The 114,670-nt window shown below is 64.9% G+C and carries 99 protein-coding genes and 5 pseudogenes (2 of these 104 cut by a window edge); 61 read left to right on the top strand and 43 right to left on the bottom strand.

What is annotated here, in order from left to right; translation table 11 throughout:
- The 5 genes from rpoZ to L0C21_RS09715 all read right to left on the bottom strand — a co-directional run.
- Positions 1-127, bottom strand: partial view of a DNA-directed RNA polymerase subunit omega gene (gene rpoZ / locus L0C21_RS09735; RefSeq protein WP_259278168.1) — the 5' portion only. 221 nt of this gene lie to the left of the window's left edge; only the first 127 of its 348 coding nucleotides appear in the window; it begins with the start codon at positions 125-127; its stop codon lies off the left edge, out of view.
- 156 nt (positions 128-283) lie between these two features.
- Complete coding sequence (locus tag L0C21_RS09730; RefSeq protein ID WP_259278167.1) at positions 284-1,390, bottom strand: peptidoglycan DD-metalloendopeptidase family protein; 1,107 nt, start codon at positions 1,388-1,390, stop codon at positions 284-286.
- Positions 1,391-1,429: 39 nt separating this feature from the next.
- A complete protein-coding gene (gene surE / locus L0C21_RS09725) occupies positions 1,430-2,203 on the bottom strand; it encodes a 5'/3'-nucleotidase SurE (protein WP_259278166.1) in 774 nt (257 codons plus the stop codon).
- Positions 2,204-2,294: 91 nt separating this feature from the next.
- Entirely contained in the window at positions 2,295-3,581 is a 1,287-nt protein-coding gene (gene serS, locus L0C21_RS09720) for a serine--tRNA ligase (RefSeq protein ID WP_259278165.1), read from the bottom strand.
- Positions 3,582-3,826: 245 nt separating this feature from the next.
- Entirely contained in the window at positions 3,827-4,465 is a 639-nt protein-coding gene (locus L0C21_RS09715; protein ID WP_259278164.1) for a glutathione S-transferase family protein, read from the bottom strand.
- Between the two features lie 498 nt (positions 4,466-4,963).
- On the opposite strand from L0C21_RS09715, the gene L0C21_RS09710 reads away from it, so the two are divergent.
- Genes L0C21_RS09710 through L0C21_RS09700 form a run of 3 tightly spaced genes read left to right on the top strand, consistent with a single transcriptional unit; the run spans position 4,964 to position 7,812 of the window.
- Positions 4,964-5,203 (top strand): hypothetical protein, encoded by a 240-nt coding sequence (locus tag L0C21_RS09710; RefSeq protein ID WP_259278163.1) that lies wholly within the window; start codon positions 4,964-4,966, stop codon positions 5,201-5,203.
- A 23-nt stretch (positions 5,204-5,226) separates the two neighbouring features.
- A complete protein-coding gene (locus L0C21_RS09705; protein ID WP_259278162.1) occupies positions 5,227-6,522 on the top strand; it encodes an MBOAT family O-acyltransferase in 1,296 nt (431 codons plus the stop codon).
- A gap of 57 nt (positions 6,523-6,579) precedes the next feature.
- Complete coding sequence (locus L0C21_RS09700; RefSeq protein ID WP_259278161.1) at positions 6,580-7,812, top strand: hypothetical protein; 1,233 nt, start codon at positions 6,580-6,582, stop codon at positions 7,810-7,812.
- Positions 7,813-7,840: 28 nt separating this feature from the next.
- On the opposite strand, the gene L0C21_RS09695 is transcribed toward L0C21_RS09700, so the two are convergent.
- On the bottom strand, positions 7,841-8,494 hold the full coding sequence (locus L0C21_RS09695; RefSeq protein ID WP_259278160.1) for a TetR/AcrR family transcriptional regulator: 654 nt from the start codon (positions 8,492-8,494) through the stop codon (positions 7,841-7,843).
- A gap of 78 nt (positions 8,495-8,572) precedes the next feature.
- On the opposite strand from L0C21_RS09695, the gene L0C21_RS09690 reads away from it, so the two are divergent.
- The gene (locus L0C21_RS09690; RefSeq protein WP_259278159.1) at positions 8,573-8,977 is read left to right on the top strand and encodes a cupin domain-containing protein; all 405 of its coding nucleotides are present in this window, start codon (positions 8,573-8,575) and stop codon (positions 8,975-8,977) included.
- Positions 8,978-9,065: 88 nt separating this feature from the next.
- On the opposite strand, the gene L0C21_RS09685 is transcribed toward L0C21_RS09690, so the two are convergent.
- On the bottom strand, positions 9,066-10,517 hold the full coding sequence (locus L0C21_RS09685) for a M20/M25/M40 family metallo-hydrolase (RefSeq protein WP_259278158.1): 1,452 nt from the start codon (positions 10,515-10,517) through the stop codon (positions 9,066-9,068).
- 44 nt (positions 10,518-10,561) lie between these two features.
- Positions 10,562-10,894, bottom strand: coding sequence for a hypothetical protein (locus L0C21_RS09680; RefSeq protein ID WP_259278157.1), 333 nt, complete (start codon positions 10,892-10,894; stop codon positions 10,562-10,564).
- A gap of 119 nt (positions 10,895-11,013) precedes the next feature.
- Here L0C21_RS09680 and ettA point away from each other — a divergent pair, with 119 nt between their 5' ends.
- Positions 11,014-12,690 carry an energy-dependent translational throttle protein EttA gene (gene ettA, locus L0C21_RS09675; RefSeq protein ID WP_259278156.1) on the top strand — a complete coding sequence of 559 codons (1,677 nt, stop codon included), beginning with the start codon at positions 11,014-11,016 and terminating at the stop codon, positions 12,688-12,690.
- A 217-nt stretch (positions 12,691-12,907) separates the two neighbouring features.
- A pseudogene (cml, locus tag L0C21_RS09670) lies at positions 12,908-14,083 on the top strand (CmlA/FloR family chloramphenicol efflux MFS transporter); the annotation flags it as partial.
- Positions 14,084-14,194: 111 nt separating this feature from the next.
- On the opposite strand, the gene L0C21_RS09665 reads toward cml, so the two are convergent.
- The 5 genes from L0C21_RS09665 to L0C21_RS09645 form a co-directional block, all read right to left on the bottom strand.
- Positions 14,195-14,842: a TadE family protein gene (locus L0C21_RS09665; protein ID WP_259278155.1), complete on the bottom strand. Its 648-nt coding sequence runs from the start codon at positions 14,840-14,842 to the stop codon at positions 14,195-14,197.
- A gap of 20 nt (positions 14,843-14,862) precedes the next feature.
- A complete protein-coding gene (locus L0C21_RS09660) occupies positions 14,863-15,450 on the bottom strand; it encodes a TadE/TadG family type IV pilus assembly protein (protein WP_259278154.1) in 588 nt (195 codons plus the stop codon).
- Between the two features lie 12 nt (positions 15,451-15,462).
- On the bottom strand, positions 15,463-17,295 hold the full coding sequence (locus L0C21_RS09655) for a pilus assembly protein (protein ID WP_259278153.1): 1,833 nt from the start codon (positions 17,293-17,295) through the stop codon (positions 15,463-15,465).
- A gap of 248 nt (positions 17,296-17,543) precedes the next feature.
- Positions 17,544-18,488: an MlaA family lipoprotein gene (locus tag L0C21_RS09650; protein ID WP_259278152.1), complete on the bottom strand. Its 945-nt coding sequence runs from the start codon at positions 18,486-18,488 to the stop codon at positions 17,544-17,546.
- 124 nt (positions 18,489-18,612) lie between these two features.
- Complete coding sequence (locus tag L0C21_RS09645) at positions 18,613-18,909, bottom strand: chorismate mutase (protein WP_259278151.1); 297 nt, start codon at positions 18,907-18,909, stop codon at positions 18,613-18,615.
- 399 nt (positions 18,910-19,308) lie between these two features.
- On the opposite strand from L0C21_RS09645, the gene L0C21_RS09640 reads away from it, so the two are divergent.
- The 5 genes from L0C21_RS09640 (at position 19,309) to L0C21_RS09620 (ending at position 26,986) form a co-directional block, all read left to right on the top strand.
- Positions 19,309-20,328, top strand: coding sequence for a polyprenyl synthetase family protein (locus L0C21_RS09640; protein WP_259278150.1), 1,020 nt, complete (start codon positions 19,309-19,311; stop codon positions 20,326-20,328).
- Between the two features lie 218 nt (positions 20,329-20,546).
- Positions 20,547-23,018, top strand: a complete 2,472-nt coding sequence (gene hrpB / locus L0C21_RS09635) for an ATP-dependent helicase HrpB (protein ID WP_259278857.1) — start codon at positions 20,547-20,549, stop codon at positions 23,016-23,018.
- Positions 23,019-23,194: 176 nt separating this feature from the next.
- On the top strand, positions 23,195-23,596 hold the full coding sequence (locus tag L0C21_RS09630; protein ID WP_259278149.1) for a MaoC family dehydratase: 402 nt from the start codon (positions 23,195-23,197) through the stop codon (positions 23,594-23,596).
- A gap of 38 nt (positions 23,597-23,634) precedes the next feature.
- Positions 23,635-25,725, top strand: a complete 2,091-nt coding sequence (locus tag L0C21_RS09625) for a 3-hydroxyacyl-CoA dehydrogenase NAD-binding domain-containing protein (RefSeq protein WP_259278148.1) — start codon at positions 23,635-23,637, stop codon at positions 25,723-25,725.
- A gap of 82 nt (positions 25,726-25,807) precedes the next feature.
- Positions 25,808-26,986 (top strand): acetyl-CoA C-acyltransferase, encoded by a 1,179-nt coding sequence (locus L0C21_RS09620; protein ID WP_259278147.1) that lies wholly within the window; start codon positions 25,808-25,810, stop codon positions 26,984-26,986.
- Between the two features lie 77 nt (positions 26,987-27,063).
- Here the strand turns inward: L0C21_RS09620 and L0C21_RS09615 are convergent, their stop codons facing one another.
- Positions 27,064-27,489, bottom strand: coding sequence for a DUF2628 domain-containing protein (locus L0C21_RS09615; protein ID WP_259278146.1), 426 nt, complete (start codon positions 27,487-27,489; stop codon positions 27,064-27,066).
- 380 nt (positions 27,490-27,869) lie between these two features.
- Between L0C21_RS09615 and L0C21_RS09610 the strand changes: the two genes are divergently transcribed.
- Together L0C21_RS09610 and L0C21_RS09605 are read left to right on the top strand one after the other, a co-directional pair.
- The gene (locus L0C21_RS09610; protein ID WP_259278145.1) at positions 27,870-29,246 is read left to right on the top strand and encodes an L-serine ammonia-lyase; all 1,377 of its coding nucleotides are present in this window, start codon (positions 27,870-27,872) and stop codon (positions 29,244-29,246) included.
- A 170-nt stretch (positions 29,247-29,416) separates the two neighbouring features.
- Positions 29,417-29,761 carry a hypothetical protein gene (locus L0C21_RS09605; protein WP_259278144.1) on the top strand — a complete coding sequence of 115 codons (345 nt, stop codon included), beginning with the start codon at positions 29,417-29,419 and terminating at the stop codon, positions 29,759-29,761.
- A gap of 191 nt (positions 29,762-29,952) precedes the next feature.
- On the opposite strand, the gene L0C21_RS09600 is transcribed toward L0C21_RS09605, so the two are convergent.
- Positions 29,953-30,381 (bottom strand): Lrp/AsnC family transcriptional regulator, encoded by a 429-nt coding sequence (locus L0C21_RS09600; protein WP_259278143.1) that lies wholly within the window; start codon positions 30,379-30,381, stop codon positions 29,953-29,955.
- A gap of 122 nt (positions 30,382-30,503) precedes the next feature.
- On the opposite strand from L0C21_RS09600, the gene L0C21_RS09595 reads away from it, so the two are divergent.
- Positions 30,504-31,592: a saccharopine dehydrogenase family protein gene (locus L0C21_RS09595; protein WP_259278142.1), complete on the top strand. Its 1,089-nt coding sequence runs from the start codon at positions 30,504-30,506 to the stop codon at positions 31,590-31,592.
- Between the two features lie 243 nt (positions 31,593-31,835).
- On the top strand, positions 31,836-32,711 hold the full coding sequence (locus L0C21_RS09590) for an OmpA family protein (protein WP_259278141.1): 876 nt from the start codon (positions 31,836-31,838) through the stop codon (positions 32,709-32,711).
- A gap of 72 nt (positions 32,712-32,783) precedes the next feature.
- Here L0C21_RS09590 and L0C21_RS09585 read toward each other — a convergent pair whose 3' ends face one another.
- Positions 32,784-33,098: a TFIIB-type zinc ribbon-containing protein gene (locus L0C21_RS09585; RefSeq protein ID WP_259278140.1), complete on the bottom strand. Its 315-nt coding sequence runs from the start codon at positions 33,096-33,098 to the stop codon at positions 32,784-32,786.
- A gap of 398 nt (positions 33,099-33,496) precedes the next feature.
- Here L0C21_RS09585 and L0C21_RS09580 point away from each other — a divergent pair, with 398 nt between their 5' ends.
- Positions 33,497-33,916, top strand: a complete 420-nt coding sequence (locus L0C21_RS09580) for a VOC family protein (RefSeq protein WP_259278139.1) — start codon at positions 33,497-33,499, stop codon at positions 33,914-33,916.
- Positions 33,917-34,037: 121 nt separating this feature from the next.
- Here L0C21_RS09580 and L0C21_RS09575 read toward each other — a convergent pair whose 3' ends face one another.
- The 9 genes from L0C21_RS09575 to L0C21_RS09535 form a co-directional block, all read right to left on the bottom strand.
- Positions 34,038-35,213, bottom strand: a complete 1,176-nt coding sequence (locus L0C21_RS09575; protein ID WP_259278138.1) for a vWA domain-containing protein — start codon at positions 35,211-35,213, stop codon at positions 34,038-34,040.
- 111 nt (positions 35,214-35,324) lie between these two features.
- The gene (locus L0C21_RS09570) at positions 35,325-35,744 is read right to left on the bottom strand and encodes an ester cyclase (protein WP_259278137.1); all 420 of its coding nucleotides are present in this window, start codon (positions 35,742-35,744) and stop codon (positions 35,325-35,327) included.
- Positions 35,745-35,838: 94 nt separating this feature from the next.
- A complete protein-coding gene (locus tag L0C21_RS09565) occupies positions 35,839-36,678 on the bottom strand; it encodes a P-loop nucleotide/nucleoside kinase family protein (RefSeq protein ID WP_259278136.1) in 840 nt (279 codons plus the stop codon).
- A 73-nt stretch (positions 36,679-36,751) separates the two neighbouring features.
- A complete protein-coding gene (locus tag L0C21_RS09560) occupies positions 36,752-37,594 on the bottom strand; it encodes an AAA family ATPase (protein WP_259278135.1) in 843 nt (280 codons plus the stop codon).
- A 106-nt stretch (positions 37,595-37,700) separates the two neighbouring features.
- Entirely contained in the window at positions 37,701-38,477 is a 777-nt protein-coding gene (locus L0C21_RS09555; protein WP_259278134.1) for a DUF6975 family protein, read from the bottom strand.
- A gap of 192 nt (positions 38,478-38,669) precedes the next feature.
- Positions 38,670-40,691 (bottom strand): RNA polymerase sigma factor RpoD, encoded by a 2,022-nt coding sequence (gene rpoD / locus L0C21_RS09550; RefSeq protein WP_259278133.1) that lies wholly within the window; start codon positions 40,689-40,691, stop codon positions 38,670-38,672.
- Between the two features lie 5 nt (positions 40,692-40,696).
- The gene (locus tag L0C21_RS09545) at positions 40,697-41,152 is read right to left on the bottom strand and encodes a hypothetical protein (RefSeq protein ID WP_259278132.1); all 456 of its coding nucleotides are present in this window, start codon (positions 41,150-41,152) and stop codon (positions 40,697-40,699) included.
- Positions 41,106-42,572 (bottom strand): DNA primase, encoded by a 1,467-nt coding sequence (dnaG, locus tag L0C21_RS09540; RefSeq protein WP_259278131.1) that lies wholly within the window; start codon positions 42,570-42,572, stop codon positions 41,106-41,108. The genes L0C21_RS09545 and dnaG overlap by 47 nt, the downstream gene beginning before the upstream one ends.
- A gap of 199 nt (positions 42,573-42,771) precedes the next feature.
- On the bottom strand, positions 42,772-43,227 hold the full coding sequence (locus L0C21_RS09535; RefSeq protein ID WP_259278130.1) for a GatB/YqeY domain-containing protein: 456 nt from the start codon (positions 43,225-43,227) through the stop codon (positions 42,772-42,774).
- A gap of 218 nt (positions 43,228-43,445) precedes the next feature.
- Between L0C21_RS09535 and carA the strand changes: the two genes are divergently transcribed.
- From carA to L0C21_RS09500, 7 genes and pseudogenes are all read left to right on the top strand, one after another.
- Positions 43,446-44,615, top strand: coding sequence for a glutamine-hydrolyzing carbamoyl-phosphate synthase small subunit (carA, locus tag L0C21_RS09530; protein WP_259278129.1), 1,170 nt, complete (start codon positions 43,446-43,448; stop codon positions 44,613-44,615).
- Complete coding sequence (locus L0C21_RS09525) at positions 44,615-44,890, top strand: hypothetical protein (RefSeq protein ID WP_259278128.1); 276 nt, start codon at positions 44,615-44,617, stop codon at positions 44,888-44,890. Before carA ends, L0C21_RS09525 begins: the two co-directional genes overlap by 1 nt.
- 6 nt (positions 44,891-44,896) lie before the next feature.
- A pseudogene (gene carB, locus L0C21_RS09520) lies at positions 44,897-48,126 on the top strand (carbamoyl-phosphate synthase large subunit).
- 120 nt (positions 48,127-48,246) lie between these two features.
- Complete coding sequence (greA, locus tag L0C21_RS09515) at positions 48,247-48,726, top strand: transcription elongation factor GreA (protein ID WP_259278127.1); 480 nt, start codon at positions 48,247-48,249, stop codon at positions 48,724-48,726.
- Between the two features lie 181 nt (positions 48,727-48,907).
- On the top strand, positions 48,908-51,052 hold the full coding sequence (locus tag L0C21_RS09510; protein ID WP_259278126.1) for a methyl-accepting chemotaxis protein: 2,145 nt from the start codon (positions 48,908-48,910) through the stop codon (positions 51,050-51,052).
- A 327-nt stretch (positions 51,053-51,379) separates the two neighbouring features.
- Positions 51,380-52,009, top strand: coding sequence for a rhomboid family intramembrane serine protease (locus L0C21_RS09505; RefSeq protein WP_259278125.1), 630 nt, complete (start codon positions 51,380-51,382; stop codon positions 52,007-52,009).
- A 67-nt stretch (positions 52,010-52,076) separates the two neighbouring features.
- Positions 52,077-52,256 carry a hypothetical protein gene (locus L0C21_RS09500; RefSeq protein WP_259278124.1) on the top strand — a complete coding sequence of 60 codons (180 nt, stop codon included), beginning with the start codon at positions 52,077-52,079 and terminating at the stop codon, positions 52,254-52,256.
- Positions 52,257-52,391: 135 nt separating this feature from the next.
- Here the strand turns inward: L0C21_RS09500 and L0C21_RS09495 are convergent, their stop codons facing one another.
- The 4 genes from L0C21_RS09495 to L0C21_RS09480 all read right to left on the bottom strand — a co-directional run bounded on the left by L0C21_RS09495 (position 52,392) and on the right by L0C21_RS09480 (position 54,966).
- Positions 52,392-52,619, bottom strand: a complete 228-nt coding sequence (locus L0C21_RS09495) for a DUF4170 domain-containing protein (RefSeq protein ID WP_259278123.1) — start codon at positions 52,617-52,619, stop codon at positions 52,392-52,394.
- A gap of 121 nt (positions 52,620-52,740) precedes the next feature.
- Entirely contained in the window at positions 52,741-53,721 is a 981-nt protein-coding gene (gene dgcA / locus L0C21_RS09490; RefSeq protein WP_259278122.1) for an N-acetyl-D-Glu racemase DgcA, read from the bottom strand.
- Positions 53,708-54,301, bottom strand: coding sequence for a gamma carbonic anhydrase family protein (locus L0C21_RS09485; protein WP_259278121.1), 594 nt, complete (start codon positions 54,299-54,301; stop codon positions 53,708-53,710). Before L0C21_RS09485 ends, dgcA begins: the two co-directional genes overlap by 14 nt.
- Positions 54,298-54,966 carry an MlaC/ttg2D family ABC transporter substrate-binding protein gene (locus L0C21_RS09480; RefSeq protein ID WP_259278120.1) on the bottom strand — a complete coding sequence of 223 codons (669 nt, stop codon included), beginning with the start codon at positions 54,964-54,966 and terminating at the stop codon, positions 54,298-54,300. Before L0C21_RS09480 ends, L0C21_RS09485 begins: the two co-directional genes overlap by 4 nt.
- A 461-nt stretch (positions 54,967-55,427) precedes the next feature.
- On the opposite strand from L0C21_RS09480, the gene aqpZ reads away from it, so the two are divergent.
- Positions 55,428-56,135, top strand: a complete 708-nt coding sequence (gene aqpZ, locus L0C21_RS09475) for an aquaporin Z (RefSeq protein WP_259278119.1) — start codon at positions 55,428-55,430, stop codon at positions 56,133-56,135.
- Positions 56,136-56,384: 249 nt separating this feature from the next.
- On the top strand, positions 56,385-57,515 hold the full coding sequence (gene spbR / locus L0C21_RS09470; protein WP_259278118.1) for a SpbR family protein: 1,131 nt from the start codon (positions 56,385-56,387) through the stop codon (positions 57,513-57,515).
- Here spbR and L0C21_RS09465 read toward each other — a convergent pair.
- Entirely contained in the window at positions 57,463-60,003 is a 2,541-nt protein-coding gene (locus tag L0C21_RS09465; protein ID WP_259278117.1) for a coiled-coil domain-containing protein, read from the bottom strand. The two genes, spbR and L0C21_RS09465, sit on opposite strands and share 53 nt — an antisense overlap.
- Positions 60,004-60,466: 463 nt before the next feature.
- On the opposite strand from L0C21_RS09465, the gene L0C21_RS09460 reads away from it, so the two are divergent.
- The 15 genes from L0C21_RS09460 (at position 60,467) to L0C21_RS09390 (ending at position 79,448) form a co-directional block, all read left to right on the top strand.
- A complete protein-coding gene (locus L0C21_RS09460) occupies positions 60,467-61,015 on the top strand; it encodes a response regulator (protein ID WP_259278116.1) in 549 nt (182 codons plus the stop codon).
- Positions 61,008-61,529, top strand: coding sequence for an Hpt domain-containing protein (locus tag L0C21_RS09455; RefSeq protein WP_259278115.1), 522 nt, complete (start codon positions 61,008-61,010; stop codon positions 61,527-61,529). The genes L0C21_RS09460 and L0C21_RS09455 overlap by 8 nt, the downstream gene beginning before the upstream one ends.
- A 115-nt stretch (positions 61,530-61,644) precedes the next feature.
- Positions 61,645-62,994: a hypothetical protein gene (locus L0C21_RS09450; RefSeq protein WP_259278114.1), complete on the top strand. Its 1,350-nt coding sequence runs from the start codon at positions 61,645-61,647 to the stop codon at positions 62,992-62,994.
- 87 nt (positions 62,995-63,081) lie between these two features.
- On the top strand, positions 63,082-64,557 hold the full coding sequence (locus tag L0C21_RS09445) for a capsule assembly Wzi family protein (RefSeq protein ID WP_259278113.1): 1,476 nt from the start codon (positions 63,082-63,084) through the stop codon (positions 64,555-64,557).
- A gap of 427 nt (positions 64,558-64,984) precedes the next feature.
- Complete coding sequence (gene flgK, locus L0C21_RS09440; protein ID WP_259278112.1) at positions 64,985-66,799, top strand: flagellar hook-associated protein FlgK; 1,815 nt, start codon at positions 64,985-64,987, stop codon at positions 66,797-66,799.
- 100 nt (positions 66,800-66,899) lie between these two features.
- Positions 66,900-67,106 carry a flagellar basal body rod C-terminal domain-containing protein gene (locus L0C21_RS09435; protein WP_259278111.1) on the top strand — a complete coding sequence of 69 codons (207 nt, stop codon included), beginning with the start codon at positions 66,900-66,902 and terminating at the stop codon, positions 67,104-67,106.
- Between the two features lie 16 nt (positions 67,107-67,122).
- On the top strand, positions 67,123-68,046 hold the full coding sequence (locus tag L0C21_RS09430) for a flagellin (RefSeq protein ID WP_259278110.1): 924 nt from the start codon (positions 67,123-67,125) through the stop codon (positions 68,044-68,046).
- Positions 68,047-68,177: 131 nt separating this feature from the next.
- Positions 68,178-69,110 carry a homoserine O-succinyltransferase gene (locus L0C21_RS09425; protein WP_259278109.1) on the top strand — a complete coding sequence of 311 codons (933 nt, stop codon included), beginning with the start codon at positions 68,178-68,180 and terminating at the stop codon, positions 69,108-69,110.
- A 177-nt stretch (positions 69,111-69,287) separates the two neighbouring features.
- Positions 69,288-70,409 carry a DUF2336 domain-containing protein gene (locus L0C21_RS09420; protein ID WP_259278108.1) on the top strand — a complete coding sequence of 374 codons (1,122 nt, stop codon included), beginning with the start codon at positions 69,288-69,290 and terminating at the stop codon, positions 70,407-70,409.
- On the top strand, positions 70,396-72,021 hold the full coding sequence (locus L0C21_RS09415; RefSeq protein WP_259278107.1) for a sensor histidine kinase: 1,626 nt from the start codon (positions 70,396-70,398) through the stop codon (positions 72,019-72,021). The genes L0C21_RS09420 and L0C21_RS09415 overlap by 14 nt, the downstream gene beginning before the upstream one ends.
- Positions 72,022-72,165: 144 nt before the next feature.
- Entirely contained in the window at positions 72,166-73,101 is a 936-nt protein-coding gene (locus L0C21_RS09410) for an ArsR/SmtB family transcription factor (RefSeq protein WP_259278106.1), read from the top strand.
- 15 nt (positions 73,102-73,116) lie between these two features.
- Positions 73,117-74,040 (top strand): methylenetetrahydrofolate reductase, encoded by a 924-nt coding sequence (gene metF, locus L0C21_RS09405; RefSeq protein ID WP_259278105.1) that lies wholly within the window; start codon positions 73,117-73,119, stop codon positions 74,038-74,040.
- The gene (locus tag L0C21_RS09400) at positions 74,037-75,083 is read left to right on the top strand and encodes a homocysteine S-methyltransferase family protein (protein WP_259278104.1); all 1,047 of its coding nucleotides are present in this window, start codon (positions 74,037-74,039) and stop codon (positions 75,081-75,083) included. Before metF ends, L0C21_RS09400 begins: the two co-directional genes overlap by 4 nt.
- 61 nt (positions 75,084-75,144) lie before the next feature.
- Positions 75,145-77,766: a methionine synthase gene (gene metH / locus L0C21_RS09395; protein WP_259278103.1), complete on the top strand. Its 2,622-nt coding sequence runs from the start codon at positions 75,145-75,147 to the stop codon at positions 77,764-77,766.
- A gap of 74 nt (positions 77,767-77,840) precedes the next feature.
- On the top strand, positions 77,841-79,448 hold the full coding sequence (locus L0C21_RS09390; protein ID WP_259278102.1) for a chondroitinase-B domain-containing protein: 1,608 nt from the start codon (positions 77,841-77,843) through the stop codon (positions 79,446-79,448).
- Between the two features lie 94 nt (positions 79,449-79,542).
- On the opposite strand, the gene L0C21_RS09385 is transcribed toward L0C21_RS09390, so the two are convergent.
- From L0C21_RS09385 to L0C21_RS09375, 3 genes are all read right to left on the bottom strand, one after another.
- Positions 79,543-80,367 (bottom strand): arginyltransferase, encoded by an 825-nt coding sequence (locus L0C21_RS09385; protein WP_259278101.1) that lies wholly within the window; start codon positions 80,365-80,367, stop codon positions 79,543-79,545.
- 157 nt (positions 80,368-80,524) lie between these two features.
- Positions 80,525-81,445 carry a flagellar motor protein MotB gene (locus L0C21_RS09380; protein ID WP_259278100.1) on the bottom strand — a complete coding sequence of 307 codons (921 nt, stop codon included), beginning with the start codon at positions 81,443-81,445 and terminating at the stop codon, positions 80,525-80,527.
- 81 nt (positions 81,446-81,526) lie between these two features.
- A complete protein-coding gene (locus L0C21_RS09375; RefSeq protein ID WP_259278099.1) occupies positions 81,527-82,786 on the bottom strand; it encodes a threonine ammonia-lyase in 1,260 nt (419 codons plus the stop codon).
- A 225-nt stretch (positions 82,787-83,011) separates the two neighbouring features.
- Between L0C21_RS09375 and L0C21_RS09370 the strand changes: the two genes are divergently transcribed.
- Positions 83,012-83,878, top strand: coding sequence for an NAD(P)-dependent oxidoreductase (locus L0C21_RS09370; protein ID WP_259278098.1), 867 nt, complete (start codon positions 83,012-83,014; stop codon positions 83,876-83,878).
- A gap of 73 nt (positions 83,879-83,951) precedes the next feature.
- Here the strand turns inward: L0C21_RS09370 and L0C21_RS16725 are convergent, their stop codons facing one another.
- Positions 83,952-84,233 carry a hypothetical protein gene (locus L0C21_RS16725; RefSeq protein ID WP_310593390.1) on the bottom strand — a complete coding sequence of 94 codons (282 nt, stop codon included), beginning with the start codon at positions 84,231-84,233 and terminating at the stop codon, positions 83,952-83,954.
- Here L0C21_RS16725 and L0C21_RS16720 point away from each other — a divergent pair.
- Together L0C21_RS16720 and L0C21_RS09365 are read left to right on the top strand one after the other, a co-directional pair.
- Positions 84,201-84,326 (top strand): annotated as a pseudogene (locus L0C21_RS16720) (hypothetical protein); the annotation flags it as partial. The gene L0C21_RS16725 and the pseudogene L0C21_RS16720 overlap by 33 nt on opposite strands.
- Complete coding sequence (locus tag L0C21_RS09365) at positions 84,319-85,668, top strand: amidohydrolase (protein WP_310593364.1); 1,350 nt, start codon at positions 84,319-84,321, stop codon at positions 85,666-85,668. The pseudogene L0C21_RS16720 and the gene L0C21_RS09365, both read left to right, overlap by 8 nt.
- Before the next feature lie 188 nt (positions 85,669-85,856).
- On the opposite strand, the pseudogene hemB reads toward L0C21_RS09365, so the two are convergent.
- Positions 85,857-86,811, bottom strand: a pseudogene (gene hemB / locus L0C21_RS09360) (porphobilinogen synthase).
- Between the two features lie 263 nt (positions 86,812-87,074).
- Here hemB and murI point away from each other — a divergent pair.
- The 15 genes and pseudogenes from murI to L0C21_RS09285 all read left to right on the top strand — a co-directional run bounded on the left by murI (position 87,075) and on the right by L0C21_RS09285 (position 101,056).
- Positions 87,075-87,851, top strand: coding sequence for a glutamate racemase (murI, locus tag L0C21_RS09355; protein WP_374940231.1), 777 nt, complete (start codon positions 87,075-87,077; stop codon positions 87,849-87,851).
- 50 nt (positions 87,852-87,901) lie between these two features.
- Positions 87,902-88,954, top strand: coding sequence for an enoyl-CoA hydratase/isomerase family protein (locus tag L0C21_RS09350; protein WP_259278096.1), 1,053 nt, complete (start codon positions 87,902-87,904; stop codon positions 88,952-88,954).
- 125 nt (positions 88,955-89,079) lie between these two features.
- Positions 89,080-90,294, top strand: coding sequence for a 5-aminolevulinate synthase (hemA, locus tag L0C21_RS09345; RefSeq protein ID WP_259278095.1), 1,215 nt, complete (start codon positions 89,080-89,082; stop codon positions 90,292-90,294).
- Between the two features lie 43 nt (positions 90,295-90,337).
- Positions 90,338-90,589: a DUF6898 family protein gene (locus L0C21_RS09340; RefSeq protein ID WP_259278094.1), complete on the top strand. Its 252-nt coding sequence runs from the start codon at positions 90,338-90,340 to the stop codon at positions 90,587-90,589.
- 154 nt (positions 90,590-90,743) lie between these two features.
- Positions 90,744-91,203: pseudogene (rpiB, locus tag L0C21_RS09335) on the top strand (ribose 5-phosphate isomerase B).
- Positions 91,204-91,206: 3 nt separating this feature from the next.
- Complete coding sequence (gene glyA, locus L0C21_RS09330) at positions 91,207-92,520, top strand: serine hydroxymethyltransferase (protein ID WP_259278093.1); 1,314 nt, start codon at positions 91,207-91,209, stop codon at positions 92,518-92,520.
- Positions 92,521-92,826: 306 nt separating this feature from the next.
- Positions 92,827-93,318: a transcriptional regulator NrdR gene (nrdR, locus tag L0C21_RS09325; RefSeq protein WP_259278092.1), complete on the top strand. Its 492-nt coding sequence runs from the start codon at positions 92,827-92,829 to the stop codon at positions 93,316-93,318.
- Positions 93,319-93,339: 21 nt separating this feature from the next.
- A complete protein-coding gene (ribD, locus tag L0C21_RS09320) occupies positions 93,340-94,347 on the top strand; it encodes a bifunctional diaminohydroxyphosphoribosylaminopyrimidine deaminase/5-amino-6-(5-phosphoribosylamino)uracil reductase RibD (RefSeq protein ID WP_259278091.1) in 1,008 nt (335 codons plus the stop codon).
- 12 nt (positions 94,348-94,359) lie between these two features.
- On the top strand, positions 94,360-94,965 hold the full coding sequence (locus L0C21_RS09315; RefSeq protein WP_259278090.1) for a riboflavin synthase: 606 nt from the start codon (positions 94,360-94,362) through the stop codon (positions 94,963-94,965).
- Positions 94,959-96,086: a 3,4-dihydroxy-2-butanone-4-phosphate synthase gene (gene ribB / locus L0C21_RS09310; RefSeq protein ID WP_259278089.1), complete on the top strand. Its 1,128-nt coding sequence runs from the start codon at positions 94,959-94,961 to the stop codon at positions 96,084-96,086. The genes L0C21_RS09315 and ribB overlap by 7 nt, the downstream gene beginning before the upstream one ends.
- 58 nt (positions 96,087-96,144) lie before the next feature.
- Complete coding sequence (ribH, locus tag L0C21_RS09305) at positions 96,145-96,582, top strand: 6,7-dimethyl-8-ribityllumazine synthase (RefSeq protein ID WP_259278088.1); 438 nt, start codon at positions 96,145-96,147, stop codon at positions 96,580-96,582.
- Between the two features lie 6 nt (positions 96,583-96,588).
- A complete protein-coding gene (nusB, locus tag L0C21_RS09300; RefSeq protein ID WP_259278087.1) occupies positions 96,589-97,077 on the top strand; it encodes a transcription antitermination factor NusB in 489 nt (162 codons plus the stop codon).
- Positions 97,074-98,048, top strand: coding sequence for a thiamine-phosphate kinase (gene thiL / locus L0C21_RS09295; RefSeq protein WP_259278086.1), 975 nt, complete (start codon positions 97,074-97,076; stop codon positions 98,046-98,048). Before nusB ends, thiL begins: the two co-directional genes overlap by 4 nt.
- The gene (locus L0C21_RS09290) at positions 98,032-98,553 is read left to right on the top strand and encodes a flagellar basal body-associated FliL family protein (RefSeq protein ID WP_259278085.1); all 522 of its coding nucleotides are present in this window, start codon (positions 98,032-98,034) and stop codon (positions 98,551-98,553) included. The genes thiL and L0C21_RS09290 overlap by 17 nt, the downstream gene beginning before the upstream one ends.
- A 406-nt stretch (positions 98,554-98,959) precedes the next feature.
- Positions 98,960-101,056, top strand: coding sequence for a sodium-translocating pyrophosphatase (locus L0C21_RS09285; RefSeq protein WP_374940256.1), 2,097 nt, complete (start codon positions 98,960-98,962; stop codon positions 101,054-101,056).
- 344 nt (positions 101,057-101,400) lie between these two features.
- Here L0C21_RS09285 and L0C21_RS09280 read toward each other — a convergent pair whose 3' ends face one another.
- Both L0C21_RS09280 and L0C21_RS09275 read right to left on the bottom strand, forming a co-directional pair.
- Complete coding sequence (locus L0C21_RS09280; RefSeq protein WP_259278083.1) at positions 101,401-101,892, bottom strand: GNAT family N-acetyltransferase; 492 nt, start codon at positions 101,890-101,892, stop codon at positions 101,401-101,403.
- Positions 101,893-102,090: 198 nt separating this feature from the next.
- Entirely contained in the window at positions 102,091-102,981 is an 891-nt protein-coding gene (locus tag L0C21_RS09275; RefSeq protein ID WP_259278082.1) for a branched-chain amino acid aminotransferase, read from the bottom strand.
- Positions 102,982-103,066: 85 nt separating this feature from the next.
- Between L0C21_RS09275 and L0C21_RS09270 the strand changes: the two genes are divergently transcribed.
- Positions 103,067-103,555, top strand: a complete 489-nt coding sequence (locus L0C21_RS09270) for a MarR family winged helix-turn-helix transcriptional regulator (protein ID WP_259278081.1) — start codon at positions 103,067-103,069, stop codon at positions 103,553-103,555.
- 200 nt (positions 103,556-103,755) lie between these two features.
- Here the strand turns inward: L0C21_RS09270 and L0C21_RS09265 are convergent, their stop codons facing one another.
- The 6 genes from L0C21_RS09265 to L0C21_RS09240 all read right to left on the bottom strand — a co-directional run bounded on the left by L0C21_RS09265 (position 103,756) and on the right by L0C21_RS09240 (position 110,484).
- Positions 103,756-104,379 carry a hypothetical protein gene (locus L0C21_RS09265; protein ID WP_259278080.1) on the bottom strand — a complete coding sequence of 208 codons (624 nt, stop codon included), beginning with the start codon at positions 104,377-104,379 and terminating at the stop codon, positions 103,756-103,758.
- Complete coding sequence (gene proC / locus L0C21_RS09260; protein ID WP_259278079.1) at positions 104,376-105,209, bottom strand: pyrroline-5-carboxylate reductase; 834 nt, start codon at positions 105,207-105,209, stop codon at positions 104,376-104,378. The genes L0C21_RS09265 and proC overlap by 4 nt, the downstream gene beginning before the upstream one ends.
- Before the next feature lie 13 nt (positions 105,210-105,222).
- Positions 105,223-105,732: a type III secretion system chaperone family protein gene (locus L0C21_RS09255; protein ID WP_259278078.1), complete on the bottom strand. Its 510-nt coding sequence runs from the start codon at positions 105,730-105,732 to the stop codon at positions 105,223-105,225.
- Positions 105,733-105,858: 126 nt separating this feature from the next.
- The gene (locus L0C21_RS09250; RefSeq protein ID WP_259278077.1) at positions 105,859-106,167 is read right to left on the bottom strand and encodes an accessory factor UbiK family protein; all 309 of its coding nucleotides are present in this window, start codon (positions 106,165-106,167) and stop codon (positions 105,859-105,861) included.
- A 213-nt stretch (positions 106,168-106,380) separates the two neighbouring features.
- Positions 106,381-109,503, bottom strand: coding sequence for an efflux RND transporter permease subunit (locus tag L0C21_RS09245; protein WP_259278076.1), 3,123 nt, complete (start codon positions 109,501-109,503; stop codon positions 106,381-106,383).
- A gap of 3 nt (positions 109,504-109,506) precedes the next feature.
- Positions 109,507-110,484 (bottom strand): efflux RND transporter periplasmic adaptor subunit, encoded by a 978-nt coding sequence (locus L0C21_RS09240; RefSeq protein ID WP_259278075.1) that lies wholly within the window; start codon positions 110,482-110,484, stop codon positions 109,507-109,509.
- 328 nt (positions 110,485-110,812) lie between these two features.
- Here L0C21_RS09240 and L0C21_RS09235 point away from each other — a divergent pair, with 328 nt between their 5' ends.
- Both L0C21_RS09235 and L0C21_RS09230 read left to right on the top strand, forming a co-directional pair.
- Positions 110,813-114,277: an indolepyruvate ferredoxin oxidoreductase family protein gene (locus L0C21_RS09235; protein ID WP_259278074.1), complete on the top strand. Its 3,465-nt coding sequence runs from the start codon at positions 110,813-110,815 to the stop codon at positions 114,275-114,277.
- A 240-nt stretch (positions 114,278-114,517) separates the two neighbouring features.
- Positions 114,518-114,670: the beginning of an enoyl-CoA hydratase/isomerase family protein gene (locus L0C21_RS09230; protein WP_374940230.1), read on the top strand. It continues 627 nt past the right edge of the window; the window shows 153 of its 780 coding nt (coding positions 1-153); it begins with the start codon at positions 114,518-114,520; its stop codon lies off the right edge, out of view.

Below are 114,670 nucleotides of genomic sequence, written 5' to 3'. Positions count from 1 at the left end.
CGCGGTCGCGATCAACGGTCAGCTCGGCGCCGCTGGAAATCTGGCGGGCGCGCTGCCCCGCATAGAGCACCAGGTCGAAGCGGTTGGGGACCTTTTCGACGCAATCCTCGACGGTGACGCGTGCCATGATAGAGCCTCATTCGAAAACTTAAGGAGAACGCCGGGCGCTAACAGCTTGCAGAGCCAGTGTCAAGCCGCACGGCCTTGCGCGCCAGCGCCCGTCTTGCCTCAATTTAAGGCGGAAACACGTCCGCGCAAGGGGGTTGGGCCCGCTGCGCGCCTGCTAGCTCACCGGGCTTTTCGGCAGGTGCTGCAACGGGTTGACCGCCCGGCGGCCACGGCGGATCTCGAAATGCAGCTGCGGCCGGTCGACCGAACCGGTGCTGCCCGCCCGCGCGATGGGCTCGCCCGCCCGCACCGTGTCGCCGCGCTTCACCAGCACCGCCTCGTTATGGCCGTAGGCGGTCACCCAGCCGTCGCCATGCTTGATGAGGATGAGCCAGCCGAAGCCCTTGAGGCCATCGCCCGCATAGGCGACGACGCCGCTTGCTGCGGCGCGCACGGTCGCGCCTTTCGTTGCCGCGATGTTGATGCCGTCGTTGTGCAGGCCGCCCTGCTTGGGACCGAAGCTGGAGAGGATGCGGCCGGTCAGCGGCCAGGAGAAGGAGCCCGCGAAGGCGCCAGGCTCGGGCAGGGGCCTGCTGGGCTGGGATTGGGCTGGCGCGGCGCGGGCCGCCGTCTGGCTGGAGGCCGTTGCCTGCGTCGCCGGCGCGCGGGCAATCGCCGTGGCGGGCCTCTGCCCGCCGTCGGTCTGATCCGGCACGGACGGCAGCCGCAGCCGCTGGCCCACCTGCACCGCATAGGGCTTGGTGAGGTTGTTGAGCCGGGCGAGCGTCGTCAGGTCCGTGCCGTAGGCGCGGGAGATGCTGTATCCGGTCTCGCCCTTCTGGACCACGTGATAGCGGGCGGCGGGAATGGTGAGCCGCTGCCCCGCGCGCAGGGCATAGGGCGGCTCCAGGTTGTTGGCGACGACCAGATCGCGCAGCTCGACGCCGGTGCGGCGGGAAATGGCGAACAGGGTCTCGCCGGGCCCGACCGTCACGCTGCCGCCGCGAACGCTGAGCACATGCCGCTCGGCCACCGGCGGCGCGGCGGGCCTGGAGGCGGTTTTTTGGGCGGGCGTTCGGTGCGCGGTCTGGGCGGCTTTTTTGCTTTTGCCTGAGGCCCTGGTTCGGTTCTCCGCCGGGCGGGCCGGGGGCTGGGCCTTGCGAGCCTGCTGGGCGGCCGTGCGCTGACGGATCTCATCATAGCCCGAAACATAGTCGGACGCGCAGGCGGACAGGGAGACAAGCACGGTCGCCGCGAGAATATGTTGGATACCTTTCCTCACCGCGCGCAGTCTAGGTGCATTACGCTTTCAGAAAAAGTCTTAACCGCCTCGCTTGGCGAAAGCGTCCGCCAAAGCCGCCATGGAACCGCGGTGGGTGAGGTCCAGATGCAAGGGAGTGACGGAGACGAAGCGCTCCCGCATGGCCTTGAGGTCGGTCTCGTGGCCGGGCTCTGCAACCTCGCGGCCAAGGCCGAACCAGTAGTAGGTGAAGCCGCGCACATCGACCCGTTCCTCGATGACCGGCTTGCCGTAGTCGCGCAGGCCCTGCTCGGTGACGCGCACGCCGCGCACCTCTTCCGGCGCAACCGGCGGGAAGTTGACGTTGATGAGCACGTTGGGCGGCCAGCCCGTCGCCAGCAGCGTCTTCAGCACTGGCACGGCGTGGGCCTTGGCCGCAGCGAAAGCTTCCGTGCCCACCGGCCGCTCGATGGTCGCCTGCGACAGGGCGATGGAGGGAACGCCCGCCAGCGTGCCTTCCATGGCCGCCGAGACGGTGCCGGAATAGGTGACATCCTCCGCCAGATTGGCGCCCCGGTTGACGCCGGAGAGCACTAGATCGGGCTTCGCCCCTTCGATGAGGCGGCCCATGGCCATCATCACGCAATCGGTGGGCGTGCCGCGCACGCCGAAGCGCCGCTCTCCGAACCGCTGCACCCGCACCGGATGGGAGAGAGACAGCGAGTGGCCCGTGCCCGACTGCTCCTCCAGCGGCGCGACGACCCAGATATCGTCGCTGAGCTGGCGGGCGATCTCCTCCAACACCTGAAAGCCAGGGGCGTGAATGCCGTCGTCGTTGGTGAGGAGAATACGCATGGGGACTCGACCTTAAGTGGGCAGGCTCATGTGGACAGGCGCACGGGCGGCCGGAGGAGGCTGCCCGCACGGGGGACGGACGGACAGATCGTCAGGCAGTCGGCTCCAGTCGCTCGGCGCCACCGATATAGGGGCGCAAGGCGGCAGGAATATGGACGCTGCCATCCGCCTGCTGGTGATTTTCAAGGAGCGCCACCAGCGTGCGCCCAACGGCAAGGCCGGAACCATTCAGCGTATGCACGAAGCGAGTGGCCTTCTCCGTCTTGGAACGGGTGCGGGCGTTCATGCGCCGGGCCTGGAAGTCCCCACAGTTGGAGCAGGAGGAGATCTCCCGGTAGGTATCCTGCGCGGGCAGCCACACTTCGATGTCGTAGGTCTTGCGGGCGGAGAAGCCCATGTCCCCCGTGCACAGCAGCACGGTGCGGTAGGGCAGCTCCAGCTTCTGCAGGATTGCCTCGGCGCACCGGGTCATGCGCTCGTGCTCGGCCTCCGACTCCTCCGGCGTGGTGATGGAGACCAGCTCCACCTTGGTAAACTGGTGCTGGCGGATCATGCCGCGGGTGTCGCGCCCGGCCGCGCCCGCCTCGGCGCGGAAGCAGGGGGTGGCGGCGGTCAGCCGCAGCGGCAGGTTCTCGGTGGGGACGATCTCTTCCCGCACCAGGTTGGTCAGCGACACCTCGGCGGTCGGGATAAGGTAATAGGGCGTCTCGCCCGTCGTCTTGAACAGGTCTTCCTCGAACTTGGGCAGCTGGCCCGTGCCCATCATGGTCTCGGCGCGCACGAGGTAGGGAACGTTGGTTTCCGCGTAGCCGTGCTCGCTCGTCTGCACATCCAGCATGAACTGGGTGAGCGCCCGCTCCAGCCGCGCGATCGGCCCGCGCAGCACTACGAAGCGCGCGCCGGAAAGCTTGGCTCCGGCCTCGAAATCGAGCCCCAGCCGCGCACCCACGTCCACATGGTCTTGCGGGGTGAAGTCGAACGCGCGCGGCGTGCCCCAGCGGCGCACCTCCACGTTGGCGGTCTCATCCGGCCCTTCCGGCACGTCTTCGGCGGGCAGGTTGGGGATCTCGGCGAGGCGGGCATTGAGTTTGGCCTGCACCTGCCGCTCGGCCTCCTCCAGCGCAGGCAGCTTCTCCTTGAGCGCCGCCACTTCCGCCATCAGGCTCTGGGCCAGGTCCTCGTTCTTCTGCGCCTTGGCCTGGCCGATGAGCTTGGACGCCTCGTTGCGGCGGGCCTGCGCCTGCTGCATCTCGGTCAACACGGCGCGCAGCTCCTGGTCGAGCGCCAGAATCTCGCCGCTCAACGGCGCAAGGCCCCGGCGGGCAAGCCCTGCGTCAAAGCCTTCCGGGTTTTCACGAATGAAGCGAATGTCGTGCATGGCGCGCCCTACGAAATGCTGGTGTTCAACCGGGGGTATCGTGTGGCCTCAAGTGCAATTAATTGCAATAGGAAGGTCACAAGGGGGACTTGTCCCCCTTGACCCCCATTTGTTTTGTCGGGACGCGCTCGATATCAACGTCGAGGAAGCCGGAGTAAGGCGCACGCGATGCTTACGGCGCGTCCCGAAAAACGACAGGGGGTTCCAAGGGGGTCTGAGGCCCCCTTGGGGAAAATCTCTGAGATTTACGACGGGCGATCTTCCAGCGTGATGCCTTCGGTGGCGAGCGCCCGCTGCACGGCGGGGCGGGCGGCGAGGCGTTTGGCGTGGGCCCCGAGCCGGGGGAAGTCCTGCTTCATGGCGTAGCCTGCGCGGTTGCCCCAGCGGTACATGGCGCCGAGGTAGGGGTCGGCGACGGAGTAGGTGCCGACCAGCCAGCCATCCTCCGGCATCCGCTCCTCGATGAGGCGGAAGCAATCGTAAAAGACCGTGCGGCCCTTCTCGATAATGCCTGGGTAGGCGGTGGTGTCGTCCGTATAGCGGTGGGGCCGCATGATGTAGGAAAAGGCGATGTGCACGCCGGAGGACAGGTAGTTCAGCCATTCCAGCATGCGGGCGCGTTCCCGCGTGCCCAGCGCCGGGGTGAGATCGGCCTCGGGGAAACGTTCGGCGATATATTGCAGGATGGCCGGCGCTTCGGTGAGGGTGAAGTCGCCATCCACCAGCAGCGGCACGCGGCCCTTGGGGTTGAGCCGAAGGTATTCGGGCGAGCTCTGCTGCTTGGCTGCGAAGTCCACCTTTTCCAGCGTGAACGCGGCGCCAACTTCCTCAAGCACGATATGCGGGGCGAGCGCGCAGGTGCCGGGGGCATAAAACAGTTTCACGAACAGTCTCCATAGCTCGGGGTCGGTATGGGGCGGGGCAATTACGCCGCTAGAGGGCGCACCATGGCAGAAAGCGGGTAGCTGAAAAAGACGGATTTACAACGACTTAATTCGCGTCGATTAGATTATTTTCATGGATATGCGGCGCTGCTTCGATTAGAAGAATAAACGGAGTCGTGCTTTTGGCTTGAAGCGTCTGTGCGGCTTCCGCCATGGGAAGCGCACTGCTCTTTGGCGCATCTTTTTATCGTCTTTCTTCTCGTCATTTTTCCTCGTCTCCCGTTTCGTTCACGTCCCCTGTTTCAAAGTTTATCGATTTTGCCTCACCCGCCGCCCGAACAAAGGGGCGTTGGGTGCACCGTTCCCCAGCGTGCTTGTTTTCTTGGTCCTGTTTCCTTGCTCACGGCGGCTGCACGGCGGGGCGAACCCCTTTGCCATGCGATCCGGCCTGATGGGGCGCGGCTGACCATGTACAGGATAAGCCATTGAGGGTCATCCATGCTGTTCAACAGCTACGCGTTCATTCTGGTGTTCCTGCCGGTTACGCTGGGCGTGTTCGTCTGGCTGAAGCGGCGGGGCGCGGCTGCCCTGGTGGTGCCGTGGCTGGTGGCGACGTCGCTGTTCTTCTACGGCTGGTGGAACCCAGCCTACCTGCTGTTGCTGGTCGCCTCGATCATGGTCAACTACGCCGCCGGTCTGGCGCTGGGCGGTCACCTGTCCCTGGGGGAGAGGGCCTGAACCAGCGGACGCGGCGCTGGCTGGTGGTCGCAACCATCGTCTTCAATCTTGGGCTCATCGGCTATTACAAGTACGCCGGGTTTCTGGTCGACAGCATCAATGCGGCAACGGGTACGGGCTTCTCGCTGGGGCCGGTGGTGCTGCCGCTGGCCATCTCCTTCTTCACCTTCCAGCAGATCGCCTATGTGGTGGATGTCTATAAGGGCGTTCCCTGTGAGCGGAGCCTGTGGCGCTACACCCTGTTCGTCACCTTCTTCCCGCAGCTGATCGCCGGGCCGGTGGTGCAGGCGAAGATGGTGCTGCCGCAATTCTATCGTATTGCCTCCCGCACCTACGAAGACCGCAATTTGGCCGTCGGAATGGCGATGTTCGCCATCGGTCTTATCAAAAAGGCGGTGATCGCCGACAGCGTGGCGGTCTATGCGAATCCGGTGTTTCTGGCGGCGGACGGCGGCGCGGCGCCTGATTTCTTCACGGCCTGGAGCGGGGCGCTGGCCTATACCTTCCAGCTCTACTTCGATTTCTCCGGCTATTCGGACATGGCGGTGGGCGCGGCGCTGATGTTCGGCGTGCGGCTGCCGCTCAACTTCAACTCGCCCTACAAGGCGCTCAGCATCACCGAATTCTGGCGGCGCTGGCACATGACGCTTTCCGCCTTCCTGCGCGACTACCTCTACATCGCGCTCGGCGGCAACCGGCGCGGGCGCGTGCGCCGCTACGCCAACCTGATGACGACCATGGCGCTGGGCGGCCTATGGCACGGCGCGGGCTGGACGTTCGTCATCTGGGGCGTGCTCCATGGGCTCTACCTGTGCATCAACCATGGCTGGAGCGCCGTCATGCCGCGCGGTCTGGCGCGGGTGCCCGCCTACCGGGCGGCATGCTGGCTGATGACCTTCGTTGCTGTGGTGGCGGGCTGGGTGTTCTTCCGCGCCGGCAGTTTCGAGGGGGCGTGGCGTATCCTCGAGGGCATGGCCGGGCTCAACGGCGTCGCCTTGCCCGCAGGGCTGACGGCCCAGTTGGGGCCGCTCGGCGCGTGGCTGTCAGCGCATGGGTATGCGGACGTCGGGCTCAGTGGCCAGCAGTTCGTGCTCTCGTGGGCATGGATCATCGTGTTGCTGGGCGTGGCGCTGACCGCCCCCAACAGCCAGGAAATCCTGTCGCGCTACCGGCCGGCGCTGGAGACCGGGCATCTGCCCATTCGCCGCCGGTTCGCCTGGCGGCTCAACACCGGCTGGGCGGTGGTCTCGGGTATCGCCTTTGCGATTGGCCTGTTCGCGTTGCCACGCGTGTCCGAATTTCTCTACTTCCAGTTCTAACCGGGCAGAGACGCACCATGACGGCAAGACGCTTTTTTACGCACCGCGCTGCTCACCATGGCCCTGATGATTATTGGCTTCGTGGTCGAGACCATGATCGTCGACCCATATGATTACTGGGGCCTGCCGCGCATCGAAGGCGTCAACATCTATAAGCCGAAGGTGCACACCCAGCTGAAAATCGCCAAGACCGGCCAATATCTGCGCGAGAAGCCCCGCACGGTGGTGGCGGGCAACAGCCGGGTGGACGTGGGGTTTGACCCTGAGAGCACGGTTTGGCCATCCGCCATGGAGCCGGTTTATAACTTTGGTCTGCCGGGCGAGAGCATGGCCAGCGTTGCCGAGACGCTGACGACGGTCATGGCGGAGCATCGGCCAAGGCGGATTTACCTGGGCGTCGATTTCCTCGATTTCCTTGTCACGAGCGGCCTCTGGTCCGGCTTCGAGGACGGGACGCTGGCGCCGCGGCGGCCGACGCTGCAAGAACAGATGCAGGGGCTGGCCCGGACCACCTTCTCGCTGACGGCGCTGATGGATTCCGCCCTCACGGTGCTGGAGCAAACCCGGCCGTTCCCGGCGGATACCCGGCGCGATGGCTTTACGCCGCTTGAAGACTACTATGCCCATGTGGAGCGGGAAGGGCACGCCGCCCTGTTCGAGCAGCGTACGCGCGAGACGGTACAGCGCCTGCTCACCCAGCCCCGGCACATGGAGTGGCCCATGCCCGGCAACAATCCTTCCTGGGTGCGGCTGGAGCAATTCCTGGCTCACGCGCGGGCGCAAGGGGTGGAGGTGGTGCTGTTCACCTATCCCTACCATGCGGAACTGATGGAATCGCTGCGCCAGACCGGCAAATGGGGCGAGCTGCGCCAATGGCATGAGCGGCTGGCGGCCGTTGCGGCGAAGGAGGGCGCGACGCTGTGGAGTTTCCTTGGCTACAACAGCTATACCACCGAGGCCGTGCCCAAGGCTGGGGACCGCAGCACCCATATGCAGTGGTATTGGGAGGCTGGCCACTTCAAGCCGGCGCTTGGTGAGCTGATGATGGCGCGAATGTTGGACAGCTATGATGCGCCAACCGATTTCGGCCGCAAGTTGACGCCAGGCACCGTGGGGGCCGCATTGGCGGCGCTGGAGGCGGAGGGTGAGCTTTATCGGGCCCGGCCCAATGCATCCAGCCACCGGGTGGCAGCCTATGTGCGCGCCAAGGCTAGGGACCATTTGGCGCAGGTGGATGTGAGCCCGCCGACCCCGCCTGTGGTTGCGGAAATGTCGGCCAAAAAAATGTAATCCGCTGCTGAAGCAGGTGTGGCTGGCCTCAACGTGGACTCGTGGATGGCGCTGGCGCGGGCAGGCCGATACAGGCGGCGAGGATGCGCAGAATTTCCTGCTCGATAACTCTGGTTGCTAGCAGGTCGGGCCGCTGAATGACGACCATGTGGCAAAGCGCTTCGAGGGTCGTCTCAAGCAGCTGGGCCTCAAGCGCTGGGTCGCGGTCGGGTGGCAACTGTGCCGCGTGTTTGCACAAATAGGCTTCGATCAGCTGTGTGATGCGGCGACTGGTATCCATGACCTCGGCCATGCGACCGACCCGCGGCACCTGTTCGGCCAAGATCTTGTGGAGCGCCGGGGCGATACGATGGGTATCGAGCCCAACGCGCACGAGCGAGCGCAGCCCTTCCTCCAAAGGTGCGGCGGCCGGGTCCGCAAGGGCCTGTGCAACCGCCGCTACGATCCGCTCGGTGTGGCGCTCGATCAGCGCGGCAATCAGGGCCTCCTTATTGGGGAAATACTGGTAGAGCGAGCCAATACTCACCCCTGCCCGGTCGGCGATGCGGGCGGTCGTGGCGTGCTCGTAGCCGTGGTTGAGCAAAACCTGAGCGGTGGCCTCCAAAAGCATGTCAACTGTAGCTCGGGCACGGGCCTGTCGAGGCAGTTTTCTGGGATTGGTGTCAACCGGGCCCGCACTCATGACCACACTCCGGAATGCGATTGGTCAAATGTGATGAAATATTCACATAATGGGCCTTCGGAAGCAATGGAGGCAGCAATGACAGGCAAGTGCAGGAAAGGAGCCGTATTCAACCCGAGCCAATGTCTGGAGACCGTCACGGCAGCGGACGGTCCGCGTTTTCTGGTGGACTACGGACTCGGTGGAACGGCGAAACTTGGCGTGATCCGGCTGCAAGCGGATGGGCGTGAGAACATGTGGGAACGCCATCCGCAGGGCGACGAGTTGCTGATCATCCTTGCGGGCCGCCTTACGATGACCATGAAAAGCGAGGGATGCGAGGGCGGTCTGGCAGACTATCCGCTCGGGCCGGGGGATGTGCTGTTTGTGCCCCGAGGCGTACCGCACGCGGCAGAGTTACATACGGAAGAGGTCCAGATCCTGTTCCTGTCGCCGGTCCAAGGAACCGAGGTCTGGCACGAAGTGGTCGCAAGGGTAGGCTGAAGACCAGGACTTGGACATCGAGCGGTCGATGCACGAAGGGCCACGGCGGATGCCGTGGCCCTTCGTTTGGTTGGCAATGCAACCGGTCTTAGTTGCTGCCGGTCGCGGTGCCCTGGCCCTCGGCCACCAGCTTCTGGCGGTAGTCGCCATCCAGCTCGGCGGCCAGGTAGGTGAAGGTCACGTAGGCCGCGGCCGTCTGATTGATGCGCTTGCGCTCGATGCGATCAATCGTGTCGTCCGGCGTGTGGTGGGTATCGAAGTAATCGCTCCCCTCCAGCGCCAGGTTCACCACTGGCACGCCCAGCTGCATCATCGGGCCGATGTCCGGACCACCCGAGGCGGCGTTGTCGCCCCGGTAGATGCCAAGCGGGGTCAGGGCATTCTGGATGCGGACGATGGACGGATGCTTGGGGTCCGCCACGCGGGTGTTGAAGGCGTAGACCGGGCCCTGGCCAAAGTCCGCCTCGGTGGCGAGGATGTGCTTGTCCATTTCAGCCTTGTGCGCCTCGGCATAGGCCTTGGCGCCGAGCAGGCCGTATTCCTCCGCGCCGAACAGAACGACACGGATGGTGCGCTTGGGCCGCTGCGGCAGGTCGCGGATCAGCTTGGCGGCAGTGGTGACGATGGCGACGCCCGCGCCGTCGTCGATCGCGCCGGTGCCCAGATCCCAGCTGTCGAGGTGCGCGCCGATGAGGATGATCTCATCCGGCTTCTCGCGGCCCTTGACCTCGGCAATGACGTTCTGGCTGGTCACGGTGCCGGGGTTGCTGGGGGTGAGCTTCAGCTTCACCTTGACCGTGTGGCCCTTGGCGGCGAGGCGCTCGATCTGCTCCACGTCCGGCGGGGAAAGGGCGGCGGCCGGAATCTTGGTCACGCCATCCTGGTAGGTTTGCGAGCCGGTGTGCGGGAAACGGTGGTCGTGCGTGCCGAGCGAGCGGATCATGTAGGCCACCGCGCCGCGCTTGGCGGCCTCGGATGCGCCGCTGCGGCGAATCTGGCCGGCCGCGCCGTAGCCGCTGCCATCCTGCACGCGCACGGTCTGTTCGGCGACGAGCGCGATCTTGCCCTTCAGCGAGCCTGCCGGAGCGTCGAGGAGGTCAGCGTAGCGCTTGAAGATCACCACTTCGGCCTCGATGCCCTCCGGCGGGGTGGCAACGCTGGTGCCAAGCGCGGTCACGACAAGCGGCTGGGGCGTCGGGCCGGTGATCTCGGCCTTTTCCTCGCCGCGCAGCCAGCCGGCCATGGTGAAGGGCTCGAGCCGCACGTTTTCGAAGCCGAGCTTCTCCAGCCGGGCCTTGGCCCAGTCGGCAGCGCGCTTCTCGGCGGCAGTGCCGGCCAGGCGCGGGCCGAGTTCGGTGGTCAGGTCGGTGACGATCTGCATCGGCAGGTCGCTGGCCAGCGCCTTGGCCGCCAGGGCTTGGGCAACAGCGTCGGGCGACTGAGCGGCCGGGCTTGCCGCCACGGCCGGGGCGGCCGTCACCGCCACGGAACTGACGCCCAGAAGCAGGGCGCCGAGAGCAGGTAAGATATGATTTCGCATGCGTAAGCCTCCATCTGAGGCTTACGTTAGAAGGGGTTGTGGGTTTACCGCAACGCCTGATTGGAAGCGCGTGTCTGGTTGGGCGCACGGGCAGGCAGCAGTTGCAACCGCGCAACGGCGGCGCGGCTTGCCGCCTGGGCCTGCCACTGGGCGATCATGCTCAGAGCCGCGCCAAGAACAGCGCCTGCAAGACCGAATGCGCCGACGAGCATCGCCAGGGTCCAGAAGCCGCCACCCAGCACGAGGTATCCGAGGTTGGCGATGTTTTCGGACAGGCAGATGGCCAGCAGAACCCATCCGCCCAAGGCGCCGAGGGCAGAATGACGGAGCGCCGCAAAAACCAGGGGCGGAAAGGCCTGAAAGGGAGAGGCGCGCATACGGGGTCTCCTCGTCCGCTCAGAAGCCGGATGCCATCTTGCCACATGGTCGCGGGTTGTGGAGTGGCGCTGCGTTCGCTATCTGAACCCGACAACTGCCGCCAGACATCAGGACATCCATGAGCTATCAATACGTTTACGTCATGAAAAACTTGTCCAAGACCTACCCGGGCGGGAAACAGGTCTTGAACAACATAACGCTCAGCTTCCTGCCTGGTGCCAAGATTGCCATTATCGGCGTCAACGGTGCGGGTAAGTCGACGCTCATGAAGATCATGGGCGGGCTGGACACGGAATACACCGGCGAGGCCTGGGCCGCCGATGGCGCGCGCGTGGGCTATCTGTCGCAGGAGCCGGAACTCGACCCCACCAAGGACGTGCGCGGCAACGTGATGGACGGCGTGCGCGCGGTGGCCGACCTCATCGAGCGCTACAACGAGATCGCCGCCAAGATGGGCGACCCCGGCCCGGACGACGACTTCGACGCGCTCATGACCGAAATGGGCGAGCTGCAGGAAAAGATCGACGCGGTGGATGGCTGGACGCTCGACAACCAGTTGGAAATCGCCATGGACGCGCTGCGCTGCCCGCCGGCGGACGCAGACGTGACCAAGCTTTCGGGCGGTGAGAAGCGCCGCGTGGCGCTGTGCCGCCTGCTCTTGGAAAAGCCGGACCTCTTGCTGCTCGATGAGCCGACCAACCACCTGGACGCGGAATCCGTGGCGTGGCTGGAAAAGCATCTTCAGGAATACAAGGGCACGGTGATCCTCGTCACCCACGACCGCTACTTCCTCGATAATGTGGTCTCCTGGGTGCTGGAGCTGGATCGCGGCCGGGGCATTCCGTTCGAGGGCAACTACTCGATGTGGCTGGAGGCCAAGCAGAAGCGCCTGTCGCAGGAAGAGCGCGAGGAAGAGGCCAAGCAGAAGGCGATCGCGGACGAGCTGGAGTGGATCCGCTCCAACCCGAAGGCGCGTCAGGCCAAGTCCAAGGCGCGTATCAAGGCGTTCGACGAGTTGGTGAAGGCGCAGAGCGAACGCGCGCCGGGCCGGGCGCAGATCCTCATCCAGACGCCGCAGCGCCTGGGCGATACGGTAATCGAGGTGGAAAACCTCTCCAAGGCGTTCGGCGACAAGGTGCTGATCGACAACCTGTCGTTCAGCCTGCCGCCGGGCGGCATCGTCGGCGTCATCGGCCCCAACGGCGCGGGCAAGACCACGCTGTTCCGCATGCTGCTGGGCCAGGAACAGCCGGATGCGGGCACCATCCGCGTCGGTGAGACGGTGCAGCTGGGCTATGTGGACCAGAGCCGCGACGCGCTCGACCCCAATAAGACGGTGTGGGAAGAGGTCTCCGGCGGGAACGACATGTTCTACTTCGGCAAGCACCAGTTCTCGACCCGCGCTTACGTCGGCGCGTTCAACTTCCGGGGCCCCGACCAGCAGAAGAAGGTGGGCCAGCTTTCGGGCGGTGAGCGCAACCGCGTGCACATGGCCAAGATGCTGGCGCGGGGCGGCAACGTGCTGTTCCTCGACGAGCCGACCAACGACCTGGACGTGGAAACCCTGCGCGCGCTGGAAGAGGCGCTGGAGAATTTCGCGGGCTGCGCCGTGGTCATCAGCCACGATCGCTTCTTCCTCGATCGTCTGGCCACCCACATCCTCGCCTTCGAGGGCGACAGCCATGTGGAGTGGTTCGAGGGCAACTTCCAGGCCTATGAGGAGGACCGTGTGCGCCGTCTGGGCGAGGAAGCGACCCGTCCGCACCGCATCACGTATAAGAAGCTGACCCGCTAAACGGGTTGGACGAGACGCTGATCCACTGGATTTGGCGCGAGGCCGGGGCTATGCTCCGGCCTCTGTTTTTTTAGGCACCGGGCATGAGCACCGCGAAGACAGCAGACAGGTAAGCCGCAGCAACCCGCATTCCTCATGGTTGTTGCGGCGCTTCTCGCAGAGGCTTTTCTCTGAAAGGAGAGCGCCGCCGAATTCCTGATTCTAAGGAGTTGGCTTCGTGCGCTCACAGAATTTTTCCTGGCGGTACTCGCTGACCGCCACGCTTTTCCTGTTGTCACCCTTTGATCTTCTCGCCTCGCTGGGCATGGACATGTACCTGCCGGTGGTGCGCTCCATGACGACGGCGCTGAAGGCGGACAGCACACTCATTCAGTTGACCCTGACGGTTTACCTCGTGCTGATCGGGGCGGGGCAGCTGATCTTTGGGCCGTTGTCGGACCGGTTTGGCCGCAGGCCGGTCTTGCTCGGCGGGGGGCTTGCCTATATCGCCGCCTCGTTGGGGCTGGCGCTGACCGGTGAGCCGCTGACGTTTCTTGCGCTGCGAACGCTGCAGGCCTGCGGCGCATCCGCCTGCCTGGTCGCCACCTTCGCAACGGTGCGTGATGTTTATGCCGGGCGCGAGGAAAGCAATGTCATTTACGGGCTGCTCGGCTCGATGCTGGCGATGGTGCCGGTTGTAGGCCCGCTGCTCGGCACGCTTCTGAACGCATGGCTTGGCTGGCGGGCCATCTTCATCGCGCTGGGTCTTGCCATGCTGTGCGCGATCGCAACGGCCTGGCGGCTATGGCCCGAAACGCGCGAACAGGATGGAGCAAGCGTGCAGTGGCGGCATTTGCTGCTGCCGCTGCGGCATCTCAATTTCTGGCACTACACGCTGGGCTACAGCGCGGCCATGGGGGCTTTCTTCGTTTATTTCTCCACGTCCCCCTGGCTGCTGATGGAGCGGCACGGGCTGTCGCCAATGGCGTTCAGCCTGCTGTTTGCAACCGTTGCCATCGCGATGATGGTGGCGGCACGGGCCATGGCCCGTCTGGCTCCGCGCTGGGGCGCCTCGCGTATGCTCTGCGCGGCGATGGCTTGCCTGATGGCAGGTGGCGTTTTGCTGGCGGCCAGCGAAGTGTGGATGCCGTTTTTCCTGCCGGGCTTCATCGCGCCCATGTGGCTGGTGGGCTTCGGCATCGCCATGGCGGTCTCTGTCGCGCCCAACGGCGCATTGCGCGGGTTCGACCACATCGCAGGCACGGTGACGGCTGTTTATTTCTGCCTGGGCGGCCTGGTTCTGGGCGGTCTGGGAACGCTGCTTTTGGCGGTGCTGCCAGCCGGCACCCACTGGCCGATCGCGGCCTATTGCCTGGGGCTACCCGCTTTGGTGCTGGCGCTATCCCGCTTTAACAGAAAGGAGCAACGGCTGTCGCAGCAGGGCGGAGGCTAATCAGCCGCTCCACTGGAAAGAGCAGGCCCGGCGCGCCGGCACCGGGCCTGCCCTGTTGGGCAGCAGCTTCGATCAGACCGGATAACCCTTGTCGTTGTACTGCGTGACGTTGGTGCCGCAGTTGGATTTGGGCGTTGTCTCGTCCGCCGTAATGACGCCGAAGCTGAGCGCGCGCGGCATGTAAACCGCCACCTGGGTGATTTCTGTATTTTCTGGAAACAGCGCGTCGAACAGCAAGGGCTTGTAGGCCATGCTGGCCTGGGCGACGACCGTGATGGCATCCGTCTCCAGTGTGATGTTGCGCGGCAGGACGACGTTCTTGTTGTTTGAGGAGCCGATCTCGCTGACAAAGTCCGTCCGCTTGCCGTCGCAGCGCTGCCAGAGAATGGTATTGCCCACATAGGAGCCGCCGCCGCGCACGGCGGTTATGTAGACGCGGCCGTTCTCCAGAATGTTCAGCGGGTCCGTCACCATGTTGGCGGCGAGGAACAGGTCGGAGATCTGGCCTTCCAGCACGCCGACAGGGGATTGCGCCGTCAAGTCCGCCATCATGGTGGCGACGCGCGTCACCTTCATCTTCGCCATGATGTAGTTGGCGAGTTCCAGTCCGCCCGTCATCAGCAACATGAGAATGGGCGCGACGAACGCCAGTTCAATGACGCCAAGGCCACTCGTGTCGCGCCGCAGGCGGCGCAGGAATTTTCGGAGGCTGACGATCATGGGGCCTGTGCCTTGGTTCCTCACTCTTCGCATTTATAGGGCTCGTTGCGCGCAACGGTGCTGGCTTCCAGGGTAATCCAGTCCCGCCCGCCCAGCAGGGGCAGGTTGAGAAACAGGGTAGGGGCCTGGAACTCGGCGGTATAGACGACCACATCGCCCGGCCCGCCCAGATCGCCCACCTTGCCGCGGTCCTCCGACCATTGGCCATCGCCGTTGATATCGGTGTAGGAGTCGCCTGGATCGTAGCGGCCGTTGTTGTTCAGGTCGTTGGTCAGCGGCTCGGGCTTGCCGACCCCGCCGAAGCCGCCTTCTCCGGCGTAGGAGCGGGCTTCCACCGTGAGCGTGGAGCCGTTGATGTTGTATGGCGCCATGGCCCGGCGGATTTCCTCCTCGATCATCTGTGACCGATCGGTCGAGCAGCCCGCCGATTTGGTGATGGCATCGCGCGCCGCGTCGCGCACCGCGCCAACGAGGCTGGCTCGCTTGAGCGTCTGGTAGCCGATATCAAACCCGCCCAGCAGCAGCATGGCGATGATGGGAAAGGTAAAAGCGAACTCGACGAGGTAAGCGCCGCTCTCATCCCGCCAAAGGGCGCGAAGGAATTTCACGTCCTCGCCTCCCTATTTCACGAGATGGAGCTGGACCAGATCGACCGCGATGCTGTGGAAAGCGTTCTCCAGCGCGGTGGGATCGGCCGTATCGAAGAAATAGCGCGGGCTGGTGGCGCAGGTGCGATAGATCTCGCGGGTTTGCTGGTCATTCCCATCGATCTTGAAGGCGATGGTGTAGACGCGGATGCCGTCCTGACGGGCAGCCTCGCAAACTTTCAGAAGGCGCAGTTCCATCTGGTCCCGGGCCTCTCCGCTGTTCCACGGCAGTTCGCTGGTCAGCGCCTTCTCCTGCGGAAGGCGATAGGCGGTATAATAGCCGTGACCGATCTTGAGCGGCAGACCCTGATCGTCCGTCGCTTCGCGGACAATTTCGCGGTAGCTTCCGCTATCCTTCAGGTAATCGTCTACGTTGAGGTAGTTCACGTTGCCGTCGGTCATGAGAATGATGGCCTCGACCTCGGGCTTGCCCTGGGGATTGTCCGGCACGATGTTCTTGAACAGGTGAGGGGCGCGCAACATGCGGTAAGCCCAGGCCATGCCAAGGTTGCTGTGCGTACCCCAGCCCGGAAGGACAGCGTGGTTGTTGTTGTCGATCCAGGTCTTCAAGGTGTCAGGATTTGCCCCCCAAGAAGGAGGCAAGGATTCTGCGGGGCAGTCGGCATTGGGCGAGGGGCTGGTTTTATTGGCTGGATTCCAGACGACAGGATTGTCCCAGTTGGTTCTCCAGTAGCCATTCTGGTAATATTGATACCTTTGCCAGTTGTCATCGCTATCGTCTCTGGCGCGCAAGAGTTCGGGGTTGATGGTCCCATCCGACTTCAGGATGTCTTGCCGGGCGAGTTTGTAATAGCCGTTGTACCAGGTCTCCATCGTGCGCTTCCAGATGCCGTTGTTCAGGTCATCGCCCAGCAGGTAGAGGTTGCTTGGCAACAACGGCGGCGACAGCTGCGGCATGTAGAGGGGAGCGCCGGCTTCGCCGGGGGTGGCGGCGTTGGTGTCGTAGGCCTCGGCTTCCATGACGGTGGTCGGCGTATTGAGATCCTGCACGGTATAGGCGCTCTCGATGCAGCCCGCCCAGCGCAGGGGATTGCTATAGGAGGGGCGGCTGTCCGTGAACGGCGGCATCTCGTGGATGTACTGGCTCTTCAGCAGCCAGCCGACATTGACGGTGGTGGTATAAGGGACCATGCCAATGGCGATGGAATCCTGAGCCTCCGGATCGCCCGCGTAGACCGTATCGATGAACGACTTGGCCGCCTGTCGCAGCGCCTGGATGCGGGTCATGCCGCCGCCGCCATCGTAACGCATGGAGCCGGTGTTATCGAGAACGAGGATGGCCTCGAGCGCATTGAACTTCTTGCCGGTGGCGACCTCTGCCTCGGCATTCAGCGTGAAGTGATCGAACCTGTCGCCCAGGATGTGCAGGAAGAAGGTGGGCATCTGCACCTGGGCTTCCAGATGCAGGTTAACCTCGTCTGCAAAGGCAGGGTCGGGCGCCTGTTCCGGCGTGATGACAAACCGGGTCCGGGTCGTCCGCATGTAGCCATCGGGGAAGTTGGCCTTGAAGTAGCGCTCGATTTCCGCGTCGCGCTTCGCCGTGTCCCCGGTCACCGTGCCGCCCGCCAGGACCGCCGCGTCCACCGCCGCGCGCAGCTGGGACTTGACCATATAGGCCGCGCCCACATCAACCGACGCGCCGATGACGCCGAGCAACGGAACAAGCCCGGCTGCAACCATGGGGAGGGTATTGCCGCCGCGATCCGCCAGCAGACGGCGCAGGCCGCGGCATTTGGTTGACGCGCGAAAGAAACGGGAAGGCAGGGCCGCACGTCGGAGGCTCATGGCGATTCCTCGGCTAGTCGGTTGCAGGCCAATGGCAGCAAGAAGACATGCCACTCCAGACCACGGGACACTCTACTGGAGGTGCGTTAACGGTCTGCAAACGGGCACCGTTAAGATCAGGCGGAGCCCCGTTAACCGTGCCGAGACGATGAAATCGCGCGCCAAAACGCAAAACTCCCGCCCAGGCGGCCGGATCTGACGGGCGTGGGCGGGAGAGTCTCTTGCGATCGTTCTGTTGGCGAAGAGCCTTATTCGGCTGCCGGAGGCGTCGGCGAAGGCTCCTGCGCCGACGAGCCCGGCGTTTCTTGCGTGTCCGGGGCCGGCTGGGCGGCGGGAGCGCTGTCATCGGGCGTAGTCGCGCCATTGCCGTTCTCCGGCGTCGGTGTTGCCGGCGTCACCGCGCCCTGCGCGGGCGCCGAGAGAACATCAGAGGGCAGCGGCGCCGCATCCGTATCGTCGCCGAAGATATCCTCTTCCTCGGATGGGGCGCTGATGGCTCCGTCCGAAATGGCGAAGGCGCGGTTCTGCTTGTAGGCCGAGCGAATGAAGACATACGGGTCATCCGAGCTGTCCAGCAGCGGGTCGATGGTGTCGATGGCATTGGAGCGCATATCGACGACACGGACGGCAAAAGTGCCGTAATAGGCCTCCTTGCCCAGTTCCTGCTCGATGACGATGCTGGCCGGATCGCCGACGAACTGAACCACGTCGCCCACGAAGTCGCGCGGGTTGGACGGGCCGAGGAACGGCAGGACAAGGTAGGGACCTTCCGGCACGCCCCAGGTGGCGAGGGTCTGGCCGAAGTCTTCATGGTGGGCCTTGACCCCAAGATCGGTGGCCGGATCGGTGAGACCCGCGATGCCGATGGTGGTGTTGATGAGGAAACGGCCGAGCGCGTTCACCGCCACATCCGGCTTGGCCTGGAGGAGGGCGTTGATGAAGGTGAACGGCTCGCGCAGGTTGCTGAGGAAGTTGGTGACGCCCTTGCGGACCGGCTTCGGCGTGATGGCGCGGTAGCCCTTGGCCACCGGCTTCAGGAAGAGCCGGTCCACCTCCATGTTAAACTCATGGATGGAGCGGTTGGTCTCCTCGAAAGGATCATCCTCGGCAGCGCGGACAGGCCCGGTCAGCGAGATGGACAGCGCCAACATCGCGGCCGTGCCAACAAGCAGCGTGCGCCCGTTTGCGGTCATGGGAAGCCCTTTCGAATACCAGGTTAAACAAAACGCCTGAATGAACCCAACCAAGGCCATACGCTTCAGCACTCAGCTTGTTGCGGGGCTGCGTGGGACGATGGGAGGCGCCTCTCACATAGGATCAGGATTTCGGCTGTGCAACGTCACTTTGCAACCGTTCGTGGTGGCGGATCACTTCGTCGATGATAAATCTCAGAAATTTCTCGGAGAATTCAGGGTCGAGGTTGGCATCCTGCGCCAGGCGGCGCAGGCGGGCCACCTGCTGGGACTCGCGATTGGGGTCGGCGGGCGGCAGGCCGGCCTTGGCCTTGTAGGCTCCCACCTTCTGCGTCACCTTGAAGCGTTCGGCCAGGAGGTAAACCAGAGCAGCGTCAATGTTGTCGATGCTCTCGCGGTAGGCGGCCAGCGTGTCGTCCATGGTGCGTTTCTCCTTCGGGCCGGGCGACAAAAAATGGTGCCCTGACGTGACTGTCTTGGCGGATGAGCCTGACCGTATCCTGAGCAAATTGCGGCGAATCGTCGCTTTGCACTGGACAGACCGGGCATGTTCCCCAGGGGCGTTTAGGGCGTTGTATCCATTCGAACCAGCATTGCTAGAGGGGAAAGTGCCGTCAACGCCCGTATAACAGGGCTGCGCCGTGACTGCTGGTCCGGTATAGACTATGGCGGCGCAGGGCGGTCGAAGATAACCAAAGCCTATTAAAATGGCTCGAAAACCGGCTGCGACCAGCGCGATGGCGAGGTGTGATGCGGTTGTCGCGTGACTTCGGTGAAAAGCATGGCTACACGCTGCTGCTAAGATCTATGGAGTGACGGTGTGACAGCAAGCATCCAACCTTTGCGCGCAGAATACGCCAAGGCGCCCAGCATTGACCGGCTGTTGGCGCTGGTCGGGCAGGATTTGGAAGCCGTCAATCAGATCATCATCGAGCGTATGCAAAGCCCGGTGGCGATGATCCCCGAACTGGCGGGTCACCTCATTGCCTCGGGCGGCAAGCGGCTGCGTCCGATGCTCCTGCTCGCCTCAGCCAAGCTGCTGGGATATGAAGGCACGCGGCATCACAAGCTGGCTGCCAGCGTCGAGTTCATTCACACGGCAACGCTGCTGCATGATGATGTGGTGGACGGCTCCAACCTGCGCCGCGGGCGCAAGACCGCCAACATTATCTGGGGCAACCAGCCGAGCGTGCTGGTGGGCGACTTCCTCTTCGGCCGCTCGTTCGAACTGATGGTGGAGGACGGCTCGCTGCGCGTGCTGCGGATCCTGAGCCAGGTGGCCGCCATCATGGCCCAGGGCGAGGTGGACCAGCTGACCACCGCCCGCGACGTGGAGACCACCGAGGAGCGCTACCTCGACGTCATCACCGCCAAGACGGCCGTGCTGTTCGCCGCCTCCTGCCAGGTGGCCGCCGCCATCATGGAGAAGGACGAGGCGACCGAATCCGCGCTGGAAGCCTATGGGCGCTACCTCGGCATCGCCTTCCAGCTGGTGGACGATGCCCTGGACTACGCCTCGGATTCCGATGTGATGGGCAAGGCGGTGGGCGACGACTTCCGCGAGGGCAAGGTCACGCTGCCGACGATTCTGGCCTACCAGCGCGGCAGCGAGGAAGAGCGCGAGTTCTGGCGCCGCACCATCGGCCGCCTGAAACAGGAGCCGGAAGACCTCACCCGCGCGATCGCGACGATGAACCGCCATGGGGCGATCCGCGATACGCTGGCTCGTGCCCGCCAGTATGGCGACATGGCCAAGGAGGCACTGGCCGCTCTGCCGGACGGCGAGGCCAAGGACTGCCTGATCGAGACCGTGGACTTCGCCATCGCGCGGGCTTTCTGACACCCGCCGGTCGTTCAATTAAGGCAGGAGGGGTTTGCTCCTCCTGCACCTCCCATTCGTATTTCGGGCCGCGCCTTCTGAAGATCTGAAGGCAGAAGGCAGAAGGCAGAAGGCATTTATCCAGCAAGCGCGGGAAACACGGCCGAAAAACGAAAGGAGTGCAGAGGAACGAGTTCCTCTGCAAAATGAAAAACAAAACGTGTTAACTCCCGCGCATGATGACGTCTCTGCCGATCGATGCGGTCCTTCCCGAACTGACCGCCGCCTTGCGCGCACACGCCAACGCCGTGCTCGTTGCCCCGCCTGGCGCGGGCAAGACGACGCGCGTGCCGCTGGTGCTGATGAACGAGCCGTGGGCAAGGGACGGCAAGATCCTCGTCCTCAGTCCGCGCCGCCTTGCCGCGCGCGCCGCCGCCACCCGCATGGCCGAAACGCTCGGCGAGGCGGTGGGGCAGACGGTTGGCTATCGCGTGCGGCTGGAATCGAGGGTAAACGCCAAAACGCGCATTGAAGTCGTCACCGAAGGTGTGTTCACGCGCCTTGTGCAGGACAACCCGGAACTACCTGGAATTTCTGCGGTTTTGTTCGATGAGTTCCACGAGCGCTCGCTAGATGCGGACCTCGGCCTTGCGCTGGCGCTCGAAGCTCAGGGCGTGTTGCGGCCGGACGTGCGGCTGGTGCCGATGTCGGCAACGCTGGACGGGGCACGGATCGCTAATTTGCTGGGCGATGCGCCGGTCATCCACTCCGAAGGGCGCAGCTACCCGGTCGAGACCCGCTATCTGGGGCGGGATGCCGCCGTTCATATGGAAACGCAGGTGGCAAAGGCCATCCGCGCGGCCCTGCGGGAGGAGACGGGGAGTATCCTCGTCTTCCTGCCGGGCGCGGCCGAGATCAACCGGGTGGCGACCCTGCTGAGAGACGAGGGCGTACCGGGCGATACGGACGTGCACACCCTCTACGGTGCGATGGAAGCGGGCGCGCAGCGGGCGGCGATCGCGCCTGCGGAAAAGGGCAGGCGCAAGGTGGTGCTGGCGACTTCCATCGCCGAGACCAGCCTCACCATCGAGGGCGTGCGGGTGGTGATCGACTCCGGCCTTGCCCGCAAGCCCAAGTATGAGCCCGGAACGGGCCTCACCCGTCTCGTCACCGAACGGGCGAGCCAGGCGGCAGTCACGCAGCGCGCCGGTCGCGCCGGGCGCACCGCACCGGGCGTCGCCTGGCGGCTATGGGAGGAGGGGCAGACCCGCGCCCTGCCGCCGTTCGACCGGCCGGAGATTCTGGAAGCCGACCTCTCCGGCCTCGCGCTGGACCTCGCTCTATGGGGGGTAAGCGATCCCAACCAGCTCACCTGGCTCGATCCGCCGCCCGCCGCCGCCTATGCGGAAGCGCGGGAGCTGCTGGCCGAGCTGGACGCCATCGATGCCACGGGCAAGGTGACGCCGCACGGGGCAAGGCTTGCCAAGCTGCCGCTCGCGCCGCGCCTTGCCCACATGGTGGTGATGGCGGCCGAGGAAGGGCCAGAGCAGGGATTGGGCCTGCTGGCCGCCGAGATCGCCGTGCTCTTGGGCGAGCAGGGGCTGGGCGGGAACGACGTTGACCTGCGCCACCGCCTGTCCCGCTGGCGGCGGGAGAGCGGCAAGCGCGCCGAGCAAGCCCGGCAGATGGCCCGCCGTTGGGCGAAAATGGTGGGGGCGGACGACACGCCAGCCGATCCCGAACAAGCGGGCCGGGTGCTGGCGTTGGCTTACCCCGACCGGGTAGCGATTGCCCGGCCCGGCCAGCGGGGCAGTTTTGTGCTTGCCAACGGGCGCGGCGGGCAGCTCGACCCGGCGGATTCGCTGGCGGGCGAGGCGGGGCTGGCGGTGGCGGTCGTCACCGGCGCGGCGGACCGGGCCCGCATCCTCTTGGCCGCGCCGCTCGACCCGGCTGAACTGCCGGGCCTGTTCCCCGGCCATGTGGCGGAAAGCACGGACGTGCGCTTCGATGCAAACAGCGGTGCGTTGCGCGCCCGCCAGATCCGCCGCTTCGGCAAACTGGTGCTGGGCGAGACGCCGCTGCCCAAGCCCGCCCCTGAGGTGGTGATGGAGGCCTGGCGCGGGGTATTCCAGCGCGAAGGGCTCGCACGCCTGCCGTGGACGGGGGCGCAGGCCCGCCTGCGCGAGCGCGTCGCCTTCATGCGCGCGGCAGACCCGGACAACTGGCCGGACCTGTCGGATGATGCCCTGATGGTGCAGTTCGACGACGGCCTCGGCCCCATGCTCTCCACCAAGATGCGGCTCAGTAAAATCACGCCCGATGATCTGGACGGGGTGATCGCCGCCTTCCTGCCGTGGGACCTGAAGCGCCGCCTTGAAGACCTCGTGCCGGACCGCATGAGCACCCCGGCGGGCACCAGCCACGCTATCGACTACGGCGCGTCGGGTGGCCCGGCTGTCGAGGTGCGGGTGCAGGAACTGTTCGGCCTGACTCGGCATCCAAGCGTGGCCGGTGGCCGCGTGCCGCTGACGCTGGTGCTGCTGTCGCCCGCCCATCGGCCGATCCAGACGACGAAGGACCTGCCCGGCTTCTGGCAGGGTTCCTGGGCGCAGGTGAAGGCTGAAATGAAAGGCCGGTATCCCAAGCATCCCTGGCCGGACGACCCCGCCGCCGCGCCGCCCACCACCCGCGCCAAGCCGCGCGGAACCTGAGCATTCACCCTTATGCCCCCCAACAGGGGGCCGGTTGCCCACCCGTTGGGCCTGTGGCGTTGTTTCCTGCAAGCGGTATGGTGTGCGCGGCGGATAGCCCGGCAACGGACGGGGAGAGGAAAGCGTGGCGCTGAGCGTGGCGGAGCTTAAGGCCCTTGAAGGCCAGCTTCTGGGGGGTGTCTGATTGGACTCTGGTGGATCAGCCGCTGATCGATCGCTTCGCGGAGGTGACACGGGACTTTCAGTTCATTCATGTCGATGAGGCGCGGGCGAAGGCCACGCCGCTGGGCGGCACCATCGCCCACGGCATGCTGACCCTCTCGCTGTTGCCCGGCATGGCCGAAGGGGTAATCCCGCCGCTGGCGGGTGGCCGCATGACCATCAACTACGGCTTCAACCGGGTGCGGTTTCTGAATCCGGTGCGGAGCGGCAAGCAGGTGCGGGGGCGGTTCACGCTCCGCGCGGTCGATGACAGCCAGGCGGGGCGGGTGATGGTCACGTTTGACGCGACCGTTGAGATCGAGGGCGAAGACAAGCCGGCGCTGGTCGCGGAGTGGGTGGGGCTTACCATTCTCTGAGGCGCCACCGGGGCAAAACAAAGGGAGAAAGCAAGGCAATGTCTGGACGGTTCGAGAAGCGTGGGCCTGTCGGCGTCATTCTGGTGGACAACCCGCCCGTCAACGCCATCAGCCAAGGCGTGCGCCTGTGCATCCTCGATGGGCTGAAACAGGCCGAGGCCGATGCGGACGTAAAGGCCGTGGTCATCGCCTGCGCGGGCCGCACCTTCATGGCGGGCGCGGACATTGCCGAGTTCAAGACCGGCCCGAAGGAGCCCCATCTGCCGGACGTGATCGCCGCGCTGGACCAGTCGTCCAAACCGCTCGTTGCCGCCATTCATGGCACGGCCTTCGGCGGCGGGCTGGAGATCGCGCTGGGCTGCAACTACCGCGTGGCGGTTCGGGACGCCAAGGTCGGCCTGCCGGAGGTGAAGTTGGGCATCCTGCCCGGCGCGGGCGGCACGCAGCGGCTGCCGCGCCTCATCGGCGTTGAAAAGGCGCTGCCCATCATCCTCTCGGGCGATCCCATTCCTGCCCCCAAGGCGGCGGAGCTGGGCATCATCGATAAAGTTGTTGAAGGCGATCTCATGGAGGCCGCCATCGCCTTCGCCGAGGAGAAGGCCGCCAGCGGGGGCAAGCACCCACGCATCAGCGAGAAAACCATCGACCGCGCGGCGCTGCCCGAGACCTACTTCGATGACATGCGGCGCCAAGTGGCCAAGGAGAAGCGCAATCTGTTCTCGCCGCAGCGGATCGTCGATGCCGTCGAGGCGGCGGCCACCCTTTCGTTCGACGACGGCATGGCGAAGGAGCGGCAGCTGTTCATGGCCTGCGCCATGAACAGCCAGGCGCGGGCGTTGCAACACGTGTTCTTCGCCGAGCGGCAGGTGGCCAAGATCCCCAACATAGCGGAGGGGGTGACACCGCGGGAGATCAAGTCCGTCGCCGTCATCGGCGCGGGCACCATGGGCGGCGGCATTGCCATGAACTTCGCCAATGCGGGCATTCCGGTTACCGTGCTGGAAGTAAGCCAGGAAGGGCTGGAGCGCGGCCTTGGCGTCGTGCGGAAGAACTACGAGCGCTCCGCCTCGCGCGGCAAGCTGACGGCGGCGCAGGTGGAGGAGCGGATGGCGCTCCTGAAACCCACGCTCTCCTACGATGACCTCAAGGACGCCGACCTTATCATCGAGGCGGTGTTCGAGACGCTGGAGGTGAAGAAACAGGTCTTCACCCAGCTGGACCGGGTGGCCAAGCCGGGCGCGATCCTTGCCTCCAACACGTCTTACCTCTCCATCGACACCATCGCCTCCTACACCTCCCGTCCGCAGGACGTGCTGGGGATGCACTTCTTCTCCCCCGCCAACGTGATGAAGCTGCTGGAGATCGTGCGCGGCGAGAAGACTGCGTCCGACGTGCTGGCAACGGCGCTGACAGTCGCCAAGACGATCAGGAAGGTCGGCGTGGTAGCGGGCAACTGCCACGGCTTCATCGGCAATCGGATGCTCCAGGGCTATGGCCGCGAGGCAGGGCTTTTGGTGCTGGAAGGTGCGACGCCGAGCCAGGTGGACAAGGCGCTCTACGATTTCGGCATGCCCATGGGCGTGCTGCAAATGGGCGATCTGGCCGGGCTCGACATCGGCTATCGCTCGCGCAAGGACCAGTCCCCCGACGCCTACGAGCCGAAGTCTGTGCGCGTCGCTGACCGGCTGGTGGAAATGGGCCGCTGCGGCCAGAAGACCAGCGGCGGCTACTACGACTACGAACCGGGCGACCGCACGCCAAAGCCCTCCGAGGTCACCCAGAAGGTGATCGACGAGGTGCGGGCCGAATATGGCATCACCCCGCGCGCGATTTCGGATCAGGAGATCATCGAGCGCTGCTTCCTCGCCATGGTGAACATCGGCTGCGAGGTGCTGCGCGAGGGCATCGCCTACCGGGCGAGCGACATCGATATCGTCTACCTCTACGGCTACGGCTTCCCGGCCTATCGCGGCGGGCCGATGTTCTGGGCTGAGAACGAGATCGGCCTCAGGAACGCGCTTGAGAAGATCAAAGGCTATGCCGAGACGGTGAGTGCGCGCTGGTGGCAGCCCTCGCCGCTGCTCGAACGGCTGGTGGCGGAAGGCAAGGGCTTCGCCAGCCTCAGGTAAGGCTGCGCGCCCGAGAGTGCTGCGTTTTTCTGTTCACGACGGAATGGGGTGGCTGAACGTGCCGCCCTTGAGGAGGTAGACCATGCGTGAGGCAGTTATCGTATCAACGGCGCGCACGCCCATCGGCAAGGCCTATCGCGGCGCGTTCAACGCCACGCCCGCGCCGACGCTGGCCAGCCATGCCATCGCCGAGGCGGCGGCACGGGCAGGCATCGAAGGCGCGGAGGTGGAGGACGTGATCTTAGGGTGCGCGCTCCAGCAGGGCGTGCAAACGCCCAACATCGGCCGCCTCGCCGCGCTTCGCGCCGGGCTGCCCACGTCCGTCCCCGGCATGAGCATCGACCGCCAGTGCGCCAGCGGCCTGATGGCGATTGCGACGGCCGCCAAGCAGATCGTCCACGACGGCATGCAAGTTGCCATCGGCGGCGGGGTCGAGTCCATCTCCATGGTGCAGAACGACAAGTACCGGATCGAGGTGGACAAGGGCCTCGTCGGGATGGTGCCCGCCATCTACATGCCGATGATCAACACCGCCGAGGTGGTGGCCAAGCGCTACAACGTCTCCCGCGAGGCGCAGGACGAATACGCCCTGCAAAGCCAGCAGCGCACGGCGCAAGCGCAAGAGCAGGGCCGGTTCGACGACGAGATCATCCCCGTCACCACCACCATGGGCGTGATGAACAAGGAAACCAAGGAGGTCTCCTTCAAAGAGGTGACGCTCTCGAAGGACGAAGGCAACCGGCCGGAGACGACGCTGGAAGGTCTTGCGGGCCTCCAGCCGGTGCGTGGGCCGGACGGCTTCATCACCGCCGGCAATGCCAGCCAGCTTTCGGACGGCGCTTCGGCCTCCGTGCTGATGGAAGCCAAGGAGGCGGCGCGGCGCGGCCTGCAACCGCTCGGCATCTATCGCGGCATGGCGGTTGCGGGCACAGACCCGGATGAAATGGGCATCGGCCCCGTGTTCGCCGTGCCGAAGCTGCTCAAGCAGCATGGCCTGACCGTGGATGACATCGGCCTGTGGGAGCTGAACGAGGCTTTCGCCGTGCAGGTGATTTACTGCCGCGACCGCCTCGGCATCCCCAACGAGCGCTTCAATGTAAGCGGCGGCGGCATCTCCATCGGCCACCCCTACGGCATGTCCGGCGCGCGCCTCACCGGCCACGCACTCATCGAGGGCAAGCGCCGGGGTGCGAAATATGTGGTCGTTACCATGTGTGTCGGCGGCGGCATGGGCGCTGCCGGCCTGTTCGAGGTGGTTTAGGCAAGTGGCGGGAGTAAACCCGTAGCACGCTCATGGCAGCCGCTATGTCACAGGAGGCATAGCGGCTGCTTCTGAATTCAGGCCAAGCTAAACCCCCGAAACGGGTTCCAGCTGGCTTCCTTCTTCATGACCTTTTCATAATAGGCGTGGTTGGCAGTCAGTGCACAGATGAGGCCAATCGCAATGCCCAAGATATTATCTAGGGAGTCGCCCAGTGCAGGGACCCCACTGGTCAGAATAACGAACGCTACGATTGCAGCCAGCAACACAAGGGCCCTTTTCCAAAGGCCGATGCACAGAAAATAAAGTGGCCCAAAGAAAAATGCCCAGAAGTTCATGCGAACTTTGAGGCGCTCCGAGAAGCTGAGTTCCTTCAAGGCCGAAGTGAAATCAGATGAGCCTGGCCCACCATGCTTCTCGAAGAAGGCAAAACGTATTTTCCATTTGCTGCTGACATTCAGGCTTTCGATTTCAGTCAGCATGGTCTCGGAAGCATCAGCCATGATGTGGTGGGCTCCTGTCGAAATGTGAGCGTTGTTGACTTTGTTGGTTCCTGTGTGCAGCCAACCGCCTGGTTTTATGCCATCTCTGGCGGAACAAAGGTCCCTCTACGAAGTACGTATCGACTCGTAAATATTACGTAACAGAAACATGCTGCGCTTGCCCAGTTGTTTAGTCGCAATGCCGGAATCGCTCCATGAATGGCGAGCTTGCTCGGAATGGCGCGACGTGTGGGTGAAGCACCCATCGAAGACAGAAGGGTCGCCGGCGGCATGATGCTCCGGCGGCCCTTTTTTATCGCTGCGTCCGGGCCTACCTTGGGGTGGATTCTGCGCCGTGCAGAAAACAGGAAGGCGCGGCCCCTGGGGATGAAAGCAGTCATATGTTTCTGAGCCTGTTCGACGTGTTCAAGGTGGGCGTTGGCCCGTCCAGCTCCCACACCGTGGGGCCGATGCTGGCAGCGGCGCGGTTCGTCACGGGCCTTAAGGAGCGCGGGCAACTGGATGCCGTCGAGAGGGTGCAGGCGGAACTCTTCGGCTCGCTGGCGCTGACCGGCCTTGGCCACGCCACCGACCGTGCCGTGCTCTTGGGGCTGGAAGGCAACCTGCCGCAGGTGATTGCGCCCGAGATCATCGAGCCGGCCGTCACCCGCATCCGCGAGGAGAAGCGCCTCAACCTGGCGGGCGAGAAATCCATTCCCTTCGATCCGCGCGCTGATCTCATCCTCGAGTTCGAGATCCGCTTGCCCTTCCATGTGAACGGCATGCGTTTCACCGCGCTAAGTGCTACGGGCGAGACGCTTGCCCGCGAGATTTTCTACTCCATTGGCGGCGGCTTCGTCGTCAGCGAGGAGGAGGCGGGGCGCAATTCCATCGCCGAGGAAAGCGTCGCTGTGCCCTACCAGTTCAACACGGCGGCCGAGCTGCTGGCGATCGGCGCGCAGCACAACCTCAGCATCGCCGACATCATGATGGCCAACGAGATGGCGCTGCGCCCCCGCGCCGAGGTGGAGGCGGGCATCGATGCCCTGTGGGCCGTGATGGATGCCTGCATCTCCCGCGGCTGCCGGGAGGAGGGGATTCTCCCCGGCCGCCTGAAGGTGCCGCGCCGTGCGCCTGCGCTCTATCGCAAATTGCTGGAGCGGCAGGAACGGTCGCTCCGCGACCCGATGACCGTGATGGACTGGGTGAACCTGTGGGCCATGGCGGTCAACGAGGAGAACGCGGCGGGCGGCCGGGTGGTAACAGCCCCCACCAACGGCGCGGCGGGCATCATCCCGGCAGTGCTGCGCTACTACGACCGGTTCTGCAACAGCAGCCCCGAGGGCATCCGCACCTTCCTGCTGACGGCGGCGGCCATCGCTGCCCTGTTCAAGCGCAACGCCTCCATCTCCGGCGCGGAGGTGGGGTGCCAGGGGGAGGTGGGCGTCGCCTGCTCCATGGCGGCGGCGGGCCTCACGGCGGCGCTGGGCGGCACCAACGCGCAGATCGAGAACGCCGCCGAGATCGGCATGGAGCACAACCTCGGCCTCACCTGCGATCCGGTGGGCGGCCTCGTGCAGATCCCCTGCATCGAGCGTAATGCCATGGGCTCCATCAAAGCCATCGATGCCTCGCGCCTCGCCATGCTGGGGGATGGCTCGCACATGGTGCCGCTCGACAAGGTGATCGAGACCATGCGGCAGACCGGGCTCGACATGTCCGCCAAGTACAAGGAAACCTCGCAAGGCGGGCTTGCCGTCAACATGGCGGAGTGCTGACGCCGAAAGGTTCCATCGCCATCTGTGCAACCGAGCCGAGACGTGGCCCTGGTAAGGTGGACGCCCTCACAGCCGTGCAGCGCTGGGAAAGGCGCGTGTTAGACTTCTCCCATCGTTCGTCGCTTGCTGTGTGCCGGTTTTCGTAAAGTTGCCGGCGGGAGGAACCGTTCATGGCGGCTCGTAAGAACCGGCTCGTCTATTCCATCTGGTCGGAAGGAGGCCAGAAACTCAGCTTTTCGTTTCCGCTGCATCCCCACACGGTGGCGCCCGAGCACGTGGGCGAGGTGATGGATGTGCTGCTGGATGTGCTGGATCGTGAGGTCAGCGAAATCGGCGCAACCAATGGCGACGTGCTCCAGGCGCTCGCCATGGCGCTGGCCTGCCGCGCGGCGGTGATGGACGGTTCGGTGGAAACCAACACCGCCCTGGCCGACGATCTGGCGCAGGAAGCCCTCGCCGCGGCCCGCGCCAGCCTCGCCGCCGACAACATGGACCGCAGCGACGAAGAGCGCTGAGGGCTTTTTTAAAGCTGAAGGCTTAATGGGGACGCTCAGCCAGTGGCTTCGCCCCCCTTAACATCCCCCATCCGTCTATTACGGGGCGCACCCGGTCAACGCGTCGGTGTCCTCTAGACTCCACGGTTCATGCTGGGCGCGGCCTGACAAACGAATGGGGTGCAGGGGGTGAGCCCCCTGCAAGATAATGTTCAGCCCCGCTCGAACTTCCGGCTGAGGATGATGGACGACATGGTTTCACGCACGCCGTCGATGGCGCGGATCTGGTCGAGCGCGGTATCGAGATCATGGGTGGTGGGGCCCGCCACCACCGCAATCAGGTCGTAGGGTCCGCTGACCGAGAGCAGGCTGACGACGGCGCTGATGCGCTTGAGGCCGGCCTCGACGGCGGCCTGTTGCTGCGGCGCAACGCCGATCAGCACATGCGCGCGCACTCTTGTATCCGCTGCCCCCAGTCTTGCAGAATATCCGGTAATAACACCGGTTGCCTCCAGACGGTCGATCCGCGCCTGGACGGTGGACCGTGCAACTCCCAGTTTGCGCGCCAGCACGGCCGTGGGCAGGCGCGCGTTCTGCATCAGCAGTTCGATCAAGCGTGTATCGAGTGAGTCATCCGTCATAATGACGGATGTTTGAACAAATTGCCGTCAATTGTCGAGCGTATTGTGCAGAGCGGCGCTCCACTTCGACTGGGCTTGGCCTTAGCCTGACCTATATTACGGGCAAAGAAAGGGGTAAATTAATGCGTGATATACTGGTTGTAGGCGCGGGCAATATCGGTGAGATGATCGCGGCTTTGCTGCTGCCGACGGGCGAGTATCGTGTGACGGTTGCAGACCGTTGCGAAAAGGCGCTGTCGCGTGTGGCGAAGCTGGACGGGCTGGAGCGGATGGTGCTGGACGCCACCGACGAGAAGGCCCTCGCCGATGCGCTGAAAGGCCGGTTCGCGGTCGTCTCTGCCGCGCCCTATCACATTACCGCCCGTATCGCCCGCGCCGCCCATGAGGCGGGCGTGCATTATCTCGATCCCACCGAGGACGTGGCCTCGACCAAGCTGGTCAAAGAGCTGAGCCAGACCGCCAGGGCGGCGTTCATTCCCCAATGCGGGCTGGCGCCGGGCTTCATTGCCATCGTCGGCAAGCACCTGGCCGATACCTTCGATGAGCTGGACACCCTGCGGCTGCGGGTGGGCGCGCTGCCGCGCTTCCCGACGAACAGCCTCACCTACAACCTCACCTGGTCCACAGAGGGCGTCATCAACGAATATCTGGAGCCGTGCGAGGCGATCGTGGATGGCAAGCCTACGCTGCTTCCGGCGCTGGAGAATGTGGAACGGTTCGTGCTCGACGGCGTGAACTTCGAGGCGTTCAACACCTCGGGCGGGCTCGGCACGCTGGGCGATACGCTCTCCGGCAAGGTGCGGAACCTCAGCTACCAGACCATCCGCTACCCCGGCCACCGCGACATCATGCGGACCCTGATTCATGATCTGCGCCTGGGCCAGAACCGCGATCTGTTCAAGCAGGTCCTGGAAAATGCCGTGCCGATCACCGAGCAGGACGTGGTGGTGGTGTTCGCCACCGCCTCGGGCACGCGCAACGGCCGCCTGACGCAGGAAAGCTATGCCAACCGCATCTATCCACGCCAGATGAACGGCAAGCACTGGGCCGCCATTCAGGTGACGACCGCCAGCGCCATCTGCGCCGTGCTCGACATGCTGGCGGCGGGTGACCTGCCGCAGCAGGGCTTCGTGCGGCAGGAGGACATCCCGCTGCCGGTGTTCCTGAACAACCGGTTCGGCCAAGCCTACGCCATGCAGCAACAGCACTGAGATTGAACGGTTTGCCGGAAGGCCGGGCGCGGGCCCAGCCTTCCGGCGTTACAGACCTGTCCTGATGGCCGGCGTTTCGCCGGCCTTTTTTATCTGGGCGTGCATGGGGTGGGGCGGGGGAGGGGATGGTCGTTGCAACCTTTCATGCTGGAACTCACAAGCCCCATCATGCTTACCGCCTGCATGCCTCTGTAGATTTCGTTGCGCCTGTAATTGTTCTGAACAAAAAATAGGAAGGCGCACTTGATTAAAGACATACTCACGGGTGCGGCAGAACTTGCCAAGGCGATGGGCGGCGGCGGCCTTGCCTTTCTCATTATAGGGATAGGCGTGCTGGCATACCTGGCAGCCATCCTGTTCCGCCGGGATCATGTCGGCATCCGGGTCGCGGTCTTCCTGGTTCTGCTCGTCTTGATCTGCCTCGGTTTTTATTTTGCCGGGAAGGTGGTTGATACCGCACCGAAGGGCAGCGCCGATGACCAGCTATCCAGCGTAAGCGAAAAGGCGACAGTCACGTCCGCACCCGAGCCCGCTCCCGGTCCGGCTCCCATTCCGGCCGGGCAGCCAGAGGCCAAGCAAAAGCCCAAACCGTCGGCTGATACCCGACAGGCTGCACCGTCAGGGCAGAAATCCGGCGAAGCACAGAAACCGGAACCGGTGCCGCCGCCTGTTCCGGAAAATCGGCCTGACCCAAATGAGTCCATGCCGAGGCCCGGCGGAGGCGAGGCGGTAAACGGCGTGGAGCCGGCGCCTCCGGAGGTCAGGCAGGCGGCCGTATTTTTCCCCAGATACAGCGCGGAGGTTTCTGAGGAGGATCGGGAGCGCCTGGCGGCCCTGCTGGAAATCTGCCTGCCCGGTCAAACTCTTCTGGTCAGGGTGGAGGGCCATGCGGATCAGGCCGAGGCTGACACGGCGGACCTGATCGAGCTGAGCCGCAGCAGGGCTGAGGAAATCGCAAAAACGCTTCAGGAGCTTGCCGGAAACCAGGGAGAACAGGGGAGCTGCGTCCTTGACGTGCAGGTAGAGGCCTTCGGTGCCCAAAGACCGCTGGTGGAACATGAAAATGCAGCAGGCGATCCCCAAAACCGCAGGGTTGATATCCGGCTGGAGCGGCCCTGAGGGGCATGGGCGAGCGTGCGGCCCGACCCATGCCCGGAAGGGGATCAAGCCTTCTGATTCATGTTTGCCGGATCAGTCGAACAGTTCTTCGAGGAAGGACTTTCTGCGCTTCTTGTAGCCGTGGTGGGAGCGGTGGCCGTAATCGGCGTAGCTGGGCTTGTCGTAGGGGCCGGGATAGACGGGCGGCTGAGGCTGGGGCTGCGCCGTTGGTGCAGCGGGCGCGGGGGCAAGCTCCTGGGCGGAGCGCTCGATGATCTTGTCCAGCTCTCCCCGGTCGAGCCAGACGCCCCGGCACTGCGGGCAGTAGTCGATCTCGACGCCTTGCCGCTCGCTCATCACGAGGGGAACGCGGCAGATGGGGCAGGGCATTCCAGCGGCGCTTGTCATGGTTCTTTCTCTCCTCAAGCTTAGCCCGGACGGAGTGCGAACCTGCGCCGGGCCTCGTTTTAAAGCGGTCCGACATCACAGCCGACTTGCTCGACTGTCAGAGGGGCCCGGCCCGCTTTGTGAACATGGGGCCGGAACATCAGGCTTTCAACCAGTGGCGCGGCGATGCTTGAGGCGGACGTCTGGATGGACTAAAACGTAAGCGTCGGAAAAGGCAGGCCGGTTTGGTTAGCCCGGCCGCTCCCCAGCGCGGGAGCTCTGACTGGCGCGTGCGCCAAGTCCCACGGCCCGAAAGCCGGTGCGATGGTCGCATCGGGCAACCCCGAGCATCTTTCGAGCAGGGCGGATGCCCTGCGGTTAAGAAAGTGCGATCAACAAAGGGCTCTATGGGTGTGGATATGGAACAGCAGATTTCAGTGGTGACGCTCGGCGTCGATGACCTTGCCCGCTCGTGCCGGTTCTATGTGGACGGGTTCGGCTGGCAGCCCGTCTTCGAGAACGAGGACATCCTCTTCTACCAGATGAACGGCTTCGTGCTCGGCACATGGCTGCGCCGGGCGTTGGAGGCGGACATGGGGCGAGCGTCGGCCGGGCCGGGTGCCTTCTGCCTCGCCCACAATGTGCGGGCGCGGGACGAGGTGCAGCCTGCGCTGGTGCGGCTGGCCGAACACGGCGGGCGAATTCTCAAGCCCGCCGCCGAGACCTTCTACGGCGGCTTTGCAGGCTACGTGGCCGACCCGGACGGCCATGGCTGGGAAATTGCCTGGAACCCGCACTGGCCCATCAGCCCGGAGGGGCATGTGCGGTTCAGCCTCTGAGTTTTCCAAGACAATGGCCAAGGGGGTCTCGGACCCCCTTGAAACCCCCCTTCGTCTATTGGGACGTGCGCGTGATGAAGGGTGCGCCTCCGCGCACGGAGCCCCTGCAAACAAACCACAATCACCGCGACAGTTCGCGCATGGCGCGGTCGAGCCCGTCGAGGGTGAGGGGGAACATGCGGTTCTCGAACAGGGTCTGGATCATGGTGGTGGACTGGCTGTAGCGCCAGTGCGCCTCGGGCACCGGGTTGAGCCAGACGGCGTGGGGATAGACGTTCAGCACCCGCTGGAGCCAGACCTGCCCCGCTTCCTCGTTCCAGTGCTCGACGGAGCCGCCGGGGATGGCGATCTCATAAGGGCTCATGGCGGCGTCGCCCACGAAGATCACCTTGTAGTCGCTGGGGTATTTGTGGAGCACGTCCCATGTCGGCGTGCGCTCGGTCCAGCGGCGGCGGTTGTCCTTCCACAGGCTCTCGTAGAGGCAGTTGTGGAAGTAGAAGAACTCCATGTGCTTGAACTCGGCGGTGGCGGCGGAGAACAGCTCTTCCATCACCCGGATGTGCGGATCCATCGAGCCGCCCACGTCGAGGAACAGCAGCACCTTTACCGCATTGTGCCGCTCGGGGCGCATTTGCAGGTCGAGAAAACCGCGCCGGGCGGTGGCCTTGATGGTGCCGTCCAGATCCAGCTCTTCCGCCGCGCCTTCGCGGGCGAAGCGGCGCAGGCGGCGCAGCGCCACCTTGATGTTGCGGGTGCCAAGCTCGACGGAGGTGTCGAGGTTCTGGAACTCCCGCTTGTCCCACACCTTGATCGCCCGGTTGTGGCGGTTCCTGTCCTGCCCGATGCGAACGCCCTCCGGATTGTAGCCGTAGGCCCCGAACGGCGAGGTGCCGCCCGTGCCGATCCACTTGCTGCCGCCCTGATGACGCTCCTTCTGCTCCTCGAGGCGCTTCTTCAGCGTCTCCATGATCTCGTCCCACGAACCGAGCGAGCGGATCTTCTCCATCTCCTCGGGGCTGAGATAGAGTTCGGAGAGTTTTCGCAGCCATTCCTCGGGGATTTCCGCCGTGCCGGTGTCGATCACTGTCTCCAGCCCCCGGAAGACCTTGCCGAACACCTGATCGAACCGGTCCAGCAGCCCTTCGTCCTTCACGTAGGTGGCGCGGGCGAGATAATAGAACTCCTCGACGCGCGGACTGATAACCCCCGCCTTCAGCGCCTCCAGCAGCAGCAAATGCTCCTTGAGGGAGGCCGGTATCTTCGCCTCGCGCAGGGCGTTGAGGAAATCCAGAAACATCTGCCGCAACTTTCCAGTTTTGCCCGCAGCTTGCCTTATGGCAGGCTCGTCTTTCCCCTTATGCCATAACTGCTTGAGGCATAAGCCGGGGGAAAGAAGGGGGCCGCCGGATCAGTTTTGCAACTGGCGCAGGATGGCGGTGAAGTCGAGCCAGACATTTTCCCGCGCGATGTCGCCGCTGTCCGCGAATTCGATCACGTGCAGCAGGCGGAACTCGAGGGGTCTTCCGTTGCCTTCGATGCCGAACGGCCTACCTGACGCCCGGCCCCGCCATAGGGAATCATCCACAAGGAAGTTTTCGCCGTAAAGCCGCCGTTTGCATTCGATCTTGCCCTCAGACAGTTCGCCAAACAAGGATTCATAGAAGCGCCGCGCGCCCTCCCGGTCGAAGCTGGGGCCGGGCGGATAGCCGACGATGTCATGCACCACATCAGGAACGAGGGTAGACAGCACGCCTTCGATGTCATTGCTGGCTTCGTAGGCGAAGTGCTCGTCGATCTTCCGGTCCATTTCCAGGCGGGTTAAGGCCACGTTCGGCTCCTTGGGCTGATGCTTAAGTCTATGGCTGGCATGACATCAACTAGCATAAACAGACTATAAATATGACACGGAATTCCGGCGTTGCCTACTCGCTCAAGAGAGCGAGGGCGTCAGCCAGAATTGCTTCAGGAGGACGATCTGTTGCAAGGCGATGCCAGAGGATCTGGCCGCGCACGTCGTCCGCCTGAAGGGCGACGATGGCGCTGGTGGCGTCGGAGGCGTCCGGGTTGCCGGGGGCGGCGGCGCGGGCGTCGGCACGGGCCATCAGGGTCTCAATCGGGGCTTCCAGCCAGAAGCCGTGGAAGGGCGCGCCGGCGTTGGCGGCGATCTTCTCCATGGCGTTGCGGGAGGGGCGCCGGGTGAAGGTGGCCTCGGAGACGACCGTCAGGCCCTGCTCAAGCAGGAACTGGGCGGTGCAGGAGAGGCGGCGGTAGACCTTGCCGCTGACAGCGGGCAGGTAGGCATCCTCCCCCAGCCGAGCCTCGGGCGGCAGGCCGAACAGGCGCTTGCGGATACCATCGGTGCGGAGCCACACCGCGCCCAGCGGTGGGCTGAGGCGGGCGGCGAGGCTGCGGGCGAGCGTGGACTTGCCTGAACCCGATAGCCCGCCGACGGCAATCAGCCGGGGCTGGGGCGGGCGGCCCAGGATGGCGCGGGCGAGGGCATGGGCGTCAGTGCGGCGCGGGTCTGCGGCGAATGCGCTCAAGGCGCGCAGGCAGGCATGGACCGGCAACAGCGCGGCGCCGCGATAATCTTGCCGGGCTTCCAGCGCCCGGTTGTAGAGAGCATTGGCAAGGTCGTGCCGGTTGGCGAGCAGCAGGTCGCACAGCGATACTGCGAGGGTGGCATCGGTTTCCTGCGCCAGCTCATCGGCCAGGGCGTTGATGGCGGCGGGGGTCAGTTCAGCGGGCAGGGCATCAGCCATGGCGCAGCCTCACGGAAGTGTTGAGCCAAGGCTGGGGATGCGGCCCGCGGGCGTCAAGGGCGCGCCGCGTATCCTATTCGCCGCGCCGGGCCATGAAGGCGAGGCGTTCGAACAGCATCACGTCCTGCTCGTTCTTGAGCAGCGCGCCATGCAGCGGTGGGATGAGCTTCTTCGCATCCCGGCTGCGGAGCACCTCGGGCGGCAAATCCTCGTGCATCAGCAGCTTGAGCCAGTCGAGCAGTTCGGAGGTGGAGGGCTTCTTCTTCAGCCCCGGCATCTCGCGGATATCGTAGAAGATGCTGAGCGCCTCGCGCACCAGATCGTGGCGGATGTTGGGGAAGTGCACGTCGATGATCGACTGCATGGTCTCCGGGTCGGGGAACCTGATGTAGTGGAAGAAGCAGCGGCGCAGGAAAGCATCCGGCAGCTCCTTCTCGTTGTTGGAGGTGATGATGACGATGGGGCGGTTCTGCGCCTTCACCGTCTCGCCGGTCTCGTAAACATGGAATTCCATGCGGTCGAGTTCCTGCAACAGGTCGTTGGGGAACTCGATATCCGCCTTGTCGATCTCGTCGATCAGCAGCACCGGGGTTTCCGGCGCGGTGAAGGCCTCCCACAGCTTGCCGCGGCGGATGTAGTTGGCGATGTCGTGCACCTTGGGGTCGCCGAGCTGGGAGTCGCGCAGGCGGCTGACGGCATCGTATTCGTAAAGTCCCTGCTGGGCCTTGGTGGTGGATTTGACATGCCACTCGATCAGCGGCGCATTGAATGCCTTTGCTACCTCGATAGCGAGCACGGTCTTGCCCGTGCCGGGCTCGCCCTTCACCAGCAGCGGCCGGCGCAGGGTGGCGGCGGCGTTGACGGCGACCTTCAGGTCGTCGGTGGCGACATAGCTGGATGTGCCGGTAAAGCGCATGGCTGGTGTCTTTCCGCTCACAGGGCCTAACGGAATAAGCACCCTAGCCGGCGGCCAGGGGGATGGGCAATCTGGCGTGAGGGTGGGGCGGTTGCCCCGCCTGGCATCAGGCCTTGCGGCGGGAGAGGGTGCGGGCCCGATCGGCCAGCAGGGACCAGAAGGTGACCTGCAAGGCGAGCGCCTGGCCGATGCCGAACAGGAGGCCGCGACGGGCGGACGGGGACTCGGCAGCCGTTGCCAGATACTGGGCGAGGGTCGAGGTGGAGGCCGGCGGTTGGTTGGCCATTACCTCCAGCTCCGGCACGGTGATGGCCGGGTGGCCGGACGGCGCGGTTTGCAACACATGGCTGATGATGCCGGCCACGCGCATCCACGACAGGCTGATGGCAATGCCGGTGCCGAAGGCGCAGCCGGTGCGCTCTGAGGTGAGCAGGATTTCCATGCGCCGCCGGTGGGCCAGCGCGTTGGCCTCGGCCGTGGTCAGGCCTGCGCGCAAGCGGGTGGGGCCAACGGCAACCGCCAGCTGGCGGATGCAATCCGCGTGCAGGATGGAGTCGCCAAACAGGGAGACGGCAAGGTCCGAGGGAACCAGGTCAGACGGCAGATGATGCTGGAGGCCGGCAGCCACCTGCGTTGCCATGACCGGCCAGCCGTGGCTGGCGATGGCGAACAGATGGGCGAAGTCAGCCAGCAGACTCGTGGTCTGTTCCCACGAATTACCGCTGAGTTCCGTCAGATAGGCGGGCGACAGGGCAGGTTCGCGCTTCAGGCCATCCAGAAGGTGCGTGGCAAAGTCCCGGCCCGTGAGGTTCTGCTGGGCCAGATTATTCCAGTGCGACGTTCCCTGACGCCGTGCGACGTCGTAGTCCACCACTCCGGACATCCGTTGGTCTTTCAGTTCGTATGCCATGTCGGCGGTCAGCTTAGCCGCAGATCCTTAAGAGGCTTTTAAAGTTGCTAGTAGAACGAGCGGAGAGTTTGCATTTTTGTGGCGGGACGTGACGCGGCCCAAACGCGAAAGCGCCCCGGGGCGGGTGCCCCGAGGCGCTTGCGGTTGGACAGGCTAGGAGCCCGATCAGGTGTCGAGGAAGCTCCGCATCTTGCGCGAGCGCGACGGGTGCTTCAGCTTCCGCAGCGCCTTGGCCTCGATCTGACGGATACGTTCGCGGGTCACCGAGAACTGCTGGCCCACTTCCTCCAGCGTGTGATCGGTGTTCATGCCGATGCCGAAGCGCATCCGCAGAACGCGCTCTTCACGCGGGGTGAGCGAGGCCAGAACGCGGGTCACGGTTTCCTTAAGATTGCCATGGATGGCGGCATCCAGCGGAATGACGGCGTTCTTGTCCTCGATGAAATCGCCCAGGTGCGAATCCTCCTCGTCGCCGATCGGCGTTTCGAGCGAGATCGGCTCCTTGGCGATCTTCATCACCTTGCGAACCTTCTCCAGCGGCATGGAGAGACGTTCGGCCAGTTCCTCCGGCGTCGGCTCGCGGCCGATTTCGTGGAGGATCTGGCGGCTGGTGCGGACCAGCTTGTTGATCGTCTCGATCATGTGCACCGGAATGCGGATGGTGCGGGCCTGATCCGCGATGGAGCGGGTGATGGCCTGCCGGATCCACCAGGTGGCGTAGGTCGAGAACTTGTAGCCGCGCCGATACTCGAACTTGTCCACCGCCTTCATCAGGCCGATGTTGCCTTCCTGAATGAGATCGAGGAACTGCAGGCCACGGTTCGTGTACTTCTTGGCGATGGAGATGACGAGGCGCAGGTTGGCCTCCACCATCTCCTTCTTGGCGATGCGGGCTTCGCGCTCGCCCTTCTGCACCATGGTGACGATGCGGCGGAATTCCTCGATGTCCACGCCGGCAAGGTTGGCAACTTCCGCCACCTGGGCGCGCAGATTCTCGATGTTCGGGCGCTCGGCGGTGATGAAATTGTCCCAGTTCTTGCCGAGCCGGGCAACGCGATCAACCCAGCCTTCCTCCAGCTCGTTGCCGAGGTATTCATCAAGGAAGCTCTGGCGCGGAATGCGATAGCGCTCGGCCAGGCGCAGCGCCTGGCCACCCAGCGACATCAGCCGCTTGTTGAGGCCGTAGAGCTGATCGACCAGCTGCTCGATCTTGTTGTTGTTGAACTGCACGCTCTCGACGAGCGCGGTCAGCTCCTCGCGCAGCTTCTGGTACTTCTTCTCGTTGGCCTGGCCGAAATCCTCGCCGCGGTGAATGGCTTCCAGCCGCTGTTCCTGCAGCTTGGCGAACTTCTTGTGGGCGGCGGTGATCTGGGCGAACTTCTCCAGCGCCTGGGGCTTCAGCACCTCTTCCATCGCGGCGAGGGAGAGGGTGTTGTCCTCCTCCTCTTCCTCGAAGGCGGGGCGCTTGGCGCGGCGCTCGGTGAACTCGTCGTCGTCGTCGGAGGATTCCTCCTCAACGTCGTCGTCGTCCTCCTTGTAGGCCACGGTCGGCAGGTCGCTGTCGCCGTCGCCGCCCTCGACCTGAGCCTCGCTCGGCTCCTTGGACAGCATGGCGTCGAGATCGAGGATCTCGCGCAGCAGCATCTCGCCGTTGTTCAGCGCCTCGGACCACTCGATGATCGCCTTGAAGGTGAGGGGGCTTTCGCACAGCCCGGCAATCATGGTGTCGCGGCCGGCCTCGATGCGCTTGGCGATGGCGATTTCGCCCTCGCGCGACAGCAGCTCGACGGCGCCCATCTCGCGCAGGTACATCCGCACCGGATCATCCGTGCGATCCAGTGCGGTTTCCTTCTTCGGGGCTGCCGGGACATCCGCGGTGTCGTCGTCGCCATCGGTCGCCGCGTCGATTTCCTGAACCGCCGGTTCCGCCTCCGCATCCTCCGGATCATCGCCTTCGATGACGTTGATGCCCATTTCGTTCAGCATGGCCATGATGTCCTCGATCTGCTCGGAGGACATCTGCTCTTGCGGCAGGTTGGCGTTCAACTCATCGTAGGTAATGTAACCGCGCTCTTTGGCACGCGCGATCATCCGCTTCACCGACGCTTCGTTCACGTCGATAAGCGGGGCATCACTGGTCTCTTCAGAGGTGTCTTCGGTCGTTTCCGCTTCCTGGCGTTTCACCATGTTACTCAAGTCCTTAGTGCCGGCCCGTTGGCTGCCAAATCAGACAGCTCCCGTTCGATTGTTGCACGCTCCTGCGCGATTCGCATCGGGCGGAGTAGAGTCTCATTGTCGTCAGGCCGAATGGCCGATTGCGCCTCCGCTAATTCGGCGTCAAGCGCGGATAGCCGCGCAACTGCCTGTAAGACGTGGACAAAGTCGGTTTCCGCCTGCACGGGGTCCGTTCCCTCGCGCGTAAACGATAAGCCTGACCTGTGACGTGTCCGGAGTCCTGCAAGCAGCCGCCCAAAACCTTCGGAGGTTAATGTGTGGTCGAGTCGGTTCTTGTCAAGGTCAGGCAGGCGAATCGACTCGTCGAGCATTCGCCCGACCAGTCGCGCCAGCTCGGCGTCCTCTATGGGCAGGCCGACGATTTCCTCATGATAACGGTCGAGCCAAACCGGATGTTCCAGCAGCCCCAACACCAACAGAATCGATGATCATGGGAGGGAGGCGCGGCTTCGTAATACGCTGATGCGAAAGTTTGGTTCCCGGCGAGACACGGGGCGGGGGCGCCCACGGTGCGCCTGGGCGCCGGCCAGGCGCAGCCTGCCGGTCGCGGCCCCACTGCCGGTCGGCGCTGCGGCCTGTTAACTGGTCGAAACGATTGAGGAATTCGCGCCGGTACAGCTCCTGCACGGGGCGGTCCGCGATGGCCGAGGCGCGGTTCATCAGGCTCTGGCGGAGCGCGGCGCGACCCTCCGGCGTCATCAGCTGGGCGGCCTCCATTTCGGAGCGCCAGAGCAGGTCCACCAGCGGCTCGGCCTTGGCGGCGATGGCATTGAGCGCGTCAGCCCCGCCGCCGCGCACCAGATCGTCCGGATCCTGCCCCTCGGGCAGGGTGATGAAGCGCAAACTCTTGCCCGCCTCCAAAAGGGGCAGGGCACGATGCGCCGCCCGCACGGCGGCGCGCTGACCGGCCGAATCACCATCGAAACACAGCAGCGGCTCCGGGGTGATTCGCCACAGACGGCGCAGATGCTCCTCGGTGAGCGCGGTGCCGAGCGGCGCGACCGCCGCCTCGATGCCCGCCTGCGCGAGGGTGATGACATCCATATAGCCCTCGACCACGAACAAACGCCCGGATTTCCGGGCAGGGCCGGCGGCAAGGTCGAGGTTGTAAAGAGTGCGGCCCTTATCGAAGAGGGGCGTGTCCGGTGAGTTGAGGTACTTGGGCTGGCCGTCCCCGAGGATGCGCCCGCCAAAGGCGATGATTCGGCCCCGGCCGTCGCGAATCGGGAACATCAGCCGATTACGGAAGCGGTCGTAGGGAGTGCGGTCCTCGACGGCGATGATGAGCCCGGCCTCGATGAGCAGGGCCTCGCTCGCCCCCTTGGCGATGAGCGCGGTCTTGAGCGCGTCGCGCTTCTCCGGCGCGAAGCCGAGGCCGAAGCGGCGCACCGTCTCCGGCAGCAGGCCGCGGCGTTGCAGGTAGTTCCTCGCGTCCGCCCCCGCGATGCCGTGCAGCTGCTCGGCAAACCAGTTTTGCGCCGCCGCCATCACGTCGAGCAGGCCCTTAAGCCGTTCCTGCTGGGCGCGATTGGCCTGGGTTTCGCGCGGCATCTCAAGGCCGGCTTCGTTTGCCAGCTGCTCCACCGCCTCGGGGAAGGTGCGCCCCTCCGCCTCGCACAGGAAGCGGATGACATCGCCGTGCGCGCCGCAGCCGAAGCAGTGGTAGAAGGCCTTCTCGTCGTTGACGTAGAAGCTGGGCGTCTTCTCGTTATGGAACGGGCAGCAGCCCTTCCACTCGCGCCCGGCGCGCTGGAGCTTCACCTTGCGGCCGACGACCGCGCTTACCGCAACGCGGGCGCGGATTTCATCAAGAAAGGCGGGCGAGATGCTCATGGAGCCACGATCCTAGAGCGGATGACGACCCAAGGGAAATGGATCAACGCTCTATATTCACTCGGTTAACGCAGATTTGCCGGACATTGCCCATGCGAAGCCGCGCCTGCGCCCGGTAAAACCGGGAGCGGCGCAACCCTGGCTGTCTTTATCTCGTATTTGGGGGTGAAGGGCCGTCGCCGGAAGAGGGCGCGGCGGTTTAGCCGGCAAGCGCCGCCTTCACCATCGGGCCGGCCTTGCCCATGTCGATCTGGCCGGCGTAACGTTCCTTGAGGGCGCCCATCACGCGCCCCATATCCTTCGGAGAAGAGGCGCCGAGTTCGGCGACCAGGGTGTTGATGACCTTCTGTGCCTCGTCGTCCGACATGACCTGGGGGAGGAAGCGCTCAAGAACGGCGATCTCGCCGCGTTCGGCCTCGGCCAGTTCGGCGCGCCCGCCCTTCTCGTACATCTCGACCGATTCCCGGCGCTGCTTGACCATCTTGGTCAGTACATCGATGACCAGCGCGTCGTCGTTGGCCGGAGCCTCGCTGGTGCGAAGCTCGATGTCGCGGTTCTTGATGGCGGCCTGAGCCATGCGGAGGGTCGAAACGGTCTGGGTATCCTTGGCCTTCATGGCCTCAACGAGCGCTTGCTTGATGGCATCGCGGATCATGCGGGCGGAATCCTGACTGTTTGAGAAAAGCAGAGCATAGCGGCGCGGGCTCTGGTTTTCAATCAAAAATTTTTGCGTAAGTTATTGAAATATAAGAGTAATTTTTATTTGTCCTTTTCCTTGACATGGGGAGCTGAGGTCAATAGAGACGCCGCAATTTGCCCGGACCCACGGGGTCTGGTAAATCCTGACAACGCTTTGTGTATGAGAGGTGCCCGGTGACTGTTTCTGCCGCTGCCAAACCCACCGACGCGCCCATTGGAGCCACTGCCGTTCTAGCCCTTGCCGATGGCACCCTGTTCTGGGGCCAGGGCTTCGGCGCGACTGGCGAGAAGGTGGGCGAGGTATGCTTTAATACGGCGATGACCGGCTATCAGGAGATCATGACCGATCCTTCCTACGCCGGGCAGATCATCACCTTTACCTTCCCCCATATCGGCAACGTGGGCGCAAACGGCGAGGATGTGGAGGCAATCACGCCTTTCGCCCTCGGCTGCATTATGCGCGAACCCATTACAAACGAGGCCAACTTCCGCGCCGAGCGGGGGTTCGATGACTGGCTGAAGTCCTACGGGCTGATCGGTATTGCCGGCGTCGATACCCGCCGCCTGACCCGCTACATCCGTATCCACGGCGCGCCCAACGGCGTCATTGCCCACAACCCCGAGGGCAAGTTCGATGTCGACGCGCTGATCCGGAAGGCGCAGGAGTGGCCGGGCCTCGAGGGCATGGACCTCGCCAAGGAGGTCTGGGCCCGCCAGACCTACCAGGCCGACGAGACCCTGTGGTCGCTGGGCCATGGCTACGGGCGCCAGACCAGCCCCACCAAGCACGTGGTCGCCGTTGACTACGGCATCAAGCGCAACATCCTGCGGAACCTGGCCTCGACGGGCGCGAAGATCACGGTGGTGCCGGGCGATGCGACGTTCGAGGAGATCATGTCGCACAACCCGGACGGCGTGTTCCTCTCCAATGGTCCGGGCGATCCGGCCGCGACGGGCGAATATGCCGTGCCGGTGATCCAGAAGCTGGTTGAGACCGGCAAGCCGATCTTCGGCATCTGCCTCGGCCACCAGCTGCTGGGCCTCGCCGCCGGCGGCCAGACCTTCAAGATGCACCAGGGTCATCGCGGCGCGAACCATCCGGTGAAGGAGCTGGACACGGGCAAGGTCGAGATCACCGTGATGAACCACGGCTTCGCGGTCGATCCGAAGTCGCTGCCGCAGAACGTGGTGCCGACGCACGTCTCGCTGTTCGATGGCACGCTGTGCGGCCTCAAGTACACGGACAAGCCGGTGTTCTCGGTGCAGCATCACCCCGAGGCATCGCCTGGCCCGCAGGACAGCTTCTATCTGTTCAAGCGGTTCATGGACCTCATGAAAGGCTGATGATGGGCCAGCGCGGCGGATACTGGAACGGCTTGCGGCGGCGCGAGCAGGCGGCTGACGCCTGGTCGCGCGGCGGCCGGACGGATATTGCCTTGCCGGATCTCGCCGCGCGGCGCCTTCAGATGTTCACTCACTTTGCCGGGCTGCTCGGCGAGCATGCAACGCCGCAGCTCAGCCCCTCTTCCTCACTGCAACCCGCGGCTTCCCCCTATCCGGTGCTGGTCTACAGCCGGCCGGAAGCGGGGCCGGGCGGCGGCACACAAGCAGGATCATAAACGGCTATGCCCAAACGTACCGACATCTCCTCCATCCTGATCATCGGCGCCGGTCCCATCGTGATCGGCCAGGCGTGCGAGTTCGACTACTCCGGCACGCAGGCGTGCAAGGCGCTGAGGGAGGAAGGCTATCGGATCATTCTGGTCAACTCCAACCCGGCCACCATCATGACCGATCCGGAGCTGGCCGATGCGACCTACATCGAGCCGATCACCCCGGAAATCGTCGCCAAGATCATCGAGAAGGAACGCCCGGACGCGGTGCTGCCGACCATGGGCGGCCAGACCGCGCTGAACACGGCGCTGGCGCTGGCGAAGAACGGCACGCTCGAGAAGTTCGGCGTCGAGCTGATCGGCGCGGACGCGGAAGCCATCGATAAGGCGGAGGACCGCCTGAAGTTCCGCGACGCCATGGACAAGATCGGGCTGGAGAGCGCCCGCTCGCGCATCGCGCACACCCTTGAGGAAGCGCTGGACGCGCTTGAATTCGTCGGCCTGCCCGCCATCATCCGCCCCAGCTTCACGCTCGGCGGCACGGGCGGCGGCGTTGCCTACAACAAGGACGAGTTCATCCAGATCGTCACCGGCGGCCTCGAGGCCTCGCCGACGACCGAGGTGCTGATCGAGGAGTCGCTGCTCGGCTGGAAGGAGTATGAGATGGAGGTGGTCCGCGACCGTGCGGACAACGCCATCATCATCTGCTCCATCGAGAACATCGACCCGATGGGCATTCACACGGGGATTCCATCACTGTCGCGCCGGCGCTGACGCTGACCGACAAGGAATACCAGATCATGCGGAACGCCTCGATCGCGGTGCTCCGCGAGATTGGCGTCGAGACCGGCGGCTCCAACGTGCAGTTCGCGGTCAACCCGCAGAACGGCCGTCTGGTCGTCATCGAGATGAACCCGCGCGTGTCGCGCTCGTCCGCCCTGGCGTCCAAGGCCACCGGCTTCCCCATCGCCAAGGTGGCGGCCAAGCTTGCCGTGGGCTACACGCTCGACGAGATCATGAACGACATCACCGGTGTAACCCCGGCGTCGTTCGAGCCGACCATCGACTACGTGGTCACCAAGATCCCGCGCTTCGCCTTCGAGAAGTTCAAGGGCACCGAGCCGCTGCTCACCACTGCCATGAAGTCGGTGGGCGAGGTGATGGCCATTGGCCGCTGCTTCAAGGAATCGGTGCAGAAGGCCCTGCGCGGCCTTGAGACCGGCCTTGACGGCTTCAACGAGGTGAACATCGACGGCAACAGCCGCGAGGCGCTGCAAACCGCGCTGGCCCGCCCGACGCCGGACCGGCTGCTGGTGGTGGCGCAGGCTTTCCGCGAGGGCTTCAGCGTTGAGGAAATCAACGCCATCACCCACTACGAGCCGTGGTTCCTGCGCCAGATCGCCGAGATCGTGGAAGCCGAGGCCGAGGTGAAGGCCAAGGGCCTGCCGGGGGACGCGCAGGGCTTGCGCCGCCTGAAGGCCATGGGCTTCTCCGACAAGCGGCTGGGCACGCTGACCGGCCTTTCGGAGTCCGAGGTGGCCAAGCGCCGCCGCGCGGTCAATGTGACCCCGGTGTTCAAGCGCATCGACACCTGCGCCGCCGAGTTCGAGGCGCAGACGCCCTACATGTACTCCACCTACGAAACCCCGGTGTTCGGGGAGCCGGAGTGCGAGGCTCAGCCGACCGAGGCCAACAAGATCGCCATTCTTGGCGGCGGCCCGAACCGCATCGGCCAGGGCATCGAGTTCGACTACTGCTGCTGCCATGCCTGCTTCGCGCTGACCGACGCGGGCTATGAGACCATCATGGTCAACTGCAACCCGGAGACGGTCTCGACCGACTACGACACCTCGGACCGCCTCTACTTCGAGCCGCTGACGCAGGAAGACGTGATCGAGCTGCTGCGCGTCGAGCAGAAGAAGGGCACGCTCAAGGGCGTCATCGTGCAGTTCGGCGGCCAGACGCCGCTGAAGCTGGCCCAGGCGCTGGAAGATGCGGGCATCCCCATCCTCGGCACCTCGCCGGACGCCATCGACCTTGCCGAAGACCGCGAGCGCTTCGCCGCGCTGGTGGAAGAGCTGGGCCTGCGCCAGCCGTCCAACGGCATCGCCCGCTCGCGCGAGGAAGCGATCGCGGTGGCCGAGCGCATCGGCTATCCGGTGCTCATCCGCCCGTCCTACGTGCTGGGCGGCCGCGCCATGGAGATCGTCGACTCGACCGCGCAGCTGGAAACCTACATCCGCGAGGCGGTGCAGGTGTCGGGTGACTCCCCGGTGCTCATCGACCAGTATCTGCGCGACGCCATCGAGGTGGACGTGGACGCCCTCAGCGACGGCACGGACGTGTTCGTGGCGGGCGTGATGCAGCACATCGAGGAAGCGGGCGTCCACTCCGGCGACTCGGCCTGCTCGCTGCCGCCCTACAGCCTGCCGGCGGAGATCGTCGCCGAGCTGAAGGAAGAGACCGCGAAGCTGGCGCTGGCGCTGAAGGTGCGCGGCCTGATGAACGTGCAGTACGCGGTGAAGGACGGCGTCGTTTACCTCATCGAGGTGAACCCGCGCGCCTCGCGCACCGTGCCGTTCGTCGCCAAGACCGTCGGCATGCCCATCGCCAAGATCGCGGCGCGCATCATGGCGGGCGAGAGCCTGGCCTCCTTCAACCTGCAGGAAAAGCCGCTGAAGCACATCGCGGTGAAGGAAGCCGTGTTTCCGTTCACCCGTTTCCCCGGCGTTGACCCGGTGCTTGGCCCGGAGATGAAATCGACGGGCGAAGTGATGGGCCTCGACACCGATTTCGGCCAGGCCTTCGCCAAGAGCCAGCTGGGGGCGGGCACCAACCTGCCGCTGTCGGGCACGGTCTTCGTCTCGGTGAAGGACCGCGACAAGGCAACGATGGTCGAGCCGGTGCGCGAGTTGCTGGACATGGGCTTCTCCGTCATCGCCACGGGCGGCACGGCGGCCTATCTGAAGGAGCAGGGGCTGGACGTGGGCTATGTGAACAAGGTGGCCCAGGGGCGTCCGCACATCGTCGATGCGATCAAGGACGGCAAGGTGCACCTGGTGTTCAACACCACCGAAGGCGCGCAGGCGCTGAAGGACAGCCACTCCATCCGCTCGAGCGCGCTCTACGGTAAGGTGCCGTATTTCACCACGGCAACGGCTTCGGCTGCGGCGGTGAAATCTATCCGCGCTTTGCGTCAGCGCACCCTTGATGTGAAGTGCCTCCAGTCCTACTATTCATAAAGGACCGTAAGGGGGACCGGCCGACCCGGTCTTGGAGATTTTGAGTGACGCCGTGGGCGGTTGGGACATGCCGCCCACAGGTGTCTTTTTTCTTTGTGTGAGCCATGAGGAGCGTGAAGGATGGCCACCCTTGAGAAATTCCCCATGCTGGCGGAAGGGTTTGAGGCATTGCAGGCAGAACTGCACCGCCTCAAGACCGTGGAGCGCCCGGCCGTCGTCGAGGCGATCGAGGAAGCGCGCGCGCACGGCGATCTCTCGGAGAACGCCGAGTACCACGCGGCGAAGGAGCGGCAGGGCCAGATCGAGGCCCATATCGCCGAACTGGAAGACCGCCTGAGCCGCGCTCAGGTGATCGACCCGACGCGCCTGTCCGGCGACAAGGTGGTGTTCGGCGCGACCGTCACCCTCATCGACGAGGATGACAAGGAAGTCGTCTACCAGATCGTCGGCGCCTACGAGGCGGACATCAAACGGGGCCGCATTTCCTTCTCCTCGCCACTGGGCAAGGCGCTGATCGGCCGCAAGGTCGGCGACGAGGTGGAAGTGGTCACGCCGTCGGGCGACAAGTACTACGAGATTTCCAAGCTGGAATTCAAATAATCCCAAATCGAGGGAAACAGAGGTTTTCCCCGGTAATTGCGGGTTTTTGAAACGGGCTGCGGCTTTTGCGCCGTGGCCCGTTTCTCGTGTCAGGAATGGCTAATAGTCCATTCATCAATTATAAACCGGTGGCCTCTAAGCCATTGTTCCCGGGGACCATTATGTTGGTCGGAGGGGGAACATGGCATTCGCCTTTTCTCAAATCGGGGAACATCGGCGCGGACTGAACGCGGCCTTTGTCTGGGTGCGGGACCTGAGCGTGCCGCGCAAGCTGTTCGTTAGCTACAGCGTCATCGTTGCCGTTATCATCTGCCTGGCAGGCTTTACCGCCTACAGCAGTTTCTCGACCCGCCGGAACGTCGAGGTGCTGGCGGATCTTTCGGCGCAGACAGTCAAGCTCGGCGCGGCCGAGCTGGACGCGCTGACGGCGCTCGATCGCATCAAGCAGTATGTCATCCATCCCGACGCGCAGACGGCGGATCAGGTGCGCCAGAAGCTGGAGAGCGCCCAGGCGGGCCTGGCGGCTTCGGCTGCGTCCCTGAAGGCGCTGGGGCAGGCCGGGCAGCTGGAACAGGCCCAGCGGCAGCTGGCGGCCTTCAGCGACGCCTTCGACCGGATCGCCGCCAGCCAGAAGCAGATCCAGAAGGAAAACGAGACCAGCATCCAGACGCTGGGGCCCTCCATTGCGGAGACCCTGCGGACGATCATGACCGCCTCCTACCAGAACGAGGATCCGCGTTCGGCCTATTTCGCGGGCCGGGCGCTCGACCTCTACATGCAGACGCGCATCGACGTGAGCCGTTTCCTCTCCGAAGGGCGGCAGGAAGACGCCAAGGCCGCCAAGGCGGACCTCCTTAACCTGGAGGACGCGCTCAACCAGCTGTATGGGGTTATGTCCTCCCGCAAGCTGGTGGCCGAGGCGGACCAGGTGATCGCCAACCTCGTCACCTACGACAAGAGCTTCGATGCCCTCATCCGGCTGATCGAGGCGCGCAACGCGGATGTGGACACCATCCTCTCCCAGACCGGCCCGGCCTTCGAGGCGAGCACCAATGCCTTGCGCGGCGCGCTGGTGGCCCAGCAGGAGCGGGCGGCGCGATCGACCATCGACAGCATCATCCTCGTGCTTTCCCAATCGGCGCTCGCCAGCGTGGTCGGCATCGGCCTTGCGATGCTGGCGGCCCTGCTGGCGCTCAAGTTCATCGTCAATCCGCTTCGCTTCATGGCCGAGGCCATGCGGCGGCTGGCCAGGGGCGACCGCGCCATCGAGATCGGCGGGCTGGAGCGCGGCGACGAGATCGGCGAGATGGCGCAGGCGGTGCAGGTGTTCAAGGACAACGCCAACGCCATGGAGCAGCTTCGGGCCGAGCAGGCGGCCAAGGAAGCGGCCCAGCGCGAGGCCGAGCTGCGGGAGAGGGCGGCGGAGGACGAGCGCCGCTACCAGCGCGAGCAGGAGCGGCTGGAGGCCGAGGAGGAAAAGCGCCGGATGCTGGCCGAGATGGCTGACCATTTCGAATCCAGCGTCAAGCATGTGGTGGAAATCGTCTCGCAGACGGCGCGGCGGATCGAGGACGGCGCGCGCCTGGCCTCCGACGCGGCGCAGAGCAGCGTGATGATCGCCGCCAGCGTCGCCGCCACGTCCGAGCAGGCCAGCCTCAACGTGGAGACCGTCGCGGCTGCCACCGAGGAAATGTCCCACTCCATCTCGGAGGTGTCATCGCAGATGAGTGCATCGACCACCATCGCCAAGCGGGCGGTGGAGCGGGCCAAGCGCACGGACGAGATCGTCACCAGCCTGGCGGACGATGCCCGGCGCATCGGCGAGGTGGTCAGCATCATCCAGAGCATCGCCGAGCAGACCAACCTGCTCGCGCTCAACGCCACCATCGAGGCGGCCCGCGCCGGCGAGGCCGGGCGCGGCTTCGCGGTGGTGGCCTCTGAGGTGAAGGCGCTGGCCAACCAGACCGCCCACGCCACGGAGGAGATCGACCAGCAGATCCGCTCCATCCAGTCCGTCACCGGCGAGGCGGTGGGCGCCATTCGCGAAATCCAGGACATCATCCGCGAGGTCAGCTCGCTCTCCGCCAACGTGGCGGCGGCGGTGGAGCAGCAGGCGGCAACGACGCTGGAGATCTCCCGCAATACGCAGCAGGCCGCCCAGGGCACGCAGGAAGTGGTGACCAACATCCTCCAGGTGCGCGAGGGCGTGGACTCGACCGGCGAGGCGGCGCAGGAGTCGCTGAAGGCCGCCGCCGATCTCAACCGCCAGGCCACCATGCTGCGGGAGGAGGTGGACCGCTTCCTTGCCCGCGTCCGCGCGGCGTGATGCGCGCTGCCGGGGAGGGGTGATGCCTTGGATCATCCGGACAAAAGGCCATATGCCTCTAGATCGGCTTATAACGCCCATACAGAGGTTTTTGCCTGTTTCAGCTAGGGTGGTAGCGGACAGATCTGGAATCGCGCTGTAAGGTGCCTCTACGGGCCTTTGCGGGGCATGGCGAAGGTGGGTCTCGCCTTGCTTTACCTTGCGCCGAAAAAGCATGGTTCTGAAATGCCCTGAAAGCAGTCTGGGTGGGCTGGAGTTTCGGCTGCCGCCCTTGAAGCTTGGCGTGAGGAGACATAGTTAAAAGGGGTGAAGCCCGCTGATACCCCTATGCCTGCCGCGCCGGTCACCCGATTTTTGATCCTGGCCTGCGTGATTATCGAGTTGCTGCTCGTCCTGATGCCCCATCGCCTCAGCGAAGGGCTGATGTTCATGCTGTCGCTGATTCCCGCGCGGCTCACGCTGATGCCGGGCGAGGGCGCGGTGACGCTGGTCACGTCCCAGTTCCTCCATGCGGGCCTGCTGCACCTTTTTGCCAACATGCTGTTCCTGTGGGCCATCGGGCGGCCGGTGGAGTGGATCATTGGCGGAGGCCGCTTCGTTGTGCTCTACATCGCCACCGGCGTTATCGGCGGCGTGGCGCAAACCCTGGCCGCCCCCATGTCCACCGTTCCGGTGGTGGGCGCGAGCGGCAGCATCTCGGGGATGCTGGCCATCTATGCCTTGATGTTCTCCCGCAGCCGGGTGTCGTCACGGGTGTTCGCCGGGTTCCGGGTGCCGGGGCACCTGCTGCGCCTGCTGTGGTTCGCCATCGCCTGGATCGGCATTCAGCTGATGATCGCGCTCGTGTTCAACACGGGCGGCATGGGCGGCGTTGCGGTGTGGGCGCACATCGGGGGCTTCCTCGCCGGTCTTGTTCTGGCGGCGCCGTTCATTCGTCGCAGGCCCCAGCAAGACTGACCCATCTGTCAAGCGGCTGTCACACGCCGCGGCTATAGTCAGTACAGTCCAAGGAGAGACTCAACACATGACGACCAACCATTCCATCAATCAGGCGGCTCTGGGGCGCGTTGCCCACCAGCTGCTCAAGGACATCGGCGCCCGCAGCCGGGATGAAGCCCGCCGCGCGCTCGTGGGGCGCATCGCACCCTACGGTCCGTCGCCACGCCTCGTCGAGATGGCGCTGGATCGCTATTTCGCGCGGTAAACAGGATGTCTGGGAGGTGTTGCCAGCGGTAACGCGGCAGCGCACCGGCAGGAGGCCGGCCCGGAGCTTGCGCTGGTCAGCACGAAGGCTGATCGACGCAAGCTCTTTTTATTTCCGGGGTAAAAATCGAAACGGTTAGCTGGCCTGGGTGTTCGGCTGAAGCAGCCGGTGCAGGTGAACGATCACATACTTCATCTGGGCGTCGTCCACGGTGCGCTGGGCCGCGCCGCGCCACGCCTTCTCGGCCGAGGCGTAGTCAGGGAAGATGCCAACGAAATCAACGGCGTTCAGGTCCTCGAACTCAAGGCCCTGCGGATCTTTCACCCGCCCGCCGAATACCAGGTGCATCAGGTTCTGTGTCATTACTCTACTCCATAATCATCCGGAGCCAGCGCGGTCCGCTTGCGGACTGATCGACGCTCCGTGTTCCAAGTTCCCGCAATTCCTGAAGCGCAAGCCCTTGCCCGGTGGGGCGGGAAATGCTTCAGCCCCACAGGCCCGTTGGGCCGGGGATGATCTGGCCGCGCTGATAGCACAATGAAGGGGTTCGGTCTTCCCTTAGCAGCAACGGTCCATCAAGATCGACAAAGGCGGCGTAAGGGGTGAGCAGGACCGCCGGCGCCATGGCCAGCGACGAGCCGACCATGCAGCCGACCATGATATCCATGTCGTAGCTGCGCGCCCGCTCCAGCGTGTGGATGGCCTCGGTGAGGCCGCCGGTCTTGTCCAGCTTGATGTTGACCGCGTCGTAGCGGTCGGCCAGCCGGTCCATGTCAGCGGCGGTGTGGCATGATTCGTCCGCGCAGATGCTGACCGGATACCGGCCGCGGGTGAGCATGTGGTCCTGCGCGGCGGGCAGGGGCTGCTCGATGAGGACGACGCCAAGCTCGGCGCACCGGGGCGCCAGCCGCTCGAGCGTCTCAAAGTCCCAGCCCTCGTTGGCATCGACGATCAGGCGCGCCTCGGGCGCGGCCTCGCGCACGGCCCGCAGGCGATCGAGGTCCGCCTCGCCGCCGAGCTTCAGCTTCAGAAGATCGGTGCCCGGCGCATTGCGCGCGGCCTCGGCCATGGCCTCGGGCGCCGCAAGGCTGAGGGTGTAGGCGGTGGTGACAGGTGCGGGCGGCTTCAGCCCCGCCAGTTCCCACACCGGCGTTCCGCGCTGGCGGGCTTCCAGGTCCCACAGGGCGCAATCGACCGCATTGCGGGCCGCGCCGGGAGGCAGCAGGCGGCTGATGTCGGCACGGCTGCACCCGGCCTGCAGCTGGGCGCGGATGGCGTTGATCTGGGCGGCGACGCTCTCCAGCGTTTCGCCGTAGCGGCCATAGGGCACGCTCTCGGCCCAGCCGGTCACGCCGTTTTCCGTTAGGCGGACGGTGATGACTTCCGCCTGGGTTTTGCTGCCGCGTGAAATGGTGAAGGCCCCGCGAATGGGGAAGGTGTCGACGCGAACGTCAAGCTGGCGCATGATTGCCCCGTTCAAGATCCTCAAATTCCCGGTGCAGCCGCTCCAGCGTTTCCTGCACGAACCGCTCGAACTCCGGCCCGTCCCAGGCGCGGTGGTCGCCGCGCGCGTAGGCAAGGGCGTTGCGGTGGTAGAGAAGGGCGTTCAGCCGGTTGGGAATCCAGCTGTTCCGGGTGCGGATCACCTTGGCGGGAGAGCCGACGACAATGGAATTGTCGGGGATCTCCGTGCCCTCCTTCACATAGCTGTGCTGGCCGATGATGCAGTTGTTGCCCACCTGCGCGCCGTCATAAACCGTGGCGTTGATGCCGATGAGGCAGTTGTCGCCGATGCGGCAGCCATGCAGCGTGGCGTGGTGGGTGATGGAACAGAAAGCCCCAACCTCCACGGGGAGATTGGGGCTGGTGTGGACCATCACGAAGTCCTGCACATTGGTAAAGCTGCCAATGTGGATATGCGCTGTCTCGGATCGCATTACCACATAGGGCCAGACGGACGCGCCCTCGCATAGCCTCACGCGCCCGTAGAGGAGGGCGGTGGGATGGACGAAGGCGGCGTCCGCAAAGCCTGGCTGGCTGCTCATCGCTTCTCGGGGGTGCTGGCCGCCGTCTTGGTGGAAGAGACGGTCGTGCTCTTCATCTCGGCGATCAGGCCGTCAAGGCCGCGCGCCTGGATCTTGGCATTGAACTCGTCCCGCTGGGTGACAGCCATGCTCACGCCCTCAAGCGACAGGTCGATGACCTTGAGGCCGCGCCCGGCCACGTTGCGGATGCGCCAGTCGGCGTGGACCGGCTGCTGCACGTTGGGGCCGGTGACGAGGGTTCGCACGTAGATGTCGCCGCGCGGGGCCGGGGCGGTGCCCGTCACCTTGAGCGTGGAGTTGCCATACTCGGTCAGGCGGGACGAGTAGATGCGGATGACGTAATCCGGGAAAACCGCATGGAAGGCCTTCAGCTGCTCCGGCGTTGCCGTGCGGCGGGCAGTGCCGAGCACGCCGTTGCCGATGATGTCGAGCGCGAAGCCCTTCTGCAGCAGCTGGCGGAACTGCTGGTCCCGCTGCGCCTGGCTGAGCGACTGGTTCCGCAGCACCTCGAAGGCCTGATCCGCCAGGGTCTGGATGAACTTGGTGGCGGCGCTGGCGTTCACGGCATCCTCCGCCGCCAGGGCGGCAGGGGCATAAACGCTGGTGGCGGTGAGGGAACCCAGGGCGAGCGCGGTGGCCAGGAACGCATTAAAACGAAGTCGCATACTTGCTCCTTTTCTCTTCGGACGCGAACGGCGCGCGGCCATAACTCTTGCCGCCCAAAGCTAGGTAGTTAGTGTCTGGGCGAAGCTCTGCCAAGTCCTGCAGGCTTGCTCTTTTGCCGCGGACCATCGTCCAGAACGGCTGAACCGCAGCTGAATTAGCGCTTTATCCGCCCGATCCCAAGGCTTGATTTCGCTGGGAGATTTCGTGCTCTCCAAGCGCGCTCCAGCACGCTAACGGCAAAGAAACGAGCGGCCCACTCCCAAATCAATATGCTTGTAGAAATTATTCTTATCCCTGCCGGGTGGGCTTGCGGCGCATATTATTTGTTCAGTTAAAGCGGTGGGTAACTCAAGCATCTCATTTTTGTATTGGAATGTAGATCGTTACTGCATAGCATCGAGCCTGCTTTTACGCCTGTGCTGCCTTTGAGGGCAGGCGGGCTCAGGAAAAGGAAGAAAGTATGGCTCCATTGCCTAAACGGTTGTTTGCAGAGCTTCTGGGTACGTTCTGGTTGGTGCTCGGCGGATGCGGCAGCGCGGTTCTCGCGGCAGGCTTTCCGGATCTCGGGATTGGGTTTCTGGGCGTTGCCCTGGCCTTCGGCCTTACGGTTCTGACCATGGCCTATGCCATCGGCCACATCTCGGGCTGCCACCTCAACCCGGCCGTGACCATCGGCCTGTGGTCGGGCGGCCGCTTCCCGGCGAAGGAGATCGCGCCCTACGTCATCGCCCAGGTGATCGGCGCCATTATCGCGGCCGGCGTTATCCTGCTGATCGCCGGCGACAAGGAAGGCTTCACGCTGGCGGCCAACGGCCTTGCCGTGAACGGCTACGGCACCCTGTCGCCGGGCGGCTATGGCCTGACGGCCGGCCTCATCACGGAAATCGTGCTGACCTTCGGCTTCCTGATCGTCATTCTGGGGGCGACCGACCGGCGCGCGCCGGCGGGATTTGCGCCAATCGCCATCGGCCTTGCCCTGACGCTCATCCACCTCATCAGCATTCCAGTGACCAACACCTCGGTCAATCCGGCGCGCAGCACCGGCCCGGCGCTGCTGGTCGGGGGCCTCGCGCTGCAGCAGCTCTGGCTGTTCTGGGTGGCGCCGATCATCGGCGCGGTGATCGCCGGCTTCGCCTATCGCGGCCTGGCCGGGGAAGAGAAGAACTAAAAACGGCGTTTCAACGCGCGACTGGCAGAAGCCCGGCCGAAAGGTCGGGCTTCTGCTTTTCGTGGCATTTCTGCCCCGCATGAAAGCAGGTATACTATTCCGCGTGGATTGGCGGGTTAGAAACGTCCATGTTTCGTTTCAGCGGCGTGGGCGCTTAACCCCCACTTAACCAGTGGCGCTTAACGATGGTTGCGTCATGGACGTTGCGCGCAACAGCCCCGATGGGCTGACACGTTCGGAGGTGAGATCTTGAGTGCCGGACATCAGCTTTCCGTTGAAGACGTGAAGAAACTCCTGTCGGACCCATCGACCGACAACAGAGCCCTGACAGCGTCCAAGGTGGCCTCGGCCTTTGCCAACGGCGCCCTTGGCGAGCGGGAGCGGATTCTGGCCGAGGAAATCTTCCGCATCATGGCGCGCGATGTGGAATTGAAGGTGAGGGAGGCTCTGTCGCAGAGCATCCGCCTGAGCCCGGAGCTGCCGCATGATGTGGCGGTTGCGTTGGCGAATGACATTGCCGAGGTGGCGCTGCCGATCATCGAGGCCAGCTCCGTGCTGACGGACGACGACCTCCTGGGCATCATCCAGTCCAAGCCCGCCGAATACCAGGTGGCGGTGGCGGGGCGGGCCGTGGTCTCCGAGCGGATCTCCGATGCGCTCGTCGAGACCTGCAACGAGGACGTGGTGGCCCGCCTGGTCGCCAACGATGGCGCCCAGCTCAACGAGAAGACCATGAGCCGCGTGCTCGATGACTTCGGACACATCAAGCGTATCTCCAATCCGATGGCGGAACGCTCGGTGCTGCCGATGAAGATTGCCGAGCGGCTGGTGACGCTGGTCTCCGAGAAGATTCGCGACCACCTGGTGACGCACCATGACCTATCGCCCGACGTGGCGATGGACTTGCTGCTCGACAGCCGCGAGCGGGCCACGCTCAACCTGCTGGGCGGCTCCAGCGACACGCCCGATGTGTTCGAACTGGTCGACCAGCTGCACGCCAACGGGCGGCTGACGCCGACCATCATCATGCGCGCCCTGTGCATGGGCGATATCTCCTTCTTCGAGGTGGCGATGGCCAAGCGGGCGGACATTCCCGTCGCCAACGCTCACCAGCTGATCCATGATCGCGGCGGCAAGGGTCTTGCCCGCCTGTTCCACCGCTGCGGTCTGCCGGCCCAGTCGCTGCCCGTTGCCAAGACGGCGCTGCAGGCGATCGACGAGCTGTCGCACATGGTTGATTGCGACCGGCAGACGATTCGGGAAATGACCATCGAGCGGGTGCTGACCCAGTTCGAGGAAAGCATGGACCCGGAGAATCTGGACTATTTCATCGCCAAGATCGCCGGGCGCGAAGGATCCGCTGCGGCCAGCAAGTCATAAAGGCAGCCTGCCACAGGCAATAAGAAAGCCGAGTCCGCAAGGCGCGCCCGGCTTTTTTTATCTGGCGTTGGGTTTGTTGTCTTGCAAGGGGGGCTTGGCCCCCGCACCCTGTCCAGCTCATTGGCCCGCGCCGGATCAGCCCCCCGAGGCGGTTGATGGACTGGGCCAGCATCACATAGAGCTTGCCCATGTCCGAGGATAGCAGGGTAACGCTGAGAGCCTGCCCGTCGCGCTCGGCCATGGTGCGGCCGATCAGCTTCTCGAAATCACGGATGTAGCGGCGAACCTGATCGCGGAATTCGGTATCCGTATCGAACAGGCGGGTGATCTGCGTGCGCTCGCCCCGGTCCGCCAGCTTGACGGCCCGGCGCACGAAGATGCTGCGGTCGCCCTTGAGGTAGGCCTGCCACTCGGTGTCGGAGACTTCCGTGCCCAGCATCTTGGCGATGTCGATGGCGGCGGAGTTGAGGCTTTCGATCAGGTGAGCGGCGGCGCGGGAGAGGTCCTGTTCGGATTTCTGGCCGAGATAGGCGTCGGTTTCGGCCACGCGCCGTTCGATGGCCGTAGCCAGTTCGTTGAGCCGCGTCATCTCGCCGTGCAGCTGGCCGACGGCGGCCCGGGTCGCCTCGACGCCGCGCTGGCTGGCGGTCTCCACCTCATCGATGCTCTCCCGCAGCGGCTGGACCAGTTCCTCGCGGATGGTCTCCACGCTCATGCGGCGCAGGGTGGATTGGGCGGTTTGAACAATGTCGTCCGCCGCGGTCTTCAGGGCCTCGCTGGCCTGCGCGGTCATGGTGCGGATGCGGCCCAAAGCTTCCACCAGCTGGCTGGAGCTTTGAATGGCGGTCGCCTGGGTGGCCTCGCGAGCGGCGGACAAGGCCGGGGTCATCTCGGCCAGGGCATGCGTCATGCTGGTCTGGAGCGCATCCAGCTCCTCGCGCTGGCGGTCGAGCGTTGCCGAAACGGCGGCCAGGGTTTCCGACAGCTGCGCTGCGCCCGTGGAGACCGCCTGCATGCCGCCGACCATGGTGTTGGAGTGCTCCGCCGCTTCGGCCACGGTCGCGCGGGCCTCGGAGGCCTGCTCGATGGTGGCGGCCAGCGACTGGGTGAGGCGGGATGCCTCGCGCTGGGTCTCGACCAGGGCGTGCTGCATCTGGTCGGTGGCGGTCATGCCGTCGGTGATGGCCTGGGGCAGGGTGCGCGCCTCGTCGCTGAGGGCGCGCAGCCGCTGCTGAAGCTCGGTGACGCTCTGGTCCTGCCGGGTGAGGCCCTCGGCGACCAGGCTTTCCACCTCGCGCCAGGATTCGTGCAGGCGGGCCACATCCTCGGCGGCCGACTGGCGCTGGCCGGCGAACTGGCTCAGCAGCTGGTTGATGCTGGCGCTGACGTGCTGGGTCTGGTGGGCGAGGGTGTTCATCGCCTCGCCGGCCGCGCTGTTGAGGCGGGCGCGCAGGGAGTCGATCGTCGCCTCCAGCGCCTCGGCCTGCTCGGCGGCCAGATCCTTTGCCGATCCGGTGAGCGAGGACAGGCGGGCGGCCATGTCGTCCATGCTGGCGGCGATCTGGTCGCGGCTGCTCCCGAGCTGGCTGGCGATGGACTGGCTGCGTTCGTCCAGCGTCGCCGCCTGAGCCTCAAGCGCGGCGCTGGCGGCCTCGATGCGGGCAAGAAGATCGGTCGTGGTCTTGTCGGTCGCGCCGAGGCTGGCGTTCAGGTCCCGATGGCGGAGCACCAGCTGGTTGATGGCGCGGGAGAGGGATTCGGCCAGATCGTGGCTGATGGTGCCGGCGCCCTGCAGCTTCTCGGCCAGGCCGTCGATGCGGTTGGCCAGCGGTTCCAGCACGCCCGGCATGTCGGTTACGTGGCGGCGGGCCTCGTCCACCGCGCCAGTGAGGCGCGTGGTAACGCCTTCCAGCGCCTCGCTGGAGCCGCCAAGGGCCGAGGCGCTGGCGGCAAGGCGCGCTTCCGCCTTTTCGGTGACACCGCCCAGCGTCTCCACCGCGTTGACGAGGCGGCCGATCTGCTGCTCGATGCCGGAGGACAGGCCTTCGGCCCGGTGCTCGGCAACGTTGAGCGCGCCATCAAAGGCGGAGAAGCTGCCGCTGAGCCGCTCGGCCGCTCGGCGCAGACGCCGCTCGGCAAGAAGCGCGTCGTGAAGCTGCACGCGCGAGGCCGGCGCCTGGGCGCGCACAATGAAGAATCCCGCCACCAGCCAGATGACCGAAAGCGGGGCGGTGACGCCCGCGGCGAAGATGGCCAGTTCGATGAGGCTCGGCCGGGCCAGGCCCTGGTTCTGGTAGAGAACATAGAGGGCCGCGCCAACAAGGGCGAGCCAGATGAAGGAAAGACCAAGGGCAACCCAAAGCGGTGCGCGTGGGCGTGCCGTGCCATCCGCTTCTGCGTCGTCAGTCTCTGCCATGGGGGAGTCCATCAGGTCGGTTTGGGCCGGAAAGTCATTTGGAATGGCTGCCGCCGTGGTTTCCGATGACATGGCTTCTCCACTACCTTCAGCGCCGGCGGATGGGGGGACAACGGTCTCGGTTTCGGAATGGTTTCCGGCGAATCTGGATCTGAACGCAGATCTACGCACGAGCGGGTCACTCCAAAGGATTAACGTAGCGTTAGCAATTTGCGCGGCAGCGTCAATTGCCGGTCCGTGTGATTTGTCAGAGTCTGAAGGGGATGTCCAATACATCGGCCGCGACGCTCGCATAGTTTGCATCAAGGAGAAAGGCCACGATCCCGCGGGAATGATGCGGTATGATAGAAAAGACGCCTCAACGGGCCGGATGCAAGCCTGTTGTTTGGACAAAAAGCAGGTCTACTAGCAGCATATGGTTGGCATGGGCGGCCGGGTCCCTTACGCTTTGACTTAAATATGCAACAGCGCTGGGGGCAGCGGGGATAGGAATGTTCGTAAGAGGGAGCGGCGCTGGGCGCCGGGGGCAGCAGTCATGGCGTTAGATTTGCAGCGGCTGAGCGTTCTTGTGGTGGAAGACAGCCCGTTTATCCGGTCACTCCTCATTCAATCTCTTAAGGTGCTTGGCGTAGGGCAGGTGCTGTCGGCCGAGCACGGGGGACGCGCCATCGAGCTTATTCAGCAGGTTCATCAGGATCCGGTGCGGGCGGGGGCCATGAGCGTCGACCTCATTCTATCGAATTGGCAGATGTCGCCGGTGGACGGGGCGATGCTGCTGCGCTGGGTGCGCCGGCACAAGGATTCGCCGGACCGCTTCGTTCCCTTCCTGATGGTCACCGCCTATTCGGATCGGGCGCGGGTGGAAGAGGCGCGGAACCTCGGGGCGCATGACGTGCTTACAAAGCCGTTCACGATCCGGGCCCTCGGCGAGAAGCTGACATCCATCATCAACAAGAACCGGCAGTTCGTGCACACAAAGGATTACTTCGGGCCGGACCGGCGGCGGCAGAGCCTGCCGTTCGACGGGCCGGATCGTCGCGTATTGACGGACAAAAGCCCGGAAGTGGAGGTGATCCATGGCTGACATGAGCGTATCCGCCAAGCCGGCGGTCAAGGTTCGCTTCTACCGGCTCCGCAACCGGCTCAAGGAAAAGACGGTTGGCCTCGGGCGCCCGATCGATGAGCCCTCCTACATCGACGAGAAGGCGCTGGAGGCCGCCCAGCGGATCTTCGAGGAGATGTCGGAAGACTATCCGGATTGGGTCAACGGACAGATCAGCTCCCTCTATGAACTGCACCGGCGCTGCGTTGACAGCCCCGAGCAGCGGCGTGGCCTGTTCGAGCAGATCACCCGCCTGGCCCATGATCTCAAGGGGCAGGGCGGTACCTTCGGCTACCCGCTGGTGACGGCTTTCTCCACCTCCCTCAACCGGTTCTCGGCGATCCGGCAGGACATCAACGACAACCATGTGGAGATCATCAAGGCCCACATCGACGCCATGCGGGCGGTAATCCGCGATCGCATCAAGGGTGACGGCGGCGAGATCGGGGCGGCGCTCCAGCGGGGGCTGGAACAGGTCATCGCCAAGTACCGCTAAGCCCGAATACCGCCAAACTGTGGGCATCGGGCCGCTGGCCGCTGGCACTGGGCGAGGAATGGCCTTAGAGATGGCCGAGTCTTGAGACGACCGGCATCTCCAGAAGAGGAGCGTCATGGCGCTTATCGGGCTGTTCTGTGCAAACCATCCTCACCGTGAGGGGGGTGACGATCCGTCTGCCCTGTTCAGGGTCGGCGGGATCACGCTGTTGGAGCGGAACATCCGTCTGGCGTTGCGGGCCGGTGCGGCGCGCGTGATCGTGCTGGCCGAGGAGATCGGCCCCGCTCTTGCAGGCGAGCTTGACCTGCTGCGCCGCCGTTACCCCATGCTCGATGTGGTGCGCGATGCCGAGCATCTGACAAGCCGGATCGAAACGGACGATCGGGTGCTGCTCATCGAGGAAGGCTTCGTGGTTGATCCGCGCCTGGTCACGCGGGCGGCCAGCCTTGAGGACGAGGCCGTCATCTCCGTGTGGCTGGCAGGCCCCGCCGTGCCGGAGCAGGCCGTGCGGCTGACCGCGCAGTACTTCTCCGCCGCTGTCAGCGTGCTGCCGGGCCAGCTCGTGCGCCGGGTCGCCAAGGGGCTGGGCGACTGGGATTTCGAGCAGACCATGCTGCGCGCCGCCATGGTGGACCTGCCGGCGCATTACCTGGAAGCCTCGGAATGCGGCGGCTTCGACCCGCTGCAGGGACGGGACGTGCCCCTGATCTGGCACGCCATCACCCGGCAGGAGGAGGCGGACAAGGCGGACCTGAGCCTGTCGCTGGTGGCGGACGCCAGCCGGGACGATGCGCCGACCCGCTGGATCTATGCGCCGCTCGCCCGCCTTGCCCTGCTGCATGGCGACCGGCTGCGCCTTGGCGCGGTGCCGGTGGCCTATGGCGGGGCGGCGCTGGGATTGCTGGCGATTGTCGCCTTTGCCCTGGGGTGGTTCTGGGCGGGCGTCGCCTCGGCCATTCTCATGGGCTTTTCGCTGGAGCTGTCCCACCGCATCGAGCAGGTACGGCTCGATCCGCCCGCGCCCCGGTGGGCGCATCGCCTGATGCCGCGATTGGCGGAGACCGGGTGGTATGCCGGCCTGTGCGTGGCTTTCTTGCGGACCGACGGCATGGCGGCGGTGGCCGTGGCGCTGCTGCTGCTGGTCTGCCGCCTCTCGGCGGACCTGCACCGCCATTACTTCCGCCGCCTGTTCCAGTCCTCGCTGGAAGACAGGCCGGGCCTGCCGCGGCTGATCGGGCTGCTCGGCAGCGGCGCGCAGACCAACATGTGGTTCCTGCTGCTCTGCGGCCTGCCGGGGGTGTGGTATGGCGGCTTCTGGGCGCTGGCGGGGTACAGCGCCGTCACCTACGCGCTCGTTCTGGCCATTTTCATCGTACAGCTGAAGCTGCTGGTGCGCGGCCCCTCCGCCGCTGACGAGGGGGCGGCGGACGCCGCTTCTTCATCGTCCGCCAGCCACAGCGGATAGACAGACGTTCATTTTTCTTTATTTAGCCTGCTGCGAAACAAAACTGGACGCAGACAGTCGGCGTCCTTTGCCACGAGGGGGTAAGTTATGCGCGTTTTGTTGACGGCTCTGGCGCTTTCCCTGGCCAGCGCATCGGTCCATGCCTCGCCCTGGGCGGAGACCGGCGACCGTCAGCTGCGCCAGGATGTGGAGCTTCTGGCCGATGCCGGCCTGCTGGGCGGCCCCATCTCGAGCTGGCCGCTGCCGTGGGCGCAGATCAGCGAGGCCGTATCCACGCTCGATGTCGACGGCTTGCCGCCCCATCTGGCAGCTGCGGCGGAACGGCTGCGAATCCACCTCGACATGGCGCAGCAGGGCACGGTCTACACCTTCGATGCCGGCGTGACGAACGAGGCCTCCCTGGTGCGGGACTTCGGCGATTCCGCCCGCGAGGACGTGGATGCCTCGGTTCAGGTGTCCCACGAGCTGGGCGGCACCACCATCAACTACGGCGTCGGCTGGCGCGCCAAGCAGGGCGGCAAGGACTACCACTTCGAGAACGTCTACCTAGCCCACCGCTTCGGCAACTGGGCGGGGTACGTCGGCTTCGTGGACACCTGGTGGGGGCCGGGGCAGGAGAGCGCGCTCCTCATGTCCAACAGCGCCCGGCCGTTCCCGAAGATCGGCATCAAGCGGCTCTCGCCCGATCCGTTCAGCTGGCCGGTGCTCAACCTTCTGGGGCCGTGGCGGTTCGACATGTTCGTCGGGCGGCTGGAAAAGAGCCGGAACGATTACCAGCATCCGCTCGTCGTCGGCATGCGCTTCTCCTTCAAGCCGGTGCAGGCAGTGGAAATCGGTCTCAACCGCACCATGCAGCTGTGCGGCAAGGACCGCCCCTGCGGCTTCGACATCTGGAAGGATGCGATCTTCGCCATCGGCAGCGCGGACAACACCGGCACGCTCGACGAGCCCGGCAACCAGATCGCCGGTGCGGACATCCGCATCAGCGGCAAGGTCGGGCCGACGACGGCGGCGCTTTACGGCGAGGTGATTGGCGAGGACGGCGACGGCGCGCTGATGATCGAGCAGCTTTCCTACACCGCGGGCGGCTCGCTGACCGGCGGCATCGGCAAGGGCTCGATCTGGCGGGTGGGTGTCGAGTATAGTGACACCTACGCCTTCTTCCTGACCGAAAAACCGGCCGGGTGGGTCGGCAATCACGCGCCGGGCTCCACCTACAACCACTTCATCTACCGCGACGGCTACACCTATTATGACCGGCCCATCGGGGCCAGCCTCGATGGCGACAGCCGCCTGTTCTCCGTGACCGGCTCGCTCACCGACGACAAGAACCGCCGCTTCTATGGCGCGGTTCGCCGGGCCAACATCAACCTGACGAATGATGCGCGCTATCGCATCAGCCAGAACAACGAGAAAATGTGGATCGGCGAGGCGGGCGTCGAGTGGCCGACCCGCTGGGGCGATGTTCGCGTGGAGGGGCGGTTGCAGACGGATGCGCCCAACACGCCGGGCCGTTCGCCGCTGAAGGGCCAGATCGAGCTGGGCCTGCGCTCGCGATTCTGATCCGCGCCGGGTTGTTCTTGCAGGAGGGGCTTGCCCCTCTTGGCAACCTCCCCATTCGTTTGAGCGGGCCGCGCCCTGCATGAACGGTGGAGGCTTCTAACTCCAGCGCTTTGACCGGGTGCGTCCCGAAAAGCGAATGGGGGATCGAAAGGGGGCCTGAGGCTCCCTTTCCTCTTTTGCCTGTTTGCCCTCGCAAACGGGAGGGGGCGAGACCCCCTTATTGCTCCCATCTTCCCGCCCAGCCCAAACTTGGCATCGCTTTTGCGTATTCCCTCACAGGAAATGTGAGGAAAGAGCGGAGCGAAATGGCCAATCTGCAGGAAAACCGCAGTTTGTCGGCGTCGGGGAAGGCCTGCGGCCTCCCGGTGCCAACCGTTTCGGCTCGGCAAATCTTGCCGCTCGGCAAGGCTGGCACGGGAGCCGGCGCATGACGCTCAGCAATATCATCAGCTCGGCCTATTCCGGCCTGTCCGCCTCGCAGGCCGCGCTGCGGTCGGTCACCAACAACATCGCCAACGTGAACACTTCCGGCTACAGCCGGGAAGAGGTGATGTTCGAAGCCAACGCCTATGGCGGCCAGATCGCCGGGGTGAAGATCGGCCAGATCCGGCGGGTAACGGACCAGTTTCTGGAAAAGGCCGTGTACGATGCCAGCGGCGATTCCGGCCGCTACTCCATCATGCAGCAGTTCCACGACCGTCTGCAGGGGCTCATCGGTTCGTCGGATTCAGAAAGCAGCATCAGCGCCCAGCTGGACAGCATCTTTACCGCCATCTCCACCCTCACGAACGATGCGGGGGATTCGGTTCGCCGTCAGGGCGTGGTCGACAGTCTTTCGCGGTTCACGGAGGAGGTGGAGTACCTCTCCAGCCAGATCCAGGGGTTGCGCGCGGATGCCAGCAACCAGGCGATGGAGACGGTCAAGACCATCAACGATCTGCTCTCCCGCATTCACGACCTGAACCCGCGCATCGTCCAGACCAAGGTGACGAACGGCAACGCCTCCGCTCTCGAGGAGCAGCGGGCCCAGGCGATCGAGGAGCTTTCATCGCTCATCGACATTCGCACGGTCGATGCGGGGGACGGCTCGGTCGAAATCGTCACCGCCAACGGTACGACCTTGCTGGACAAGTCTCTGTATCAGCTGGACTACCAGTCGCCGGGCGTCGTGGCGCCGGAGACCAACTTCCCGCAGATCCGCATTCTGTCGGTACATCCCGGCACCGGGGCGCTGTCCGATACGGGCACCGTGCTCGACGGCAAGCTAAGCTCGGGTAAGCTGAAGGGTCTTCTCGACCTGCGCGACAAGGAGCTGCCGGCTGTTGCCGCCGAACTCGGCGAGCTGGCCCGCGCCTTTGCCGACGAGGTGAATGCCGTTCACAACGCCAGCTCGGCGGTGCCGGCGCCGAATGCGCTGACCGGCCGGCAGACCGGCCTTCTGGGCACGGACCCGCATGGCTTTACGGGCACGTCCACCTTCGCCGTCGTCGACAAGGACGGAAGGGTCGTCGCCAAGACAAGCATCAACTTCTCCGCCCTGCCGGCAAATGCGACGATCAATGATGTCGTCACTCTGATCAATTCAGGTCTGGGCGGCGCGGGCACGGCGAGCTTCACCGACGGCAAGCTGACCATCAAGGCCAACGCCGCCGGCAACGGCGTGGTGGTGGCCGATGACGCAGCGGCGCCGTCCAGCCGGGGCGGCCGGGGCTTCTCGCACTTCTTCGGCCTCAACGACCTCATCGTCTCGAAGCAGAACACGAGCTTCGCCACCGGCGTTGCCGGCGCCAACGCGCACGGCTTCACCCCAGGCGGCTCCATGTACCTGGAGGTGCGCGACACCTCCAACCGGATCATCGGCAGCTATACGCTGACCGTTGGCGCCGGCACCTTCAACGACATCATCAACGAGCTGAACGGCCCAGGGGCGCTGGGTAACTACATGACCTTCTCGCTCGACGCGCAGGGGCAGCTGGTGGCGACGCCAAAGTCGAGCTACGCCAGCGCCGAGATCCATGTGGTCTCGGATTCAACCCAGCGCGGGAGCACCGGGGTTTCGCTCAGCAGCTTCTTCGGCCTTGGCCACGGCGCGCAGGCCAAGATCGCCGGGGGCCTCTCGGTCCGCTCGGATATCGAGAGCAACCCGTTCAATCTGGCCCTGGCCCGGTTCGATACCTCCGCCCTGGTGGGCGAGACGGCGCTGGGCGAGGGGGGACCAGCGGGGCGCCAACGCCCTCTTTGATCTCAGCAACAAGACGCTGACCTTCGGCAAGGCCGGCGATCTGGCCTCGGTCTCGGCATCTCTGTCCGAATACATGGGGTTCATGCTTGGCGATGCGGCCATGAAGGCTCAGCGCGCCGACACGGGCGCGGCCGATGCCAACACGCTGCTCACCACCGTCGTACAGCGGCGCGACGACTACTCGGGCGTCAACCTCGACGAGGAGCTGAGCAACATGATCGTTTTTCAGAACAGCTACAACGCGGCGGCGCGGCTGATTACGACGGCCAAGGAGATGTACGACACGCTCCTGGCTGTCGTGCAGTGATGATTGGAGCGGATAAATGACACGGGTTGCCAGCTACTCGCATAATCAGTCCCTGCTGCAGGGGCTGCTGCGAAACCAGTCTGATCTGTACAAGGTCCAGCAGCAGATCAACACGGGCAAGAAGGCCGAGGACTACCGCGGGATCGCGCCGCAGGCCTCCACCGTGGTTTCGGCCCGCGCGGCTTTGGCCCGCACCCAGGCCTACAAGGAAACCGCGGATGAGGTGGGCCAGACCCTCTCGCTCATCGACCTCCAGCTGGGATCCATGCTGGACAACGCCGAGTCCCTGAAGCAGTCCATCCTCGAGGCGCTGGCGATGGGGGACGGCCAGGGGTTCGACCAGATCCTGGACTCGAACTTCCAGATGATTGCCTCGTCGCTGAACACGAAGATCGGCAATTCCTATCTGTTCAGCGGATCCAAGACGGACACCCAACCCTTCTCCATCACCAGCCTTGAGGATCTGGCGGCGCTGCCCAGCGCGGCGGACGCCTTCGCCAACGACCAGAACAAGGGCTCCGTCCGCGTCACGGATACTTTTACCATGCAGTATGGCGTGCTGGCGGACGAGGCGGCCGGGCCGCTGATGGAGGCCATCAAGAGCCTGAAAGAGTTCAACGACGGACCGATGGGGCCCATCAACGGTCCGCTGACCGACGATCAGAAGGCCTTTCTGGAATCCCAGATTTCCGTTCTGGACGGCGCGATCGATACCATGCGGGGCATCCAGACCGCCAACGGCCTGCGCCAGAGCCAGATCAAGGATGTGACCGGCCAGCTGGACGACCAGAGGATCTATTTCGAGACCTTCGTCTCGGGCATCGAGGATGTGGACATGGGCGAGGCGATCACCCGGTTCCTCAACGACCAGTCGGCGCTCCAGGCCTCCTATCAGGTGACCAGCATGCTCAGCCAGCTCAACCTGTCCAAGTTCCTTTAGGCAGGAAACACCCCGTAAGGGGAGCCGCCATCGGCGTTCGACGGTAGGGAGGGTTGTGATTTTGGTCAGGCTCGCATAACGGTACGGTTGCCCGTTGGGCATTCCTCGCGTTTGTAAGTCTGGTTCGTGCCATGCCAATCAAGATTCCCGATGGCTCCCCCGCGGAAGCCGTGCTGCGTAGTGAAGGAGTGGAACTGATCCCGGAAGGCGTTGCCCTCCGGCAGGATATCCGCCCGTTGCGAATCTTGCTGCTCAACCTCATGCCGACCAAGATCGCAACCGAGGTGCAGATCGCCCGGCTGCTGAGCCACACGCCGCTGCAGGTGGAGCTGTCGCTGCTCACCACCGCCAGCTACACCCCGCGCAACACGCCGATCGAACATCTGCAGGCCTTCTATCGCACGCTCGACGAGGTGCGGGCGGAGCGCTTCGACGCCATGATTATCACCGGCGCGCCGGTGGAGACCATGGCCTACGACGACGTGGCCTACTGGCCCGAGTTCCTGGACATCTTCGCGTGGTCCCGCACCAATGTGTTCCGGCGCTTCGGCATCTGCTGGGGCGCGCTGGCGGCGCTCTACGCCGGATATGGCGTCGACAAGGAGCACTTCGATTGCAAGCTGTCGGGCATCTACCCGCAAACCGTGCGCGCGCCGGACGTGCCGCTGCTGCGCGGCTTCCCCGATGCCTTCCCGGCCCCCGTGTCGCGCTGGAGCGGGGTGCGGCACGAGGATATCGCCGGGCACCCGCATTTGCGGATTCTGGCGGACTCGCCCGATACCGGCATCTGTCTGGTGCAGGACGACGCCAATGGCGACCTGTTCATGTTCAACCATCTTGAATATGACACGGACACGCTGAAGGGTGAGTATTTCCGCGACGTGGCGGCCGACCCGACGACGCCGGTGCCGCATGGCTACTTCCCCAGCGATGATCCGCAGCGCATGCCCATGAACCAGTGGCGGCCCTTCGCCCATATGCTGTTCTGGAACTGGATCACCTGCCTTTATCGCGACACGCCGTTTGATCTCGGCATCCTGCAGGAAGATCGGGCGCGGGGCTGAGCTGGTTCGCCGGAAACCATCCTCTGTCCGGGGCGAAATTACCCCGGACAGGGCGTTGGTTGCTGGTGGCGGCGTTAAACCTCTGGATTGATGCGTTTTCTTCTTGCATGGTAATGGCTTATTAATTCCCGCCGCGTTAACCCTGAACCGGTGGAGATGACAGCTGGCCAGCAAAGCATGAGTCAGGATGATATCGAGAAGCTGTTGGGCTTAGCCGCGGATCGGTCACACGAGGCGCGCAAGGAGCTCATTCATGCGATCATCGATTTCTTCCTGCCCGATCGTTACCGCCTGACGGAACAGCAGCGCGCGCTGATGACCGATGTCCTGACCAAGCTGGTCAAGAGCATCGAGATGGACGTGCGGCGCAACCTGGCCGAGATGCTGCTGCGCTCAGAGGTGGACCTGCCCGAGCTGGAGCGGATGCTGGCCAACGACGAGATCGAGGTCGCCCGCCCGCTGCTGGAACAGAGCAAGGTCCTGCAGGACTCGGACCTGATCGAGATTGTCAAGAAGCGCACGGACCAGCACCGCCTTGCCATCGCCATGCGGGACCGGCTGAGCGAGCCGGTGGCCGATGCGCTGATCGAGCACGGCTCGCCCGATGTCATCGAGGCGCTGATTCGCAACGAGGACGCCGCCCTGTCGCGCCGGGCGATGGAGTATCTGGTGGCCGAGAGTCGCCGGCTCGACCGGTTCCAGGAGCCGCTCCTGTCCCGCTCGGACCTGCCGCCGGAGCTAGCGCATCGCATGTACTGGTGGGTTTCGGCGGCCCTGCGCCGGCGCATTCTCACCGAATTCACCATAGACGAGGAAACCCTGGATGCGGCCCTGCAGAGCGCGACGCGCCAGGCCGTCGTCGAGATGGAGGATGGGCAGAGCCTTCAGGCGCGGGCCCACCGGCTGGCCCGGCGCCTGCAGGAGCTGGGGGAACTGACAGACACGTTTCTTCTCCAGGTGCTGCGGCAGCAGCGCGTTGCCCTGTTCCTGGCCGGCATTTGCGAGCGGGCCCAGATCGACAGCCGCATCGGCTGGCATATCATCTCCAGCCGGCAGTTGGAGAGCTTCATTGTTCTGGCGCGCGCCATTGGCATGTCGCGGGATATCATGGCCCATATCGTCCTGTTGCTTGGGCAGGTGAATAACCCGCTGGCCATGCAGCGGCCGGAAGTGCTGACCACCATTCTCAAGCTGTACGATGAGTTGGACCCCGCAAGGGCGGAACGGGTGTTGAAGCTGTGGCAGCGGGATGCATCCTACGTGCTGGCGATCGATGGGGTGCAGCATGGGGCGGATTGACTCCGGCTCGAATGAGACAGGGCCGGTGCTGGTGCTTCCCCCCTTGCGCTCGGCCCGCCGGACGCCCGAACAGCAGGGGGATCAGAAGAACGAGGCGACGTCCGCGACGGTCCATTCCCTTGAGAATGAGGCCAATACGCTGCTGTTCAAGGCCGACCGGAACGGCCGGGTGGTGGACTGTAACGAGGCCTTTCGCCAGTTGAATCTCGCCTGCGGCGGCAGCGAGGCGGAGGTGGGGATTCCATCGTTCCAGACTGGCATCGACGCGGCGCTGCTGTGGGGACGGCAGGTCAACCGCTCGCTCAGCGTCACCGTGGGCGGCGTCGTTCGCCACTACTGGGCCAATTTCACGCCGATGCGCGGCGATGGCGGCCGGGTGGTGGGCGTGACGGGAACGCTGCAGGAGGCGACTGCCCAGGTCAACCGCACCCAGTCGGCGATCATGGATCAGGCCCGCTTCCGCGATTTCGCCCGCGCCTCGTCCGACTGGTTCTGGGAAATCGACGAGCTTCAGCGCCTGACGGCGCTCTCCGACCGGCTGACGGCGCTGATCGGCAGTCCGGTCGCCATGCTCATCGGCAAGCCGCTCCAGTCCCTGGGGCGGTTCGAGGCCAACATGGCCGGCGACATGCCGTTCGAGAGGGCTGTCGCCACCCATGCGCCGTTCCGCAACCAGCTGATGGTGATGGAGGACGCGGCCGGGGATGCCATCCTCTTCCATCTGGCGGGCGTGCCGGTGTTCGATGACGCCGGGGCATTCCGGGGTTATCGCGGCGTCGGCATGGACGTGACGCGCACCTACCTGATGGAGGAGCAGACCCGCAGCGCCCACCGCAATCTGGAAGACGCGCTGGCCGAGCTGACCAAGAAGAACACCGCGCTCGACGTGGCCTCCGAGCAGGCGCGGCTGGCGCTGGAGGCGAAGAACGAGTTCCTGGCCTCCATGAGCCATGAGCTTCGCACGCCGCTCAATGCCATCATCGGCTTTGCCGAGGCCATGCAGATGCAGGTGTTCGGCGATTTGCAGCCCCATTACGTGGCCTACGCCAACGATATCGTCACGGCGGGCTATCATCTCCTCGGCCTCATCAACGACGTGCTGGATGTCAGCGTGATCGAGAGCGGCGAGCTGACCCTGACGCTGGAGGGCATGAGCCTTGCCCCGCTGGTGGATCAGGCCCGGAGTCTCCTGCTGCTGCGCGCCGAGGCCAAGTCCATCGACCTCAGCGCCGTGCGCTGCGACCCTTCGGTCCGCGTGATGGCGGACGAGCGGCGCGCGCTCCAGATCCTGGTCAACCTTCTCACCAACGCGGTCAAGTTCACGCCGGAGGGCGGGCGCATCGGCCTCGATGTTGCCCACATGCCCGGCGCGACGCCCATGGTGGCCTTCACCGTGTGGGATACCGGCACCGGTATCGCGCCGGAAAATCACGAGCGCGTGTTCGAGAAGTTCCAGCAGTGCGTGGGCGATACCTACACCGGCAAGCCGGAAGGCACGGGGCTTGGCCTCCACATCTCCCGCCGGCTGGCGCGGCTCATGGGCGGCGACATTTCGCTCGACAGCAAGGTCGGGCTGGGCGCGCGCTTCACCGTTCTGCTGCCTGCCGCCTGATTCTTTCCTGACAGTTGGATTTGGCGCCGCCTGCCTGGGCGGATCGTCGCCTTGCGCCACCGGCTACCCTGAACGGGTGAACGTTTTGCGCGCCCAGTCGTTCTGGCGTCTATCGATCTATTGACGCAACATAAAGATATCTTTATGTCCACATGTATGGAAGCAGCCCTCACAGTTCTCAAGGCCTCGGCCGACCCCAGCCGCCTGCGAATCCTGGCGTTGCTGCACTATGGCGAATTGGCCGTCAGCGATCTGACACGGATCCTGCGGCAAAGCCAGCCACGGGTGTCGCGGCATCTGAAAATCCTGGTCGATGCCGGCCTGGTGGAGCGCCACAAGGAAGGGGCGTGGGTGTTCTTCCGCCTGGCGGAAGGGGAGCTGGCCGAAATCCTGCGCCGGATGCTGGATGTTTTGGTGCCCGCTGATGATCCGACGCTGTGCGGGGACATTGCCCGGCTGAAGGATGTGCAGGCGGAGCGGGTGAGCCGCGCCAACGCCTATTTCTCCGAGCACGCCGAAGAGTGGGATCAGGTGCGCTCCCTCTACATTTCCGAGCGGGAGGTGGAGGATGCGATCATCCGCCACCTGATGGCAAAGCCGGTGGAGAACCTGCTGGACATCGGCACCGGCACCGGCCGCATTCTCGAGGTGCTGGGCCCGCATGTCAGTCGCGCCGTCGGCATCGATACCAGCCAGGAAATGCTCAAGTTCGCCCGCACCCGGCTGGAGGCGGCGGAGCTTCGCAACGTGCAGGTTCGCATGGGCGACATGTATGCGCTCAACGGCACGGCGGTTTATGATGCCGTCGTTATTCATCAGGTGCTGCACTATGCGGAGGAGCCGCAGGCGGCCATACAGGAAGCCGCGCGGGTGTTGCGTCCCGAAGGGCGGCTGCTGGTGGCGGACTTCGCTCCGCACGATAAGGAATTCCTGCGCGAGGAACATGCCCATCGCCGTCTTGGATTTTCGGACCGGCAGGTTACGGAATGGATGGAGGCCGCTGGTCTCAAGGCAAGGGTTGCGGAGCATCTGCAGGGAAGCGAACTGACCGTGACATTGTGGCTCGGCGAAAAGAAATAAGGATAAGGCAAGCCCATGAACCCCCTGACCCCGAGCTTCCGCCCGCTGTTCGCCGATGTACCCGGCGATATCGGCGTGTCCTTTGAGTTCTTTCCGCCTAAGACGGAAAAGATGGAAGAGACGCTGTGGAATTCCGTCAAGACGCTGGAGCCGCTGAACCCGCGGTTCGTCTCCGTCACCTATGGCGCGGGCGGCTCGACGCGCGAGCGCACGCACAACACCGTCACCCGCATCCTGAATGAAACCAGCCTCGTGCCCGCGGCGCACCTGACCTGCGTTGCCGCCAGCCGGGATGAAGTGGATGAGGTGGCGAGGGCCTACTGGGACAGCGGCGTTCGTCACATCGTGGCGTTGCGGGGCGATATGCCGACCGGCATCAACACGCCGTTCGTGCCGCACCCCGAGGGGTACACCTGTGCGGCCGATCTGGTGGCGGGCCTGAGAAAAATCGCGCCGTTCGAAATCAGCGTCGGCGCCTATCCCGAGTGCCACCCGGACAGCCCCTCGCGCATTGCCGATATCGAAAACCTGAAGCGCAAGGTCGATGCGGGCGCAAGCCGGGCCATCACCCAGTTCTTTTTCGATCCCGACTGCTACCTGCGGTTTGTGGATCTGGCGCTGGCGGCGGGCATTGAGGTGCCGGTGGTGCCGGGCATTTTGCCGGTCACCAATTTTGCTCAGCTGAAGCGCATGGCGGAGCTGTGCGGCGCGAGCGTGCCCGATTGGATGGGCCGCCTGTTCGACGGGCTGGACGACCGGCCGCAAACGCGGCAACTGGTTTCTGCCACCATCGCGGCGGAGCTGTGCGCGCGGCTCTATCAGCGCGGCATTCGAGAATTTCATTTCTATACGTTGAACCGGGCTGAGCTGACCGGGGCCATTTGCCACCTTCTGGGGGTGCGGCCCGCAACAGCGCCGGATGTGGAGGTTGCGGCATGAACAGGGCGCAGAAGGCAGAGCAATTTAAGCAGGCGGCCGCCGCCCGCATTCTGGTGAAGGATGGTCCTTATGGGACCGCCATCCAGCGGCTGAAGCTGACGGAAACGGATTTTCGCGCCGGCCGCGATTTCACGCGCGACCAGAAGGGCAACAACGACCTGCTCAACCTCACCCGCCCCGACGATATCGCCGGCATCTGCCGCCAATATCTGGAAGCAGGCGCGGATGTACTGGCCACCAACACCTTCAACGCCAACCGCATCAGCCAGGCCGACTACGGCACGGAAGACCTGACCTACGATATCAATGTGGCGGCGGCGAAGCTGACCCGCGCGCTGGTGGATGAATACTCAACGCCCGAGCGGCCCCGGTTCGTCGCGGGCGCGATCGGCCCCACCAACAAGACGCTTTCCGTCTCGCCGGATGTGAACAACCCCGGCTTCCGCGAAGTCAGCTTCGATGAGATGAAGGACGTCTACCGCCAGCAGATCGATGGCCTGCTCGATGGCGGCGTTGATTTCATTCTCGTCGAGACGGTGTTCGACACGCTCAACGCCAAGGCGGCGCTGGTGGCGGTGGATGAGGCGGCCGAGGCGAGGGGCGAGGAAATTCCGGTCATGGTCTCGATGACGCTGACCGACATGTCCGGCCGCAATCTCTCCGGGCAGACGGTCGAGGCCTTCTGGCACGCGGTGAGCCATGCCCGCCCGCTGACCATGGGGCTCAACTGTTCGTTCGGCGCGACCGAGCTGCGCCCTTATGTGACGACGCTCGCCAAGATTACCGACACGCTGCTGTGCGTCTATCCAAACGCCGGCCTGCCGAACGAGATGGGCGAATATGACGAACTGCCGGAGACCACCGGCCGCCTGATCGCGGACTGGGCGGAGCACGGCCTCATCAATGTGGTTGGCGGCTGCTGCGGTACGACGCCCGCGCACATTGCCCGGATAAACGAGGCCGTGACGGGCCTGCCGCCGCGGGCCATTCCGCATCCCGAGCCGCGGCTGCGCCTTTCCGGCCTTGAGGCTTTCGCCGCCTGACCGATATTTTCCCAGGCAAGGGCCAGCCCCATGCCGCCCTCAAGTTTTGCGTGATCGAAAAATGACCAGCCAAGCCACTGCCACCTTCATCAACGTTGGCGAGCGCACCAATGTGACCGGCTCCGCCCGGTTCAAGAAGCTGATCCTCGCGGGCGATTACACGGCTGCGCTCGATGTGGCGCGCCAGCAGGTGGAGGCCGGGGCGCAGATCATCGACATCAACATGGACGAGGGTCTGCTGGACGCCGAAAAGGCGATGGAGACCTTCCTCAAGCTGATCGCGGCCGAGCCAGATATCGCCCGCGTGCCAATCATGATCGACAGCTCGAAGTGGAGCGTGATCGAGACCGGCCTCAAGTGCGTCTCCGGCAAGGCCATCGTCAATTCCATCAGCATGAAGGAAGGCGAGGAGGCGTTTCTCAAGCAGGCCCGCCTGGTGCGCCGCTACGGCGCAGCCATGGTGGTGATGGCGTTCGATGAAGTGGGGCAGGCGGACACCTGCGCGCGCAAGGTGGAAATTTGCGAGCGCGCTTACAAGCTGCTCACGCAAAAAGCGCATGTGCCGCCCGAGGACATTATTTTCGACCCCAACATCTTCGCGGTCGCCACGGGCATTGATGAGCACAACAACTACGCCGTCGATTTCATCGAGGCGTGCCGGGAGATCAAGGTCCGCTGCCCGCATGTGAAAATCTCGGGCGGCGTTTCCAACATCTCCTTCAGCTTCCGCGGCAACGAGCCGGTGCGCCGTGCCATGCATTCGGTGTTCCTCTACCATGCCATTCAGGCAGGCATGGACATGGGCATCGTCAACGCCGGCCAGCTGGACGTTTACGATGAAATTCCCGCCGAGCTGCGCGAGCGGGTGGAAGACGTGATTCTCAACCGGCGGGCGGATGCGACCGAACGGCTGCTGGACATTGCCGAGAAATACCGCGAGGCGGGCGGGCAGGCGGAAACGCAGGAAGCGGAATGGCGCTCCTGGCCGGTCGTCAAGCGGTTGGAATATGCGATGGTGAAGGGCATTGATGCCCACGTCATCGATGACACGGAGGAGGCGCGCAAGCAGTTCGCCCGGCCGATCGAGGTGATCGAGGGCCCGCTGATGGCGGGCATGAACGTGGTCGGCGATCTGTTCGGCGCGGGCAAGATGTTCCTGCCGCAGGTGGTGAAATCCGCCCGCGTGATGAAAAAGGCGGTGGCGCACCTCATTCCCTTCATCGAAGCGGAAAAATCCGAAGGCCAGCAGGCCAAGGGCCGCGTCGTCATGGCGACGGTGAAGGGCGATGTGCACGATATCGGCAAGAACATCGTGGGCGTCGTGCTCCAGTGCAACAATTTCGAGGTCATTGACCTTGGCGTCATGGTGCCGTTCCAGACCATTTTGAAGGCGGCGAAGGACCATAACGCGGATATCATCGGCCTCTCCGGCCTCATCACGCCATCGCTCGATGAAATGTGCACGGTGGCGGAAGAGATGACCCGCGAGGGGTTCACCCTGCCGCTGATGATCGGCGGCGCGACCACCTCCAAGGTGCACACGGCGCTGAAAATCGCGCCCTGCTATCAGGGGCCGACCGTTCATGTGCTAGACGCCAGCCGGGCGGTGGGCGTGGCGACGGCGCTGGTTTCGGAGACCGGGCGCGACGCCTTCGTGGCGGACGTGGCGGCCGAGTATGAGGCCATCCGCATCAAGCGCGCCAACAACAAGGAATCCGAGCTTATCTCGCTGGAGGCGGCGCGGAACAACGGCGCGAAGATTGAATGGGACGGTTATGTGCCGCCCAAGCCGTCTTTCCTCGGGACGAAGGTGTTCGACGATTATCCGCTGGAGGATCTGGTCGAGCGCATCGACTGGACGCCGTTCTTCCGCTCGTGGGAACTGGCGGGCACTTACCCGGCGATCCTCACCGACGAGGTGGTGGGCGAAAGCGCGAGCCAGTTGTTCGCCGACGCGCAGGCAATGCTGGAGAAAATCATCAAGGAGAAGTGGCTGACCGCCAAGGCTGTCATCGGCTTCTGGCCCGCCGCGCGCGATGGCGACGATGTAATCCTGTTCGAGGACGACGCGCGGACGAAGGAACTCTCCCGCGTGCACTTCCTGCGCCAGCAGTTCGCCAAGCGGGAAGGGCGACCCAACATGTGCCTTGCCGATTATGTGGCGCACGAGAACGATTATCTGGGCGGTTTCGCGGTGACGGCGGGCCATGGCATCGAGGCGCATCTGGCCCGCTTCAAGGCGGCGCATGACGATTACTCGGATATTCTTCTCAAGGCGCTGGCGGACCGCCTTGCCGAGGCGCTGGCCGAGCGGATGCACGAGCGCGTCCGCAAGGAATACTGGGGCTATGCGGCGGATGAAACCCTCAGCAATGAGGAGATTATCCGCGAGAAGTATCAGGGCATCCGCCCCGCGCCGGGGTATCCTGCCTGCCCGGACCATTCGGAGAAGCCCGAGCTGTTCCGGCTGCTGAACGCCGGCCAGCACACCGGCATCGTGCTCACCGAAAGCTTTGCGATGGTGCCGACGGCCGCGGTTTCGGGCTATTACCTGTCTCACCCGCAGGCGCAGTATTTTGGCGTGGCGCGTATCGGCAAGGATCAGGTGGAAGATTACGCGCGGCGGCGCGGCGTCTCCGTCGAGCAGGCGGAGCGGTGGCTGAGACCGAACCTCGGCTATTGACAGGAGAGCCCCCGCCGCCCGTATTTGAGGCAAGGGCCGCACCCTCTCATGCGGGGCGGCTTGGTGGGGGCTGAATGGAACAGGGCATCAGGGGCGGGGCCGCACGGCTGGGGCGGCGGCTTTTCAGGCTGGGCGCAGTTGCGCTGGCGATGGTTGCCGTCGTCGTCATCGCAGCGGCGCTGTGGACGCAATACCGGTTTCAGGAGCCGTTCATGCGGACCTGGAGCCGGGCGCTGAAGCCCGAACTGGCGTGGCAGCGCGCCAAATACCCCTCCATCGACTGGGCCTTCGCCATTCCCGCCGCGCTGATGGTGAACGACAACCGTCACAGCTTTCAGATGATCGGTGATGCCAGCGCGGAAGGGCTGGCGCTTTCCGAAAGGGTCGGCCCGCGCGTGCTGGCAGAGCCGCTTCCGGCCCGCTATTCGGCGGAGGGCGTTCCCCTGCCGGTGATGGGGCCGGCGGAAGACGGTGAGCGAAGCGCGCCGGCGGCGGAAAGCCTGCCCTCGGCTTCACCAACGATGGTCTCCAACACGATCGAGCTGGCCAAAGCCGTTCGCAAGGCGCAGCCGGGCGACCATATTCTGTTGCTGCCCGGCACCTATGTGGTGGGGCGCACCCTCGAAGCCATGACCAGCGGCACGCCGGAGCAGCCGATTTTCGTGCGCGCGGCGCGGCTGGGCGATGCCACCGTGCAAGTCCGCACGACGCAGGGCTTTGCCGTTTACGGCGCCTACTGGGTATTTGAAAATCTTTCTTTTGAAGGCACGTGCCCGATCGATGAATATTGCGAGCACGCCCTGCATATCGTGCAGAGCGCCAAGGGCACCATCATTCGCAACAACGTGCTGCGGAACTTCAACGCGCCCATCAAGGTGAACCTGGGGCGCAAGCGCGAACAGGCGCCCGACTATGGCCTCATCGAGGGCAACCGGTTCAGCAATGACCGCCCCCGCAACACCACCCGGCCGGTCACGCTGGTGGATATCGTCGGCGCGGATGGCTGGCGGGTGGCCTCCAACATTCTGGCGGATTTCGCCAAGGTGGGCGCCGATAACACCAGCTACGCCGCTTTCTTCAAGGGCGCGAACCGGGGCGGCGTGTTCGAGCGCAACCTCGTGATGTGCGAGTGGAAGCACCGGGGCGGCATCCGGCTTGGGCTGTCGCTGGGCGGCGGCGGCACGGCGCACTATGCCTGCCGTGACCGGAGTTGCGCGTTTGAGAACGAGGGCGGGGTGATCCGCAACAACGTCATCCTCAATTGCCCCAACGACGTGGGCATTTATTTGAACAAGGCGTCGAACGCGGTCATCCACAACAACCTGATCGCGGGCACCATGGGGATCGACGTGCGCTATAAGCAGTCCGACGCGCTGATCTTCAACAACATCATCGACGGCCGCGTGCGGGAGCGCGATGGCGGCATTGCCACGCTGGAAGCCAACGCGACCCCCGGCTGGACGGCGGCGCTGCTGAACGAGGTGAGCAACGGCCTGTTCCAGAACCCGGCCAAGGGCGATTTCACGCCCAAGGATGTGGACGCCATTGCCGGGCGGGGCAAGCCGCTGCCCGCCGGGCGCGTCGATTTCTGCGGGCGGCTCCACGACGGCGCAAAGCCGGACATCGGGCCGTTCAGCCTGGCGGGCGGAAAGACCTGCGCTGAACCGTGGGTGGGGCGCTGAGGCTGGTTGTTGTTTTCACTGGGCCGCGTCTCCAGAGTGCGCTGAAAACGCGGCCCGAGACCCCTGCAAAAATCCTATAGTCTGAGAAAAGCCGTCAGGCCTTTTCGGCGGGGCGGAAGGCGTAGTGCCCCATGGCGGGCATGGAGGGTCTGCCGGCGTGCTCGCCGGTTTCCAGCTCCTCAATGGGGATCCAGCCGCTGGCGGTCAGCACGTCGAGCGGCTTGTAGTGGATCTTGTAGGTCATCTGGCGGCAGTTGGGGATCCAGTAGCCCAGATACACATAGGGCAGGGACAGCTCGGCCGCGCGGCGGATGTGGTCGAGGATGATGTAGGTGCCAAGGCTCTGGCGTTCGCCGTCCGGCTCGAAGAAGCTGTAGACCATGGAAAGGCCATCCGAGTGGTGGTCCGTCAGGCACACGCCGACGAGGCGGCCGCCACCGTCCGCATCGGGGCCGTTCGCGCTCGGCTCGCGGTATTCGTAGACCACCGTATCGACCGGCGTGCGCTCCACCATGTCGGCGTAGTCGTCCGCGTCCATCTGGGTCATGCCGCCTTCCGGGTGGCGGGCATGCAGGTAGCGCTGGAGCAGGTCGAACTGCTCCGCCGTCGCCCAGGGCTCGCAGGCGCTCACCAAAAGGTCGCCGTTACGCCGCAGCACCTTTCGCATGGTGCCGCTGGGCTTGAACGCATCCGCCCGCACTCGCACGGACTGGCAGGCGCAGCAGCGGTCGCAGGCGGGGCGGTAGGCGACATTCTGGCTGCGGCGAAACCCCATGCGGCCAAGGGCTTCGTTGAAGGAAGAGGCATCAAGCCCGCGCAATTCGGTAAACACCTTCCGCTCCACCCGGCCGGGCAGATACGGACAGGGGCCGGGCGCTGTCAGAAAGAAGCGCGGGAACTGAAGTATCTGATCGTTCATCCTCACCCGCTGAACAGTCTACGAGCCACTGCCGGAAGGGCGATGCCGCGTGCGGCAAGCCGCCCTTCAACCACAGTTTTCAGTATAGGCGCGCCATTGCCGCGGGAAAGGGGAAAACCGGGGATTTTCTCAGGAGTGAGGCAGGGCGAGGCCGGGGTCAGTCGCCATTCGCGAAGCCGGGGGCAAGGGCCGGCGCTTCCCTGAGAAGGAGAATGGCGACACGGCGGTTTTCCGGCCGATTCGGCTCATCCGGGTAGAGCGGCTGGGTGGCGGCTCGCCCGGTCACCTCGGCCATGCGATCGGGGCGCACGCCGGCGTCCCGCAGCACCCGGCGAGTAGCATTCGCCCGGTCGGCCGACAGCTCCCAATTGCCGTACTGGCCTTCGCTGGCGGAGACGGAGCCATCGGTGTGCCCGGTAATGGAAATACGGTTGGGCACGGTCTGGATGACGCCCGCGATGGTCTGGAGAATGCGGATGTAAAAGGCATAGGGCGTGGCCGTGCTGGGCCGGAACATTGGCCGTTCGTCCCGGTCGATCAGCTGGATCCGCAATCCATCGGGCGTCTGCTCCATAATGATCTGGTCCCGATGCTTCTGCAGCTCGGGGGTTTCCTGAATGGCCGTCTTCAGGTCGTCCTCCGCCTTCAGCAGCTTTGCGTCCGTGGCAGTCGGCAGCTTCATCGCATAGGTCGGGTTCTGCTCGCTCTGCTGCTGGTCCTCACGGGCGGACTCGTTGGATTGGGATGCCTTGCTGGGCGATGAGCTGGGAATGGCCATGATGCGCGCGCCGCTGGCCTTCGCGCCTTCGGATTCCAGCGCGGTGCCGGCCAGGATGCCGCCCGCGCCCGAGGAGTTGGACATGGTGGCGTTGGAGGGGGAGAAGTAGTCGGCGATGCCCTGCAGCGTCACCTTGTCCGAGACGGTGAGCAGCCACAGCAGCATGAAGAAGGCCATCATGGCCGTCACGAAATCGGCGTAGGCCACCTTCCACGCGCCGCCATGGTGGCCGCCGCTGACCTTCTTGACCCTCTTGATGATGATGGGGCGAACATCGTTGCCGCCCTTGCCCTTGGCCATGACCACATGTCCCACACAGTACTTGGCCGCACTATGGGGCGAAGCGGTTAAGGGGAGGTTATCCTTTTGCCGAAACGGGGCTTACACTGCCTCGATCACCCGCACGTCGTAGCCGCGCGAGCGCAGGGTGGTGATGAGCTGGTCCAGATGGTCCCGGTCGCGGGTTTCCACCTCGATGTCCGCATAGGTGCCCTTGGCCGGCAGCTTGGTGAACACCCGCTGATGGCTCACCTCGACAATGTTCACCTGATGCTCGTGGAAGATCTGAGTGACATGGAACAGCTCGCCCGGCCGGTCCTTGAGGCGGATGCGAAGGCGCGCCAGCCGCCCTTCGCGGGCCAGTTCGCGCAGGAGCACGTTGGCGAGCAGGCGGGTGTCGATGTTGCCGCCGCTGATGATGAGGCCGATCTTCTTGCCCCGGTAGGGCGCGGCCTGGGCCACCAGCGCGGCAAGACCCGCCGCGCCTGCGCCCTCGGCCACGGTCTTCTCGATGGTGAGCAGCAGGGAGACGGCCCGCTCCAGCTCGGCCTCGGAGACCAGAACGATGTCGTTCACCAGCGCCTTGACCACCTGATAGGTGAGCTGGCCGGGGTATTTGACCGCGATGCCCTCGGCCAGCGAGTCGCCGTCGCAAATCGCCTCGAAGCCCTTCACCTTGGCGGCCATGGAGGGGTAAAGCTCCGCCTGCACGCCGATGATCTGCATGTCCGGCTTGATGGCGCGTGCCGCGGTGGCGACGCCGGAGATCAGTCCGCCGCCGCCGATGGGCACGATGAGACAATCCAGATCCGGCGCGGTCTCCAGCATTTCCAGCGCGATGGTGCCCTGGCCGGCCATCACCAGCGCGTCATCGAACGGATGGACGAAGGTCAGCCCCTCGTCCTTCGCCAGCTGCTGGGCAAGGGCGGTGGCCTCTTCCAGCTTTTCGCCGTGCAGGATGACGCGCGCGCCGTGGCTTGCCGTCTGCTGCACCTTCACCGTCGGCGTGCCCTGCGGCATGACGATGGTGGCCGGAATGCCGAGGCGGCTGGCGTGGTAGGCAACGCCCTGGGCGTGGTTGCCCGCCGACATGGCAATAACGCCCGCCTTGCGCTGGGCCTCGCTCAGGTGCAGCAGGCGGTTGAGCGCGCCGCGCTCCTTGAACGAGGCGGTGAACTGGAGGTTCTCGAATTTCAGCCAGATCTCGGCCCCGAAGATGTCGCTGAGGGTGCGGCTCTTGAGGCAGGGCGTATTGATGATCGAGTCCCGAATGGCGGCATGGGCCATCCGCACATCCTCAAACGTCACGGGGAGGGATGCGGCGGAGTCGCCGCTGGCGGGCTGTGCTTGTGCCACGATCATGGTCTCGTACGCCTGTTCAATCGTCAAAGGGGGCCGGTCGGCGCTGTCTTAGGGGATAGCGTGAGGCCGGTGCTAGGGGAGGGCATACACTTCGTTGCTGACCTCAGCAACATTCTGTGAGTCCAGTGCTGGACTTGTGTGACTTTCCTGCGTCGCTGCGGCCTCGCGCTGAGGGGGGCGGCCTGTGCTAGGACACGGGGGCAGTACGAATTAGGGGTTTGCGAAATGGCGAAGATTGCGTTTCTGGGACTGGGCGTCATGGGCGCGCCGATGGCGCGGCATCTGGCGAAGGCCGGGCATGAGGTAAGGGTGTACAACCGCACCACCTCCAAGGCGGAACGCTGGGTGGCCGAGAACGGCGGCGCGTGGGCCCCAACGCCGGGGCAGGCAGCCCAGGGATGCGATTTCGTGTTTTGCTGCGTGGGCGCGGATAACGACCTGCGCGAGGTGACCATCGGGCCGGATGGGGCCTTCCATGCCATGGCCGAGGGCAGCCTGTTCGTCGATCACACCACCGTCTCCGCGCAGGTGTCGCGCGAGCTAGAGGCCGAGGCCAGGGCGAAGGGCATCGGCTTTCTCGATGCGCCGGTCTCCGGCGGTCAGGCGGGCGCGGAAAACGGCAAGCTCACCATCATGGTTGGCGGCGATGCCGAACAGTTCAAGCAGGCCGAGCCGGTGATGCAGGCCTATGCCCAGCGCATCGGCCTCATGGGCCCCAGCGGCTCCGGCCAGCTGACCAAGATGGTCAACCAGATCTGCATCGCAGGCATCGTGCAGGGCCTGTCCGAAGCGCTGAATTTCGCCATGACGGCGGGGCTCGACCCCCGTGCGGTGGTGGAGGTGATCTCCAAGGGCGCGGCGCAAAGCTGGCAGATGGAAAACCGCTCCTCCACCATGGTCGATGGCCAGTTCGACTTCGGCTTCGCGGTGGACTGGATGCGGAAGGATTTAGGGCTGGTGCTCGACGAGGCCCGCCGCATCGGCGCGCCGCTGCCGGTGACGGCGCTGGTGGACCAGTTCTATGCCGACGTGCAAAAGATGGGCGGCGGCCGGCAGGATACGTCGTCGCTGATCCGCCGCTTCCGGGGGTAAGGCCGGGCCCTTGCCCGGTCTGGGGCCTTGTCCGGTCCGGGCTGGGGTCCATATGCTGCCGTAACGGGGGCGATCACAAAGGGGGAGTATTTCCATGCGTCTTGCCACGGCGTTTCTTCTGGCAACCTGCATCGGCGGAACCGCGCAGGCTGCCACTTTTGTCGAGAACGTGAAGGGCTACACCCTTGATGGGCTGGGCCGGCTTAAGACATTCGAGGCCGCCCTGATCGACGACAGCGGCAAGGTGGAGGCCGTCGGCGGCAAGGATGCGCTTCGCAACCGCGCAGAGGATGCCGAAGTGGTGGACGGGCGCGGGGCGGTGATGCTGCCCGGCCTCATCGACGCCCATGGCCATGTGATGGGCTTGGGTTTCAACGCCCTGACGGTTGATCTGTCGGACACCCGCTCGCTCGATGAGGCGCTGGCGAAGGTGAAGGCCTATGCCGAGGCCAACCCGGACGCCAAGTGGATCAAGGGGCGCGGCTGGAACCAGGAAATCTGGGGGGCTCGGCCGCTTTCCGACGGCCGAGGAGCTGGACAAGGCGGTGGCGGACCGGCCCGTATGGCTGGAGCGGGTGGACGGCCACGCCGCCTGGGCCAACAGCAAGGCGATCCAGCTCGCCAAGGTGACGGCCAAGACGAAAGACCCCAAGGGCGGCGAGATTATCCGCAAGGAAGACGGCAGCCCGGCGGGCGTGTTTGTCGATGGCGCGCAGGATCTGGTGGCAAAACACGTGCCCGAGCCGACCGAGGCCGAGCAGGCCGCAGCCCTTGAAGCGGCGCTGAAAATCATGGCCTCGGTGGGCCTGACCGGTGTGCATGACGCCGGGATCGATGCGAAAACATGGACGCTTTACCGCCGCTTCGGCGAGGAAGGCCGGCTGACGACGCGCATCTACGCCATGATCGGCGGGACGGGGAAGGACTTCGACATCCTCTCGAAAGAGGGACCGCAGACCGGCCTTTATGACGGCCGCCTGTCGCTGCGCTCGGTCAAGCTCTACTCGGATGGCGCGCTCGGCTCCCGCGGGGCGGCGCTGCTCGAGCCCTATTCGGATGCGCCCGACAGCAAGGGCCTGCCGTTCCACAGCGATGCAGCGGTGGCCAACATGATCTCCAAGGCCATAGCCAAAGGCTATCAGGTCAACGTCCACGCCATCGGCGATGCCGCCAACCGGCAGATCCTGAACGCATTCGAGATGATCCTGCGCCACACCGGGCAGGGGCTGCGCCACCGCATCGAACACGCGCAGGTGCTGAGCCCGGAGGACATCAAGCGGTTGGCCCAGCTGGGGCTGATCGCCTCCATGCAGCCGACCCACGCCACCTCCGACTGGCAGATGGCCGAAAAGCGCCTCGGCCACGATCGGCTGGAAGGGGCCTACGCCTGGCGCACCGTGCTGAACACCGGGGCGAAGCTCGCCTTCGGCTCCGACTTCCCGGTCGAGTCGCCCAACCCCTTCTATGGCCTCCATGCAGCGGTGACGCGCCAGACCCGCGAGGGCGAGCCGCCGGGCGGCTGGCGGCCGGAGGAGAAGCTGTCGCTGGTAGAAGCCTTCCACGCCTTCACGCTGGGCGCGGCCTATGCCGGCCATCAGGAAAGCCAGGTGGGCAGCCTGACGGCAGGCAAATGGGCCGACTTCATCCTCGTGGACAAGGACATCTTCAAATCGCCGCCTTCCGAGCTGTGGCAAACCAAGGTGCTCGAAACCTGGGTGGCCGGAAAGCGCGTCTACTGCGCCGAAGGTCGGTGCAGTGCCGAGACGGCATCAAACGCTGTGACTCGGTAAGTTAAGAGGAAAGGGGGACTCAGCCCCCCTTTCGATCCCCCATTCGTATATGGGGACGCACCCGGTCGTATCGTTCAGCGCGACCGGAGAGGTCACTTCGGGCCGTAGCAGGCGCGGCCCTTTGAAAAGAATGGGAGGTGCAGGAGGGGTAAGCCCCTCCTGCAAAAATCCCTCAAGAAAACAAAAACCTACTTCCCCTGCAGCAGCTTGGCGGCGTCCACGGCGAAGTAGGTGAGCACGCCGTCGGCCCCGGCGCGCTTGAAGGCCATGAGGCTCTCCAAGATCACGCGGTCCCGGTCCAGCCAGCCGTTCCGGATGGCCCCGGCGATCATCGCGTATTCGCCGGAGACCTGGTAGGCGAAGGTGGGCACGGCGAAGGTGTCCTTCACCCGGCGCACCACGTCGAGGTAGGGCATCCCCGGCTTCACCATCACCGTGTCCGCGCCTTCGGCGAGGTCGAGCGCCACTTCGCGCAGGGCTTCGTCGGTGTTGGCGGGGTCCATCTGGTAGGTTTTCTTGTCGCCCTTGAGGCGCGCGCCCGAGCCCACCGCATCCCGGAACGGCCCGTAGAAGGCCGAGGCGTATTTGGCGGCGTAGGACATGATCTGCACATTGGTGAAGGACTCGGCTTCCAGCGCCGTGCGGATGGCCTTGATGCGACCGTCCATCATGTCGGAGGGGGCGATGATGTCCGCGCCCGCGCGGGCCTGGTTGAGCGCCTGTTGCACCAGCGCCTCGATCGACTCGTCGTTCAGGATCTCGCCCGTCTCCGAGATGAGGCCATCGTGACCGTGGGTGGTGTAGGGGTCGAGCGCCACGTCGGAGAGGATGCCGATATCGGGCACGGCGTCCTTGATGGCGCGGGTGGCGCGGCACATCAGGTTGTCCGGGTTGGTGGATTCTGCGGCCGTCCTCCGTCCGCAGCTCGGCGGGCGTGTTGGGGAACAGGGCGAGGCAGGGAATGCCGAGGCTCTTCGCCTCCTTGGCCGCCTGTACCGCAAGGTCGATGGACAGGCGCTCGACGCCGGGCATGGAGGCGACGGCGGAGCGCTCACCCGTGCCTTCGGTGACGAACAGGGGCCAGATGAGGTCCGCGGGGGTGAGCACGTTCTCGGCCACCATGGCGCGGGACCAGGCGGTCATCCGGGTGCGCCGGGGGCGGTTGGCGGGGTAGGGCGCGAGAGGAAATTGGGTCACGATCAGAACCTCAACTGGGTTGGCGGCAGCGGTGCGAGCGCCCGGAACGCTTTGGCATCATCGGGATGCCGCGGGGCGCGCCGGTTTCCCCATCTGCCGCTTTTGCTCATCGCTGGCTGTTTCCAAGCCGGCGGGAAATGCTCTAGACACGAGTTCTGCTTACTTTCAACCGTGTGGATTGTCACAAGTTGGCGAAAACGCGAAAACCGTTGCTGGTATTCGATTCCGGCGTCGGCGGCCTCTCGGTACTGGCCGAGATCCGCCGGAAGCTCCCCGATGCTCCCGTGGTTTACTGCGCGGATAACGGCGGATTTCCCTACGGCACCAAGACCGAGGCGGAGCTGAGCGCCCGCGTGCCGGCTCTGCTCGGTCGCCTCGTCGAGCGGTTCGACCCGGAACTGGTGGTCATCGCCTGCAATACCGCCTGCACCATTGCGCTCTCTCAAGTGCGCGCGGTCTTGAACGTGCCGGTGGTGGGCACCGTTCCGGCGGTAAAGCCCGCCGCCGCCATCAGCAAAAGCCGGGTCATCGGCGTGCTGGGCACCAACGCCACGGTGCGGCAGGCCTATGTGGACAATCTGGTGGCCGAGTTCGCCCGCGATTGCCTGGTGCTGCGCCATGGCTCGGCCGAGCTGGTGGTGCTGGCGGAGCGCAAGCTGCGCGGCCAGCCGACGAGCCCCGAGGAGTATCGGGCAGTGCTGGATGGCCTGCTGAGCCAGCCGGGGGCTGAGCGGCTGGATACGATCGTGCTGGCCTGCACCCATTTCCCGCTGGTGAAGGACGAACTGGCCGCCGTTGCGCCGCGCCCGTTCAACTGGGTGGATAGCGGGGAGGGCATCGCCCGCCGCGTCGCCCACCTGTGCGAGGGCGTTGAGTGGGAAGGCGAGCCTTCGGGCCTCGCCGTCTTCACGCGGGCGGACGAGGATGTGCATTTTCTCACATCGGCTCTTCATTCCTATGGGCTGGACAGGGTCGTCACGCTTTAGGACTGTGGCGACCATTTTTTGATCGCAGCTTTCTGACGGATGAGGGAACCATGAACGACGCCGCTCTTGTGAATGAAGACGTTCTGTTCGAGATCGAGGGTCGCGCGGGCATCATCACCCTCAACCGCCCCAAGGCGCTGAATGCGCTGACGCACCCCATGTGCATTGCCATCCACGACCAGATGAAGGCGTGGGAGGATAACCCGGCGGTTCAGATCGTCCTCATCCGCGGGGCGGGGGACCGGGCCTTCTGCGCGGGCGGCGACGTCGTGAGCATGCACCGGGCGGGACGCGCGGGCGGGGAGGGCTACGAGCGCTTCTTCTTCGACGAATACCGCGCCGATTACCTGACCAGCACCTTCCCCAAGCCGTATGTGGCGCTCATCGACGGCATCGTCATGGGCGGGGGCGTCGGCCTGTCGGTCCATGGTCCCTATCGCGTCGCCACCGAGAAGACCCTGTTCGCCATGCCGGAGACCGGCATCGGCCTCATTCCGGACGTGGGCGGCACGCACCTGCTCGGCCACATGCCGGGCCAGCTGGGCGTTTACCTCGGCCTGCTCGGCGAGCGCCTGAAGGCGGCGGACTGCCTCTATGCGGGCATTGCCACGCACTACGTGCCCTCCGAGCGGATCGAGGCGCTGGCGCAGGCGCTCATCCATGAGGACGCTTCGGTGGAGGAGATCCTCTCCCGCTTCCACGCCGACCCCGGCGAGTCGGCGCTGGCCGGGATGCAGGCGAAGATCGACCGGTACTTCGCGGGCGAGACGGTGGAGGAAATCGTCGCCGCGCTGTCCGGCGGTGACGACTGGGCCGTTGCCCTGCGCGACCGGCTGCTCGCGCTGTCGCCCACCTCGCTGAAGCTGACGCTGCGGGCGGTGCGGGCCGGGCGGGGCCTCGACCTGGCCGGGTGCCTGCGGCAGGAGTATCGTATGGTCTGCCGGATCAAGCATGGCCAGGACTTCTACGAGGGCGTGCGCGCCCAGCTGATCGACAAGGACCGCAACCCCCGCTGGAGCCCGGCGAGCCTTGCCGACGTCACGCCCGAGATGGTCGAGGCGCATTTTCAGGAACCGGCAGGCGGAGACGTGCGTCTCGACTAACACCAAAGTGGGGGTTGGGCGCAAAAGCCGCCCGAAGCGGCAGGGTTGCGACAAATTCGGCTATTGCGGGGGAACCCACGGATACATAGGTATAAATCAAACGTAACGGTCCAGGACGCTCGGCCATGAACTACGAGAGAGTTTTTCAGGAGGCGATCGATCGCCTGCATCAAGAGGGCCGGTATCGCGTCTTTATCGATATCCTGCGGAACCGTGGCGCGTATCCCAATGCTCGTTGCTTTGCCGGTCACAACGGCCAGCGTCCCATCGTCATGTGGTGCTCCAACGACTACCTATGCATGGGTCAGCACCCCAAGGTGATCGAGGCCATGGAGCAGGCGCTGCATGATGTGGGCGCAGGCTCGGGCGGCACCCGCAACATCAGCGGCAACACCCACTATCACCTCGATCTGGAAGCCGAACTGGCGGACCTGCACGGCAAGGAAGCCGCGCTCACCTTCACCTCCGGCTATGTCTCGAACGAGGCGACGCTCTCGACGCTCGCCCGCCTGCTGCCCGGCTGCGTGATCTTCTCGGACGAGCTGAACCACGCCTCCATGATCGCGGGCATCCGCAACTCGGGCTGCGAGAAGCACATCTTCCGCCACAACGACCTCCAGCATCTGGAGGAGCTGCTGGCCGCCTGTCCGGCAGAGACGCCCAAGCTGATCGCCTTCGAGTCGGTCTACTCGATGGATGGCGACATCGCCCCCATCAAGGAGATCTGCGACCTGGCCGACAAGTACAACGCGCTCACCTACCTGGATGAGGTGCACGCGGTCGGCATGTACGGCGCGCGCGGCGGCGGCATTTCGGAGCGGGACGGCGTTGCCCAACGCCTTACCATCATCGAGGGCACGCTGGGCAAGGCCTTCGGCGTGATGGGCGGCTACATCACCGCGAGCAAGACCATCATCGACGTGGTGCGCTCCTATGCTCCGGGCTTCATCTTCTCCACCTCGCTGGCCCCGGTGCTGGTGTCCGGCGCGCTGGCGAGCATCCGCCACCTGAAGGAAAGCCAGGTGGAGCGCGAGCGCCATCAGGAGCGCGCCCAGTTCCTCAAGGACCTGCTGGCGGAAGCGGGCCTGCCGGTCATGCCGTCGGTCAGCCACATCGTCCCCGTCAAAGTGGGCGATCCGGTGCGCTGCAAGAAGATCTCCGATATCCTGCTGCTGGAGTACGGCATCTACGTCCAGCCCATCAACTACCCGACCGTCCCGCGTGGCACGGAGCGCCTGCGCTTCACGCCGACGCCGTACCACGACGATACCATGATGGTCGCCCTGCGCGACGCCCTCCTGGAAATCTGGGACCGTCTTGACCTGCAACTGGCGGCCTGACCGGCCGCCACAGCGTCGCGCCTGATCGCAACGAGCCCGCGCCATGACCGACGAGACGGACTTCGAGGGCTTCTTTGTGGAGTTCACGCCGGTCGGCAGCAGCGTCAAGGTGTGCGCCATCGATCCGCTCACCGGGCTGGAGGCGGTCGTCGTCGGCTCCAGCCATACACCGAGCCACGTGCTGGCCAACATGGCGATCCGCAAGCTGAAGGCGTCTCTCGGGCAGGGCGGGGAGGGCGACACGCAGGAGCCCGCCAAAACGACGCAGCACCCCCGACGCGGGCTGATCGTTTGAGGCGGAGAGGGGAACTCCCTGCCTATAGCGTGGGCGCATGGCTGTTCATTCTGCCACCCCCTAGCCCTTGTGGTCCGGCTGTGCTAGGAGCGCCCCCGTTATGGCAGGCCTGAAAGACCGGCCCCTAACTCCTGCTTTCGAGTCGAGAGATTTCATGACCAAGACTGTTGCGATCGGTTCGGATCATGCCGGCGTCAAGCTGAAGCAGATCCTGATGGATGACCTGCATGAGAGCGGGTTCAACGTGCTGGATCTGGGCACCTGCGGCTCCGAGTCGGTGGACTATCCGGACTTCGGCTATGCCGTGGCCGACGCGGTGGCGGACGGCAAGGCGCAGCTGGGCGTCGTGGTCTGCGGTTCGGGCATCGGCATCTCGATTGCGGCCAACCGCAACCCCGCCGTGCGCGCGGCGCTGTGCACCAGCGGCCTGATGGCGCGCCTCGCTCGCCAGCACAACGATGCCAACGTGCTGGCGCTGGGCGAGCGCCTGACCGGCGTGGACGTGGCCCGCGACATTCTGAAAGAGTTTCTGGCGACCCCCCTTCGACGGCGGCCGTCACCAGCGGCGGATCGACAAGCTTTCCAATCCGCCCCTTCGTACCCAGGGAGAATAAGCGATGACTTCCGCCGCTCTTAAGACCGAAACCGAGGGCCGCGCCCCCGATTTCTTCACCGCCGGCGTCGCGCAGGCGGACCCGGAACTGGCCGCCGCCATCGAGGGCGAGCTGCGCCGCCAGCAGGACCAGATCGAGCTGATCGCCTCGGAGAACATCGTCTCCCAGGCGGTGCTGGAAGCGCAAGGCTCGGTGCTCACCAACAAGTACGCCGAGGGCTACCCCCACAAGCGCTACTACCAGGGCTGCCACCACGTCGATATCGCCGAGCAGCTGGCGATCGATCGCGCCAAGAAGCTGTTCGGCGCCGAGTTCGTCAACGTGCAGCCGCACTCCGGCGCGCAGGCCAACGGCGCGGTCATGCTGGCTCTGTTCCAGCCGGGCGACACCATCATGGGCCTGTCGCTGGCGGCAGGCGGCCACCTGACCCACGGCGCGCCCCCGGCGCTCTCCGGCAAGTGGTTCAAGGCGGTGCAGTACGGCGTTGACCCGAACACCCACCTGATCGACTTCGACGAGGTGGAGCGGCTCGCCAAGGAACATAGCCCCAAGCTCATCATCGCGGGCGGCTCGGCCTATCCGCGCACGCTGGACTTCAAGCGCTTCCGCGAGATCGCCGACTCGGTCGGCGCGCTCCTGATGGTGGATATGGCCCACTTCGCCGGCCTCGTTGCCGGTGGCGCGCACCCGAACCCGCTGCCCTATGCGGACGTGGTGACCACCACCACCCACAAGACCCTGCGTGGCCCGCGCGGCGGCATGATCCTCACCAACCGCGAGGATATCGCCAAGAAGATCAACTCGGCGGTGTTCCCCGGCCTGCAGGGCGGCCCGCTGATGCACGTCATCGCCGCCAAGGCCGTCGCCTTCGGTGAGGCGCTCCAGCCGGAGTTCAAGGTCTACGCCAAGAAGGTGATCGAGAACGCGCAGGTTCTGGCGGCACGCCTGAAGGAGCGCGGCTGCGATATCGTGGCCGGCGGCACCGACACCCACCTGGCGCTCATCGACCTGCGCCCGAAGGGCCTCACCGGCAAGGACGCCGACGAGGCGCTGGAGCGCGCGGGCATCACCTGCAACAAGAACGGCGTGCCGTTCGACCCGCTTCCGCCGACCAAGACCTCGGGCATCCGCGTGGGCTCGCCCGCCGGCACCACCCGCGGCTTCGGCGTGGCCGAGTTCCAGGAAATCGGTGACATGATCGCCGACGTGCTGGACGGCCTCGTCGCCAATGGCCCCGAGAACAATCAGGCCGTGGAAGCCGATGTGCGCGCCCGCGTCTCGGCGCTGTGCAAGCGCTTCCCGATCTATCAGGGGTAAAACCTTTGGGTTGTTTGCAGGAGGGGCCCCGTGCGCGGAGGCGCACAAAATAACAGCTCCCTCCTGGCAACCTCCCATTCGATTTTCGGGCCGCGTCCGTCATGCAGGGCGCGGCCCTTTTCGTGTTCCTGAATGGGATTCGCCCTCCATCACGGGCGCGCCCCAAAAGGGAAGGGGGTGCAGGGGTCCGAGACCCCTGCAAGAATAATAAATCGATTTAGAGGCTGATGGCGGAGTGGACACCATATCTGGTGTGGACTACTGTCCGGCCATGCTCGCCAATCGGGATGAAAGGCGGAAGCGCTGATGCGTTGTCCATTTTGCAGTCACGAAGATACGCAGGTGAAGGATAGCCGCCCGACCGAGGACAACTCGGCCATTCGGCGGCGGCGTCAGTGCCCGGCCTGCGGCGCGCGGTTTACCACCTTCGAGCGGGTTCAGCTGCGGGAACTGGTGGTCATCAAGAAATCGGGCAAGCGCGAATTGTTCGAGCGCGACAAGCTGGAGCGCTCCATTCGCATTGCGCTTCGTAAGCGTCCGGTGGAGCCGGACCGGATCGACCGGCTGGTGACGGGCATCGTGCGCCAGCTCGAGTCGATGGGCGAGAACGAGATTCCGGCCCACCAGATCGGCGAATTGGTGATGGAGCGGCTTGAGGCGCTCGATCCGGTTGCCTATGTCCGCTTTGCGTCGGTTTACAAGAACTTCCGCGAGGCCAAGGACTTCGAGACTTTCGTTGGCCAGTTGGGCGGAAAGCTTGTGGACAATCGCGAACTGGATGTCTGGAAAAGCGAGTAGCCGTAAGCGAAAGCAGGCTTGATGAACCAAGATTTCCGATGGATGCGCTCGGCGCTGGCTCTGGCCGAGCGCGGCCTGGGGCAAACCCAGCCCAATCCGTCGGTGGGCTGCGTTATCATCAAGGATGGTGTCGTCGTCGGCCGGGGCTGGACCCAGCCCGGCGGCCGCCCCCATGCCGAGGCCATGGCCTTGGAACAGGCGGGCGCGGCGGCCCGCGACTCCACGGTTTATGTCACCCTTGAGCCCTGCGCGCATGAAAGCCCGCGTGGGGCCTCCTGTACCAGTCTGCTGCTCGCCGCGCAGCCAGAGCGGGTGGTCATCGCCACGCTGGACCCGGACCCGCGCACGGCGGGGCACGGCGCGCTGGCGCTGCAACAGGCGGGCATTTGCGTCACCACCGGCGTTCTGGAGGCGGAGGCGGTGCGCCAGCAGCGCGGCTTTCGCCTGCGCCTTGCCGAAGGGCGGCCGGAAGTCACCTTGAAGCTGGCGACCTCGCTTGATGGCCGCATTGCCCTTTCCAATGGCGAGAGTCGCTGGATCACCGGCCCGGAGGCGAGGGCGCATGTGCATCTGGAGCGGGCGCGGCACGACATTATTCTTATCGGCCGCCGCACGCTTGAGGCGGACGATCCGCTGCTGGACGTGCGCCTGCCGGGCCTCGAACACCGCTCGCCCCGCCCGGTGGTGGCGAGCCAGACGCTTGGCCAGATTCCGTCCAACCTGAAGCTGGCGGGGAAGGCGGAGATTCTCTCCGGCCAGTCCCTGCCGGAAATGCTGGCCGGGCTGGCGGCGGAAGGGGCGCTCAGGGTGATGGCCGAAGGGGGGGCGGGGCTTGCGGCGGCGCTGCTTCGTCACGATCTGGTAGACTGTCTGCTGTGGTATACTGCCCCGATCATCCTTGGCGACGGGCGCAGCGGGGTCGAGGATCTGGGCCTTGCCCGGCTGGATGAGGCGCACGGACGCTGGCGCGCGCTGGACACTTGCGCTCTGGGTCAAGTTCGGCTGGCGGTTTTGGAGCGTATCCGCTAACGGGAAGCTGCTATGTTCACAGGCATCATCACAGACATCGGCACCGTCCGTTCCATCGAGCAGCGCGGCGATACGCGCATTGTTCTTGGCACCGCGTTCGACCTCTCGACGGTCGAGATCGGCGCATCCATCGCCTGTTCGGGCGTCTGCCTGACGGTGGTCGACAAGGGCGAAGACTGGTTCGCCGTCGATGTTTCCGGAGAAACGCTCGCGCGCTCGGCGCTGGCAAGCTGGCAGGCGGGCACGCCGGTCAATCTGGAGCGGGCGCTGAAGGTGGGCGATGAGCTGGGCGGGCACATCGTCACCGGCCATGTGGATGCGGTGGGCCGCATCACCAGCATCGTGCCCGATGGCGCGTCCCGGCGCATTCAGTTTCAAATCCCGAAGGCGCTTGCGCCTTATGTTGCCCAGAAGGGCTCCGTCACGGTGGATGGCATCTCGCTCACCGTGAACGCGGTGGAGGACAGCGCGGAGGGCGCGCTGTTCGAGGTGAACATCATTCCCCACACCCAGGCATGCACCACCCTCGGCCAGGCCAAGGTGGGCGATGCGGTGAACATCGAGATCGACGTGCTCGCGCGGTATGTGGCGCGACTGAAGGAGGTTGCGTCATGCTGAAGACGGTCCATTCCAGCGACCTGCAGGCCCTGTCTTCCATCGAGGAAATCATCGAGGACGCCCGCAACGGGCGCATGTTCATTCTGGTGGACGACGAGGACCGGGAGAACGAGGGCGACCTCATCATTCCGGCCCAGATGGCGACCCCCGATGCCATCAACTTCATGGCCAAGTACGGCCGCGGCCTCATCTGCCTGTCGATGACCGCCGAGCGGGTGCGCCAGCTCGACCTGCCGCTGATGAGCCAGAACAACGGCACCCGGCACGAAACCGCCTTCACCGTCTCCATCGAGGCGAAAGAGGGCGTCACCACCGGCATCTCCGCAGCCGACCGCGCCCGCACCATCGCGGTTGCCATCGACCCCTCCAAGGGCAAGGAACACATCGTCACCCCCGGCCACGTGTTCCCGCTGATGGCGCGCGAGGGCGGCGTGCTGGTGCGCGCCGGCCATACGGAAGCGGCGGTGGACATCGCGCGCCTCGCCGGGCTGATGCCCGCGGGCGTGATCTGCGAGATCATGAACGACGATGGCACCATGGCCCGCCTGCCGGACCTGATCGCCTTCGCCCAGCACCATGGTCTCAAGGTTGGCACCATCGCGGACCTGATCGCCTATCGCCGCCGCCACGACAATCTGGTGGCCTGCATCGCCGAGGGCGAGCTGGAGAGCATCTACGGCGGCACCTGGAAGGCGAAGACCTACGTCAACCGCGCCGAATATGCCGAACACCTGGTGCTCATCAAGGGCGAGATCGACCCCTCGAAGCCGACGCTCGTCCGCATGCACGCCCTCTCGCTGTTCGAGGACATGCTGGGCGAGGTGGGCACCCGCACCGGCCAGCTCCAGGCGGCGATGAAGGCCATCGACCAGCATGGCAGCGGCGTCATCGTCATCATCCGCGACACCCGGCCGGACCGGCTGTCGCAGCAGATGAAGGCGCGCGCCACCCAGACGCAGGAAGACCATACGCTGCGCGACTACGGCATCGGGGCGCAGATCCTGCTTGATCTGGGCATCAAGGACCTGATCCTGCTCACCCGCTCGCCGCGCCACACCATCATCGGCCTTGAGGGCTATGGCCTTCAGGTGGTTGACGAGGTTCAGTTCACGGTCGAATGACCAGGCGGGCCTTCCGCCCGTTTTCGTTCTTTTTCGTTTGTATTCATTAGGTAAGTCCATGACCGCACCGCATATCCTTATTGTCGAGGCTCGTTTTTACGAGGACATCGCCGACGAACTGGTGAAGGGGGCCACGCAGGCTCTCGAGGCCGCCGGCGCAACGTGGGAGCGGATCGCCGTGCCGGGCGCTTTTGAGATTCCAGGCGCAATCGCCATGGCAGCCAAGAGCGGCAAGTACGACGGCTATGTGGCGCTGGGCCTCGTCGTGCGCGGCGAGACCACCCACTACGACTACGTGTGCGAGGAAAGCGCCCGGGGCCTGATGGATCTGGCGGTGCGGGAGCGGCTGGCCATTGGCTACGGCATCCTGACGACGGAGAATTTCGTGCAGGCGTGGGAGCGCGCCCGCGTGGGCCGTGGCAACAAGGGCCGCGCCGCCGTTGAGGCAGCCCTGACGATGGTCGATTACCGTCGTCGCTTTGGCGCGGAAGGTTGATTTGCCGTGACTGAACAGACCCTGAAACCCAAGACCCGTCCCGGCACGCCGCGCAGCGCGGCGCGTCTTGCCGCCGTGCAGGCGCTCTACCAGATCGAGATGGGCGAGGACGCGGTTGCCCGCGTCATCAAGGAATTCCACGATCACCGGCTCGGCAGCGAGATCGAGGGCGACACCTACATCCGGGCCGATCGCAACCTGTTCGATGATATCGTCTCGGGCGCGTGGGCGCGCCGCAGCGAGGTGGATCAGTTGATCGCAGGCCATCTGGCCGAGGGCTGGACGCTGGACCGGCTGGACCGGCCGATGCGCCAGATCCTGCGCGCCGGAACCTATGAGCTGCTTGCCCGGCCGGACGTGCCGACGGCGGTCGTCATCACCGAATATGTGGACGTGGCCCACGCCTTCTACGAGCCGCGCGAGGCGGCGTTCGTGAACGGCCTCCTTGACCGGGTGAGCAGCGCCACGGGCCGCAAGGCCGCCAACGCAAAGTGAAGGAGTTCGAGCTGATCGGCCGTTTGCTCGCGCCGATCGCTCGCGCGCCCGCTGCCCGTGGTCTTGCGGACGACGTGGCCGTGTGGCCCGCGCCCACGGGGCACGACATCGTTCTGACCAAGGACATGGTGGCCGAGGGCGTGCACTTCCTGGGCGAAGATCCGCCCGAGGCCATCGCCGCCAAGCTGCTGCGGGTGAACCTTTCGGACCTCGCCGCCAAGGGGGCAAGGCCGCAGGGCGTGCTCCTTGGGCTGGGGCTCACGCCCGCGCAAGGCGAAGACTGGCTGCGCTGCTTCACCGACGGGCTGCGGGCGGACCTTGAGCGATACGATGTGCAGCTGTGGGGCGGGGACACCATCCGCACGCAGGAGCGGCTGGTGCTCAGCCTCACCGCGATCGGGACGACGCCGCAGGGCACGGCGCTCAGCCGCGCCCACGCGCGGGCAGGGGATGAGGTTTACGTCACCGGCGCCATCGGCGATGCGTGGCTTGGCCTGCAAAGCCTCACCCGCAAGCTGGACCTGCCGGAAGACCACCGAAACGCGGTGGAACAGCGCTACCGCTGGCCCGAGCCGCGTGTGGACTTTGGGCGTGCGCTGCTGGGGCTGGCCCGCGCCTCGGCCGATGTGTCCGACGGTCTGCTGGCAGACAGCGGCCACATCGCCGAAGCCTCAAATGTGCAGGTGGTGCTGGAGGTGGCGCGGTTTCCGCTGTCCGCCGCAGGCGAGGCCTGGGCGGGCGAGGACCTCACCCGCCGGTTGCAGCTTGCGACGGGCGGGGACGACTACGAGATCGTCTTCACCGCCGACCCGGCCCAGCGCGATGCCGTGTTGGGGCTTTGTCAACGCTTTGGCCTTAGGGTCACGCGCATCGGCCGTGTCCTTCCAGGGCAGGGGCTGACGGTCCTTGGTCCGGACGGGGCGGAACTTGCGTTGACGACGTTGGGGTATGAGCATGGCGGAGAAGGCTAAGAACAAGGCGGAAGCGGACGGCGCTGCCGCGCCGAAGAAGCCCTCCAAGCTCGTGCCGATGCTGATGGCGCTGGTGGGCATTCTGGTCGGCGGTGGTGGCGCTGCGGCCTACTTCCTGTTGCTTGCTCCGCAGCATGATGGCGCCGCAGCGGAGGAGGCGCAGGCTCCGGCCGAGCCGGAGGGGCCGCCCGCGCTCCCGGAGTTCGTGGACCTCTCCCGCATGACCGTGCCGCTCGTCACAAGCGACGGCAAACTCAGCGGCTACATGAACCTCGACCTCAAGTTCGAGGTGAAGGCGGAAGACGCCGAGTTCGTGAAGGCGCGCATTCCCATGGTGCGCCACGCCATCAACGAAACCCTGTCCCACACCCCGATCGCCGATGCCCGTAACCCCCAGCTGCTCGACTACGACGTGGCCGAGAAGGTGCTGCGCGACGCCGTCAATCAGGTGCTGGGCAAGCCGGTGATCCACAGCGTTCGCGTCACCTCGGCCCTGCCGATCTGAGATAATCCGGTTTTTATTGCAGGAAGGGGCTCACCCCCTCCTGGCAACCTCCCTTTTGTTTGATCGGACCGCCCCCTTCAGGGCTGGGCGCGTTCCGGCAAAACGAAGGGGCAGGGAGAGTATAGACCCCCTGCGAAGAAAACCGACAGCCGAGGGATGCCCCCTCGGCTGCGAGATTGCTTGCAAGCCCCTGATGCATTTGCAACGATCCGCTCCGGTAGCAACGTGCAAGATGGATGATGCGGAGCCTCCTTTGACCCCTGTTTGCGGGTCATTGCTCCAGTGCGTTGATTTCGCTTGATTTTCCGAAGACAGGCCCAGCAGACGGCCGCCGGAAAATGCCCTGTCGTTGCGGAAGCGTCCATGACAACGAAGCCAGGTAAACCAAGGGGAATCGCTCGTGGACATACTCTATGCGTCTATCGGATGCGGGATCATCGCGCTGCTCTACGGCGTGCTGGCGGCCCGTTCGGTTCTGGGGGCCCCGGCGGGCTCCGAGAAGATGCAGCAGATCGCGGCTGCCATTCAGGAAGGGGCGAGGGCTTACCTCACCCGGCAGTATACCACCATCGCCCTGGTGGGCGTGATCGTTGCGGGGGTCATCTTCTTCACGCTGGGCCTCTATCCGGCGGTGGGGTTCGTTTTGGGCGCCATCTGCTCGGGACTGGCCGGGTTCATCGGCATGAACGTTTCGGTCCGGGCCAATGTCCGTACCGCCGAGGCCGCCCGTCATGGGCTCCAGCAGGGGCTGACGCTCTCGTTCCGCGCCGGGGCCGTCACCGGCCTTCTGGTGGTGGGGCTCGCGCTCCTGGCCATCGCGGTCTACTTCTTCGTGCTGACCCGGATGCTGGGCCACGCCGTCAATGACCGGGTGGTCATCGACGCCCTGGTGGCGTTGGGCTTCGGCGCCTCGCTCATCTCCATCTTCGCGCGGCTGGGCGGGGGCATCTTCACCAAGGCGGCGGACGTGGGCGCGGACCTCGTCGGCAAGGTGGAAGCCGGCATTCCAGAGGACGACCCGCGCAACCCGGCGGTGATCGCCGACAACGTGGGCGACAACGTGGGCGATTGCGCCGGAATGGCGGCCGACCTGTTCGAGACCTACGTCGTGACCATCGGCGCGACCATGGTGCTCTCCGCCCTGCTGTTCGGCGCGGACCAGGACTCCGCCCTGCTCAGCAACCTTATGGTGCTGCCGCTGGCCATGGGCGGCCTGTGCATTCTCACCTCAATCATCGGCACCTTCTTCGTGAGGCTCGGCAAGTCGCTCAACATCATGGGGGCGCTCTACAAGGGCTTCTGGGTGTCGGCCATTCTTGCGGCTGTCGGCTTCTGGTTCCTCATCCCCTACGTGGTGGGGCCGGGCGGCGGTGCGATCACCGCAGGCGGCATGACCTTCACGGCCCAGGACCTGTTCATCTGCAGCCTCGTCGGGCTGGCGGTAACCGCGCTCCTGGTGTGGATCACCGAATACTATACCGGAACCAATTTCCGGCCGGTGCAGTCCATCGCCACGGCGTCGGTGACCGGCCACGGCACCAATATCATCCAGGGGCTGGCGGTGAGCCTGGAGGCGACGGCCCTGCCGACCATCGTCATCTGCGCGGGCATGATCTTCACCTACAGCCTGGCGGGCGTGATGGGCATCGGCTTCGGCGCGACGGCCATGCTGGCCCTGGCGGGGACGGTGGTGGCGCTCGACGCCTACGGCCCGGTGACGGACAACGCGGGCGGCATCGCCGAGATGGCGGGGCTCGACAAGGATGTCCGCAAGAACACCGACGCGCTGGACGCCGTTGGCAACACCACCAAGGCCGTCACCAAGGGCTATGCCATCGGCTCGGCAGGGCTGGCGGCGCTGGTGCTGTTCGGGGCCTATGCCGCTGACCTTCGCACGTTCTTTGGAGAGCTGACCATCGACTTCTCGCTCTCCAACCCGTTCGTGGTTGTCGGCCTGTTGCTCGGCGCGCTGCTGCCCTACCTGTTCGGCGCGCTCGGCATGACTGCCGTCGGCCGCGCGGCGGGCTCCGTGGTCGAGGAGGTGCGGACCCAGTTCCGCGACAACCCCGGCATCATGGCGGGCACCGCCAAGCCCGATTATGCCCGCACGGTCGACCTCGTCACCAAGGCGGCGATCAAGGAGATGATCCTGCCCAGCCTCCTGCCGGTGCTGGCCCCGATCGTCGTCTACTACGTCATCTCGGCGGTGGCCGGGCAGGCGCAGGGTTTTGCGGCGCTCGGCGCGCTGCTGCTCGGCGTCATCGTCGGCGGGCTGTTCGTCGCCATCTCCATGACCTCGGGCGGCGGCGCGTGGGACAATGCCAAGAAGTTCATCGAGGACGGCCACCACGGCGGCAAGGGCTCCGATGCCCACAAGGCCGCCGTGACCGGCGATACGGTGGGCGATCCCTACAAGGATACCGCCGGGCCCGCCGTCAACCCGATGATCAAGATCACCAACATCGTCGCCCTGCTGCTGCTGGCGGCACTGGCGCACGGGTAGGGGGTATCTTGTTGCAGGAAGGGGCCCCGTGCGCGGAGGTGCACAAACTCAAGGGTTCCCCCTCCTGGCAACCTCCCAATCGTTTTTGGGCCGTGTCCTTGATGAAGGATGCGTCCGATAAAACGAATGGGGGATGGGATCTTAAGGGGGACCGAGTCCCCCTTAAATCCTTCTCTGAAATTTAACATAAACTAAAATCGCCGCTAATAGGTCTAAAACGCCCGTACAGAGGTTTTCGCCTATGGCGGCTATGGTGGTAGCGGGCAGGTCTGTTTTGGCGCTGTAAGAGGCCTTTACGGGGCTTGTGGGGCCATTCCAGATGCTGAAGGGACGGCGATGATGCGTCAGGCGGGTTGGGTGAGGTCCTGATAGAACACCAGCGCATCGACGAAGCCGAGGTGCGGGTGCTCGAATGCGCCGGGCAGGCGGCCCACGATTTCAAAGCCGAGGCTTTGCCACAGGCGCACGGCAGTTTCGTTGGTGCTGATGACGAAGTTGAACTGCATGGCGCGGTAGCCGAGGTCGCGGGCAAGCTTCAGGGAGTGCTCGCACATGCGCCGCGCAACGCCCCGGCCGCGGGCGGCGGGCGAGGTCATGTAGCCGCAATTGCACACGTGCCGGCCGCCGCCGGCCTGGTTGGTCCGCAGGTAGTAGGTGCCGAGGATCTGTCCGTCCTCCTCCAGCACAAGGGCGTGATGGCCGGGCGACAGCCAGTAGGCGAGGGCATCTTCCCGGCTCATGTCGCGGTCGAGCGCGTAGGTTTCGCCTGCCCGGATCACCGGCTCCAGAATGGCCCAGATGGCATCCCGGTCCTCAGGGGTGGCACGCCTAATCATGAAGCACTCCTCCAGGCAAGCAACTCCACGCCGAGGACAGACCAATTCGGCTGCAAGGTCAAGGTGCTGGCTGGGTTCCAATTGGCTTTTGGAAGCGGGGAAGACCGTGCCCCTGGTGAAGGGCGGGGCGGAGAAAAACAAATCCCCCCGGACGGGCGGGCCATCCGGGGGAGTCTTGAAATTGGCCGGTGGGGCCGATCAGGCGGCGTTGGTCAGGCGGCCCCAGACCAGATTGTCGTAATCCGTCAGCAGCTGGCGGGTGATTTCGCCGACCGTGAAGTGCCACGGGCCGATCTGGGACACGGGCGAGACCTCGGCGGCGGTGCCGGTGAGGAAGCATTCCTCGAAGTCAGACAGCTCTTCCGGCCAGATGGCGCGCTCGTTGACGGTGATGCCGCGCTTGCGGGCCAGCTCGATCACGGTCTGGCGGGTGAGGCCGTTGAGGAAGCAGTCCGGCTCCGGCGTGTGGATCGCGCCGTCCTTCACGAAGAAGATGTTGGCGCTGGTGGCCTCGGCCACCCGGCCCCGGTAGTCCATCATCATCGCATCGGCGCAGCCCTTCTCCTCGGCGGCGTGCTTGGAGACGGTGCAGATCATGTAAAGGCCGGCGGCCTTGGCGGCGCTCGGCGCGGTGTAGGGGGCCGGGCGGCGATAGCGGGCGATGTCCAGCTTCAGCCCCTTCAGCCGCTCTTCCATGGAGTAGTAGGACGGCCATTCCCATGCGGCGATGGCGACGTGGATTTTCGTCTTCTGCGCCGAAATCCCCATCTGCTCAGACCCGCGCCAGGCGACCGGGCGGATGTAGCAGTTGGTAAGGCCATTGGCCTTCATCAGTTCATAGCAGGCGGCGTTAATCTCTGCGTCCGTGTACGGAATGTCGAAGCCGAGCATATTGGCCGAGGTCCGCAGGCGGGCGGTGTGTGCTTCCAGCTTGAAGATCTTGCCGTCGTATGCCCGCTGTCCTTCGAAGACCGACGAGCCGTAGTGCATCGCATGGGTCAGGACATGCACCGTGGCCTCGCGGTGCGGGACCAGCTGACCGTCGAACCAGATAAAGCCGTCGCGGTCATGAAAAGGACGCTCGGACATGGAACCTCTCTTGGTGGCTATAAATTCTAATATTCTTCTACGTGGGGGGTTGTGTTCGGTAACATTCTAAGCGATATAAGTCAACATGGCTGACGCAAATTCCCTTGCTTCTCCCCTGTTCCTGCGTGAGGCTGAGCTTCGCCGCGGGATTGAGCTGCTGTACTTCGGTTACAGGGATTTCACAAAGGGTCCTGATGCGCTTTTGGAGAAGCATGGTTTCGGCCGGGCGCACCACCGGGCGCTTTATTTCATCGGCCGGAGGCCCGGTCTTTCGGTATCGGAATTGCTGAAGCTGCTCTGCATCACCAAGCAGAGCCTGAGTCGGGTGCTCTCTGATCTGCAGAACAAGGGGTATGTGGTGTCGTCTGTCGGCCACCACGACAAGCGCCAGCGCCTCCTTTATCTCACCGAAACGGGCGCCGAGCTGGAGCGGGAAACCTTTGCGGCCATTCGGGACCGCATGGCCCAGGCCTATGGGCAGGCCGGGCCGCAGGCGGTGGCGGGCTTCTGGGCCGTGCTGATGGGCCTCATCGAGGCGGACCAGCAGGCGACCGTTCAGGACCTGATGCGGTAGGGCAGTTTAATTTTCAGATAATTACAAGGGGGACGCATCCCCCATCCGTTTCAGGGACGCACCCGGCCAAACCGATGTGCGGCCCTTTGAGTTTCAACCGGTTGCCCAATGCATGCAGGGCGCGTTCCGATCAAACGAATGAGAGGGCAGGAGGGGCTAAGTCCCTCCTGCGAAACAAAAACCTATCCAGCGCTTTGCCGTCAGGCGACCGGAGAGGGACCCGCCGCGGGGCCGCTCTGGCGCGAGGACTGCCAGCCCATGCGGTTGCACCAGCGCTCGGCGCGGCTGAGCGCCTGATCGAGCGCCGCCATGGTGCGCGACATGTCGGGCGTGTCGTCCTGCAGCCAGGTGCGGGTGACGGAGAGGTAGAGGCACGTCAGTCCCTGCACCCGAGCCATGCCGGCAAGGCCGCTGGTGTTCATGCCTGCCGCATCTGCGATCACGCCGAGGGAGCGCGGCAGCTGGCAGGCGAAGAAGGCGGCAAGGCCGGGATCGGTATAGGAGGCGTTTGCCAGGTTTCTGACCGCGCCCTTGTAGGGCTGGTGGGCGTCAAACCGCGCCATGATGAGATCGAAAAGGCGGTCGCGCGTGCTGGGGCCGGCATCGGCCATGTTCACGGAGCGCAGGGCGGCGATGTCTGCGCGGCGGCCGAACTTCGCCAGCATGTCGAAGCGATTTCCGGCCGTCATCACCAGCTGCCAGACGGGTATCCCCGCCTCGGCAGCAACGGTTTCCAATGTGGTGTCTCGCCAGCCCTGCCGCTCGATCACGGCCATGAAAGCATCAAGGCAGCGATCAAGATCAGCCAGGGGTTCTGAGGTCATGTGTCCTGTCCGAGCTCCCGGCTGCGGTTGTACGCAGCCGTCAAGGTTGCCTGGATCAGGGGAGCCAGTCCTTGCTCGCTCATCAAGATGCTCAGCCCGGCGGCGGTGGTGCCATTGGGGCTGGTGACCTGGACACGCAACGTCGAGGGGTCGTCCTGCGAGCGTTTGGCCAGCTCTCCTGCTCCGGCAACCGTATCACGGGCCAGATCCAGTGCCAATGCCGGGGGCAGGCCGAGCTTCGCGCCCGCCGCCGCCATGCATTCCATCAGGTGGAAAACATAGGCCGGGCCGGAGCCGGAAAGGGCGGTCACCGCGTCGATGAGCGCTTCTTCCTCAACCTCATAGGCCGAGCCGACCGCCGAGAGCAGGTTCTTGGTGAGCGCCCGTTCGTCCGGCGTAACTTCCGGGCGGGCGACGATGACCGTCGCGCCCCGGCCAACCGCTGCCGGCGTGTTGGGCATGGCGCGGATGAGTCGCGGGTGCCCGCCGGTCAGCTCTTCCATCCGCTTGAGGGTGGTGCCCGCCGCGACGGAGATGACCAGCGTATCCTCGCCGATCAGCGGGCGGAGAGTGGGGAGAACCTTGCCCATCATCTGCGGCTTGACCGCCATCAGGATGGCGCGCGGCACGGGGCCGCCCTGCGGCACCTCGGTGAAGACGTTGGCCGGTTCCGCGCCATACGCCACGGGGCGGTCGACGCCGGACGGCTCGATGACCCTGATGGCCTTGGGGGAAATGCCGGCGGCAATCCAGCCCCGGAACAGGGCCCCGCCCATGTTGCCGCAACCAACCAGAAGCAGCGGACGATCCGCCGTGAACTCAATACTCATTCTACTTCGCCACTCACGCTTCGCCTTGGGGGTCCAAAAGAGCAGCCTCCATCGCCTCGGACGGGCGCTTGCCCGCCCACAGGACGAACTGGAAGACCGGGTAGTAACGCTCGCACTCACCCACGATGGACTCAAGGATGGTGTGCGCCTGGGACGAGGACAGGTTGCTGCCGTCGTCGTCCATCACGATGGCGTGGCGGAACAGGATGCTGCCATCCTGCGCCCACATCTCGAAGTGCCCCAGCCACAGCCGCTCGTTGATGAGGCCCAGGGTTTCGTAGATGGCGGCGCGCTTGGCATCCGGCACGCGGATGTCGAGCATGCACGCCAGCTGGATCACCTGGTCGTCCCGGTGCCAGAAGGCGCGGAGCTGATAGGCGTTCCAGCTGCCAGGAGCCGCAACGATCAACTCGTCGTTGTTATCGCGTTCGTAGGCCCAGTCCCGCTCCGAGCAGCAGTATTCGAGTACCGACAGCGGGTCAGCGTACGACGCACCGACATCGTCCAACTCGAGCGCAGTCATGGTGTCTCCTGACATCGACAAAAGTGGAGCCGTGGCTCCAGACGCTAGAAATAGTCTCACGGACCATGGGTATCCGCAAGGCGTGGTAGGCAGCCAGACCGCAGAATCTTGTGGACAAACCTGGGGTTAAATGGTCCCGGTCGGCGATTCGGAGCCGTTTTCCGAGGCAGGGGCCTGGGGAGAAGACTGACCCCTGAGGGCCGCTTCCAGCGCCGCGACGCGGGCCTTCAGCTCCTCGTTTTCCGTGCGGGCGCGCTCGGCCATGGCCCGTGTCGCCTCGAACTCGTCGCGGCTGACCAGATCAAGGCCGCCCACCACGCGTTCCACGCGCTGGCGCACGAGGGCCTCGATCTCGCGCTTCATGCCCGCCAGCGCGCCGACGGCGCCGGTGGCAACCCGCGACAGATCATCGAACAGGCGGTTGTCAGTCTGCATGTGGCTCCCTCATCCTTGCCAGCTGGGCACAAACCGGGCGCGAAACGGCGAACCGTCTCCCGCGCCATTACGCCTGAGGTAGAGGTCTCGGGCGGCGCGCACAAGGCTTGGCATCGGGAAAAGTGGGGCAGGGCCTGTTTCTTATAGCAAAGCCGCCGCGAGGAAGGCCCCGCGGCGGCTCTGGTTTCTCCGTCCCCCTGTTGGGCCGAGGGACTATTCGGCGGCTTCTGCCGTGACCGTCTGGCTTGCCATCTGGGCCTCCAGATCCCGCGTCACCGCCTCGGGCGAGCGGGTGTAGCGCGCCAGCCGGTTGTAGATGACCGGGATGACATAGAGGCTGAGGACGGTGGACAGCGACACGCCGAACACGATCACCGTGCCGATGGACTGGCGCGAGGCTGCGCCCGCGCCGCCCATGATGACCAGCGGCACCGCGCCGGCAACCGTGGCGATGGAGGTCATCAGGATCGGGCGCAGGCGGCGCTCCGACGCGCTGAGGATGGCGTTGCGGATGGAATGGCCTTCGTCGCGCAGCTGGTTGGCGAACTCCACGATCAGAATGCCGTTCTTGGTGGCAAGGCCCACCAGCATGACGATGCCCACCTGACTGAAGATGTTCAGCGTTGCCCCGAGCAGGTGCAGGCCGAGCGCCGCGCCTCCCACCGCCAGCGGCACCGTGAGGATGATGACGATGGGGTGGATGAAGCTCTCGAACTGGGCCGCCAGCACCAGATAGATGACGACGATGGCGAAGATGAGGGCGAAGATGAGGGCCGAGCCGGCCTCCTTGAACTCCCGCGACTCGCCCTTGTAGCCGATGGCGACGACCTCGGGGTGCTTGAGGGCCTCGTTCTCCAGGAACGACAGCGCCTCGCCCAGCGAGAAGCCGGGGCCGACGTTGCCCTCGAGCGTGATCGCGCGCAGCCGGTTGTAGCGGCCGAGCGTGCCCGCGTCCGCGAACTCGTCGAGGCTGACGAGGTTGGAGAGCGGGATCAGCTTCTGCGTGGTGGTGGAGCGCACGTACATGTTCTCCAGGTCCGATGGCGAGAGGCGGTGCTCCCGCTGGGCCTGGAGGACCACGTAATACTCCTCGCCGCGGTCGATGTAGGTGGTGACGCGGCGGGAGCCCATCATGGTCTCCAGCGTGGCGCCGATGTCCGCGACCGGCACGCCCAGGTCCGCGGCGCGGGTGGTGTTGATGTGCACCTGCATCTGCGGCTTGGTTTCCTTGTAGTCGGAATCCAGGCCCTGGATGCCGGGGTAGGTGGCCGCCGCCGCGATGATCGCGTCGCGCGCCCGCGCCAGTTCCTCGAAGGACGAGCCGCTGATGACGAACGAGATGGGGCGGCCCCGGCCACCGCCCAGAGAGCTGTTCTGGTTGGCGAAGGCGCGCACGTTGGGCATGTCGTCCAGCCTCGCCTGCAGCTGCTGGATGACGTCCTGGGTGCGGATGTCGCGGTTGCCCCAATCCTTGAGAACGAGCGAGGCCGAGGCGCTGGTGAAGTCGCCGCTGGAGCCGAAGCGGCTCGGCGCGCGGACGATGAAGCGCTCGACCGGCTTGTCGCCGCCAACAAACTCCATCAGCCGCTTTTCCAACTCCAGCGTGGAGTCGATGAGGGCATCGAAGCCCATGCCTTCCGGGCCGACGATCGTGACGCGGGCCATGCCGGTGTCCTCTTCCGGCGCCAGCTCGCTCTTGAGCGTCATAAGGCCGAAGATGGTGAGACCGAACACGGCAACGCAGGCCAGCCCCATCAGGACCCACCGGTCGAGGATCCGGTCGAGCGAGCGGCGGTAGGCCGCGCCCAGGCGGTTGAGATACTCGTCCACCTTCCGGTTGAAGCGGTTGGGCTTCACGTTGCCCTTGAGCATCTTGGAGCACATCATCGGCGTCAGCGTCAGCGAGACGATGAGCGAGACGCCCACCGCGCCGATCATGGCCGCCGCCAGCTCGCGGAACAGGCGGCCAACGTTGCCGCCCAGGAACAGCACCGGCACGAACACCGCCATGACGACGACGGTAGAGGCGATGACGGCGAAGCTGACTTGTCCCGCGCCGTTGTAGGCGGCAAGGAGCGGGGGCTCGCCCTTCTCAATGCGGTGATAGACGTTCTCCAGCACCACGATGGCGTCATCGACCACAAGGCCGATCGCCAGCACCAGCGCGAGCAGGGTGAGCAGGTTGAGCGAATAGCCCAGCGCGGCCAGGAGGATGAACGCGCCGGTGAGGCTGATGGGCACGGCCACGGCCGGCATCAGGGTGGCGCGCATCGACCCCAGGAACAGGAAGATCACCACCACCACGAGAACGGCGGCCTCGCCGAGGGTGTGATAGACCTTGCTGATGGACTCGCTGATGAAGACCGACGTGTCGTAGTTGACGAACAGCGACATGCCGTCCGGCAGGGTGCGGGCGACTTCCGGCACCAGGTTGCGAATGGCCTCGGCCACTTCCACCGTGTTGGCGTTGGACTGCCGCACGATGGCAAGGCCAACGGCCGGTTTTCCGCTGTTGTGGTAGAAGGTGTAGGGGTTTTCCTGCCCCAGCTCGACCTGGGCGATGTCGCCCATGCGGACCAGATAGCCGTTGGCGCCGCGCCCGATGATGAGCTTGGTGAAGTCCTCCGGCGTCACGTAGGGCCGGTTGATACGAAGGGTGAGGTTCTGCTCGGTCGACTCGATGCGGCCGGCCGGCAGCTCGACGTTCTGCGTGCGAAGCGCCCTCTCGACGTCCGCCGTGGTCAGCTGATAGGCGGCCAGGCGTTCCCGGTTGAGCCAGATCCGCAAGGCCGGGCGGCTGCTGCCGTAGACCTGCACGCGCGCAACGCCGTTGGTGGCGCTGAAGCGATCCACCAGATAGCGCTCGGCGTAGTCCGCCAGCTCAAGGAGGCTGTGCTTGTTGCTGGTCAGGCTGAGGAAGATGATGGGCTGGGCGTCCGTGTCCACCTTGTTGACCTCGGGTGGATCAGCCTCCTCCGGCAGGTTGTCGAGAACGCGGGAGACGCGGTCGCGCACGTCGTTGGCGGCGTCGTCGATGTTTCGCGAGATGTCGAACTCGATGGTGATGTCGGAGCGGCCGTCCCGGCTGGCGGAACTGATCGACTTCACGCCCTCGACGCCGGAGATCTGCCCCTCGATCAGCTGGGTGATGCGGCTCTCGATGACCTCCGCCGCCGCGCCGGTGTAGTTCGTGTCCACCGAGACGACGGGAATGTCGATGTTGGGATATTCGCGCAGCGGCAGCCGCGTGAACGAAATGATGCCGAACGCGATAATCAGCAGGCTCAGCACCGCCGCGAACACAGGGCGGCGGACAGCAATGTCGGAAAAACGCATCCGTTAGCTCCTGGAGGTCTCGCGTTCGGCGGTCTTGGGCTCGTTGCTCGCCGACTTGAGGAGCTTGATGGGAGACCCGTCGCGCAGCTTCACCACGCCCTCGGACACCACCAGATCGCCCGGCTGGAGACCGGCGGTGACCTCCACATAGCCCGGCTGGCGCTCGCCGGTCAGGACGCGGGTGCGCGAGACGGTGCGGCCGTCCTCGTTGACGGTATAGACATACTTCTCGCGGCCCTCGCCGACGACGGCCAGCTCCGGCACGGCCAGGGCGTCGCGCTGCTCGCGGATGATGCCGACAGTCATCAGCATGCCGGGCTTCAGCTTCAGATCCGGGTTGTCGATGAGAGCCCGCACGCTGGCCGAGCGGGTCACGGGGTCGACCTGCGGGTCGATGGCGGTGATCCGGCCAGTGAACAGCTGGTTGTTAAAGGCCGAAACGCGGGCCTGCACCTGCTGGCCCACGTCCACCTGGCTGAGGTAGGCCTCGGGAATGGTGAAATCGAGCTTGATGGTCGAGATGTCGCTGATCTCCACCAGCGGTGTGCCGGCGGTCACGATGATGCCTGGCGACACGTTCCGCAGGCCGGCGATGCCGGAGAAGGGCGCGCGGATGATGCGATCATCGATACGGGCCTGGATGCTCTGCATGGTGGCTTCGGCGGCATCGCGCTCGGCGATACGCTGGTCGAGGTTGGCGCGGGTGGCATAGCCGCGCTCGGCCAGCTGCTGGACGCGCTCAAGCTGCAGCTGGGCTTCCTTGAGGCGGGCCTGGGCCTCGGCCAGATCGGCGGTTTCCTCCGACAGGGACAGCTCGGCCAGTATCTGGCCCTTCTTCACCGCCTGCCCGTCGTGGAAGTGCAGGGCCTTTACCCGCTCGGTGACGTTGGCCGAGATGACGACCGATTCGCGCGCATTGGCGGTGCCGACCGCCTCGATGGCATCAACAAAGCGGCGCATGGTCGCCGGCTTGGCGATCACGGTCGCAGGCTGCTCGGCGCGCCGCGCACTGCCCTTTTCTGATGGCGCTCCGCTCTCGCCGCCGCAGGCGGAGGTCATAAGGGCTAGTGAAAAAACAGCTATCGCTCGGCGCCACATAGAACTCGATCCGTCAGAAAGGGAAACCAAGGGAAACCCACCGTCCCAAAGATATTATACAATTTCGGTTACGACGGCAGAGGTCAAATCCTTCGCACTTTTTTCTTAACGTCTTTCCTCCGATTTATGCTGCAGTGCGAGATGACCCCCTTTCCATTTATTTCAAAGTAGGTCAGTATAGCTGACAGAATTTGGGGATGGAGAGTGAGGCATGGCCCTCTTGGATCCTCGCGTCACGCTTGACGACAAATACATCAAGGAGCGTGGCCGAGTTTTTATCAGCGGATTGCAGGCCCTCGTGCGCCTGCCAATGGTTCAGGCTGCCCGCGACAAGGCGGCGGGCCTGAACACGGGCGGTTTTATCTCCGGCTACCGGGGATCGCCGCTTGGCAACTATGACCAGGAACTCTGGCGCGCCAAGAAGCTGCTGGACGAGCGCAACATCGTGTTCAAGTCCGGCATCAACGAGGACCTGGCGGCCACGGCCGTCTGGGGCAGCCAGCAGGTCGGCCTCAGGCCTGGCGCCAAGGTCGATGGCGTGTTCGGCATCTGGTACGGCAAGGGGCCGGGTCTCGACCGCTCAATGGACGTGCTGAAGCACGCCAACGCGGCCGGCACCTCGCCCCATGGCGGCGTGCTGGCGATCGTGGGCGATGACCACGGCGCCAAGTCCTCGACGCTGCCACACCAGTCGGACCACAACTTCCAGGCGGCGTTCATGCCGTTCCTGTATCCGGCAAGCGTGCACGAGTATGTGGAATATGGCCTGCTTGGGCTCGCCATGTCCCGCTTCTCGGGCTGCTGGGTCGGCTTCAAGGCGACGGCGGACACGGTGGAAACCGCCGCCACGGTCGATCTGGAGAACGAATGGCGCGAGATCGTCATTCCAGAGTTCGAGATGCCCGAAGGCGGCCTGCACATCCGCTTGGGCGACATCTGGCGCGAGGAGGACTCGCGCCTCCAGCTCTACAAGGGCTTCGCGGCCCAGGCCTTCGCCAAGGCCAACAAGATCGACAAGGTGATCTGGGACAGCCCGAAGCCCCGGCTCGGCATCGTCTCGGCCGGCAAGGCCTATGCGGATACGCTCCAGGCGCTCGAAGAGCTGGGCATCGACGAAGCGGTGGCCGCCGATATCGGCATTCGCCTCTACAAGGTCGGCATGCCCTGGCCGCTGGAGCCGGATGGCATGCGCCAGTTCTGCGAAGGGCTGGAAGAGGTGCTCGTCATCGAGGAGAAGCGCGAGTTCCTCGAACACCAGATCAAGTGGCAGCTCTACAACTGGGACGAAAAGGTGCGCCCGCGCGTCGTCGGCAAGTACGACGAGAACGGCCAGTGGCTGCTCCACCCGGACAACGAGCTGAGCCTGGGTGAGATCGCCCACGTGATCGCCTCGCGCATCGCCCGCTTCCACACGACCGACCGGATCAAGGCGAAGCTGGAAGTCTTTGCCGCCCGCGCGGCCGCCAAGAAGGGCTATGCCGCGCCGATCGCCCGCAAGCCCTACTTCTGCTCGGGCTGCCCGCACAACACCTCGACCAAGGTGCCGGAGGGCAGCCGGGCGTTCGCCGGCATCGGCTGCCACATCATGTCGCTGTGGATGGACCGGAACACCGATACCTTCACCCACATGGGCGGCGAGGGCGTGACGTGGATGGGCGAAGCCCCGTTCACCAACGAAAAGCACGTCTTCTGCAACCTGGGTGATGGCACCTACTTCCATTCGGGCATTCTCGCCATCCGCCAGTCGGTGGCGGCGGGGGTGAACATCACCTACAAGCTGCTCTACAACGATGCGGTGGCCATGACCGGCGGCCAGCATGTGGACGGCGAGCTGACCATTCCTGAGCTGATCCAGCAGCTCATCGGCGAGAACGTGAAAAGAATCGTCGTTCTCACCGAGGACATGAGCCGGTACGACAGCATCAAGTTCCCTGAGGGCGTTGATCTGCTGCCCCGCTCGGAGCTGGACCGCATCCAGAAGGAATTCCGCGAAATTCCGGGCTGCACGGTCATCGTCTACGATCAGACCTGCGCCGCCGAGAAGCGGCGCCGCCGGAAGAAGGGCCAGTTCCCCGACCCGGACAAGCGGGTCATCATCAACGCCGCCGTGTGCGAGGGCTGCGGCGACTGCTCGGTGCAGTCCAACTGCGTGTCGGTGGAGCCGCTGGAGACCGAGTTCGGCCGCAAGCGGACCATCAACCAGTCCAGCTGCAACAAGGACTTCTCCTGCGTGAAGGGCTTCTGCCCCTCGTTCGTGACGGTGGAGGGCGCGAAGATCGCAACGCCATCGCTGCCGAAGGAGACGGACTTCGCCAGCGGCGTGCCCATGCCGAACGTCGGCGTTCTGTCGGAAGACTATAATGTGGTCGTCACCGGCATCGGCGGCACGGGCGTGCTCACCATCTCGGCCATTCTCGGCATGGCGGCGCACCTCGAGGGCAAGGCCTCGACCACGGCCGACATGGCGGGCCTCGCCCAGAAGGGCGGCGCGGTCTATGCCCAGGTGCGGCTGGGCGCGAGCAACGAGCATCTGCTCAGCCCGCGCATCATCACCGGCGGCACCGACCTACTCTTGGCCTGCGACGCGGTGGTGGCCTCCAGCGCGGTCATCCAGGACCTTGTGAGCACGGACCGCACCACGGCGGTGGTGAACAGCGCCATCCAGCCGATCGCCGACTTCGTGCGGAACCGGGACTTCGACTTCAAGCACGGGCAGGTGGAGCGCTCCATCCGCAACGCCACGAAGCCGGACGCCACCGATTTCGTGGCGGCAGAGAAGATCGCAACCGCCGTCATGGGCGATGCCATCGCCACCAACATGATGATGCTGGGCTATGCCTGGCAGAAGGGCCGGGTGCCGCTGGCGCTGGACAGCATCGATGCGGCCATCAAGCTCAACGGCGTCGCGGTCAGCTTCAACCAGCGGGCGTTTGCGCTCGGCCGGTTGCTGGCGCACGACCCGGCGCGGGTATCGGCGCTCATCGAGGCCGCGCGCGGCCCCGTCGCCGAGCCGGTCGCCAAGACGCTGGCCGAAGTGGTCGCCAAGCGGGTTGCGGACCTGACCGCCTACCAGAACGCCGCCTATGCCGAGCGCTACCGCAGCTTGGTCGAGAAGGTGGCGGCGGCCGAAAGCCGGATTGCACCGGGCTCGGAAAAGCTGGCGCTGGCTGTCGCCCGCAACGCCTACAAGCTGATGGCCTACAAGGACGAGTATGAGGTTGCGCGCCTCTATACCGACGGCCGGTTCGAGCAGGCCCTCAAGGCCCAGTTCGGCAGCCACAAGGCGTTGAAGCTCCACCTCTCGCCGCCGCTGCTGGCAAAGCACGATCCGGCAACCGGCCGCCCGAAGAAAATGGAGTTCGGCGGCTGGATGTTCAGCGCGTTCAAGCTGCTGGCCAAGCTGAAGGGCCTGCGCGGCACCGCGCTCGACATCTTCGGCTACACCGAGGAGCGTAAGACTGAACGCCAGCTGGTGGAGGACTACTTCGCCACCGTCGACAAGCTGCTGGCGGGCCTCACGGCCGAGCGGCTGGAGCTGGCTGTCGCCATCGCTTCCGTGCCGGACCAGATCCGCGGCTTCGGCCCGGTGAAGGCGGCGAGCCTGCCGGTTGCCCGCAAGCGCGAGGCCGAGCTGTGGGAAGCCTGGGAAAAGGCTCCAGCAAAGGCGGCTGCTTAAGGGTGGTTTGACGCAGGGGAACGCGTTCCCCCTCGCGACCCCCAATTCCTTTCAAAGGGCCGTGCGCGTGGTGACGGGTGCGGCCCTTTTCTTATGGATTCATTGGGCCGTGGCCTTGATGAAGGATGTGCCCGAACAAACGAACGGGAGGTGCAGGAGGGGTAAGCCCCTCCTGCAAAAATCTGCAAAAACAAACCAAAACCGGCTATGCCGGGGACAGCGGAACCGGACGGGGCGGCCATGAGCGTGATGGACCTGAGCATCGAGGGCGATGTGGCGTGGCTGGTGTTGAATCGGCCCGAGAAGAAGAATGCCCTGAACCATGAGATGTGGGAGGCCATGCCCGGCCTGCTGCGGCAGGTGGAGGCCGACCCGCGCGCCAAGGTGCTCATT

It is taken from the genome of Pedomonas mirosovicensis (genome assembly GCF_022569295.1).
GTDB lineage: Bacteria > Pseudomonadota > Alphaproteobacteria > Sphingomonadales > Sphingomonadaceae > Pedomonas > Pedomonas mirosovicensis.
The sequence above is the reverse complement of the archived record's forward strand: the minus strand, read 5'-3'. Positions and strand labels throughout refer to the sequence as shown.

Excerpts from the sequence above, each read along its gene's own strand:
- greA (WP_259278127.1), top strand. The coding sequence starts at position 48,247 with ATGGCCACCCTTGAGAAATTCCCCATGCTGGCGGAAGGGTTTGAGGCA.
- L0C21_RS16725 (WP_310593390.1), bottom strand. The coding sequence starts at position 84,233 with ATGGCCATGGGCGTCGATGAGGCCGGGCAGCATCACCGCCCCGCGCCC.
- L0C21_RS09555 (WP_259278134.1), bottom strand. The coding sequence starts at position 38,477 with ATGTCCGGAGTGGTGGACTACGACGTCGCACGGCGTCAGGGAACGTCG.
- L0C21_RS09415 (WP_259278107.1), top strand. The coding sequence starts at position 70,396 with ATGGGGCGGATTGACTCCGGCTCGAATGAGACAGGGCCGGTGCTGGTG.
- aqpZ (WP_259278119.1), top strand. The coding sequence starts at position 55,428 with ATGGCTCCATTGCCTAAACGGTTGTTTGCAGAGCTTCTGGGTACGTTC.
- L0C21_RS09235 (WP_259278074.1), top strand. The coding sequence starts at position 110,813 with ATGGCCCTCTTGGATCCTCGCGTCACGCTTGACGACAAATACATCAAG.
- L0C21_RS09425 (WP_259278109.1), top strand. The coding sequence starts at position 68,178 with ATGCCAATCAAGATTCCCGATGGCTCCCCCGCGGAAGCCGTGCTGCGT.
- ribB (WP_259278089.1), top strand. The coding sequence starts at position 94,959 with ATGCTGAAGACGGTCCATTCCAGCGACCTGCAGGCCCTGTCTTCCATC.
- L0C21_RS09350 (WP_259278096.1), top strand. The coding sequence starts at position 87,902 with ATGAACGACGCCGCTCTTGTGAATGAAGACGTTCTGTTCGAGATCGAG.
- L0C21_RS09370 (WP_259278098.1), top strand. The coding sequence starts at position 83,012 with ATGGCGAAGATTGCGTTTCTGGGACTGGGCGTCATGGGCGCGCCGATG.
- L0C21_RS09605 (WP_259278144.1), top strand. The coding sequence starts at position 29,417 with ATGGCGGCTCGTAAGAACCGGCTCGTCTATTCCATCTGGTCGGAAGGA.
- L0C21_RS09265 (WP_259278080.1), bottom strand. The coding sequence starts at position 104,379 with ATGACCTCAGAACCCCTGGCTGATCTTGATCGCTGCCTTGATGCTTTC.
- L0C21_RS09695 (WP_259278160.1), bottom strand. The coding sequence starts at position 8,494 with ATGAGTGCGGGCCCGGTTGACACCAATCCCAGAAAACTGCCTCGACAG.
- L0C21_RS09595 (WP_259278142.1), top strand. The coding sequence starts at position 30,504 with ATGCGTGATATACTGGTTGTAGGCGCGGGCAATATCGGTGAGATGATC.
- L0C21_RS09505 (WP_259278125.1), top strand. The coding sequence starts at position 51,380 with ATGCCTGCCGCGCCGGTCACCCGATTTTTGATCCTGGCCTGCGTGATT.
- L0C21_RS09275 (WP_259278082.1), bottom strand. The coding sequence starts at position 102,981 with ATGTCCGAGCGTCCTTTTCATGACCGCGACGGCTTTATCTGGTTCGAC.
- ettA (WP_259278156.1), top strand. The coding sequence starts at position 11,014 with ATGAGCTATCAATACGTTTACGTCATGAAAAACTTGTCCAAGACCTAC.
- L0C21_RS09500 (WP_259278124.1), top strand. The coding sequence starts at position 52,077 with ATGACGACCAACCATTCCATCAATCAGGCGGCTCTGGGGCGCGTTGCC.
- L0C21_RS09250 (WP_259278077.1), bottom strand. The coding sequence starts at position 106,167 with ATGCAGACTGACAACCGCCTGTTCGATGATCTGTCGCGGGTTGCCACC.
- L0C21_RS09680 (WP_259278157.1), bottom strand. The coding sequence starts at position 10,894 with ATGCGCGCCTCTCCCTTTCAGGCCTTTCCGCCCCTGGTTTTTGCGGCG.
- L0C21_RS09400 (WP_259278104.1), top strand. The coding sequence starts at position 74,037 with ATGAACAGGGCGCAGAAGGCAGAGCAATTTAAGCAGGCGGCCGCCGCC.
- L0C21_RS09565 (WP_259278136.1), bottom strand. The coding sequence starts at position 36,678 with ATGGCTGATGCCCTGCCCGCTGAACTGACCCCCGCCGCCATCAACGCC.
- dnaG (WP_259278131.1), bottom strand. The coding sequence starts at position 42,572 with ATGAGCATCTCGCCCGCCTTTCTTGATGAAATCCGCGCCCGCGTTGCG.
- L0C21_RS09650 (WP_259278152.1), bottom strand. The coding sequence starts at position 18,488 with ATGACCGCAAACGGGCGCACGCTGCTTGTTGGCACGGCCGCGATGTTG.
- L0C21_RS09270 (WP_259278081.1), top strand. The coding sequence starts at position 103,067 with ATGGCTGACGCAAATTCCCTTGCTTCTCCCCTGTTCCTGCGTGAGGCT.
- L0C21_RS09685 (WP_259278158.1), bottom strand. The coding sequence starts at position 10,517 with ATGCGAAATCATATCTTACCTGCTCTCGGCGCCCTGCTTCTGGGCGTC.
- L0C21_RS09245 (WP_259278076.1), bottom strand. The coding sequence starts at position 109,503 with ATGCGTTTTTCCGACATTGCTGTCCGCCGCCCTGTGTTCGCGGCGGTG.
- L0C21_RS09580 (WP_259278139.1), top strand. The coding sequence starts at position 33,497 with ATGGAACAGCAGATTTCAGTGGTGACGCTCGGCGTCGATGACCTTGCC.
- L0C21_RS09255 (WP_259278078.1), bottom strand. The coding sequence starts at position 105,732 with ATGACTGCGCTCGAGTTGGACGATGTCGGTGCGTCGTACGCTGACCCG.
- L0C21_RS09485 (WP_259278121.1), bottom strand. The coding sequence starts at position 54,301 with ATGAGCAGCCAGCCAGGCTTTGCGGACGCCGCCTTCGTCCATCCCACC.
- hemA (WP_259278095.1), top strand. The coding sequence starts at position 89,080 with ATGAACTACGAGAGAGTTTTTCAGGAGGCGATCGATCGCCTGCATCAA.
- L0C21_RS09390 (WP_259278102.1), top strand. The coding sequence starts at position 77,841 with ATGGAACAGGGCATCAGGGGCGGGGCCGCACGGCTGGGGCGGCGGCTT.
- surE (WP_259278166.1), bottom strand. The coding sequence starts at position 2,203 with ATGCGTATTCTCCTCACCAACGACGACGGCATTCACGCCCCTGGCTTT.
- L0C21_RS09445 (WP_259278113.1), top strand. The coding sequence starts at position 63,082 with ATGCGCGTTTTGTTGACGGCTCTGGCGCTTTCCCTGGCCAGCGCATCG.
- L0C21_RS09655 (WP_259278153.1), bottom strand. The coding sequence starts at position 17,295 with ATGAGCCTCCGACGTGCGGCCCTGCCTTCCCGTTTCTTTCGCGCGTCA.
- L0C21_RS09340 (WP_259278094.1), top strand. The coding sequence starts at position 90,338 with ATGACCGACGAGACGGACTTCGAGGGCTTCTTTGTGGAGTTCACGCCG.
- L0C21_RS09435 (WP_259278111.1), top strand. The coding sequence starts at position 66,900 with ATGAAGGCTCAGCGCGCCGACACGGGCGCGGCCGATGCCAACACGCTG.
- L0C21_RS09315 (WP_259278090.1), top strand. The coding sequence starts at position 94,360 with ATGTTCACAGGCATCATCACAGACATCGGCACCGTCCGTTCCATCGAG.
- L0C21_RS09480 (WP_259278120.1), bottom strand. The coding sequence starts at position 54,966 with ATGCGACTTCGTTTTAATGCGTTCCTGGCCACCGCGCTCGCCCTGGGT.
- hrpB (WP_259278857.1), top strand. The coding sequence starts at position 20,547 with ATGACGTCTCTGCCGATCGATGCGGTCCTTCCCGAACTGACCGCCGCC.
- L0C21_RS09290 (WP_259278085.1), top strand. The coding sequence starts at position 98,032 with ATGGCGGAGAAGGCTAAGAACAAGGCGGAAGCGGACGGCGCTGCCGCG.
- L0C21_RS09620 (WP_259278147.1), top strand. The coding sequence starts at position 25,808 with ATGCGTGAGGCAGTTATCGTATCAACGGCGCGCACGCCCATCGGCAAG.
- L0C21_RS09585 (WP_259278140.1), bottom strand. The coding sequence starts at position 33,098 with ATGACAAGCGCCGCTGGAATGCCCTGCCCCATCTGCCGCGTTCCCCTC.
- L0C21_RS09430 (WP_259278110.1), top strand. The coding sequence starts at position 67,123 with ATGACACGGGTTGCCAGCTACTCGCATAATCAGTCCCTGCTGCAGGGG.
- L0C21_RS09645 (WP_259278151.1), bottom strand. The coding sequence starts at position 18,909 with ATGGACGACACGCTGGCCGCCTACCGCGAGAGCATCGACAACATTGAC.
- metH (WP_259278103.1), top strand. The coding sequence starts at position 75,145 with ATGACCAGCCAAGCCACTGCCACCTTCATCAACGTTGGCGAGCGCACC.
- L0C21_RS09560 (WP_259278135.1), bottom strand. The coding sequence starts at position 37,594 with ATGCGCTTTACCGGCACATCCAGCTATGTCGCCACCGACGACCTGAAG.
- L0C21_RS09690 (WP_259278159.1), top strand. The coding sequence starts at position 8,573 with ATGACAGGCAAGTGCAGGAAAGGAGCCGTATTCAACCCGAGCCAATGT.
- metF (WP_259278105.1), top strand. The coding sequence starts at position 73,117 with ATGAACCCCCTGACCCCGAGCTTCCGCCCGCTGTTCGCCGATGTACCC.
- L0C21_RS09510 (WP_259278126.1), top strand. The coding sequence starts at position 48,908 with ATGGCATTCGCCTTTTCTCAAATCGGGGAACATCGGCGCGGACTGAAC.
- nrdR (WP_259278092.1), top strand. The coding sequence starts at position 92,827 with ATGCGTTGTCCATTTTGCAGTCACGAAGATACGCAGGTGAAGGATAGC.
- L0C21_RS09535 (WP_259278130.1), bottom strand. The coding sequence starts at position 43,227 with ATGATCCGCGATGCCATCAAGCAAGCGCTCGTTGAGGCCATGAAGGCC.
- L0C21_RS09625 (WP_259278148.1), top strand. The coding sequence starts at position 23,635 with ATGTCTGGACGGTTCGAGAAGCGTGGGCCTGTCGGCGTCATTCTGGTG.
- L0C21_RS09365 (WP_310593364.1), top strand. The coding sequence starts at position 84,319 with ATGCCGAGGCCAACCCGGACGCCAAGTGGATCAAGGGGCGCGGCTGGA.
- L0C21_RS09380 (WP_259278100.1), bottom strand. The coding sequence starts at position 81,445 with ATGGCCAAGGGCAAGGGCGGCAACGATGTTCGCCCCATCATCATCAAG.
- flgK (WP_259278112.1), top strand. The coding sequence starts at position 64,985 with ATGACGCTCAGCAATATCATCAGCTCGGCCTATTCCGGCCTGTCCGCC.
- L0C21_RS09600 (WP_259278143.1), bottom strand. The coding sequence starts at position 30,381 with ATGACGGATGACTCACTCGATACACGCTTGATCGAACTGCTGATGCAG.
- L0C21_RS09455 (WP_259278115.1), top strand. The coding sequence starts at position 61,008 with ATGGCTGACATGAGCGTATCCGCCAAGCCGGCGGTCAAGGTTCGCTTC.
- L0C21_RS09525 (WP_259278128.1), top strand. The coding sequence starts at position 44,615 with ATGATGGGCCAGCGCGGCGGATACTGGAACGGCTTGCGGCGGCGCGAG.
- L0C21_RS09450 (WP_259278114.1), top strand. The coding sequence starts at position 61,645 with ATGGCGCTTATCGGGCTGTTCTGTGCAAACCATCCTCACCGTGAGGGG.
- L0C21_RS09615 (WP_259278146.1), bottom strand. The coding sequence starts at position 27,489 with ATGGCTGATGCTTCCGAGACCATGCTGACTGAAATCGAAAGCCTGAAT.
- L0C21_RS09420 (WP_259278108.1), top strand. The coding sequence starts at position 69,288 with ATGAGTCAGGATGATATCGAGAAGCTGTTGGGCTTAGCCGCGGATCGG.
- L0C21_RS09410 (WP_259278106.1), top strand. The coding sequence starts at position 72,166 with ATGTCCACATGTATGGAAGCAGCCCTCACAGTTCTCAAGGCCTCGGCC.
- L0C21_RS09465 (WP_259278117.1), bottom strand. The coding sequence starts at position 60,003 with ATGTCATCGGAAACCACGGCGGCAGCCATTCCAAATGACTTTCCGGCC.
- L0C21_RS09385 (WP_259278101.1), bottom strand. The coding sequence starts at position 80,367 with ATGAACGATCAGATACTTCAGTTCCCGCGCTTCTTTCTGACAGCGCCC.
- L0C21_RS09665 (WP_259278155.1), bottom strand. The coding sequence starts at position 14,842 with ATGATCGTCAGCCTCCGAAAATTCCTGCGCCGCCTGCGGCGCGACACG.
- dgcA (WP_259278122.1), bottom strand. The coding sequence starts at position 53,721 with ATGCGCCAGCTTGACGTTCGCGTCGACACCTTCCCCATTCGCGGGGCC.
- L0C21_RS09375 (WP_259278099.1), bottom strand. The coding sequence starts at position 82,786 with ATGATCGTGGCACAAGCACAGCCCGCCAGCGGCGACTCCGCCGCATCC.
- L0C21_RS09710 (WP_259278163.1), top strand. The coding sequence starts at position 4,964 with ATGCTGTTCAACAGCTACGCGTTCATTCTGGTGTTCCTGCCGGTTACG.
- serS (WP_259278165.1), bottom strand. The coding sequence starts at position 3,581 with ATGCACGACATTCGCTTCATTCGTGAAAACCCGGAAGGCTTTGACGCA.
- L0C21_RS09495 (WP_259278123.1), bottom strand. The coding sequence starts at position 52,619 with ATGACACAGAACCTGATGCACCTGGTATTCGGCGGGCGGGTGAAAGAT.
- glyA (WP_259278093.1), top strand. The coding sequence starts at position 91,207 with ATGACTTCCGCCGCTCTTAAGACCGAAACCGAGGGCCGCGCCCCCGAT.
- L0C21_RS09460 (WP_259278116.1), top strand. The coding sequence starts at position 60,467 with ATGGCGTTAGATTTGCAGCGGCTGAGCGTTCTTGTGGTGGAAGACAGC.
- L0C21_RS09610 (WP_259278145.1), top strand. The coding sequence starts at position 27,870 with ATGTTTCTGAGCCTGTTCGACGTGTTCAAGGTGGGCGTTGGCCCGTCC.
- L0C21_RS09280 (WP_259278083.1), bottom strand. The coding sequence starts at position 101,892 with ATGATTAGGCGTGCCACCCCTGAGGACCGGGATGCCATCTGGGCCATT.
- ribH (WP_259278088.1), top strand. The coding sequence starts at position 96,145 with ATGACCGCACCGCATATCCTTATTGTCGAGGCTCGTTTTTACGAGGAC.
- L0C21_RS09575 (WP_259278138.1), bottom strand. The coding sequence starts at position 35,213 with ATGTTTCTGGATTTCCTCAACGCCCTGCGCGAGGCGAAGATACCGGCC.
- proC (WP_259278079.1), bottom strand. The coding sequence starts at position 105,209 with ATGAGTATTGAGTTCACGGCGGATCGTCCGCTGCTTCTGGTTGGTTGC.
- ribD (WP_259278091.1), top strand. The coding sequence starts at position 93,340 with ATGAACCAAGATTTCCGATGGATGCGCTCGGCGCTGGCTCTGGCCGAG.
- L0C21_RS09700 (WP_259278161.1), top strand. The coding sequence starts at position 6,580 with ATGGCCCTGATGATTATTGGCTTCGTGGTCGAGACCATGATCGTCGAC.
- rpoD (WP_259278133.1), bottom strand. The coding sequence starts at position 40,691 with ATGGTGAAACGCCAGGAAGCGGAAACGACCGAAGACACCTCTGAAGAG.